The 111,666-nt window shown below is 62.7% G+C and carries 110 protein-coding genes, 3 tRNA genes and 1 riboswitch (2 of these 114 cut by a window edge); of the genes, 44 read left to right on the top strand and 69 right to left on the bottom strand.

Features of this window, described 5'->3' with window-relative positions:
- Positions 1-555, bottom strand: the beginning of a protein-coding gene (locus tag C7I56_RS04990) for an acyl-CoA ligase (AMP-forming), exosortase A system-associated (RefSeq protein ID WP_106639380.1). The gene continues 957 nt to the left of window position 1, outside the view; the window shows 555 of its 1,512 coding nt (coding positions 1-555); its start codon is at positions 553-555; its stop codon lies beyond the left edge, outside the window.
- 101 nt (positions 556-656) lie between these two features.
- Here C7I56_RS04990 and C7I56_RS04985 point away from each other — a divergent pair, with 101 nt between their 5' ends.
- On the top strand, positions 657-929 hold the full coding sequence (locus C7I56_RS04985) for a phosphopantetheine-binding protein (protein ID WP_106639379.1): 273 nt from the start codon (positions 657-659) through the stop codon (positions 927-929).
- Positions 930-1,030: 101 nt separating this feature from the next.
- Here C7I56_RS04985 and trxB read toward each other — a convergent pair whose 3' ends face one another.
- Positions 1,031-2,008 (bottom strand): thioredoxin-disulfide reductase, encoded by a 978-nt coding sequence (trxB, locus tag C7I56_RS04980; protein WP_106639378.1) that lies wholly within the window; start codon positions 2,006-2,008, stop codon positions 1,031-1,033.
- 239 nt (positions 2,009-2,247) lie between these two features.
- Between trxB and hppD the strand changes: the two genes are divergently transcribed.
- Positions 2,248-3,306 carry a 4-hydroxyphenylpyruvate dioxygenase gene (gene hppD / locus C7I56_RS04975; protein ID WP_106639377.1) on the top strand — a complete coding sequence of 353 codons (1,059 nt, stop codon included), beginning with the start codon at positions 2,248-2,250 and terminating at the stop codon, positions 3,304-3,306.
- A gap of 174 nt (positions 3,307-3,480) precedes the next feature.
- Here the strand turns inward: hppD and C7I56_RS04970 are convergent, their stop codons facing one another.
- Positions 3,481-4,023, bottom strand: coding sequence for a hypothetical protein (locus C7I56_RS04970; protein WP_199792320.1), 543 nt, complete (start codon positions 4,021-4,023; stop codon positions 3,481-3,483).
- Positions 4,024-4,123: 100 nt separating this feature from the next.
- Here C7I56_RS04970 and C7I56_RS04965 point away from each other — a divergent pair, with 100 nt between their 5' ends.
- Positions 4,124-4,384 carry a hypothetical protein gene (locus C7I56_RS04965; protein WP_106639376.1) on the top strand — a complete coding sequence of 87 codons (261 nt, stop codon included), beginning with the start codon at positions 4,124-4,126 and terminating at the stop codon, positions 4,382-4,384.
- A 3-nt stretch (positions 4,385-4,387) separates the two neighbouring features.
- On the opposite strand, the gene C7I56_RS04960 is transcribed toward C7I56_RS04965, so the two are convergent.
- The 3 genes from C7I56_RS04960 to fmt all read right to left on the bottom strand — a co-directional run bounded on the left by C7I56_RS04960 (position 4,388) and on the right by fmt (position 6,835).
- Positions 4,388-4,762 (bottom strand): helix-turn-helix domain-containing protein, encoded by a 375-nt coding sequence (locus tag C7I56_RS04960; protein WP_106639375.1) that lies wholly within the window; start codon positions 4,760-4,762, stop codon positions 4,388-4,390.
- A gap of 430 nt (positions 4,763-5,192) precedes the next feature.
- Positions 5,193-5,933, bottom strand: a complete 741-nt coding sequence (gene truA / locus C7I56_RS04955) for a tRNA pseudouridine(38-40) synthase TruA (protein ID WP_106639374.1) — start codon at positions 5,931-5,933, stop codon at positions 5,193-5,195.
- The gene (gene fmt, locus C7I56_RS04950; RefSeq protein ID WP_106639373.1) at positions 5,930-6,835 is read right to left on the bottom strand and encodes a methionyl-tRNA formyltransferase; all 906 of its coding nucleotides are present in this window, start codon (positions 6,833-6,835) and stop codon (positions 5,930-5,932) included. Before fmt ends, truA begins: the two co-directional genes overlap by 4 nt.
- Before the next feature lie 178 nt (positions 6,836-7,013).
- Between fmt and recR the strand changes: the two genes are divergently transcribed.
- Positions 7,014-7,610 carry a recombination mediator RecR gene (recR, locus tag C7I56_RS04945; RefSeq protein WP_106639372.1) on the top strand — a complete coding sequence of 199 codons (597 nt, stop codon included), beginning with the start codon at positions 7,014-7,016 and terminating at the stop codon, positions 7,608-7,610.
- Positions 7,611-7,649: 39 nt separating this feature from the next.
- Positions 7,650-8,177: a peptide deformylase gene (gene def / locus C7I56_RS04940; protein ID WP_106639371.1), complete on the top strand. Its 528-nt coding sequence runs from the start codon at positions 7,650-7,652 to the stop codon at positions 8,175-8,177.
- A gap of 145 nt (positions 8,178-8,322) precedes the next feature.
- Here the strand turns inward: def and C7I56_RS04935 are convergent, their stop codons facing one another.
- Positions 8,323-8,715 (bottom strand): four-helix bundle copper-binding protein, encoded by a 393-nt coding sequence (locus C7I56_RS04935; RefSeq protein ID WP_106639370.1) that lies wholly within the window; start codon positions 8,713-8,715, stop codon positions 8,323-8,325.
- A gap of 229 nt (positions 8,716-8,944) precedes the next feature.
- Between C7I56_RS04935 and C7I56_RS04930 the strand changes: the two genes are divergently transcribed.
- Positions 8,945-10,339: a DNA recombination protein RmuC gene (locus C7I56_RS04930; protein WP_106639369.1), complete on the top strand. Its 1,395-nt coding sequence runs from the start codon at positions 8,945-8,947 to the stop codon at positions 10,337-10,339.
- A gap of 31 nt (positions 10,340-10,370) precedes the next feature.
- On the opposite strand, the gene C7I56_RS04925 is transcribed toward C7I56_RS04930, so the two are convergent.
- Genes C7I56_RS04925 through C7I56_RS04915 form a run of 3 tightly spaced genes read right to left on the bottom strand, consistent with a single transcriptional unit; the run spans position 10,371 to position 12,575 of the window.
- Complete coding sequence (locus C7I56_RS04925) at positions 10,371-11,093, bottom strand: META domain-containing protein (protein ID WP_106639368.1); 723 nt, start codon at positions 11,091-11,093, stop codon at positions 10,371-10,373.
- A gap of 16 nt (positions 11,094-11,109) precedes the next feature.
- Positions 11,110-11,925, bottom strand: coding sequence for a TrmH family RNA methyltransferase (locus C7I56_RS04920; RefSeq protein WP_106639367.1), 816 nt, complete (start codon positions 11,923-11,925; stop codon positions 11,110-11,112).
- 17 nt (positions 11,926-11,942) lie between these two features.
- Entirely contained in the window at positions 11,943-12,575 is a 633-nt protein-coding gene (locus tag C7I56_RS04915; RefSeq protein WP_106639366.1) for a carbonic anhydrase, read from the bottom strand.
- A gap of 80 nt (positions 12,576-12,655) precedes the next feature.
- On the opposite strand from C7I56_RS04915, the gene lipA reads away from it, so the two are divergent.
- Together lipA and C7I56_RS04905 are read left to right on the top strand one after the other, a co-directional pair.
- Positions 12,656-13,576: a lipoyl synthase gene (gene lipA / locus C7I56_RS04910; protein ID WP_106639365.1), complete on the top strand. Its 921-nt coding sequence runs from the start codon at positions 12,656-12,658 to the stop codon at positions 13,574-13,576.
- Positions 13,576-14,058: a type II toxin-antitoxin system RatA family toxin gene (locus C7I56_RS04905; RefSeq protein WP_106639364.1), complete on the top strand. Its 483-nt coding sequence runs from the start codon at positions 13,576-13,578 to the stop codon at positions 14,056-14,058. Before lipA ends, C7I56_RS04905 begins: the two co-directional genes overlap by 1 nt.
- On the opposite strand, the gene C7I56_RS04900 is transcribed toward C7I56_RS04905, so the two are convergent.
- Genes C7I56_RS04900 through C7I56_RS04890 form a run of 3 tightly spaced genes read right to left on the bottom strand, consistent with a single transcriptional unit; the run spans position 13,998 to position 16,194 of the window.
- Complete coding sequence (locus C7I56_RS04900; protein ID WP_106639363.1) at positions 13,998-14,522, bottom strand: CinA family protein; 525 nt, start codon at positions 14,520-14,522, stop codon at positions 13,998-14,000. The two genes, C7I56_RS04905 and C7I56_RS04900, sit on opposite strands and share 61 nt — an antisense overlap.
- Positions 14,519-15,031, bottom strand: a complete 513-nt coding sequence (locus C7I56_RS04895) for a hypothetical protein (protein ID WP_106639362.1) — start codon at positions 15,029-15,031, stop codon at positions 14,519-14,521. The genes C7I56_RS04900 and C7I56_RS04895 overlap by 4 nt, the downstream gene beginning before the upstream one ends.
- A complete protein-coding gene (locus C7I56_RS04890) occupies positions 15,028-16,194 on the bottom strand; it encodes a bifunctional 2-C-methyl-D-erythritol 4-phosphate cytidylyltransferase/2-C-methyl-D-erythritol 2,4-cyclodiphosphate synthase (protein ID WP_106639361.1) in 1,167 nt (388 codons plus the stop codon). Before C7I56_RS04890 ends, C7I56_RS04895 begins: the two co-directional genes overlap by 4 nt.
- Positions 16,195-16,260: 66 nt before the next feature.
- On the opposite strand from C7I56_RS04890, the gene dusB reads away from it, so the two are divergent.
- The 5 genes from dusB to hflX all read left to right on the top strand — a co-directional run bounded on the left by dusB (position 16,261) and on the right by hflX (position 22,901).
- Positions 16,261-17,259 (top strand): tRNA dihydrouridine synthase DusB, encoded by a 999-nt coding sequence (gene dusB / locus C7I56_RS04885; protein ID WP_106639360.1) that lies wholly within the window; start codon positions 16,261-16,263, stop codon positions 17,257-17,259.
- A 109-nt stretch (positions 17,260-17,368) separates the two neighbouring features.
- The gene (locus C7I56_RS04880; protein ID WP_245409586.1) at positions 17,369-19,594 is read left to right on the top strand and encodes a sensor histidine kinase; all 2,226 of its coding nucleotides are present in this window, start codon (positions 17,369-17,371) and stop codon (positions 19,592-19,594) included.
- 1 nt (position 19,595) lies between these two features.
- Positions 19,596-20,984 carry a nitrogen assimilation response regulator NtrX gene (ntrX, locus tag C7I56_RS04875; RefSeq protein WP_106639359.1) on the top strand — a complete coding sequence of 463 codons (1,389 nt, stop codon included), beginning with the start codon at positions 19,596-19,598 and terminating at the stop codon, positions 20,982-20,984.
- Between the two features lie 71 nt (positions 20,985-21,055).
- Positions 21,056-21,592, top strand: coding sequence for an RNA chaperone Hfq (gene hfq, locus C7I56_RS04870; RefSeq protein ID WP_106639358.1), 537 nt, complete (start codon positions 21,056-21,058; stop codon positions 21,590-21,592).
- 4 nt (positions 21,593-21,596) lie between these two features.
- Positions 21,597-22,901 (top strand): GTPase HflX, encoded by a 1,305-nt coding sequence (gene hflX, locus C7I56_RS04865; RefSeq protein WP_106639357.1) that lies wholly within the window; start codon positions 21,597-21,599, stop codon positions 22,899-22,901.
- A 1-nt stretch (position 22,902) separates the two neighbouring features.
- Here hflX and mazG read toward each other — a convergent pair whose 3' ends face one another.
- From mazG to C7I56_RS04820, 9 genes are all read right to left on the bottom strand, one after another.
- Complete coding sequence (gene mazG / locus C7I56_RS04860) at positions 22,903-23,676, bottom strand: nucleoside triphosphate pyrophosphohydrolase (RefSeq protein ID WP_106639356.1); 774 nt, start codon at positions 23,674-23,676, stop codon at positions 22,903-22,905.
- A gap of 171 nt (positions 23,677-23,847) precedes the next feature.
- The gene (locus C7I56_RS04855; RefSeq protein WP_106639355.1) at positions 23,848-24,438 is read right to left on the bottom strand and encodes a retropepsin-like aspartic protease family protein; all 591 of its coding nucleotides are present in this window, start codon (positions 24,436-24,438) and stop codon (positions 23,848-23,850) included.
- Positions 24,435-25,202: an MBL fold metallo-hydrolase gene (locus C7I56_RS04850; protein WP_106639354.1), complete on the bottom strand. Its 768-nt coding sequence runs from the start codon at positions 25,200-25,202 to the stop codon at positions 24,435-24,437. The genes C7I56_RS04855 and C7I56_RS04850 overlap by 4 nt, the downstream gene beginning before the upstream one ends.
- A complete protein-coding gene (locus tag C7I56_RS04845) occupies positions 25,199-25,975 on the bottom strand; it encodes a TatD family hydrolase (protein WP_106639353.1) in 777 nt (258 codons plus the stop codon). The genes C7I56_RS04850 and C7I56_RS04845 overlap by 4 nt, the downstream gene beginning before the upstream one ends.
- A 116-nt stretch (positions 25,976-26,091) precedes the next feature.
- Positions 26,092-27,654, bottom strand: a complete 1,563-nt coding sequence (gene metG / locus C7I56_RS04840) for a methionine--tRNA ligase (RefSeq protein ID WP_245409583.1) — start codon at positions 27,652-27,654, stop codon at positions 26,092-26,094.
- Entirely contained in the window at positions 27,647-28,630 is a 984-nt protein-coding gene (locus C7I56_RS12570; RefSeq protein WP_106639351.1) for a DNA polymerase III subunit delta', read from the bottom strand. Before C7I56_RS12570 ends, metG begins: the two co-directional genes overlap by 8 nt.
- A 217-nt stretch (positions 28,631-28,847) precedes the next feature.
- Complete coding sequence (gene tmk / locus C7I56_RS04830) at positions 28,848-29,477, bottom strand: dTMP kinase (RefSeq protein WP_425352371.1); 630 nt, start codon at positions 29,475-29,477, stop codon at positions 28,848-28,850.
- A gap of 2 nt (positions 29,478-29,479) precedes the next feature.
- Entirely contained in the window at positions 29,480-30,652 is a 1,173-nt protein-coding gene (locus C7I56_RS04825; protein ID WP_425352370.1) for a D-alanyl-D-alanine carboxypeptidase family protein, read from the bottom strand.
- Positions 30,653-30,725: 73 nt separating this feature from the next.
- Positions 30,726-31,787 (bottom strand): lytic murein transglycosylase, encoded by a 1,062-nt coding sequence (locus tag C7I56_RS04820; protein ID WP_106639349.1) that lies wholly within the window; start codon positions 31,785-31,787, stop codon positions 30,726-30,728.
- A 108-nt stretch (positions 31,788-31,895) separates the two neighbouring features.
- Here C7I56_RS04820 and C7I56_RS04815 point away from each other — a divergent pair.
- A tRNA-Ser gene (locus C7I56_RS04815) sits at positions 31,896-31,985 on the top strand.
- On the opposite strand, the gene C7I56_RS04810 is transcribed toward C7I56_RS04815, so the two are convergent.
- Together C7I56_RS04810 and C7I56_RS04805 are read right to left on the bottom strand one after the other, a co-directional pair.
- Positions 31,953-32,687 carry a hypothetical protein gene (locus C7I56_RS04810; protein ID WP_106639348.1) on the bottom strand — a complete coding sequence of 245 codons (735 nt, stop codon included), beginning with the start codon at positions 32,685-32,687 and terminating at the stop codon, positions 31,953-31,955. The genes C7I56_RS04815 and C7I56_RS04810 overlap by 33 nt on opposite strands.
- Positions 32,688-32,753: 66 nt before the next feature.
- Positions 32,754-33,089 (bottom strand): DUF167 domain-containing protein, encoded by a 336-nt coding sequence (locus tag C7I56_RS04805; protein ID WP_199792319.1) that lies wholly within the window; start codon positions 33,087-33,089, stop codon positions 32,754-32,756.
- A 99-nt stretch (positions 33,090-33,188) separates the two neighbouring features.
- Here C7I56_RS04805 and C7I56_RS04800 point away from each other — a divergent pair, with 99 nt between their 5' ends.
- On the top strand, positions 33,189-34,379 hold the full coding sequence (locus C7I56_RS04800; RefSeq protein ID WP_106639347.1) for an acyl-CoA dehydrogenase: 1,191 nt from the start codon (positions 33,189-33,191) through the stop codon (positions 34,377-34,379).
- A gap of 94 nt (positions 34,380-34,473) precedes the next feature.
- On the top strand, positions 34,474-35,577 hold the full coding sequence (locus C7I56_RS04795; RefSeq protein WP_106639346.1) for a CaiB/BaiF CoA transferase family protein: 1,104 nt from the start codon (positions 34,474-34,476) through the stop codon (positions 35,575-35,577).
- Positions 35,578-35,684: 107 nt separating this feature from the next.
- Here the strand turns inward: C7I56_RS04795 and C7I56_RS04790 are convergent, their stop codons facing one another.
- Positions 35,685-36,209, bottom strand: coding sequence for a GNAT family N-acetyltransferase (locus C7I56_RS04790; protein ID WP_199792318.1), 525 nt, complete (start codon positions 36,207-36,209; stop codon positions 35,685-35,687).
- 15 nt (positions 36,210-36,224) lie between these two features.
- Positions 36,225-36,455 carry a 50S ribosomal protein L31 gene (gene rpmE, locus C7I56_RS04785; protein WP_106639345.1) on the bottom strand — a complete coding sequence of 77 codons (231 nt, stop codon included), beginning with the start codon at positions 36,453-36,455 and terminating at the stop codon, positions 36,225-36,227.
- A gap of 98 nt (positions 36,456-36,553) precedes the next feature.
- Positions 36,554-36,688, top strand: a riboswitch (cobalamin riboswitch).
- A 90-nt stretch (positions 36,689-36,778) separates the two neighbouring features.
- Between rpmE and C7I56_RS04780 the strand changes: the two genes are divergently transcribed.
- From C7I56_RS04780 to C7I56_RS04770, 3 genes are read left to right on the top strand one after another with little or no spacing between them, the layout of a single operon-like run.
- Positions 36,779-37,576, top strand: a complete 798-nt coding sequence (locus C7I56_RS04780) for an ABC transporter substrate-binding protein (RefSeq protein ID WP_106639344.1) — start codon at positions 36,779-36,781, stop codon at positions 37,574-37,576.
- Positions 37,573-38,538 (top strand): FecCD family ABC transporter permease, encoded by a 966-nt coding sequence (locus C7I56_RS04775; protein ID WP_106639343.1) that lies wholly within the window; start codon positions 37,573-37,575, stop codon positions 38,536-38,538. The genes C7I56_RS04780 and C7I56_RS04775 overlap by 4 nt, the downstream gene beginning before the upstream one ends.
- Complete coding sequence (locus C7I56_RS04770; RefSeq protein WP_106639342.1) at positions 38,535-39,242, top strand: ABC transporter ATP-binding protein; 708 nt, start codon at positions 38,535-38,537, stop codon at positions 39,240-39,242. The genes C7I56_RS04775 and C7I56_RS04770 overlap by 4 nt, the downstream gene beginning before the upstream one ends.
- A gap of 123 nt (positions 39,243-39,365) precedes the next feature.
- Here the strand turns inward: C7I56_RS04770 and fabZ are convergent, their stop codons facing one another.
- From fabZ to rpsB, 11 genes are all read right to left on the bottom strand, one after another.
- Complete coding sequence (gene fabZ / locus C7I56_RS04765; RefSeq protein ID WP_280951945.1) at positions 39,366-39,845, bottom strand: 3-hydroxyacyl-ACP dehydratase FabZ; 480 nt, start codon at positions 39,843-39,845, stop codon at positions 39,366-39,368.
- Positions 39,842-40,432, bottom strand: coding sequence for an OmpH/Skp family outer membrane protein (locus C7I56_RS04760; protein WP_106639340.1), 591 nt, complete (start codon positions 40,430-40,432; stop codon positions 39,842-39,844). Before C7I56_RS04760 ends, fabZ begins: the two co-directional genes overlap by 4 nt.
- Positions 40,432-43,074: an outer membrane protein assembly factor BamA gene (gene bamA / locus C7I56_RS04755; RefSeq protein ID WP_106639339.1), complete on the bottom strand. Its 2,643-nt coding sequence runs from the start codon at positions 43,072-43,074 to the stop codon at positions 40,432-40,434. The genes C7I56_RS04760 and bamA overlap by 1 nt, the downstream gene beginning before the upstream one ends.
- A gap of 112 nt (positions 43,075-43,186) precedes the next feature.
- Positions 43,187-44,299, bottom strand: a complete 1,113-nt coding sequence (rseP, locus tag C7I56_RS04750; RefSeq protein ID WP_106639338.1) for an RIP metalloprotease RseP — start codon at positions 44,297-44,299, stop codon at positions 43,187-43,189.
- Entirely contained in the window at positions 44,296-45,456 is a 1,161-nt protein-coding gene (locus C7I56_RS04745) for a 1-deoxy-D-xylulose-5-phosphate reductoisomerase (RefSeq protein WP_106639337.1), read from the bottom strand. The genes rseP and C7I56_RS04745 overlap by 4 nt, the downstream gene beginning before the upstream one ends.
- Complete coding sequence (locus C7I56_RS04740) at positions 45,456-46,250, bottom strand: phosphatidate cytidylyltransferase (RefSeq protein ID WP_106639336.1); 795 nt, start codon at positions 46,248-46,250, stop codon at positions 45,456-45,458. Before C7I56_RS04740 ends, C7I56_RS04745 begins: the two co-directional genes overlap by 1 nt.
- A complete protein-coding gene (locus tag C7I56_RS04735; protein WP_280951944.1) occupies positions 46,247-46,993 on the bottom strand; it encodes an isoprenyl transferase in 747 nt (248 codons plus the stop codon). The genes C7I56_RS04740 and C7I56_RS04735 overlap by 4 nt, the downstream gene beginning before the upstream one ends.
- A complete protein-coding gene (frr, locus tag C7I56_RS04730) occupies positions 46,990-47,547 on the bottom strand; it encodes a ribosome recycling factor (RefSeq protein WP_106639335.1) in 558 nt (185 codons plus the stop codon). Before frr ends, C7I56_RS04735 begins: the two co-directional genes overlap by 4 nt.
- A gap of 10 nt (positions 47,548-47,557) precedes the next feature.
- The gene (gene pyrH, locus C7I56_RS04725; RefSeq protein WP_106639334.1) at positions 47,558-48,274 is read right to left on the bottom strand and encodes a UMP kinase; all 717 of its coding nucleotides are present in this window, start codon (positions 48,272-48,274) and stop codon (positions 47,558-47,560) included.
- Positions 48,275-48,431: 157 nt separating this feature from the next.
- Complete coding sequence (tsf, locus tag C7I56_RS04720) at positions 48,432-49,355, bottom strand: translation elongation factor Ts (RefSeq protein ID WP_425352369.1); 924 nt, start codon at positions 49,353-49,355, stop codon at positions 48,432-48,434.
- Positions 49,356-49,506: 151 nt separating this feature from the next.
- Complete coding sequence (gene rpsB / locus C7I56_RS04715; protein WP_106639333.1) at positions 49,507-50,265, bottom strand: 30S ribosomal protein S2; 759 nt, start codon at positions 50,263-50,265, stop codon at positions 49,507-49,509.
- A 224-nt stretch (positions 50,266-50,489) separates the two neighbouring features.
- Between rpsB and C7I56_RS04710 the strand changes: the two genes are divergently transcribed.
- Positions 50,490-50,708, top strand: coding sequence for a hypothetical protein (locus C7I56_RS04710; protein ID WP_106639332.1), 219 nt, complete (start codon positions 50,490-50,492; stop codon positions 50,706-50,708).
- On the opposite strand, the gene C7I56_RS04705 is transcribed toward C7I56_RS04710, so the two are convergent.
- Together C7I56_RS04705 and C7I56_RS04700 are read right to left on the bottom strand one after the other, a co-directional pair.
- Positions 50,677-51,447 (bottom strand): CDP-alcohol phosphatidyltransferase family protein, encoded by a 771-nt coding sequence (locus C7I56_RS04705; RefSeq protein ID WP_106639331.1) that lies wholly within the window; start codon positions 51,445-51,447, stop codon positions 50,677-50,679. The two genes, C7I56_RS04710 and C7I56_RS04705, sit on opposite strands and share 32 nt — an antisense overlap.
- Entirely contained in the window at positions 51,444-52,184 is a 741-nt protein-coding gene (locus C7I56_RS04700; RefSeq protein ID WP_106639330.1) for a phosphatidylserine decarboxylase, read from the bottom strand. Before C7I56_RS04700 ends, C7I56_RS04705 begins: the two co-directional genes overlap by 4 nt.
- Before the next feature lie 115 nt (positions 52,185-52,299).
- Here C7I56_RS04700 and C7I56_RS04695 point away from each other — a divergent pair, with 115 nt between their 5' ends.
- Positions 52,300-53,517 carry an NADP-dependent isocitrate dehydrogenase gene (locus tag C7I56_RS04695; protein WP_106639329.1) on the top strand — a complete coding sequence of 406 codons (1,218 nt, stop codon included), beginning with the start codon at positions 52,300-52,302 and terminating at the stop codon, positions 53,515-53,517.
- A 27-nt stretch (positions 53,518-53,544) separates the two neighbouring features.
- Here C7I56_RS04695 and C7I56_RS04690 read toward each other — a convergent pair whose 3' ends face one another.
- Positions 53,545-54,777, bottom strand: coding sequence for an FAD-dependent oxidoreductase (locus C7I56_RS04690; protein WP_106639328.1), 1,233 nt, complete (start codon positions 54,775-54,777; stop codon positions 53,545-53,547).
- Between the two features lie 30 nt (positions 54,778-54,807).
- Positions 54,808-56,418, bottom strand: a complete 1,611-nt coding sequence (gene ybaL, locus C7I56_RS04685; RefSeq protein ID WP_106639646.1) for a YbaL family putative K(+) efflux transporter — start codon at positions 56,416-56,418, stop codon at positions 54,808-54,810.
- A gap of 104 nt (positions 56,419-56,522) precedes the next feature.
- Between ybaL and C7I56_RS04680 the strand changes: the two genes are divergently transcribed.
- Entirely contained in the window at positions 56,523-58,307 is a 1,785-nt protein-coding gene (locus C7I56_RS04680; protein ID WP_106639645.1) for a cation:proton antiporter domain-containing protein, read from the top strand.
- An 89-nt stretch (positions 58,308-58,396) separates the two neighbouring features.
- Here C7I56_RS04680 and alaS read toward each other — a convergent pair whose 3' ends face one another.
- The 3 genes from alaS to C7I56_RS04665 form a co-directional block, all read right to left on the bottom strand.
- A complete protein-coding gene (gene alaS, locus C7I56_RS04675) occupies positions 58,397-61,057 on the bottom strand; it encodes an alanine--tRNA ligase (protein WP_106639327.1) in 2,661 nt (886 codons plus the stop codon).
- 43 nt (positions 61,058-61,100) lie between these two features.
- Entirely contained in the window at positions 61,101-61,616 is a 516-nt protein-coding gene (locus C7I56_RS04670; RefSeq protein WP_106639326.1) for a hypothetical protein, read from the bottom strand.
- A 78-nt stretch (positions 61,617-61,694) separates the two neighbouring features.
- On the bottom strand, positions 61,695-62,333 hold the full coding sequence (locus C7I56_RS04665) for a glutathione S-transferase family protein (protein ID WP_106639644.1): 639 nt from the start codon (positions 62,331-62,333) through the stop codon (positions 61,695-61,697).
- Between the two features lie 105 nt (positions 62,334-62,438).
- On the opposite strand from C7I56_RS04665, the gene C7I56_RS04660 reads away from it, so the two are divergent.
- The gene (locus C7I56_RS04660) at positions 62,439-63,677 is read left to right on the top strand and encodes a multidrug effflux MFS transporter (RefSeq protein WP_106639325.1); all 1,239 of its coding nucleotides are present in this window, start codon (positions 62,439-62,441) and stop codon (positions 63,675-63,677) included.
- Positions 63,678-64,069: 392 nt separating this feature from the next.
- Here the strand turns inward: C7I56_RS04660 and recA are convergent, their stop codons facing one another.
- The 6 genes from recA to dapA all read right to left on the bottom strand — a co-directional run bounded on the left by recA (position 64,070) and on the right by dapA (position 70,119).
- Positions 64,070-65,143 (bottom strand): recombinase RecA, encoded by a 1,074-nt coding sequence (gene recA / locus C7I56_RS04650; RefSeq protein WP_106639323.1) that lies wholly within the window; start codon positions 65,141-65,143, stop codon positions 64,070-64,072.
- Positions 65,144-65,391: 248 nt separating this feature from the next.
- Entirely contained in the window at positions 65,392-65,760 is a 369-nt protein-coding gene (locus C7I56_RS04645) for a response regulator (protein WP_106639322.1), read from the bottom strand.
- Between the two features lie 39 nt (positions 65,761-65,799).
- Positions 65,800-68,181 carry a response regulator gene (locus tag C7I56_RS04640; RefSeq protein WP_245409582.1) on the bottom strand — a complete coding sequence of 794 codons (2,382 nt, stop codon included), beginning with the start codon at positions 68,179-68,181 and terminating at the stop codon, positions 65,800-65,802.
- A 3-nt stretch (positions 68,182-68,184) separates the two neighbouring features.
- Positions 68,185-68,760, bottom strand: coding sequence for a DUF2062 domain-containing protein (locus tag C7I56_RS04635; RefSeq protein WP_106639643.1), 576 nt, complete (start codon positions 68,758-68,760; stop codon positions 68,185-68,187).
- A gap of 1 nt (position 68,761) precedes the next feature.
- Positions 68,762-69,244 carry an SsrA-binding protein SmpB gene (gene smpB / locus C7I56_RS04630; RefSeq protein ID WP_106639321.1) on the bottom strand — a complete coding sequence of 161 codons (483 nt, stop codon included), beginning with the start codon at positions 69,242-69,244 and terminating at the stop codon, positions 68,762-68,764.
- The gene (dapA, locus tag C7I56_RS04625; protein WP_106639320.1) at positions 69,244-70,119 is read right to left on the bottom strand and encodes a 4-hydroxy-tetrahydrodipicolinate synthase; all 876 of its coding nucleotides are present in this window, start codon (positions 70,117-70,119) and stop codon (positions 69,244-69,246) included. Before dapA ends, smpB begins: the two co-directional genes overlap by 1 nt.
- 120 nt (positions 70,120-70,239) lie before the next feature.
- Here dapA and C7I56_RS04620 point away from each other — a divergent pair, with 120 nt between their 5' ends.
- Positions 70,240-72,267, top strand: coding sequence for a lytic transglycosylase domain-containing protein (locus C7I56_RS04620; protein WP_245409581.1), 2,028 nt, complete (start codon positions 70,240-70,242; stop codon positions 72,265-72,267).
- A gap of 3 nt (positions 72,268-72,270) precedes the next feature.
- A complete protein-coding gene (greB, locus tag C7I56_RS04615; protein ID WP_106639318.1) occupies positions 72,271-72,747 on the top strand; it encodes a transcription elongation factor GreB in 477 nt (158 codons plus the stop codon).
- Between the two features lie 100 nt (positions 72,748-72,847).
- On the opposite strand, the gene aspS is transcribed toward greB, so the two are convergent.
- The gene (aspS, locus tag C7I56_RS04610) at positions 72,848-74,629 is read right to left on the bottom strand and encodes an aspartate--tRNA ligase (protein ID WP_106639317.1); all 1,782 of its coding nucleotides are present in this window, start codon (positions 74,627-74,629) and stop codon (positions 72,848-72,850) included.
- A gap of 109 nt (positions 74,630-74,738) precedes the next feature.
- Here aspS and rnd point away from each other — a divergent pair, with 109 nt between their 5' ends.
- On the top strand, positions 74,739-75,911 hold the full coding sequence (gene rnd / locus C7I56_RS04605) for a ribonuclease D (RefSeq protein WP_106639641.1): 1,173 nt from the start codon (positions 74,739-74,741) through the stop codon (positions 75,909-75,911).
- The gene (locus C7I56_RS04600; RefSeq protein ID WP_106639316.1) at positions 75,911-76,210 is read left to right on the top strand and encodes an I78 family peptidase inhibitor; all 300 of its coding nucleotides are present in this window, start codon (positions 75,911-75,913) and stop codon (positions 76,208-76,210) included. The genes rnd and C7I56_RS04600 overlap by 1 nt, the downstream gene beginning before the upstream one ends.
- A 5-nt stretch (positions 76,211-76,215) precedes the next feature.
- Here the strand turns inward: C7I56_RS04600 and C7I56_RS04595 are convergent, their stop codons facing one another.
- Genes C7I56_RS04595 through C7I56_RS04580 form a run of 4 tightly spaced genes read right to left on the bottom strand, consistent with a single transcriptional unit; the run spans position 76,216 to position 81,672 of the window.
- Positions 76,216-77,676, bottom strand: a complete 1,461-nt coding sequence (locus C7I56_RS04595; protein ID WP_106639315.1) for a Ppx/GppA family phosphatase — start codon at positions 77,674-77,676, stop codon at positions 76,216-76,218.
- Entirely contained in the window at positions 77,673-79,835 is a 2,163-nt protein-coding gene (locus tag C7I56_RS04590; RefSeq protein WP_106639640.1) for an RNA degradosome polyphosphate kinase, read from the bottom strand. The genes C7I56_RS04595 and C7I56_RS04590 overlap by 4 nt, the downstream gene beginning before the upstream one ends.
- Positions 79,828-80,442: an HdaA/DnaA family protein gene (locus C7I56_RS04585; RefSeq protein WP_106639314.1), complete on the bottom strand. Its 615-nt coding sequence runs from the start codon at positions 80,440-80,442 to the stop codon at positions 79,828-79,830. The genes C7I56_RS04590 and C7I56_RS04585 overlap by 8 nt, the downstream gene beginning before the upstream one ends.
- On the bottom strand, positions 80,443-81,672 hold the full coding sequence (locus C7I56_RS04580; protein ID WP_106639313.1) for a hypothetical protein: 1,230 nt from the start codon (positions 81,670-81,672) through the stop codon (positions 80,443-80,445). It abuts the gene before it with no gap.
- Positions 81,673-81,737: 65 nt separating this feature from the next.
- Between C7I56_RS04580 and purM the strand changes: the two genes are divergently transcribed.
- Together purM and purN are read left to right on the top strand one after the other, a co-directional pair.
- Positions 81,738-82,844: a phosphoribosylformylglycinamidine cyclo-ligase gene (purM, locus tag C7I56_RS04575; RefSeq protein WP_106639312.1), complete on the top strand. Its 1,107-nt coding sequence runs from the start codon at positions 81,738-81,740 to the stop codon at positions 82,842-82,844.
- Positions 82,837-83,433, top strand: coding sequence for a phosphoribosylglycinamide formyltransferase (purN, locus tag C7I56_RS04570; RefSeq protein WP_106639311.1), 597 nt, complete (start codon positions 82,837-82,839; stop codon positions 83,431-83,433). The genes purM and purN overlap by 8 nt, the downstream gene beginning before the upstream one ends.
- Positions 83,434-83,488: 55 nt before the next feature.
- On the opposite strand, the gene ndk is transcribed toward purN, so the two are convergent.
- From ndk to C7I56_RS04555, 3 genes are all read right to left on the bottom strand, one after another.
- On the bottom strand, positions 83,489-83,911 hold the full coding sequence (gene ndk, locus C7I56_RS04565; RefSeq protein ID WP_106639310.1) for a nucleoside-diphosphate kinase: 423 nt from the start codon (positions 83,909-83,911) through the stop codon (positions 83,489-83,491).
- A gap of 177 nt (positions 83,912-84,088) precedes the next feature.
- Positions 84,089-84,517 carry a DNA polymerase III subunit chi gene (locus tag C7I56_RS04560; RefSeq protein WP_106639309.1) on the bottom strand — a complete coding sequence of 143 codons (429 nt, stop codon included), beginning with the start codon at positions 84,515-84,517 and terminating at the stop codon, positions 84,089-84,091.
- 9 nt (positions 84,518-84,526) lie between these two features.
- On the bottom strand, positions 84,527-86,005 hold the full coding sequence (locus tag C7I56_RS04555; protein WP_106639308.1) for a leucyl aminopeptidase: 1,479 nt from the start codon (positions 86,003-86,005) through the stop codon (positions 84,527-84,529).
- A gap of 158 nt (positions 86,006-86,163) precedes the next feature.
- Here C7I56_RS04555 and C7I56_RS04550 point away from each other — a divergent pair, with 158 nt between their 5' ends.
- From C7I56_RS04550 to rsmA, 4 genes are all read left to right on the top strand, one after another.
- Positions 86,164-88,392: an LPS-assembly protein LptD gene (locus tag C7I56_RS04550; RefSeq protein WP_106639307.1), complete on the top strand. Its 2,229-nt coding sequence runs from the start codon at positions 86,164-86,166 to the stop codon at positions 88,390-88,392.
- Between the two features lie 90 nt (positions 88,393-88,482).
- Complete coding sequence (locus C7I56_RS04545; RefSeq protein ID WP_245409580.1) at positions 88,483-89,811, top strand: peptidylprolyl isomerase; 1,329 nt, start codon at positions 88,483-88,485, stop codon at positions 89,809-89,811.
- A 19-nt stretch (positions 89,812-89,830) separates the two neighbouring features.
- Positions 89,831-90,811, top strand: a complete 981-nt coding sequence (gene pdxA / locus C7I56_RS04540; RefSeq protein ID WP_245409579.1) for a 4-hydroxythreonine-4-phosphate dehydrogenase PdxA — start codon at positions 89,831-89,833, stop codon at positions 90,809-90,811.
- On the top strand, positions 90,784-91,635 hold the full coding sequence (rsmA, locus tag C7I56_RS04535) for a 16S rRNA (adenine(1518)-N(6)/adenine(1519)-N(6))-dimethyltransferase RsmA (RefSeq protein WP_106639304.1): 852 nt from the start codon (positions 90,784-90,786) through the stop codon (positions 91,633-91,635). The genes pdxA and rsmA overlap by 28 nt, the downstream gene beginning before the upstream one ends.
- Before the next feature lie 336 nt (positions 91,636-91,971).
- Here the strand turns inward: rsmA and C7I56_RS04530 are convergent, their stop codons facing one another.
- From C7I56_RS04530 to C7I56_RS04515, 4 genes are all read right to left on the bottom strand, one after another.
- On the bottom strand, positions 91,972-92,475 hold the full coding sequence (locus C7I56_RS04530; RefSeq protein WP_106639639.1) for a tetratricopeptide repeat protein: 504 nt from the start codon (positions 92,473-92,475) through the stop codon (positions 91,972-91,974).
- 31 nt (positions 92,476-92,506) lie between these two features.
- A complete protein-coding gene (locus C7I56_RS04525) occupies positions 92,507-93,691 on the bottom strand; it encodes an RsmB/NOP family class I SAM-dependent RNA methyltransferase (RefSeq protein WP_106639303.1) in 1,185 nt (394 codons plus the stop codon).
- A complete protein-coding gene (guaB, locus tag C7I56_RS04520) occupies positions 93,692-95,149 on the bottom strand; it encodes an IMP dehydrogenase (protein WP_106639302.1) in 1,458 nt (485 codons plus the stop codon).
- A 75-nt stretch (positions 95,150-95,224) separates the two neighbouring features.
- A complete protein-coding gene (locus C7I56_RS04515) occupies positions 95,225-96,040 on the bottom strand; it encodes an HpcH/HpaI aldolase/citrate lyase family protein (RefSeq protein ID WP_106639301.1) in 816 nt (271 codons plus the stop codon).
- Between the two features lie 104 nt (positions 96,041-96,144).
- Between C7I56_RS04515 and C7I56_RS04510 the strand changes: the two genes are divergently transcribed.
- Together C7I56_RS04510 and C7I56_RS04505 are read left to right on the top strand one after the other, a co-directional pair.
- Complete coding sequence (locus tag C7I56_RS04510) at positions 96,145-97,128, top strand: SPFH domain-containing protein (protein ID WP_106639638.1); 984 nt, start codon at positions 96,145-96,147, stop codon at positions 97,126-97,128.
- Positions 97,125-97,577, top strand: a complete 453-nt coding sequence (locus C7I56_RS04505) for an NfeD family protein (RefSeq protein ID WP_199792317.1) — start codon at positions 97,125-97,127, stop codon at positions 97,575-97,577. Before C7I56_RS04510 ends, C7I56_RS04505 begins: the two co-directional genes overlap by 4 nt.
- Before the next feature lie 476 nt (positions 97,578-98,053).
- Here C7I56_RS04505 and C7I56_RS04500 read toward each other — a convergent pair whose 3' ends face one another.
- Positions 98,054-99,649, bottom strand: a complete 1,596-nt coding sequence (locus C7I56_RS04500) for a phosphoenolpyruvate carboxykinase (protein ID WP_106639299.1) — start codon at positions 99,647-99,649, stop codon at positions 98,054-98,056.
- Between the two features lie 307 nt (positions 99,650-99,956).
- Between C7I56_RS04500 and C7I56_RS04495 the strand changes: the two genes are divergently transcribed.
- Genes C7I56_RS04495 through C7I56_RS04470 form a run of 6 tightly spaced genes read left to right on the top strand, consistent with a single transcriptional unit; the run spans position 99,957 to position 104,256 of the window.
- On the top strand, positions 99,957-100,661 hold the full coding sequence (locus tag C7I56_RS04495) for a response regulator transcription factor (protein ID WP_106639298.1): 705 nt from the start codon (positions 99,957-99,959) through the stop codon (positions 100,659-100,661).
- The gene (locus C7I56_RS04490) at positions 100,648-102,204 is read left to right on the top strand and encodes a sensor histidine kinase (RefSeq protein WP_425352368.1); all 1,557 of its coding nucleotides are present in this window, start codon (positions 100,648-100,650) and stop codon (positions 102,202-102,204) included. Before C7I56_RS04495 ends, C7I56_RS04490 begins: the two co-directional genes overlap by 14 nt.
- Positions 102,201-102,644 (top strand): HPr kinase/phosphorylase, encoded by a 444-nt coding sequence (locus C7I56_RS04485; RefSeq protein WP_106639296.1) that lies wholly within the window; start codon positions 102,201-102,203, stop codon positions 102,642-102,644. The genes C7I56_RS04490 and C7I56_RS04485 overlap by 4 nt, the downstream gene beginning before the upstream one ends.
- Positions 102,641-103,558 carry an RNase adapter RapZ gene (gene rapZ, locus C7I56_RS04480; RefSeq protein ID WP_106639295.1) on the top strand — a complete coding sequence of 306 codons (918 nt, stop codon included), beginning with the start codon at positions 102,641-102,643 and terminating at the stop codon, positions 103,556-103,558. Before C7I56_RS04485 ends, rapZ begins: the two co-directional genes overlap by 4 nt.
- Positions 103,559-103,582: 24 nt before the next feature.
- Positions 103,583-103,990, top strand: coding sequence for a PTS sugar transporter subunit IIA (locus tag C7I56_RS04475; RefSeq protein ID WP_106639294.1), 408 nt, complete (start codon positions 103,583-103,585; stop codon positions 103,988-103,990).
- On the top strand, positions 103,990-104,256 hold the full coding sequence (locus C7I56_RS04470) for an HPr family phosphocarrier protein (RefSeq protein WP_106639293.1): 267 nt from the start codon (positions 103,990-103,992) through the stop codon (positions 104,254-104,256). Before C7I56_RS04475 ends, C7I56_RS04470 begins: the two co-directional genes overlap by 1 nt.
- A gap of 46 nt (positions 104,257-104,302) precedes the next feature.
- Here the strand turns inward: C7I56_RS04470 and C7I56_RS04465 are convergent, their stop codons facing one another.
- Both C7I56_RS04465 and C7I56_RS04460 read right to left on the bottom strand, forming a co-directional pair.
- Positions 104,303-104,587 carry a hypothetical protein gene (locus C7I56_RS04465; protein ID WP_106639292.1) on the bottom strand — a complete coding sequence of 95 codons (285 nt, stop codon included), beginning with the start codon at positions 104,585-104,587 and terminating at the stop codon, positions 104,303-104,305.
- A gap of 32 nt (positions 104,588-104,619) precedes the next feature.
- On the bottom strand, positions 104,620-105,105 hold the full coding sequence (locus C7I56_RS04460; RefSeq protein ID WP_158702996.1) for a CAP domain-containing protein: 486 nt from the start codon (positions 105,103-105,105) through the stop codon (positions 104,620-104,622).
- 217 nt (positions 105,106-105,322) lie between these two features.
- On the opposite strand from C7I56_RS04460, the gene C7I56_RS04455 reads away from it, so the two are divergent.
- Positions 105,323-106,102 carry a DODA-type extradiol aromatic ring-opening family dioxygenase gene (locus C7I56_RS04455; protein WP_106639290.1) on the top strand — a complete coding sequence of 260 codons (780 nt, stop codon included), beginning with the start codon at positions 105,323-105,325 and terminating at the stop codon, positions 106,100-106,102.
- Between the two features lie 38 nt (positions 106,103-106,140).
- Here C7I56_RS04455 and ettA read toward each other — a convergent pair whose 3' ends face one another.
- Positions 106,141-107,820, bottom strand: coding sequence for an energy-dependent translational throttle protein EttA (gene ettA / locus C7I56_RS04450; RefSeq protein ID WP_106639289.1), 1,680 nt, complete (start codon positions 107,818-107,820; stop codon positions 106,141-106,143).
- A 119-nt stretch (positions 107,821-107,939) separates the two neighbouring features.
- Between ettA and C7I56_RS04445 the strand changes: the two genes are divergently transcribed.
- Positions 107,940-109,328 (top strand): M28 family peptidase, encoded by a 1,389-nt coding sequence (locus C7I56_RS04445; RefSeq protein WP_106639288.1) that lies wholly within the window; start codon positions 107,940-107,942, stop codon positions 109,326-109,328.
- Between the two features lie 119 nt (positions 109,329-109,447).
- On the opposite strand, the gene C7I56_RS04440 is transcribed toward C7I56_RS04445, so the two are convergent.
- The 3 genes from C7I56_RS04440 to C7I56_RS04430 all read right to left on the bottom strand — a co-directional run bounded on the left by C7I56_RS04440 (position 109,448) and on the right by C7I56_RS04430 (position 110,984).
- Positions 109,448-109,524, bottom strand: a tRNA-Pro gene (locus tag C7I56_RS04440).
- A gap of 25 nt (positions 109,525-109,549) precedes the next feature.
- A tRNA-Ile gene (locus C7I56_RS04435) sits at positions 109,550-109,624 on the bottom strand.
- Between the two features lie 121 nt (positions 109,625-109,745).
- Positions 109,746-110,984 carry a tetratricopeptide repeat protein gene (locus C7I56_RS04430; protein ID WP_106639287.1) on the bottom strand — a complete coding sequence of 413 codons (1,239 nt, stop codon included), beginning with the start codon at positions 110,982-110,984 and terminating at the stop codon, positions 109,746-109,748.
- Positions 110,985-111,158: 174 nt separating this feature from the next.
- Here C7I56_RS04430 and yaaA point away from each other — a divergent pair, with 174 nt between their 5' ends.
- Positions 111,159-111,666: the 5' portion of a peroxide stress protein YaaA gene (gene yaaA, locus C7I56_RS04425; RefSeq protein ID WP_106639286.1), read on the top strand. It continues 248 nt past the right edge of the window; the window shows 508 of its 756 coding nt (coding positions 1-508); its start codon is at positions 111,159-111,161; its stop codon lies beyond the right edge, outside the window.

Here is a 111,666-nt window from a genome sequence, read left to right as displayed (position 1 = left end):
CGCGACGCTTACCGCGCCGAGCCAGAGATTGGCGTGGCTCAGCATCACGCCCTTGGGGCGACCGGTGGAGCCGGACGTATAGAGAAGCGCCGCTAGGTCGTCGGGCGCAGCGGTAGACGGCGGCAGGCGGTCCGCGCCTTCCAGCAGGGCGGCCGCGTCGCGATCACTGAGGATCACGCAGCCGGAGGGAATATCGGCAGGGTCGAGCGTCGCATGCCGCGCTTCCCCAGTGATGAGCAGGCTTGCCTCGCTGTCGGAAAGGATATGAGCGACCTGCGCGCGCTTCAGAACCGGATTGATGGGCACGTGGACGAACCCCGCGCGCGCACAGGCGAGCGGGAGGAGGCTCGTCATCCGCGTCTTGGGGAGCCAACTCGCGACGCGGGCACCCGGGGATAGGCAACGGGCGGCAAGCGCTGCGGCGAGGGCCGACACCTGATCCTCCAGCGCTGCATATGTCAGCAACCCGTCGCGCGTCAGCAGAGCGGGCCTATCGGGCGCGCCGCGCAGCGTGAGATGATCGAGCGGCCTCGGATTGGGGTCTGGAGCGTCCACAGGCGTGTCATATCGCCTGTTGGACGGCGTGACGAGATATCTTGCCGCAGCGCAGCGAAAGCTTTAGGCCGCGTCGCGTTTCACGAAGAGGACCAGCGCCCGTGACATTCACCGACGCCGAAGATGTCGACCTGACCCTGCGGGCCGTGCTGGCCGACACTCTTGGCATCGCGCGCGCGCGGGTGGACGGCTTTACCGAAGCGACGGCCTTGTTCGGCGCGCTTCCGGAATTCGATTCGATGGCGGTCGCGACATTGCTGACCGCGCTGGAAGAGCGGCTCGGCATCCTCATTGAGGATGATGATATCGATGCCGATACGCTCGAAACTTATGGCGCGTTGTTGAGCTTCGCCAAGGGCAAGGCGCTGCAGTAAACACCAGTCGTCACTCTGAACTTGTTTCAGGGGCCATCTGCCCGCCTTCTCTGCTTTCACCGGCATGGATGCTGAAACAAGTTCAGCATGACATTTAAGGGTTACTCCGCAGCCACGGCGGCGTTCGTCGCCTCGAAATCCGCTTCCGCCAAAAACTTCTCAGCATCCAGCGCGGCCATGCAGCCGGTGCCGGCGGCTGTGATCGCTTGGCGATAGACCTTGTCCATCACGTCGCCGCAGGCATAAACGCCCGGTACGCTGGTACGGGTGGTGCCTGGCTCAACCGTAATATAGCCGTCGCTGTCGAGTTCGACATGGCCCTTGAACAGCTCTGTCGCGGGCGAATGGCCGATGGCGACGAAGCCGCCTTCCACGTCGACGCGGCTGACTTCGCCGGTCACCGTGTTGCGTACATCGATGCCGACAAGGCCTTCGGGCTCGCCGCCCGCCACGAATGTGTCGACTTCGGTGTTCCACAGGATCTTGATGTTCGGATGGGCGAACAGCCGCTCCTGCAGGATCTTTTCGGCGCGGAGCGAGTCGCGGCGGTGGATGAGTGTCACGTCGTGGCTGTGATTGGTGAGGTAGAGCGCCTCTTCGACCGCCGTATTGCCGCCGCCGATCACCGCGACTTTCTTGCCGCGATAGAAGAAGCCGTCGCAGGTGGCGCAGGCCGACACGCCCTTGCCCTTCATATGCTCTTCGCTGGGGAGGCCAAGCCACTTGGCCTGCGCGCCCGTCGCGATGACGAGGACGTCGCCCGTATAGATGGTGCCGCTGTCGCCGATCAGGCGGAACGGGCGTTGCGAGAGCTCGACCTCAACGATCGAATCCCACATCATCCGGGCGCCGACATGTTCGGCCTGGGCCTGCATTTCCTCCATCAGCCAGGGGCCCTGGATCACTTCGCGGAAGCCCGGATAATTTTCGACGTCCGTGGTCGTGGTAAGCTGGCCGCCCGGCTGGATGCCCTGCACGACGATCGGCGCCATGCCTGCGCGCGCGCCGTAAATGGCGGCGGAAAGGCCGGCGGGGCCGGAGCCGAGGATGAGCATGCGGGTGGAATGGGTCGCGGCCATGAATTCGTCCTTTGGATGAAGGGGCGAGATAGGGGCTGGATGGCGGGTTGTGCAACCGTCTTTCGACCCTTCACCGCCGTCATGCTGAACTTGTTTCAGCATCCATGCCGTCGAGTGACGAGCGGGTGGATAGATGTACCCTGAAACAAGTTCAGGGTGACGGGGAGGAGTGTTCAATTCTTCGGCCCAACCCGCTAGAAGCCGCGCAGATCAAAAGACTCAGCAGAGGATGCCCCCCCATGACCGCCCATGACAATCCGCTCGGCCTCGACGGTTTCGAATTCGTCGAATTCACCGCCCCCGATCCGCAGGCCATGCACGACATGTTCATCGCTATGGGCTTTACCCATGTCGCGGATCACAAGGAGCGTGCCATTCGCCGCTACCAACAGGGCGACATCAATTATCTGCTGAACATGGAAGAAAGCGGCCAAGCTGCCGATTTCCGCGCCGCCCATGGCCCGTCGGCAAGCGCCATGGCTTTCCGCGTGGCCGATGGCGCCAAGGCTCTGAAAATGGCCGTCGAGCGCGGCGCGACAAAGGTCGATGGCAGCTACGGCCTTCCCGCGATCGAGGGCATTGGCGGCTCCTATCTCTATCTCGTCGACACTTATGGCGCGCAGACCATCTACGACACGATGTTCACGCCGGTGGAAGGCGCGGTGCCGAACAAGAATAGCGTCGGCCTCCACACGCTCGATCACCTGACCCACAATGTGAATCGCGGCCGGATGAACCATTGGGCGGGCTTTTACGAGACGATCTTCAACTTCCGCGAAATCCGCTATTTCGACATTGAGGGGCAGCAGACCGCCCTCCTCTCCCGCGCAATGACCGCGCCGGACGACAAGATCCGCATCCCGCTCAACGAAAGCCAGGACGAGCATAGCCAGATCGAAGAATTCCTGCGCGAGTATAAGGGGGAAGGCATCCAGCACCTCGCCATGGCGACCGACGACATCTTCGCGACCGTCGACGCGCTCCGCGCGAACGGCGTCAAGCTGCAGGATAGCCCGGATACCTATTTCGACATGATCGACCAGCGCCTCCCCGGCCACGGCCACGACGTCGCGGAAATGCGCAAACGGAAGATCCTGATCGACGGATCGCCGGAAACGGGCGAAGGCCTGCTCCTCCAAATCTTTACGGAAAATATGGTTGGCCCGATCTTCTTCGAAATCATCCAGCGCAAGGGCAATCAGGGCTTTGGCGAGGGCAATTTCAAGGCCTTGTTCGAATCGATAGAGCTCGACCAGATCCGCCGCGGCGTGCTGCCCGCGACGAAGGAAGAGGCCTAAGCTACTCCGTCATTGCGAGCGTAGCGAAGCAATCCACCAACATTGGTCTGGATTGCGTCGCTACGCTCGCAATGACGTAAAACCTCACCCCACCGCTAGGGCTGAGCTTGTCGAAGCCCGTTCCAGCTGAGCCGTCCTTCGACAGGCTCAGGACTAGCGGATGCGGGAGCCGGGTTAGTTCTTCACGCCGATATATTCGGGCGGAATGGGATTGTCCGGAGTCTCGCTGCTCCAGGCAATGTTCAGCACCCAATAGCGCTTGCCGTCGTGAAAGAGCTGGATGCTGTTGATGCCGCGCATCGTCTCCCACTTACCTTCGACGAGATGCTTCGCTTCGTAAGTTGAAAAGACGTGTGTGATTGCGCCGAAGGTTTCCGTGCGGCGGCCGATCTCTTTTTCCTGGAAGCCTGCTGCTTCCAGCCGGGGTGCGCTCGCGATATAGTCGTCGGGGTTGCTACGTCGCGCGCGGATTTTGCCCGTCTTGTCTTTGCCCGTCGGAATCATCTGTGCGCCGGGATAGTAAAGCGAGCGGAAGCGGTCCCAATCGCGCTTCACGCCGACATCGCCCGAGATGACGTTGTAGAGCGCGGCAACGATACCATCGACCGACTGCACGTCTTCCGCTTTCGCTTCTACCGCAGGCACCGGAGCCGCAGCCTGCGCAAAGAGCGGTTGCGACGCAGCGCACAGGGCAAGGGCCATCACATAATGCTTCATATCATTCCCCCAAATTCGGCCCGCACTTTGCCAGCGTCCGTCATCGGCGCAACCCATATCTGCCCTGCGACGTTTCAGCCCCAAAACGGGAGACAGAAAGATGCCGGTATCCAGCCTCACCCTCGTCGAACGGATCGCCCGCGTTCTCGCCGGCCGCGCGATCAGCAGCAATGCGGAGGGCGACGATCCCTCGGCCGGCCCCAATGTCGACGAAGAATGGCAGAATTATGTGGAAGATGCCCTCGCCATCCTGAGGACCATGCGGGAGCCTGATCCCGTGATGGCCTCGGCCGGTGATTCCGACATGTGGGAACGGATGGTCGAAGCGGCTCTTTCCGTCGAGCGGGCAGCCGGAGGTTGAGAATCAGCGCCGGTCGTCAGGCCGGTAGTCCGTAGTGGGGGCGTGCAGCGTCACGCTTTCGACACCGGAAGACGGGCCGAGACCGCGCAACAAGGCAAGAACGGCCTCTCGAGCTTGCAGCGGCAAAGCGGCGTAAAGGGTAATAACTTCCCCCGCGTCCGGCGAGAGCAACCGCCCATCAGAGCGCGCACCGGTGAGGACATAAAGCACGTCCACCCGCGCTTCGGCTAGCCGCGCCAGATAGTCGGCGCGAAGCTCCCGCCGGCCATTTTCATAAAGGCTCTGCTTCGGCACATCAGTGCCCACGAGATCGGCAAACTCTGCCTGGCGAAGGCCAAGCCGTTTACGTTCTTCCGCGAGGCGCGAACCAAAAGTCATCGCTTTTGAAAAGTTCCGTTGACAAAATGGCGAAAAGCATTGAATCTGTGGCAAGATTCGACGTCAGTGCATCGCACATGCACTTGTGATCTGTCGCGCCTAAAGTGGGGGAGGAGTGCGCGTGGATGAAAACAAGATATCGTTGGCCGGGTATATGAGTTTGGTCCGCGCCCTAAGTTCATCGGCCGCTAGTATGCATGCGCATGATTTAACGGTCGGAACCAAGCTCCGTTTCCGCGGGGCCAATGGATGAAGGCGGACGGAAACTGCGAGGTCGAGCGGGCGCTCGTGGAAGCCGCTCGCGCCGTCATTGCCATGTTCAAAACACCGCTCGATCGGCAGGGCTTACCTCAAGGGCCGACGGCCGCGCTCCGGCTTCTGGAAATGGCGATTGAGCCTTATGACAATCATAAAAAGGCTCGCATCTCTTTCACGGATACACCGCCTCAACGAAATACAGACCGTCCGGCGGCGCATTAAAACCCAAAGCAGCCCGATTTCGCGCCTCTAACGCGTTGTGCAGATCGTCAGCAGTCCATTGCCCGCGCCCGACCATCTCCACGCATCCGACCATCGACCGGACCTGGTGGTGCAGGAAGGATCGCGCCGCGGCTTCGATCTCGATGACATCGCCCGTCCGCCGCACTTCCAGCCGATCAAGCGTCTTCAGCGGACTTTCCGATTGGCAATGGGCGGAGCGGAAGGTCGTAAAATCGTGCTTGCCCACCAGGATCTGCGCGGCTTCGTGCATGGCGTTCTCGTCGAGCGGCATTTTAACCTGCCAAGCCTGGCCGGCGTCCAGTGTAAGCGGCGCCCTGCGGTTAACGATCCGGTAGATGTAACGCCGCCCTATGCAGCTGAAGCGCGCATGCCAGCCATCAGCCACTTCCTCCGCTGCCAAAATCGCGACGGGGAGGGGGCGGAGCAGGGCATTCAGTCCTTCCGAAAGACGAAACGCGGTGATCGGCCGCGATATGTCCACATGCGCTGTCATTGCTCGCGCATGGACGCCCGCATCGGTGCGGCCCGCCGCATGGAGCACCGCCTCTTCGCCAGTAATTTGAAATAGCGCTCCCTCGATCGCCTGTTGAACGGAAGGCCCGTGCGCCTGACGTTGCCAGCCCATGAAGGGTCGCCCGTCAAACTCCACGGTCAAGCGAAAGCGCGTCACGCGAGTCGTGTTCCCGCGGGAATCGCGAAGCCGCGCAGTAATTCGCCTGGCGTCATCGCGCCACGTCCAGCGCGCTGGACGATCGTGGGGGCAATCGCGCCTTCCCCGCAGGCGATGGTGAGCCGGTCGTCCATCACAGTGCCCGGCTCGCCGGATTCTTTTACGACATCGGCCTCCAATACCTTCACCCGCTCACCCTCAATCTCGAAGAACGCGCCCGGGATCGGGTTGAAAGCGCGTACCTGCCGCTCGACGGCTTCCGCGTTCTGGCTGAAATCGATCCGTGCCTCGGCCTTCTCGATCTTCGCGGCATAGGTGACGCCGCTCTGGGACTGCGGCTCGGGCCTGAGCCCGTCCAGCCGTTCCAACGCCTCAACCATCAGCCGCGCGCCCATCCGCCCCAGCTCGTCCGTCAATTCGCCCGCCGTTTTGCCCGCAACCGATGTCTCGCCTTTCAGGTACATGGGCCCGGTATCCAGGCCCTTCTCCATCCCCATGATCGTCACGCCGGTAACCGCGTCCCCTGCGAGAATCGCCCGCTGCACCGGCGCCGCGCCCCGCCAGCGGGGGAGGAGGGAGCCGTGAACATTGAGGCAGCCATGCTTCGGTGCCTCCAAGATCGGCACGGGCAGGATCAGCCCGTAAGCCGCCACCACCGCGATATCCAGGTTAAGCGCCGCGAAGGCCAACTGCGCCTCCGCATCGCGCAGGGAAAGCGGCGTCCGCACCTCGATCCCCAGCGCCTCGGCCCGCGCATGGACCGGCGAGGGCCGCAGCGCCTTGCCACGGCCCGCAGGGCGCGGCGGCTGGCTGTAAACGGCCACGATTTCATGCCCCGCCTCGACGAGAGCGTCGAGCGTCGGCACGGCGAAATCGGGTGTTCCCATGAAGGCGATACGCATGTGTGCGCTTTAGAGGCAATATCGGAGACTTTGAACCTCCTCAATGCCGTCACCCCGGCGAAAGCCGGGGTCTCAGGACGAAAAAGCGCTCTTTCGTCACGAGATTCCGGCTTTTCGCCTGAAAGTCTGGGTTGGGAGGGGCTTGGCAAGGGGCCCCGCGCCGCCATATGGCTCGGCCATGGCATCTCCCGAGATCGAGGCGTTGACGCAGGCGCTGGCGCGGCTTCCCGGCCTTGGACCCCGTTCCGCGCGCCGTGCCGTTCTCCATCTCCTGAAGAAACGCGAAGTCGCGCTCGCACCCTTGCTCCGTGCCCTCGATGCGGTGAACGACAAGCTTGCCATCTGCTCGACCTGCGGCAATGTCGACACCACCGATCCGTGCTCGATCTGCGCCGACACGCGCCGCGATCCGCGTCTCCTCTGCGTGGTGGAGGAAGTGTCGGACCTCTGGGCGCTCGATCGATCGCGTCTCTTTCCTGGTCATTTTCATGTGCTTGGCGGCCGTCTTTCAGCCTTGGAGGGAATTCGCCCCGAGGATCTTTCCATCGATAAGCTGATCGCGCGGGTTGCAGTGGGCGGAATCGACGAGGTTGTCCTCGCCATGAACGCAACGCTCGAAGGGCAGACTACCGCTCATTATCTCGCCGAACGGCTCGAAACCTATCCGGTCCGTATCACGCAACTCGCGCACGGCCTTCCCGTCGGCGGGGAACTCGACTATCTCGATGAAGGTACGCTCGCCCAAGCTCTCCGCGCACGGCGCCCCGTCGTCTAGGCGCTTGACCCGGAAACTCCCTCTACCTACCTGACGCGCATGGCCATTCTTCCGATCATTGAAACGCCCGATCCGCTTCTTCGCCAAATCTCCTCGTCAGTCGAGGACGTGACCGACGAAACACGCGCGCTCGTCAAGGACATGATCGAGACCATGTATGCCGCCCATGGCATTGGCCTCGCTGCTATTCAGGTCGGTGTTCCGAAGCGCCTCCTCGTCATCGATCTTCAGGAACCGGAAGAAGAGGGCGGCGAACCGGTCAAAAAGCCGATGGTCTTCATCAATCCGGAAATCCTGTCGGAATCCGAAGAGCTTCAGGTTTATAACGAAGGCTGCCTGTCCGTTCCTGAACAATATGCCGAGGTCGAGCGCCCCGAGCGCATCCGCGCCCGCTGGCAGGACGAGCACGGAGCGACGCATGAGGAGGAGCTGGATGGCCTCCTTGGCATCTGCCTCCAGCATGAGATGGACCATCTGAACGGCGTTCTGTTCATCGACCATCTATCGAGGATGAAGCGAGACATGCTGCTGAAGAAGCTCGCAAAGTCGCGCAAGCTCGCTGCCTGATAGTCTTATCCGTTGCGCTGAGTAGAGATTGAGCCCGACGAAGGCTCGTATCGAAGCGCTCTGCGCGGAACCCTTCGATACGCCGTTTCGACAAGCTCAACGACTACTTAGGGCGAACGGGTTTGGGTAACTCTGGATTCCGCAGTCAAAACGTCTCTAGCGCCGCTTTGCAGTCGCGCGAGCATTCCCTGCACATTTCGGCGCAGAGCCGGCAATGGTCGTGGTCATGCTTGGCGCATTCCTCGGCGCAGAGATCGCAGGCCGTGACGCAAAGCTGTAATGCCTCCTGTAACAGCAATTCATTCGACCCCGTCCGGCGTGTGCCGAGCCGCGCCACCATCCCACACACGTCCGAGCAATCCATACACAGCCGGATACACTGACGCATCATCTCCGCATCCTCCTCGGCCCCGCATGCATCGGCGCAGGACGTGCAGATGATCGAGCAGAACATGGCGTGGCGTACGGCCGTCGCGAGCGGCTCGTTGAAGTTTCCGGCGACATCGGGGTGGGCGGCGATCATCTTGGCGATGGACATGATGGCTCTCCTCTCTCAGTGACGAACGGAAAAGAGCCAGGCTGGGTTCCGGCCAACAACCCACACCGCTAGCCCTGAGCCTGTCGAAGGACGAGAGAAAGGTGCGGTGCAATCGCCTTTTGACAGGCTCAGGGCTAGCGGTGTGGAGGCGATCACTGATCCGAGGGCTTGAGTGTACGGGCAAACCCCTTTAGGTTCGCCTTTCGTTCTGCCCGCCGGAGAAGGCCTGATGGACCCGTCCACCTTATTGCTGATTGCCGTCACCTTCCTCCTTGGCCTCGGCGCGGGCTGGTTCTTCGGAGGCCTTCAAGCCGCCACTTTTCGCACAGAGCGCGACGCGCGGCTTGAGGATTTCCGTAAGGCAATCACCGACCTCGCCGCGGCCGAAGAGCGGGCGAAACTCGTCCCTGATCTCCAGGCAGACCTCGCCCGCCTGCGCGCGGACAGCCATCAGGCCCAGACCGAACTCGCACGGCTCAATGCCGCGCAAGAGGAACGCGAACGAGCCTATGAAGCCCGCCTTGCCGAAATGAAGGAAGCGCGCGAGGTCTTGTCAGCCCAGTTCAGTGAAGTCGGCGGCAAGTTGCTCGGCGAAGCGCAGAAGCAGTTCCTCGAACGCGCCGATGCCCGTTTCCATCAGGCGGGCGAGAAGAGCGAGGAAAAATTGAAGGCCTTGCTCCAGCCCGTCGAAGCAACGTTGAGACGCTACGAGGAAGGCCTGACACGCGTCGAAAAAGAGCGGGTGGATCATTATGCGGGCCTTCGCGAGGCCGTGGACCTTGTCCGCCAGGGGCAGAGCCAAGTGCGCGACGAAACCGCACGCCTCGTCAACGCACTCCGCTCAAGCCCGAAGGCGCGGGGCCGCTGGGGCGAACAGTCGCTCCGCAATGTGCTCGAACAAGCAGGCCTGTCGCCTTATGCCGATTTTCAGAGCGAAGTGTCGGTGGATACGGAGGATGGCCGCCTGCGCCCAGACGTGATTGTGAAGCTGCCTGGCGGGCGGAAGCTCATCATCGACGCCAAATGCTCGCTGAACGCCTATCTCGACGCGTCGGAGGAGGTGGACGAAGCACTCCGCCTTGGCCACCTTAAGGCTCACGCGGGATCGATCCGTACCCACGCCATGCAGCTCGGCGGCAAGGCTTATTGGCAGCAATTCGGTGACGCGGCCGATTATGTCGTCATGTACATTCCCGGCGAACATTTTCTCACCGCCGCACTGGAGCAAGATGACGCGCTTTGGGAATGGGCCTTCGAGCGCCGCGTGCTGCTCGCCACGCCCACCAACCTCGTCGCCATCGCCCGCACCGTCGCGAGCGTATGGCGCCAGGAGAAATTGGCCGAAGAAGCCGCCGAAATCGCGCGTCTCGGCAAAGATCTCCACGCCCGCCTTGCCACAATGGGTGCCCATGTCGTGAAACTCGGCCGCAATCTCGGTCTCGCCAATGATGCCTATAACAGCTTCGTCGGAAGCCTCGAAAGCCAAGTGCTGACGCAAGCCAAGCGCTTCGAAACGCTCGAAGTCTCAAGCGGCGCGAAGGAAATTGATACGCTACCCGTTATCGACACGGTACCGCGCCCTCTCACAAAATTGAGCGATGACGAAGCCGAGGCCGCAGAGTAATCGGTAAGTAGTCAAGACGGGCTAATGCAGCCTATCTTGCCCGCTTCAGTACGATTTCCCCCGCCGCACTGCGGACAATGACTGTATCGCCGTCTTGATAGCTAAGCTGCGCGGGCCGGCTCAATATATCGAAGGCCTTTTGCTCGCGTGCCATATAGGGCTCTGGGCAAGCCATCTTCGTCGCCGCAATCGGCCCGGCGGTTAAAGTGCTACCAGCAACCCCATAACGCCCAGACAGGTTGTTACACCCGGCTTTGCCGTTCATTCGGTCGGCAGTAAAATTCAGAAAATAACGCCCGTCGGCTTCGACGGGCTCGCCCGCAATCGCCGCGATTGTCCAGCGCGTATCGGCCAGAGAAACGAGCTCATCTGACGACAAAATGTCACCGCCGCAGCCACGGAACGTCTTGCCATCGGCAATGACCATCACCGTATCGGTAAATATGCGATCACTCATCCCGTCGTTGCAGCGCTGGTGGGTAATATCGACAGTCAGGCTGTGCGTCGCGCTGCGGGCTTCATAGCGATGCCCGTTGAATGTCGTTCGCGGCTCCGGGCGGGGGACCGAAAAGCGCACCTCGCCATATTCCCCGTCATAGACAATCCGGTCATCCTCAATCGTGACGGTCCAACCAGGCTCGGTCCCGAGTGCGCGATAGGCGCCTGGTGGAACTGGCGCTTGAGAGGGCGGCGGCATTTCGGCTGAGCAGGCCGATAGCGCTAAGAGCGCTGCGAATGTGGAGATTGTCTTCATGACCAATCAACCCTCATCAGGATTTCGCGGTTCCACCGCCTCTTCGCTGGTTCAATACTTCATACGCCATCACGGCAGTAGCGACGGCTGCGTTTAAGCTGTCGGCCTTGCCCCGCATCGGCATTTTGACAAGGATATCGCACTCGGCCTCATAGGCTTCGGGTAGCCCCTGAGCTTCATTGCCGACAAGGAGAAAGGTCGGCGCTTCATAGCGTGGCGCCTGATAGTCGATATCGGTCTGGAGGCTCATGCCGACGAGTTGGCCGGGACCGGAGCGGAGCCAGCCGACGAACTCCTCCCATGACGCCTGCACGATACGCTGGGTGAAGAGCGCGCCCATCGATGCGCGTACCGCCTCGACAGAGAAGGGATCGACGCAATCGTCGATCAGGATAAGGCCGCCCGCGCCCACCGCATCGCCAGTCCGCAGGATCGTGCCGAGATTGCCCGGATCGCGTAGAGATTGGGCCACGATCCAAATGTCCGCACTCGTCCGGTCGATCGAGTCGAGGCCCGCAGGGAAGGCGGGATAGACGCCAAGCACGATCTGCGGGTTGTCCTTGCCCGACATCTTGTGAAGGATGTCCGGCGTAGTCGCGATCACCTCGCCACCCGCCGCCTCGGTCTCGGTCACCAGCGTGTCCAGCAAGGGATGCTGCTGGCCGATAGCGTAAAACAGCACCTTGGGAAGGAAACCCTCCTCTCGCGCTTCGGTCAGAATGCGTAACCCTTCGGCCAAGAAATGCCCCTCACGGCGCCGGTTCTTTTTGTCGCGAAGGCCCCGAACCTGCTTCACTAGCGGGTTTGAAAAAGCGGTGATTTCACGCGGCATAAATGTATCTTACCACGTCAAGCGGCGGTAAAGGCGCCGGTGGCTTCGTCCAGCACGTGGAGCAGGCCGTCGGCAATGGCGAAATAGGCGCCGTGTATCCGGAGGCGTCCGGTCGCCTCGCGTTCGGGAATGCAGGGAAAGGTGCGGAGGTTCGCAATCGAGACCTTCACCGTTTCAAGTTCCAGCGCTCGGATGGCGTCGGGGCCGTGGCCATGTTCAGCGGCAACCCGGTCGCGCGCCTCGTCGAGCAGGTCGATCCAATGCGCGATAAAGCCGCCATTACCGGGCTCCGCGCCATCGAACCGGCGGGAGAGGGCGGCATGAACGCCGCCGCACGAACCGTGACCCATGACGACAATTTCTTCAACGTTGAGCTGCGTCACGGCGAATTCCAGCGCTGCCGACACGCCGTGGCGGCCGCCACCAACTTCAAATGGCGGCACCAGGTTCGCTACGTTGCGAACAACGAACATCTCACCGGGATTGGCATCGAAAATCTGTGCGGGATCGACGCGGCTGTCAGAACAGGCGATCACCATCACTTTGGGGCTCTGCCCCTCGGCAAGAGTGGTCCAGCGTTCCCGTTCCTCAAGGTAGCGTCCAGTTTTGAAGCGGTGATAACCATCGATGAGGGCGTTGAAATCGGCCATTGCTGCTCCTTTTCTGCTCGCCGGTTAAAGGGAAGGGGAGGGGGTGGCAAGTCGCCGCCGACATCGCTATTTGCCACCCCATGACCGAAGCGACCGCCTCCATCCGCCCGCCGCGTATCCGCAAGCCCGACTGGATCCGCGTCAAGGCGCCGACCAGCACCGGCTTTGCCGAAACGAAGAAGCTGATGCGCAGCCTGAATCTCGCTACCGTGTGCGAGGAGGCGGCTTGTCCGAATATCGGCGAATGCTGGACGAAAAAGCATGCGACGGTGATGATCCTGGGCGACACCTGCACGCGGGCCTGCGCCTTCTGCAACGTGAAGACTGGCATGCCGCGGGAGGTCGATCCGCTGGAGCCGGAGCATGTGGCGACTGCCGCCGCTGAGCTCGGGCTCGAACATATTGTCATCACCTCGGTCGACCGCGACGATCTCCCCGATGGCGGCGCGAAGCAGTTCGTGAAGGTAATCGAAGCACTTCGACGGAACACGCCTTCGACGACCATCGAAATCCTCACCCCCGATTTCCGCAACAAGCCGGAAGCCGCGGTTGAAGCGATCGTCGCCGCGCGTCCGGATGTCTACAACCACAATCTGGAAACCGTCCCGAGGCTCTATCCAACGATCCGCCCCGGTGCGCGTTATTACGCCTCGCTCCGCCTGCTCGAGAGTGTGAAGCGGCAGGATCCAACTATCTTCACCAAGTCCGGCGTTATGGTCGGCCTCGGCGAGCAGCGGTTGGAAGTCCATCAGGTGATGGACGACATGCGCTCGGCCGACGTCGATTTCCTCACCATGGGTCAATATCTCCAGCCGACGCCGCGCCATGCGAAGGTCGAGGATTTCGTGACCCCCCAGACGTTTAGCGCTTATGCCGCCATCGCGCGGGCCAAGGGCTTCCTGCTGGTCGCGGCGAGCCCGCTCACGCGGTCCAGCTATCACGCAGGCGACGATTTCGCGAAGATGAAGGCCGCGCGCGAGGCGCAGCTGGCGAGGAAATAATGCCCCGTCATACCGAGAAAAGAAATCTGCCTTACACACCCGACCAGATGTTCGATCTGGTCGCGGACGTGAAGCGCTACCAGGAATTCCTACCTTGGGTCGCGGCGGTGCGCGTGCGCTCGAATAGCGAAACGGAAATGGTTGCCGATCTTGTGGTTGGCTTCGCGGCTTTGAAGGAAACCTTTACCTCCCGCGTTCATAAGGAACGGCCGCATTCAATCACCGTCGAATATGTCGAGGGCCCGCTAAAATATCTCAGGAACGACTGGGGCTTCGAGCCCGACGGTAAGGGCGGTACCAACGTCGATTTCTGCGTCGATTTCGCATTCAAGTCGCGGATCTTCGAAACACTGGCGGGACAGGTGTTCGACCGCGCGTTGCGGCGCATGATCTTCGCGTTCGAGGAACGGGCAGCCGCGCTTTATGGCGCGGGCGAAAGCGCGCCCGGCATCAGCAGCTCGAGCGCGCACAGCGCCGCCTGAAGACGGACGCCCGCCCGGCCGAGATCGCCAAATTCTTGCTTGTCCGCAACGACTTCGTCCGGCTCCGCGTCTCGGCGCGCCCGGGCGAAGATCACTGTACCGACGGGCTTCTTCTCGCTGCCACCGCCGGGACCGGCAATGCCGGTGATCGCAACCGCCGTGTCCGCACCGCTCTTGGCAAGCGCGCCCTGGGCCATGCTCCACGCCGTCGCGACCGACACCGCGCCGAAGGTCGACAGAACATCTTCACTGACGCCCAGCAGCTTCATCTTGGCGTCGTTGGAATAAGTGACGAAGCCTGCCTCGAACACATCGGAGGATCCGGCAATTTCCGTCAACGCCGCGCTGACAAGCCCGCCCGTGCAGCTTTCTGCTACCGCGATGCGTCGGCCAGCGGCGCGGTTGGCTTCCAGCACCTCGCGGGCCATGTCCACCAGTTCGGGTGGGAGTAGGATATCGCTCATGCCGTGGCGCCCGGGCACATTCGGAATGGCGACTTATCCCTCTTCTTGGATCCGAGCTCAGCGAATAAAGCGAAAAGCCGTCCAAAATTGTCGGCGGGGAGGGGAGCGACGACACCCAATATCTCGCTGACCATCGCGCAATCCTTGGCCTCGATGCCTTTCGCGGCCATCTCCGCGACCGTGCTTTCCGCCATCTTCCGCGTGAATTCGTCGCCGAGCATCGTGGGAAGCTCCTTGCCGCTGACCTTTTCGATTGCGGTCTTTGCGCTCGGCCAATGCCGAATATGATCTTCGCGCAGGCGCGCCGAAAGAGCGCGATGAGGACCGGCTAAAAAGGCGGTCGCCGGCAGGCTGGCGGCGCACTTGCGGGCCATGGAGTCGATGACGGAGGGCATGAAGAAGCGCCCCATGCTCGCCGCTTCCGCGCGAGTCAGACAGGGTTTTTCCGGCGGCGAAGAGAAGCCGGGCTGCTGTGCAAGCAGGGTGGCGGCAATGAGGATCGTTTTCATTCCATAATCTCCGGCAGGCGGATGGTGGCGACCGCCTGGGCTGCGATGCCCTCGCCCCGGCCCGTGAAGCCGAGCCGCTCAGTCGTCGTTGCCTTGATGCAAACCCTCTGCAGAGGGGCCCGCAATAAATCTGCGACGGTCCGACGCATCCTGTCACGGTGCGGGCCAATCTTTGGCGCCTCGCAAATGATGGTGATATCGATGTGGTCGACGATGCCACCCCTAGCCGCAATCAGCGCGCAGGCATGCTCGACGAAGCGGCTCGATGCGGCGCCCTTCCACTGCGGGTCAGAGGGCGGGAAATGATCGCCGATATCGCCTTCCCCCGCCGCACCGAGAAGGGCGTCGGTCAGGGCGTGGAGCACGACATCGGCATCGCTATGGCCTGAAAGCCCGCGACTATGGGGGATCAGCACGCCTCCTAGCCAAAGATCCTCGCCATCCGCAAAGGCGTGGACATCGAAGCCCAAGCCGGTGCGGCTGATCATTGTGGAGGCGAGCCGTGCCTTGGCACGGTCGAAATCGCGGAGATATGTAAGCTTGGCCAAGTCTTCGTCTCCCTCGACCATTGCGATGGCATAGCCTGCGGCGCGCGCCACTTGAGCATCGTCAGTTGCCTCCTCGCCGCCCCACCGCCTGTGCGCGTCGAGAATGGCATTGAACCGGAAAGCCTGGGGAGTTTGCACCCGTACGATCTCGTCACGTGACACAGTATCTCCCAGCTCGCTTTCTTTGCGGGCCAGCGTATCCACGACTGGAAGGACCGGCACCGCGCCGTCGCCATGCTCCAAAGCCGCGACTAGGCGATCCAAAACAGATGCAGACAAGAATGCGCGGGCGGCATCGTGGATCAGGATGATGTCGGCACCACCCTCCCGGGCCAATTGCTCAAGGCCGTTCCGAACCGACTCCTGCCGTGTCGCACCACCTATGATTGGGGAGGGAAGGGAGCCACCCATCGTCGCCTCGCCGAACATGTCTTCATGCTCCGGCGCGATTACGACGCGAACTTCGTCGATAAGTCGGTGATCCAGATGACCGATCGCATGGCCGAGCACGCTCTTGCCGCCGATCCTGCGATATTGCTTTGGGAGGTCGCCCCCAGCGCGGCTTCCGCTGCCGGCCGCGACCACGAGTGCGACGATCTTGCCCCTCTTGCTCATGCCCGCGCCCTAGCCGAGCCGAGCCTTGCCCGCCAGAGCGAATAAGGGTAAAGGCCGCAGCCGCTTATGGCTCGCCTTTCTCCCATCTCCATCGGCCCGGTCCGCATCGACGCGCCTGTCATATTGGCGCCGATGACGGGCGTTACCGATCGTCCGTTCCGCAAGGTCGTGAAGCAATATGGCGCGGGCCTTACCGTGACCGAGATGATCGCCAGCCAGGCGATGATCCGCGAGACCCGCCAGTCGCTTCAAAAGGCGGCTTGGGATCCGGTGGAAGATCCGGTATCCATGCAGCTTGCGGGCTGCTCGCCTATAGAAATGGCGGAAGCGGCTAAGCTTAATGAAGATCGCGGCGCGGCGATTATAGACATCAACATGGGCTGTCCGGTGAAGAAGGTCGTGAACGGCGATGCCGGTTCCGCCCTGATGCGAGACTTAAAGCTCGCCGCCTCGATCGTCGAAGCGACGGTGAAGGCCGTCAACGTCCCGGTGACGCTGAAGATGCGCATGGGCTGGTGCCATGACAGCCTCAACGCCCCCGAACTCGCGCGGATCGCCGAGGATTTGGGCGTCAAGATGATCACCGTTCACGGCCGCACCCGCAACCAGATGTACAAGGGCTCGGCGGATTGGGCCTTCATCCGCAAGGTGAAGGACGCCGTATCCCTGCCGGTCATCGCGAACGGCGACATCAATTCGATCGATGATGCGGAGCAGGCCCTGGAGCAATCCGGCGCGGACGGCGTGATGATCGGGCGCGGCGCTTACGGCAAGCCGTGGCTGCTCGGCCAGGTTATGTACTGGCTCGAAACCGGGGAGCGGCGCTCCGATCCGACGGTTGAAGAGCAATACACTGTGCTCATCGAGCAATATGACGCAATGCTCGAACTCTATGGCGACGTGACCGGCGCCAATGTTGCCCGCAAACATATCGGATGGTACACGAAGGGGCTGCACGGCTCCGCGGAATTCCGCAACGCTTTCAACAAGGAAGCCGATCCGAAGGTGGCCAAGGCGATGCTTCGTGAATTTTACGCGCCTTATTTGTCACGGCAGGCGGCCTGAGCCGAAACCATTGCTCTGAGCGCCGAGCCGAGGGTTAACACCGAATTAGTGTGTTCTTCCTGCCACAATCTTGTGGTAGGCCGGTCACGTGAATGCGGAATCCCCGGTCATGATCGAGTCCCGGCCACGGTGGCAAAGACGCCTCAGCGTCTTTTATCGCCGCCGCCAGCTGATGCCTGTGCTGGAAATTGCGACGGCCGCCTTTCTGGTTGCGATGATCGCTCTCACCTATTTCGTGACGCGGGGCGGGCAACAGGACGATTTGCTGTCCCCGCCGTTGGTCGCCGCATTGCTTGTCGCCAATCTCGTGCCCGCGACGGCACTCATGGTGCTGATCGCGCGCCGGCTTGCAAAGGGCAGGGCGCATCGCTCGCCGATTGGCGGACGCGGTCGTCTTCATGTGCGGCTCGTCGCTCTATTTTCGGTCATCGCAATCGTGCCGACCCTGATGGTCGTCATATTCGCCTCGCTCCTTTTTCAAAGCGGCGTCCAGTTCTGGTTTTCCGACAAGGCTCGCACGATCCTCGAAAATGCCGACAATGTCGCGCAGGTTTATTCGAACGAGAATAAGGATCGCATCTTCCGCGAAATCCAGGCGATGTCGCAGGATGTTGTTGGCAATATCAATGAATTCGGTCTTGATACGGTCGAATTTGGCGATGCTCTGCTTTACCAGACTGTGGTTCGCGATTTGACCGAGGCCGCTGTCGTCACGGTTTCCAACAATGGCGAGTTACAGATCAGGGCCTTCGTTAACCTCGATGATCGCCCTATCGAACGGCGCATTCCGCCCGCAACACTTTCACAACTTCGTGGGGGTGGGGTCCGCATCGTCAACAACGATATCGGTGATCGGGTTGAAGCCGTGGTACGCCTCGATCCGGAACAGGAAGTCTATCTTTATATTTCGCGCTTCGTAAATCCGAAGGCAATCGCTCAGCTTAACGAGGCGCGTTCCGCTGCCAGCGACTATCAGCAGACATTGACCCGCTCGCGCACCCTCCAATTCCGCTTCAATCTGTTTCTGTTGCTCATCTCTCTGCTGATCGTTGCCGTGACGATCTGGATCGCGCTGACCTTGGCCGATCGGCTTGTCCGGCCCGTAGGCCAATTGGTCAATGCGGCCAGGAAGGTTGCGGGCGGCGATTTGTCGACGCGCGTCCCGGCATCGCCGGGCGACGACGAACTCGGCACGCTCGGCAATGCCTTCAACCGCATGACCCGCCGGCTTGAGGAACAGACAAGCGACCTCGTCAATGCGAACAGCCAGCTCGACAATCGTCGCGCCCTGATCGAGGCGGTTCTGTCTGGCGTCACCGCGGGGGTGATCTCGGTCGACAGGGAACGCAAAGTGCGCCTTATCAATAGCTCCGCTGAAGCGCTTCTCGGCGTTAAAACCGGCGAAGCCGTGGGCCGCTCGCTCTCCGATCTCGCCCCCGAACTGGCTGCACAGCTGGATAATGAACAGCGTGAGGATATCGTCCAGCTTTCCTCCGGCGGCGAACCGCGCACCTTGGCCGTCAAGCGCGGCCGTGTCGAAGGCGGCCACGTCATAACCTTTGACGACATCACCGAACAATTGCTCGATCAGCGCCGCGCTGCCTGGTCCGACGTCGCACGGCGCATCGCGCATGAGATAAAGAACCCGCTGACGCCGATCCAGCTCGCGGCAGAGCGGCTCCAGCGCCGCTATGGCGATGAAATCCAATCGGATACGGCAACTTTCGAGCGTTTGACGAGCACGATCGTTCGCCAGGTGAACGACCTTCGCAGAATGGTCGATGAATTCTCTTCCTTTGCGCGCATGCCTAAGCCCATTTTCCGTGCCGAACCGATTGGCGACGTCGCGCGACAGGCGCTGTTTCTCCACGAAGTCGCACACCCCGACATTCACTTTAGCTTTGACGGGCCTGACCCTTCCCCAACGCTCATTTGTGATCGCCGTCAGTTGAGCCAGGCGCTGACCAATATTGTCAAGAATGGCGTGGAAGCCATTCAGCAGAAGCGGGAAGATAGACAGGCTGAGGGGGAGCAAAGCATCCGGATGCGGGTGGCTGAAATCGCAGGGCAATTGCGGATTGAAGTCGTCGACAGCGGCGTCGGTCTTCCTGCGGAACGAAGCACGATTACCGAGCCCTACGTCACGACGCGGGCGAAGGGTACAGGCTTAGGGCTCGCCATCGTCAAGAAAATTGTCGAAGAACATTTCGGCACGATCGAGTTCGATGACGAACCCGGCGGAGGCACATGTGTCCGGCTTGCGTTCGACATGGCGGTTCTGGCGGCCTCGGAAAATCATGACACACCATCACAAGAAAAAACGGTAAGCGGTTAAAATGGCACTCGATATCTTGGTAGTCGATGACGAACAGGACATCCGCGAACTGGTCGCGGGCGTGCTGGAGGATGAAGGTTATGCGCCTCGCGTCGCCGCGAACAGCAGCGACGCTCTGGCTGCTCTCGCGGAACGCCGACCCTCCCTCGTCCTGCTCGACGTCTGGCTTCAGGGATCGAAGCTAGACGGTCTACAACTGCTTGAGGAAATTAAGCGCCGCGATCCCACGCTTCCGGTTTTGATGATCTCCGGTCACGGCAATATCGATACTGCTGTCGCCGCGATCCGTCAGGGCGCGGCGGATTTCATCGAGAAACCGTTCGAAGCGAGCCACCTGCTTCACCTCGTCGCCCGCGCGACGGAAACCGAACGTCTGCGCCGCGAGAACGAAGTTTTACGCGCCCAAATCGGCCATGAAACCGAACTCACCGGCTCCAGTGTCGCGATCAACACGGTTCGCGCGACCCTGAAGCGAGTGGCGCCAACGGGCAGCCGCATTCTCATCACCGGGCCTGCGGGCGTCGGCAAGGAAGTAGCCGCACGTTTGCTTCACAATTGGAGTACGCGGGCGCAGGGCCCGTTCATTGTGGTCAGCGCTGCCCGCATGACACCTGAGCGCGTCGAGGAGGAATTGTTCGGCGTGGAGGAGGGGGGGGAACTTACTCGCCCCGGGCTCCTTGAGCAGGCGCATGGCGGCACCTTGTTTCTCGACGAAATTGCGGACATGCCGCTTCCAGCCCAGGCAAAAATCCTCCGCGTCCTCACCGATCAGAGCTTCACGCGCGTTGGCGGTCAGCGGATCGTGAAGGTCGACATGCGCGTCATTTCGTCGACCTCGCGACAACTGGCGGTTGAAATTACCGAGGGGCGGTTCCGCGAAGACCTGTTTTATCGCCTGAACGTGGTGCCGGTGCATCTTCCCGCCCTTGCCGAACGGCGCGAGGATATTCCGGAACTGGTCAATCATTTCGTCGCGCGCTACGCCGCCGATCAGCGCTTAAAAACGCCGACTGTCTCCGATGACGCCATGGCGGCGCTTCAAGCTTACGATTGGCCAGGCAATGTGCGCCAGCTTCGCAACGTTGTTGAGCGGACGATCATTCTGGCTCCAGGGGCGCGGCTTGGCCGCATCGAGATTGATATGCTGCCGCCGGAAATCATTAGTGAGCAAGCCCAACTCAATCCCAATGAAGCGGTGAAAGCGATCATGGGAACGCCGTTGCGCGAGGCGCGCGAGACGTTCGAACGGGAATATCTCCGTATCCAGATCCGGCGTTTCTCCGGTAATATCTCACGCACAGCCATTTTTATCGGCATGGAGCGATCGGCGCTCCACCGTAAGCTCAAGGCGCTGGGCATATCCGACGGGAAGCCGGAGCAGGGAGAGTAAGCGGCAGCGCTTGAAAGCGGCGCGCCATGCTCTAATTTACGCGGGCGCACGGATGTTACCGGAGCGCACATATGCTGGCCGCTTTTCGGGGACGGCCTGCCAATAAGGAGAACATAACAATGGCTGATAAGACCAACAATTTACAGGATATGTTCCTGAACAGCCTCCGTAAGTCCAAGACGCCGGTGACGATGTTCCTGGTGAAGGGCGTGAAACTTCAGGGGATTATCACCTGGTTCGACAATTTTTCGGTGCTGCTGCGCCGGGATGGTCAGGCCCAGCTTGTCTATAAGCATGCCATCTCCACGATCATGCCAGCGCAGCCGGTCGACCTTGACGAGATTACCCGCATTTTTGCCGAGCAGGCCAATGCCAAGCGGGCAACGCAGCTTCAGGAAGTGTTCCTCGGGGCCATCCGGGCCGCCGATGAGCCGGTAACGATGTTCCTGGTGAACGGCGTTATGCTGCAAGGGCAGGTCGCGGCCTTCGACCTCTTTTGCTTGCTCCTTCAGCGCGAGGGCATGGCCCAGCTTGTTTACAAGCACGCTATCTCGACGGTGCAGCCGGAAAACCCCGTCAGCCTGATGCAGGCCGAGACTCAGGAGTAAGCCGCTGAGCGTTTTCAATCGCGACGATAACGCCGATGTCGCGCGCGGCGCGCGTGCTATTGTGGCCTTGCCTGAAATGGGCGGGGAGGGGCGGCGCGATACGCAGGCTCGCCTCGAAGAAGCGACAGGTCTCGCTGAAGCGATTGGCATCGACGTCGTCGACAAGCTCCCATTCCGAATCCGCGCTGCAAAGCCCGCCACCCTATTCGGTTCGGGGCAGGTCGAGGCGATCGCCGAGGCCGCTCGCCTGCATGAGGCTGAGCTTGTCATCGTCGACGGCGCGGTGACGCCGATCCAGCAGAAGAATTTGGAGAAGGCGATCAATGCCAAGATCATCGATCGCACTGGCCTGATCCTTGAAATCTTCGGGGAGCGGGCGGCAACGGCCGAAGGGCGGTTGCAGGTGGAGCTTGCCCACCTCGATTATCAGGCAGGGCGGCTCGTCCGGTCCTGGACCCACCTTGAACGCCAGCGCGGCGGCTTCGGCTTTCTCGGCGGCCCTGGTGAAACCCAGATCGAGGCCGACCGCCGCCAGATTCGCGACCGCATGGCGAAGCTCCGCAAGGAGCTGGAGCAGGTGACGCGTACCCGCACCCTCCACCGCGCGCGCCGCCAGCGGGCACCGTGGCCGATCATCGCGCTCGTCGGCTATACGAACGCTGGAAAATCGACCCTTTTCAATCGCCTGACCCGCGCCGATGTGATGGCGGAAAATCTGCTTTTCGCGACACTCGATCCCACGATGCGGGAAATCGGCCTGCCGGGTATCGATAAAGCGATCCTGTCCGACACCGTTGGCTTCATTTCCGACCTGCCGACCCAGTTGGTCGCGGCCTTCCGCGCAACCTTGGAGGAAGTCATTTCGGCCGACCTCATCATCCATGTCCGCGATATTTCGCACCCCGACAGCGATGCGCAACGTCAGGATGTTGAGGATGTGCTGGAGGAGATTGGCGCGCGAGGAGAGGAGGGGGCTCCGATCCTCGAAGCTTGGAACAAGATCGACAGCCTGGATGAGCAAGAAGCGTCACGCATCCGCGAAGAAGCGCGGCGGCGCGAAAATGTCGTTACGATTTCAGCGCTTACCGGCGAAGGTTTGGACGATCTCTTGAGGCTCGCGGCGGAGCGGCTGCGGCAGGGGGCATCGGTCCACGACATCACCTTGCCGGTCTCTGCCGGGGAAGCGATCGCCTGGCTCCACGCCAATGGCGAGGTGCTCGATCAAGCGCATAAGGATCTTGGCGTTACCCTCAGCGTGCGCCTCTCCGGTGCAAACTGGGCGCGATTCCAGGCCAATTACGCCGAGTAATCTAACCCGCCGTTTTGGCCTTTTGCCAGAGGGCTTCCAACTGTTCGATATTGAGGTCGGATAAAGGCTCATCCGCCATCGTTTCGACCTTGCGGAAGCGTCCTTCAAAGCGGGCGGTGGCATCGCGGAGCGCGGCTTCCGCGTCGACTCCCAAATGGCGGGCATAATTGACCACTGAGAAAAGCAAGTCGCCAAGCTCGGCGGCCTTTTCTTCAAAGCTTTCAGCGGCTTCGATTTCGACCATTTCCTCGTCGATCTTGGCGCGGGGGCCGCTAATATCGGGCCAGTCGAAGCCGACACGAGCAGCGCGGCGTTGGACCTTCTCGGCACGCTTTAGCGCCGGGAGTGCCAGCGCGACGCCAGCCAAGGCGCTCTTGTCGTCATGGACGTCGCGTTCTGAGGCTTTCAAGGCTTCCCAGCCGGGACTTTCCTGAGTGTCGCCAAAGACATGCGGGTGGCGGCGGATCATCTTGTCACAGATGGCGGCGATCACATCGTCGAGGGTGAAGGCGCCAAGTTCCTCGGCCATGCGGGCGTGGTATACAACCTGGAGCTGGAGATCGCCGAGCTCGTCCTTCAGTGCGGCCAAGTCCTTGCGTTCTATGGCGTCCGCAACCTCATAGGCTTCCTCGATCGTATAAGGCGCGATGGTTTCGAAGGTTTGATCGATGTCCCAAAGGCAACCAATTTGGGGATCGCGGAGACGGGCCATGATGGCGCGGAGCTCAGCCAGGCTGGAGGGGGTGGAAGTTGGCGAAAGTGGCTTGGAGCGCATTATCATTTAAGTCCGATAATATACATTATGTTAAATATAGATTGAAGATGGAAAATGGGGGGCTTGTGTGAGCTGGATCGGGCTTCGACAGGCTTAGCTCTAGCGGCTGGCGGTTGTCGGAGGCCATAGCCCTTCGGGCGTTCCGCGCGATTGGTGGCACGCCTGCGGGCTTCACGGCCGCAGGACGAGCCAGCTGCCTTCGACGCCCCAGCCCGACAGGCTCGAGAGGAAGTTCATGCCGAGCACATTGGTGTCGCCGAAGGCTTGCGAGACGTGGATCGGGAAATCCTCGCGCTTTATGTCGCCGATCTTGAGCTCCTTCACCCGGGCGCGACTGGCCGTGACGGTGCCGTTGGCGGTTTCCACGGCGACCGGGAAGCCGCCGGATGCATCCGCCTTGACGCGATCGGCGGTGGTTTGGCCGATGCTGGTCATCGTAGCGCCGCTGTCGATCAGGAAGCGGACGGGTTCGCCGTTGAGGTGGCCTTCGATCCAATAATGGCCGTCTTCGGCGCGCGGGATGCGGAGCTCGCTGCCCTGCTGAATGGCGCCGCCGGTCCATTCCGCGCTCAACCGGTTGCCAAACAAACGAAAATCGTCGCGCAAAGTGAAGGCTGCAAAGGCGATGAAGAAGATGATGAGCCAGCCCAAGGCCATCTTGAGGCCCTTGCGCATCGGGAGTTGGCGCGCGAACAAGGCGCTGCCGATCAGCATGAGCAGCAGCAGGATATAGATGGCGTTGGCGCTGTCTCCGGCGGTCACAGGACAATCTCCAGACCGTCATATCCCGGCTCCACATGTGGCGGCAGCTCGGCGCGGAGGGCTTCATAGTCCATGGACTGGTCCATGTGTATGAGGACGGCACGGCCGATCTTGAGCTCTTGGATCCAGCCTAAAGTCTGCGCCAGATGAGGATGGGTCGGGTGCGGATGACGGCGGAGCGCATCGACGACCCAGAGGTCCGCGCCCTGATATAAATTCCTCATCTCGTCTGTTAAGATATTGAAGTCCGTTGAATAAACAATCGAATGGTTGCCCGCCTCGAAGCGGAAGCCCACGGACGTGATGTCGCCGTGCGGCTGATCGACGATGCGGATATCGAGGCCGCCCACTGACAGGCGGTCGGGAAGATCGTTGGCGGTCGCGACCGGGGGATAGCCCCCCTTCCCTTCGAATGCATAAGCGAAGCGGTGGCGGAGCGCGGCAAGCGTGTCGGGACGCGCATAGCCTTCCACCGGCGCGCCACGGGCGTGGAAGAGCTGGCGGAGATCGTCGATGCCGTGGCAATGATCGGCATGGTCGTGGGTCCAGATGACGCCCGCGACATTGCTTACCCTCGCGGCCAGCAATTGCTCGCGAAGATCGGGGCTGGTGTCGACCAGAATCGGCGGATTCCCGTCGCTTTCAACGAGGATCGATGCGCGGCTGCGGCGGTTTTTGGGATTGGCCGGATCGCAGGCGCCCCAGTCATTCCCGACCCGCGGCACACCCGAAGAGGTTCCGCAGCCCAGGATGCGGACCTTCATTGGGCCGCCTTGGCGAAAAGTTTGCGGAAGTTGGCGCTTGTGGCGCTGGACAGTTGCTCCAGCGTCTCGCCGCGCAACGCCGCGAGGAATTTGGCGGTGTCCGCGACGAAGGCCGGTTCGCACGGCTTTCCGCGATGGGGAACGGGCGCGAGGAACGGGGAATCCGTTTCGATCAATAGCTTGTCGAGCGGCAGGCTCTGCGCGGTTTCCTGCAGATCCTTCGCATTCTTGAAGGTGACGATGCCGGAGATGGAAATGTAGAAACCGAGATCGAGGGCCTTGCGCGCGAAATGGGCGCTGGCCGTGAAGCAGTGGATGACGCCGCTATAGGCCCCCTTCCCCATTTCTTCGGTGAGGATCGCGGCAGTGTCTTCTTCCGCCTCTCGCGTGTGGACGATAAGCGGAAGGCCGGTTTCCCGGGCGGCGGCGATGTGGTTGCGGAAGCTGGCACGCTGCCGGTCGCGGTCCGATTTGTCGTAATAGAAATCGAGGCCGGTTTCCCCGATGCCGACGATGCGCGGATGTTGCGCGCGTTCGACCAGGGTCGCGGTTTCGACATCGGGATGGGTGTCGGCATCGTGCGGGTGGATGCCGATCGAGGCCCAGACATCGCGCTCGCGCTCTGCCAAGCCCACGACATCGTCCCATTCGCTGGCGCGGGTGGAGATGTTGAGCATCGTGTCGACGCCAGCCGCGCGAGCGCGGGCGAGGACGCCCTGCTGGTCTTCGACCAGGCCCTTATAATTGAGGTGGCAGTGACTATCGATGAACATTGAGCCTTCACCCTTCCCGTTCGTCTCGAGCGAAGTCGAGAGACGGGGTGAAGGGTTCGTGCCAGCGCTTCTCGACTTCGCTCGAAGCGAACGGGCTTGGGTGGGAGGAAAAGAGATTAGGCATCCGCTTCTGCCGGAAGTTCCAACCTTGGGAAGATGGGCGTCGGAGCGCTGAGACGGAATCCGGAAATCGCGAGGCTTTCGACCCCGCTGCGGTCGCCGATGACGTCATGCGTGCGCTCGCCCGCCGGGATGCCCATCTGGTCGAGTAGTTTCGCGGCCGAGCCGGGGATGACCGGCGCGATGATGATGGCGAGATCGCGGATCGCGACGTAGAGCGTGCCAAGGACGGCGATCATGCGATCGGGATCGGTCTTGCGGAGCGTCCATGGCGCCTGCGCGTCGATATATTGGTTGCAGGCGAAGACGGCCTTCAGCCACGCTTCGATGCCTTGGCTGAGGCCCAGATCGTTGAAGGCGGCGCGCATTTCGGCGGCGGCTTCCGAGACTTGCGCCAGGAGCGCGTCGTCGGCGGCATCCCCCTTCCCTCCCGTCGGCACCACGCCTTCGCAATTCTTCGCGATGAAGGACAAGGTCCGCTGGGCGAGATTGCCGAAGCTGTTGGCGAGATCGGCATTGACGCGGTTGACGATCGCTTCCGCGCTGTAGCTGCCGTCCTGGCCGAAGGTGACTTCACGCAGGAGGAAGTAGCGGAGCGGATCGACGCCGAACGTGTCGGCGAGGTCGAGCGGATCGACGACGTTGCCGAGCGACTTCGACATCTTTTCCCCGCGATGGAGGAGGAAGCCGTGGCCGAACACTTGTTTGGGTAGCGGCAGTTTGGCCGACATCAAAAAGGCCGGCCAATAGACGGCGTGGAAGCGGATGATGTCCTTGCCGATAATGTGGACATCAGCTGGCCAAAACCGCTCGTAACGCGCTGTATCGTCGGGGAAACCCGCGCCGGTCAGGTAATTGGTGAGCGCGTCGACCCAGACGTACATGACGTGATTGTCGCTGCCCGGAACCTTGACGCCCCAATCGAAGCTGGTGCGCGAGATGGAGAGATCGGACAGGCCGCCTTCGACGAAGCGGACGACTTCGTTGCGACGCGCTTCGGGGCGGATGAAGTCCGGGTTCGCGGCGTAATAAGCGAGAAGCGGCTCCTGATATTTGGAGAGGCGGAAGAACCAGCTTTCCTCGACCGTCCATTCGACCGGCGTGCCCTGCGGCGAGAGCTTTTCGCCGGTTTCGGCGACGGTCAGTTCCTTTTCGTCATAATAAGCTTCGTCGCGGACCGAATACCAGCCTTCGTAGCGATCGAGATAGATGTCGCCATTGGCCTCCATCCGGCGCCAGATTTCCTGGCTGGCGGCGTGATGCTCCGCCTCCGTGGTGCGGATGAAGCGATCGTAGGAAATCTCAAGACGATCATCCATTGCCTTGAAAAGCGAGGACATTTCCGTCGCGAGTTCGTGCGGCGTGACGCCCCGGTCGCGCGCCGTCTGGGCCATTTTCAGGCCATGTTCGTCCGTCCCGGTGAGGAAGAAGACGTCGCGCCCCATCTGACGCTGGAAGCGGGCGATGACGTCGGTCGCGATCGCTTCGTAAGCGTGGCCGATATGGGGGCGGCCATTGGGGTAGCTGATCGCGGTGGTGATGTAGAAAGGGTCAGCCATTGTCCGGTTTCGGTGCGAGGGTTGCCAGCATCCCGGCAAGCTCGAACGCCACGCTTTGCGGGTCGAGGGAGAGGCGCTGCGCGCTTCCCGCCAGGTTGGCCGCCCTTTCCCACAAGCCGAGCGCTTCGGCAAGCGCTGCGCCGCGCCGTTCCTTCGCAATCCGCGCGATGAAGGAGGGCGCGCGAGCGAGGAAGGCCTCGTAGCGCGGCTGTGCGGATTTGAGAGAGAGGCTGGACGCGAGCGCCACGCGTTTGGCGTTGATCGGATCGCCTTCGCGGACGAGCGCGGCCATTGCCGCGTCCATCGCGTCGATATCGAGGCCGCGAAAAGCGATGGCGCGGCCGGGGCTCCCCTCTCCCACTTCGGCCAGCGTCGCGATTTCGGCTTCATCGGCATCGGGGAGCGCGGCGCGGAGGGCTGACGTCATAGCGTCAGGATCGAGAGATGAGAGGCGGACCTGGCGGCAACGGGACCGGATGGTCGGGAGCAGGCGTTCGGGGGCGTGACTTATAAGGAAGAAGATGCTGTTGGCGGGCGGTTCTTCGAGATTCTTGAGGAGAGCGTTGGCGGCGGGGCGTTCGAGGTCGTCGATGCTGTCGATGATCACGGCGCGCCACGGCGACAAGGAGGCGGTGGTGGCGAAGAGACGCTGGAGGCCGCGCACCTGATCCACGGTGATGCTGCGGGCGAGTTCGCCGGCATTATCCTTGGGCAGGCGCTCGAGGCGCATCAGGTCCGGGTGGCTGCCCGCTTCGACGAGCTTGGCGATGCGGTGGCTGGCGGGGACGTCGAGATTTGGCATCTCGATGGGTGGACCGGCTTTTTCGGCGAGGAGGCGGAGGGCGGCTTTCTCCGCGAACAGGGCCTTGCCGATGCCTTCGGGGCCGGTGATCAGCCAGGCGTGATGGAGGCGGCTTGTCGCGAGGCCTTCGCGGAAAGCGGCGACGGCTTCGGTGTGTCCGTAGAGGGGGGTCATGCGAGCTGGCCCCTTCCCTCAATCCGTTCGCTTCGAGCGAAGTCGAGAAGCGCTGGCACGACCACGTCACACCCGTTTCTCGACTTCGCTCGAAACGAACGGGATTGGTTTAACGCCCTACCGTCACCCTGAACTCGGTTCAGGGTCCATGGCGGGGACAAGGGCGTTGCCCGCGAGATGGATGCTGAAACAAGTTCAGCATGACGGATTGAGAGGGTCACAGGATATCCTCGACCGCCGCGAAAACGCTGGCGGCGACTTCATCGATCGAGCCTGAGGCGTCCACGGTGCGGAAGCGCGCCGGATCCTCCGCCGCCAGCTCCGCGAATGTCCCCGCGACCTTGGCATGATAGCCCTCGTCCCGGGCGCCGATGCGGTCGGCGGCGCCATTGTCGCGGGCGTCGGCGCGGGCGGCGGCGGACTCAACAGGCAGTTGGAGGAGGATCGTGCGGTCCGGGAGAAAGCCGTGGCTGCCGAAATCGTGGAGGGCGCGGATGGCTTGCCTGCTGAGGCCGCCTGCCCCGCCCTGATAGGCGATGCTGCTGTCGACGAAGCGGTCCGAGAGCACCCAGGCGCCGCGTTCGAGGGCGGGCTTTATCGTCTTTGCGACATGATCGGCGCGGGCCGCGGCGAAGAGCAGGGCTTCGGCTTCTGGGGTCCAACGGTCTTCGTCGCCTTGGAGAAGAAGCGCGCGGATCGCTTCGGCGCCGGGGCTGCCGCCCGGTTCGCGGGTTTCGACGACTTCGAGGCCGCGCGCGCGCAAGGCTGCGGCGAGGCGGCGGAGCTGGGTGGACTTGCCTGCCCCCTCCCCGCCTTCCAGGCTGATGAAACCCCCGCGCGCGGTCACGATCAGGCGAAGAGGCCGGTCAGCGCGGCCCAGAGGCGGCCGAAGAAGCCCGCTTCGCCCACCGCCTTTTCGGCGACGAGCGGCATGATTTGCGGCGGGGTGTTGCCGGTTTCAACGACGAGATCGGCGATATGCTGGCCCGCCTGGATCGGCGCCTTGATCGGGCCATTGTACACGACTTTCACGCGCATGTTGCCGCTCGGGCCTTGCGGGATGGTGACGGCAAGGTTGCGCGGGGCGACGAGGCCGACCGTTTCTTCGTCACCAAGCTGGACCTGCGCGTCGGCGACCTTCTTGCCCTTGGCGAAGAGCGGCTGGCCCTTCCAGGCGCGGAAGCCCCAATTCATGAACTTGACGGATTCATCGATGCGGCCGTTATAGCTGTCGAGACCGGCGACGACCATGACGAGGCGGCGGCCATTCTGGACCGCCGAGCCGGTGAAGCCGTAACCCGCTTCTTCCGTGTGGCCGGTCTTGAGGCCGTCGGCGCCCTGCACCTTGCCAAGCAAGGGGTTGCGGTTCGCCTGGGTGATGGCTTGGCCGCTGCCCATCGTCTTGCCCCAGGTAAAACTCTCCTGCCCGTAGAAATCCTTGTAGAGGTCGGGCGTCTCCTCGATCGTCGCTTCGGCCAGCGTGGCGAGATCGCGGGCGGTGACGTAGGTGACGCCCTCGTCCGGCCAGCCGTTCGAATTGCCGAAATTGCTGTTCTTCATGCCAAGGCGCTTGGCTTCGGCATTCATGAGCGCGGCGAAGGCGGGTTCAGTGCCGGCGATGCATTCGGCGAGGACGACGCTGGCGTCGTTGCCCGAAAGGGTGACGATGCCGTGGAGGAGGTTCTGGACGCTCACCTGCTCGCCGGGCGAGAGGAACATGGTGGAGCCGGCCTGAGGGCCGTGCCATTGCTGCCAGGTTTCGGGGCGCACCTGACACATTTGGTCGAGCTTCAGTTCGCCCTTCTTGATCATGTGGAAGGCGACGTGCGTCGTCATCATCTTTGCCATGGAGGCGGGCGGCATGCGGCGATCGGCGTCCTTCGCATAAAGGACGGCGCCGGAGGAGAGATCCTTCAAATAAGCGACCGGCGCGGGCGTATCGAACGGCGGCGCGGCGGCGATCGCCGGGAGAGTGAGGGCCGTTGCCAAAGCCAGAGAAACCAGCGCCTTACGCTTCATCATTCAGATCTCACCCTAGGATAGTTGTGAACATTGCGATTCCGGGCCGGACCTTATCGTCTCGGCCCGGGCGATGCTAGCGCTTCACGGCGTCGGCGAGCAGGCCGACGGAGAGTGCGTAGAAGTTCGAGCAATTATAATCGAGGATCGTTCGGTAATTGATGGTGAGGAGATAGGCGGTCTTGCCGGGGCCGTCGGGCTCCAGGAGGCTCATCAGCTCGGTATCGGCGACGGGCCAGACGCCCGCCTGGGGCATGATACCGCGCTGACGCCATTCGGCGGCGGTCATCCATTTGGTGTGGCGTTCGTGGACGCGGGGGCAACGGGGCGAAGTGAGTTCGGTCGCGGTGCCCGCGCGGCTGTAGCTGCCGGGCACGTTCACCTTGAAGCCCCAGGGGACGTTATGTTTCCAGCCCGCATTGTCGAGATAATTGGCGATGGAGGCGAGAGCATCGAGTTGGCTCGACCAGATGTTGGCGCGGCCATCTCCGTCGCCATCTACGCCCAAGCGGATATAGACGCTGGGCAGGAATTGCGGGTAGCCGGTCGCACCCGCCCAGCTGCCCTTCAATTCGCTGCGCGAAAAGCCGCGATCCATCATCTTCATCGTCGCGATGAATTCGTCGGTGAAGAGCTCGCGGCGGCGGCCTTCATAAGCGAGGCTGGCGAGAGAGTTCAAAAGATCGAAGTCGCCGGTGACGGAGCCGTAACTCGTCTCATGGCCCCAGATCGCCATCATGATCGAAGGGTCGACGCCATAGCGTTCACCGATCGTGCGTAGCTGACCAAGATTGGCGCGGTAGCGCTGCTGGCCGCGGCTGATGAGGTTCGCGTTGACGTGGCGCGCTTCATAAGGCGCGAAGGCCGGAATGGCGCTGCTGCCTGCGGTGCCGCCGGGCTGGGCGCGATCGAGCTCCACGGTGCGCTGGCTGAACTGGAGGTTCGAGAAGACCGCAGCGATGGTCGCGGGGGTGACGCCCGCCGCCTGCGCCTGCGCGCGCAGCTGTGGCAGGTAAGCCTGGAAGCCAGTCTGGCTCAACCCGACATTTTGCGCGAAGGCCATCCCCTCCCCGCTCCACTCGCTCGCCGGTGCCGAAAGCGCCAGTGCCGCCAGCGCCGCATAACCCAGAATACGCATACTCGTCCCTCCGTCGCCCATCCTAGTGGCACAATCGCACGGGGATCAACAGCGGTTCCACCGCGCCGCTTGCACGAAAGGCCGCTTCGCGACTAAGGCAGCGCGAACGGAGAGATGGCCGAGTGGTTTAAGGCAGCGGTCTTGAAAACCGCCGTGGGTGCAAGCTCACCGTGGGTTCGAATCCCACTCTCTCCGCCACTCTTTCCCACCCTGACCCTGATCCTGGCCCCGTACTTCGTCACCGCCTTCGAAGCGATCGTCGAATCCGCTTTGGAAGCCGTCATCAAAACCGGGCTGGCTGTCGAAGCCCGATTGATTGTCGAAACCGACGATGCGCGCCGCTTCGTCGGCCTGAGCGGGCGGTACGATATCGCGAAACAGATCGCGGAAATCGGGCGCGTTGACGTCGGACGTGGCGAGCGCGAAGGCGTCCCCGTTCCGGAAACCGATGCGCTTCAGTTCCAGTGCCTTTTCAACCGCTTCAGCCGGCGGAACGGCACTGCGGCGGCCGACGGGAGCATCCCACGATCCGCGGCAGACGAAATCGAGTTCAGCCCTTCCGACCGTACCGCGTCGCGGTCGTTCCGTATCCGAGAAATACTTGCCGCGAACCGCCACGATCTCCGAACCCCATTCATCGTCCGTTCGCGCCGATCGGATGCCGAAGGTTCCGCGCGCGCAATTCCAACGCGCGACGATCTTGTAGGTTTTCTCACCCTGACGATTGGGCTCAAAATTGATGCGCAAGAGGTCGGCGGTCCGGCTTTCGCCATAACCCTCGATCGAATCGGCGTCGATGAAGCTTGCAAAATCGTAGCTCTGGCCGATCAGCCACCAATCCCGAGCCTGGGCCGGAGCGGCCGTCAGCGCGGCCAAGGCAAGGAAGCGTAAAATAGTCATCGGAAATTCCCTAAAGTTTCCGCGTCGATGGTCCGGCGGCCCTGAAGCGATCAACGGTAAAGCGACTTAACCATCGGCTGCGTCGACCAATTTATTAATCCGTTCCGCGATCAGATCGCCATCACCCGCGATTGCAACCGTTTTAGCGCGCGCCGTTTCGCCGGTAACGAGAGTTAATTGATTGCGCGCCAGACCAAGTGCCGACTTCAGGAAGGCAAGGAGGGCCTCATTGGCCGCTCCCTCGACCGGCGGCGCTGCGAGACGGATTGCGAGGGCTGCGCGTCCCCGCTCATCCACGACGATTCCGGCATATTGCGTTTTTCGCGCCCGCGGCGTGACGCGGACGTGCAGGCGGACGCCAGTATCGGTCACTTGCATGGCATCGCTGGCCGACTTGATCATGCAATACTCTTATGAACGGGCAGGCTTTAAGACCAGGACTATGAGCCTTTTCACGAGCCGCGCCCTCGGCTAGGCGGTCATCGAACAAGAGAGGATATGATGGCCGAAGCGAAGATCATGCCGTTCGACTGGGCGGACCCGTTCGCGCTGGATGCGCAGCTGACCGACGAAGAGCGACTCGTCCGCGATACGGCGGAAGGTTATGCGCAGGAAAAGCTGCTGCCGCGCGTGACGGAGGCCTATCTCGACGAGCATTTCGACCGCGAGATCATGAGCGAGATGGGTGAGCTCGGCCTGCTCGGCGCGACGATCCCGCACGAATATGGGGGCGCGGGCCTCAACTATGTGTCCTATGGCCTGATCGGGCGCGCGGTAGAGCGCGTCGATAGCGGCTATCGTTCGGCGATGTCGGTACAATCCTCGCTCGTCATGCACCCGATCTACGCTTACGGATCGGAGGAACAGCGGAAGAAGTATTTGCCGAAACTCGCCAGCGGCGAGTGGGTCGGTTGTTTCGGCCTCACCGAGCCGGACGCGGGCTCCGATCCGGGCGGGATGCGGACGCGGGCCAAGAAGGTCGACGGCGGCTATGTGATTTCCGGATCCAAAATGTGGATCACCAATTCGCCGATCGCCGACGTGTTTGTAGTGTGGGCAAAGTCCGATGCGCATGACGGCGCGATCCGGGGCTTCATCCTTGAAAAAGGTATGAAGGGGCTCACCGCACCCAAGATCGAGATGAAGCTGTCGCTCCGCGCGTCTATCACCGGCGAGATCGTGATGGACGAGGTGGAGGTGCCGGAAGACGCGCTGCTGCCCAATGTCAGCGGGCTTAAAGGTCCGTTCGGCTGCTTGAACCGCGCACGCTACGGCATTGCCTGGGGATCGATGGGCGCGGCGGAGGCCTGCTTCCATGCGGCTCGGCAATATACGCTTGACCGCAAGCAGTTCGGGCGGCCGCTCGCATCCAACCAGATTGTGCAGTTGAAGCTTGCCAATATGGTGACGGAAATCACGCTTGGCCTTCAGGCGGCTTTGCGCGTCGGGCGGCGGATGGATGAGGGCGAGCTAATCCCGGAAACCATCTCACTCATCAAGCGCAACAATGTCGGCAAGGCGCTGGATATTGCCCGCGTCGCCCGCGACATGCATGGCGGCAACGGCATCAGCGCCGAATTCCAGGTGATGCGCCACGCGGCGAATCTTGAAACGGTCAACACCTATGAAGGTACGCATGACGTTCATGCGCTGATCCTGGGCCGCGCGATTACGGGGATTTCGGCCTTTTGATGCTCGCTTACCTTCGTCATCGCGAGGAGCGGAGCGACGCGGCGATCCAGTGGCTGGATTGCTTCGCTACGCTCGCAATGACGAGAGGTGCGTAATGGATAAGCCGCTTCAAGGCCTGAAAGTCCTAGAACTCGCCCGCATTCTCGCCGGGCCGTGGGCGGGCCAGCTCTTGGCGGATCTCGGCGCCGAGGTAGTGAAGGTCGAGCGGCCCGGTAGCGGCGACGATACGCGCGGCTGGGGGCCGCCCTTTGCGGCGGACGGCAGCGCGGCCTATTTCCACGGATGCAACCGGGGAAAGACATCGGTCGCGATTGATCTGGAGACGGAGGATGGCCAGGCCAAGGTCAGGGCGCTGGCAGCCGAGGCAGACATCCTGATCGAGAATTTCAAGGTTGGCGGGCTGGCCAAATACGGCCTTGATTTTGCGAGCCTGGCCAAGGTCAATCCGCGCCTCATCTACTGCTCGATCACCGGCTTCGGGCAGGACGGTCCTTATGCGGCGCGCGCGGGTTATGATTTCATGATCCAGGGCATGGGCGGGATCATGAGCCTGACCGGCGAAGCGGATGGCGAGCCGCAGAAGATCGGCGTTGCCTTCGCGGACATCTTCACCGGCGTCTATGCCGCCAATGCGATCCTTGCCGCCGTGATCGGCCGGGAGAAAACCGGCATGGGCTGTCGTATCGACATGGCTTTGCTTGATACCCAGGTCGCGGTGCTGGGCAATCAGGCGATGAATTATCTGGTGTCGGGGAATGTGCCGCACCGCATGGGCAATGCGCATCCCAATATCGCGCCTTATCAGACCTTTGCCGTGGCGGACGGGCATGTGATCGTGGCCGTCGGCAATGATGGGCAGTTCGCGAAATTGTGCGGGATATTGGGGCTTGCGGCGCTGGCTGAGGATGCGCGGTTCGCGAGCAATGCCGATCGCGTTGGGCATCGCGAGGCATTGGCGGCGGCACTCTCCCCTGCCCTTGCGCTGCGGCGAAAGGACGAGTTGCTGGCGGCGCTGGCCGGTGCCGGGGTGCCCGCCGGGCCGATCAACGATGTCGCGGAGGTTTTTGCCGATCCGCAGGTGATTGCGCGCGGGATGCGGATCGAGGCTGGCGGAGTGCCGGGTGTGGCTTCGCCGATCGTGATCGATGGAAAGCGGCAGGTTTCCGACAAGGGAAGCCCGGGGTTGGGCGGAGACTAGTCTAACCCTTACTAACGTCACCCTGAACTTGTTTCAGGGTCCATGCCTGCGACAGTCTCGCTGGCCATGAGATGGATGCTGAAACAAGTTCAGCATGACGGGTGAGGTTAGCCGCGCGCCGGGCGGCGGAAGAGCAAAATCGGATCGTCGCGGTACATCGCGTCGGAGCGTTCGCTGAAGCCGAGGCGTTCGGCGACGCGGATCGAGGGCGTGTTGGCGGGATCGATGATCGCGACGATATCCTGACCGGGCAGATTTTCATCCGCCCAGGCCGCCGCCGCCGCCGTGGATTCGGCCGCATAACCCTGACCGTGAGTGTGGCAGGCGAACACCCAGCCCATTTCGGGTAGACCTTCGATATTGGGCTGCATATCGCGTTTGAAGTCCGCGAAGCCGACCTGGCCGATCATTTCGCCGGTCGCCTTGAGCTCGACCGCCCAATAGCCGTACCCGAGGAAATCCCAGAGCCCCAGATTGGCGAGGAGTTTGCGCCACGCTTCTTCGCGCGACGCGGTCTTGCCGCCGACATAGCGGACGAATTCGGGATCGGCGAGCATTGCCGCCATGAACGGCAAATCGCCCGGGGCATTGGCCCTGAGGATGAGGCGCGCGGTTTCGAGAACCGGAACCACGCGCCCTCCTTTTTCTTACTTCTTGCTGAGCGAGAGGCCGCCGAAGCGCTTGTTGAAGCGCGCGACCTGGCCGCCCGAATCCAGCATCTTGCCGGTGCCGCCGGTCCATGCCGGATGCGCCGTCGGGTCGATGTCGAGCTGCAGCGTGTCGCCTTCCTTGCCCCAGGTGGAGCGGGTTTCGAACACGGTGCCGTCGGTCATCTGCACCTTGATCATGTGGTAGTCGGGATGGGTATCGGCCTTCATGACTTTTTCCTTAGGAATGGCTGGTTCCGACCAGCCCGTTGGAAGTGGTGCGCGCTCTACAGCCTTGCCCGCGAATTGACAAGCGGCGGCGGCGTGATAGCACCGGCGCCCGTGAAGGTGCCCCGCCATGGAGTGAAAAGGGAAGCCGGTGGATATCCGGCGCTGTGCCCGCAACTGTGAATGCCGCGAAAAGGCGGCAAAGCCAGGAGACCTGCCTTCGCCTTGTCGTCCGCATCGGGCCGGGTCCAGCCTGGATGCGCGGCACTCCCGCAACGGAGTTCCTTCGAGACGGCAGATCGGTGTCGTTGGAGGAAGCGTTGAGGATGCGGGTCAAAGCGGGTTTCGGACTGGCTCTTGTGGCGGCGATGGGAGTGGCCTCCCCCGCCCTGCCCGCGCCGAAGCGGGTTGCTTCGCTCAACCTTTGCACGGACGAGCTGGTCATGGCGCTGGCGGATCCGCGGCAAATTGTGTCCGTGTCATTCCTGTCCCATTACGCCCATGAGACGCCCTATTGGCGGCAGGCGCGGGGCTATGCATCAAACGATGGCAGCCTCCTTTCGGCCATCCGCACCAGGCCCGATCTGGTTTTCACCATGGGCGGCGGCGGGCGCGATACCGAAAGGCTCGCCAAGCGGATCGGCGCGCGGGTCATCACCGTCCCTTATATGATGAGCCTCAACGATCTGAAGGCGGCGATCGGGGCGGTGGCCGGGGCGCTCGAGCGTCCGGGCGCAGGGGCGGCTTTCGTGCGGCGGATCGAGGGACTTGAGCGAACTGCGCCGCGCGTGCCGAAGGATGCGATCTGGCTGAGCGGTAAGGGGCTGTCCCTTCCTGCCGTTGGTCTTGGCGCGGACTGGATGCGGCTGGCGGGCTTGAAGCAACGTGCCTTGCAGGGGGATCGGGTGACGCTGGAGCAATTGCTGGTTCGGCCGCCCTCCGTGCTGCTGCGCAGCGCCTATCGCAGTGCGCAATATTCGGGCGACCAGAGCTGGCTGTCCCACCCCCTCGCCCGGCGCGCGGGCAAGGCGAAGACGCTGGCGACGGACGGGCGGCGCTGGACATGCATGGGGCCGGCTTTGATCCCGGAAATCGAGCGTATTCGCAAGGAGTTGGCGGCATGAGGCGGCGGCTGATCCTGTTGGGGGTTTTGACCCTCGCCCTCTTCCTGCTGTCTTTGGCCTTGCCTTGGGACATCGTGGCGAGCCTGATCGGGGAGGACCGCGGGCTTGCCGGCGCGTTGATCGTGGAGTTGCGGTTGCCGCGCGCGGTGCTCGCTTTGGTATACGGCGGGGTGCTGGCGGCTTCGGGCGCGGCGATCCAGGCTTTGTTCGCCAATCCGCTGGCCTCTCCCGATCTGACCGGGGCGAGCAGCGGTGCGGCATTTGGCGCGGTTGTTACCGCCTATCTGATCGGGCTCTCGACGCCCATTGCCATTTCCTTAGGCGCGGTGGCGGGGGCGCTGGCGGCGCTTGGGGCATTGCTTCTGTTGGCGGGGCCGCGCGCCGAGACGGCGACGGTGCTGCTTGCGGGACTGGCGATCAGCGCGCTGACCGGGGCGCTGACGACCCTCGCGCTGGCGCTCGCCCCCTCCCCCTTCGCTTTTTACGATGCCTATGACTGGCTGATGGGATCGATCGTCGACCGGAGCTTTGCGCAGGCGGCCTTCGCGGCGGTGCCGGGGCTCCTCACCATCGCCCTGCTCGCACGGCTGTCCGGGGCGCTCGATGCGCTGGCGGTGGGTGAAGAGGTTGCGCAATCGCTGGGCCATGACGTCCAGCGCCTGCGGGTTGCGGTGATCAGCCTTGCGGCGCTTGGCGTCGGCGCTTGCGTGGCGGTGTGCGGGGCGGTGGGTTTCGTGGGGCTTGTCGGACCATTTTTCGCGCGCAAACTGGTGGCGGGACATCCGGGGCGGGCGATCCTGCCTTCGGCGCTGATCGGCGGCGCGCTGCTCCTTGGCGCGGACCTGTTCACGCGGCTGGCGCCGATGGGACGGACTTTGCCCTTGGGCGTGGTCACAGCGATCCTGGGCGCCCCATTCTTCCTCGCGCTTGTCCTTCATATGCGCTGGAGGCTGGCGCGATGACGATGATGCTGAGCGCACGCGCCGTGGCGCTGCCGGGCCGGTTGGAACCGGCTGATTTCCAGCTGGGGGCGGGCAAGGTGACGTGCCTGATTGGGCCCAATGGCAGCGGCAAGACGAGCCTTCTCCACGCGCTTGCGCGGATCGGAAAGCCTGCTGGTGCCGTGGAGGTGGAGGGCCGCGATGTCGACCGGTTGGCGCCTGAGCAGCGGGCGCGGACGCTCGCCTATTTGCCGGCATCGCGCGATATCGCCTGGCCGCTATGCGCGCGGGACGTCGTGGCGCTGGGGGCCGCCGGTGCTGTCGGAGACGGACTGAATGCTTTGCTTGCCTCGCTTGGCCTCACCGAATTGGCGGAGCGCCGGATGGATAGGCTGTCCACCGGCGAGCGGGCGCGTGTACTGCTGGCGCGGGCGCTGATTGCCGAGCCTAAGGTGCTGCTGCTCGACGAGCCGACGGCGAACCTCGATCCGCTGTGGAAGATCCGGATGATGGAGCGGCTACGGGACGAAGCGCATGAGGCCGGGCGCGCGGTGCTGATCGCGGTGCACGATTTCGACATGGCTGCGGCTTATGCCGACCGGCTGGTCGTGATGGAGAGAGGCAGGGTGGTCGCGGACGGTGTGCCTAACGAGGTTTTGAGCAGTCCGCACATTCCCGAGGTTTTCGGGGTTCGCCAGTCGGGTGGTGGATGGAGGGAAGCTTAGGCTGGAATCTCAAATATCATTACCGCTAGGGCTGAGCTTGTCGAAGCCCGGTTCAAACCGGACCGTCCTTTGACAGGCTCAGGACTAGCGGTGATGTTTGGTTTGCTAACTCCTACCTTCCGCTTAGGCGGCGGGCGGATCAGCGATCATGGCGGTGAAATTGGCTTCGGCGACGACTTTGCCGTCGACGAGCGCCTTACCCGCGAATTTGCAGACGCTGCTGCGCTTCTGTACGAATTCGACTTCGAGGTTCAAAAGGCAGCCCGGCTCGACCGGATTGCGGAACTTCGCGCCTTCGATCGCCATGAAATAGACGAGCTTGCCAGAGCCCGCGAGGTCGAGCGATTCAACGGCGAGCACGCCTGCGGCCTGCGCCAGCGCCTCGACGATCAGCACGCCCGGCATGATCGGGCGGCCCGGAAAATGGCCGTTGAAGAAATCTTCGTTGATCGTCACCGCCTTCAAGGCCCGGATCGACCGGTCGGGGATAATCTCCTCGACACGGTCGACCAAAAGCATTGGATAACGATGCGGCAACGCCGCCATCACCCGCCGGATATCCAGCGGGCCGACGGCTGCGCGTGCCTCTCCTTCGGTGCTCACCGGCCGGTGGGCTGGGCTTGTGCCGGCTGCTGCTGCGGCAGCGGGGTCACGCTGACCGACGGCAGCTGCTGGTTGAGCTGCGCGAGAACGTCGTTGGTGACGTCGATCGAGGCCGAGGCGGCCAAGGTGTTACCCTTGTCGAGCACGACGGTCGCGTTGCGGCTCTGCATCACGGTGTTGATGATCGGGTTAAGGCGCTGCGTGATCTGCTGCGCGACGTGAGCCTGGGTCGAACGGATATTCTGTTCACCCTGCTGGATTTCCTGGTTCGCCTGGGTCTGGCGGGTCTGGAGCGACTGCGCGCGCTGCTGAAGAGCGGCGTCCGGCTGCTTGCCGTTAAGGGCGGCAACGGCCTGCTGGATCGACTGCGCTTCGGTCTGAAGCGGCTGGCCGAGCGTCTGGGCGCGGGTGCGGAGCGTGTCGAGCTGCGTCTGCAGCTGCGTCTGCGCCGCGCGGCATGCGGTGCATTCGGCAAAGATGCGCTGTGTGTCGACCACGGCGACAACCGCCGGACTGAGGCGCTGCGCCGGAGCGGCGGCGGGAACGATGGCGGCCAGAGCGGCCGCGCCGAGAAGAAGCTTTTTCATCAGAATGCAGTCCCTACGTTGAATGCGAAGAGTTTAGTGTCATCGCCCTTATACTTTACAAGGGCTTTAGCGATATCGATCCTGAACGGACCGAACGGGGAGTTCCAATTGACGCCGAAACCGATCGAGATGCGCGGTTTCCACGTATCTCCAAGGAAGGTTTCCTTGAACGGGCTGACCGACGGCAAGGCCAGAAGCGATGTTCCCGCGGGGCACCCGCTGGCATCGTTCGGGATCGACGTCGGCGTGCCGCCGCCGGTCGGCACGCACTGACGCAGGCCTTCGGAATTGAGGATATTCCGATCCAGGCGCGGATCGCCCGGCCGGTAATCGTTCACAACCGGATCTTCGACGCCGAAGACCGAGCCGATATCGATGAAGGCCGACGGGCGAAGGCCCATTTCGCGCGCCCCTGAACCGAGCGGAATTTCGAGCTCGACACGGCCAAGGTAATAAGCGCGGCCGCCAATCGCGTCGTCGCTGGTCTGATCACGGTCCGTAAGGAGGACAGGATTGCCGTCATCATCCACCCCGCTGTAGCGCTGACGCAGGATGCGCGGGCCGACGCCGCGAATGTCGAAGCCGCGAATTTGCGGTTCGCCGAGGAAGAAGCGGTCGGTGAGGCGCACAGAATCGACGCCCGGCTCGTCCGGCTTTTCGAAGCTGCGAATATAGCCGCCCTCAAGGCTGGCCGAGAGGATGAAGCCGCTGCCGATGCCCCAATATTTAGCGCTGTTGAGGCGCGTACGCAGATAGTGCGTGTCGCCGCCAAGGCCGGCAAAATCCTGGCTGAGGCTGATCCGCTCGCCGCGCGTCGGACGGATGCTGTTGTTGAGCGTGCTATAAGCAAGGGTATAGCCGATAGACGAGGTCAGGCGGTCGCCGATCACGTCGCAGAGATAACGGCCGGCCTGCAAGGGATCACACTCACGGTCGCCGTCGCCATCGAGATCGGAATAGAAGCTGTCGGCAAGGCTCACCTCGTCATAGCTCAGGCCATAGCGGATCGCGCCCTGAAGATATTCGGTGATCGGAAAGCCCAGACGCAGCTGCCCGCCCGTCGTGATATTTTCGTAGGTCGTGTTGCGATTATTGTTGACGAAATTGAAGTTGCGATAGTCGCGGCGGAAGATGTCGCCGCCAACCGCAATGTTGCGATCGAACAGATAGGGTTCGGTGAAGCTCAGTTCCGCCGACTTCGAATAGCTCGAATAATTGACGGCGGCGCGGAGCAACTGGCCCTTGCCCATGAAATTGCGCTGTGTGATCGACAGGTTGACGAGAAAACGCTCAAGGCTGGAGAAGCCGGCCGAGACGTTGAGTTCGCCCGTGGGCTTTTCCTCGACATTGGTGACGAGCACGACGCGGTCGGGCGACGAGCCCGGCTGCTGTTCGATCTCCAGATTTTCCTGGAAATAGCCGAGCGATTGAATGCGGTCGCGCGAACGCTTGACGCGGATCGAATTGAACGGATCGCCTTCCGCGAGACGGAATTCGCGGCGGATCACCTTGTCGCGCGTGATGGTGTTGCCGTTAATGTCGATACGCTCGACATAGACGCGCGGCGCCTGAGCCACCTGGAAGGTGATCGCCATCGTCCTGTCTTCGGCATTGCGTTTGATGTTGGGCTGTACGTCAGCGAAAGCGTAGCCGAAGAGGCCGGCCGTTTCGTTGAGGCTGGTGACAGCGTCCTCGACCTGCTTGGCATTATACCAGTCGCCGCTTTTCATCGGCAAAGTGCGCTGAAGCGCCTCGCCCGAGAAATCGCGGATTTCGCTTTCGACGGCGACGTCACCGAATTTGTAGCGCTCGCCCTCTTCCACCACATAGGTGATGATGAAGTCGCGCTTGTCGGCGGTGAGTTCGGCGACGGCGGACACAACGCGGAAATCGGCATAGCCTTCGGTCAGATAGAATTGACGCAGCTTCTGCTGATCGAACGCGAGACGATCGGGATCGTAGACATCGCTGGAACTGAAGAAACGGAAGAAGCGCGACTGCTTCGTCACCATTTCGGAGCGCAATTCGCCGTCCGTGAACTTGTCATTCCCCAGAATATTGATCTGGCGAATCTTCGAGCGCGGCCCTTCATTGATTTCGAACACGACATCGACGCGATTTTGATCGAGTTGGACGATCTTCGGTTCGACGGTCGCGCCGAAGCGGCCCTGGCGGCGATAGAGTTCGACGATGCGGGCAACGTCGGCGCGCGCCTTGGTCCGCGTAAAGATTTGCCGCGGCGACAGGCGGATTTCCGGGTTGATCTTGTCATCCTTCAGGCGCTTGTTGCCTTCCAGGATGATACGGTTGATCACCGGATTTTCGCGCACTTCGATGGTGATTGCGCCATTGTTGTTGCGGATCTGGGCGTCGGCAAAAAGCTCGGTCGCGTAAAGGGCGCGAAGGGCTTCGTCGCCACGTGCGGCGGAATAAGGCTCGCCCACGCGGAGCGGCATGTAGGAGATCACCGTTTCAGCCTCGAGGCGCTGATTTCCCGTGACCGTGATCGAGCGGATGGTTTCCACCGGCGCGGGCGTCGGCACGACGACCGGAGCCTGCTGCGCAGGCGCGGACGCATTTTGGGCGAGCGCGGGTGCGGTGAGGCCGCCTAACGCCGTTCCAAGCAGAAACATCGTGCACATTTGCCGACGATGAGAAATGGTCTTGATCGCTGTCACGCGTCCCCGCCCTTCATGCAATGCGCCGTCATCCGGCGCGAGATTCCCTGTATTGTCACGCCCTGCCTCAACATCGTCACCCGATCAACCCGCGAAGCTTCGACCACAGCCCAAAAGAGGCCAGATCGTTCGCGGTCACGAACAACATCAGCGTCACCATCATCGCCAGCCCCACGCGAAGGGCATATTCCTGGACACGTTCCGATACCGGACGGCGCCGCACGGCCTCCACAGCGTAAAGGACGAGATAGCCGCCATCCAGCATCGGCACTGGCAACAGGTTGATGAATCCCAGATTAATCGAGATGAGCGCGGCGAAGAGGAGGAAGTTGAGCCACCCGGCCGTCACCTGCTCGCCAGAAATTTGCGCGATCTTGAGCGGGCCGCCCATTTCGCTTGCCGAACGAGCGCCGCTAACGATCTGCTTCAGATAGACAATCATCGAAGAGATGACGTCGCCGGTCTGCACGAAGGCGGCCGTCATGACCTGTGCCGTCCCCGCCTTTTCAAGCACATAAGGGCCCGATATGATGCCGATCGATCCGATCGACTGGCCATATTCGCTGCGGCGTTCCGGCGTTACGTCTATGTTCAGCGTCCGGCCGCCGCGGTCCACCGTCAGCGCGACCGGCTGATCCGGGCGCAGACTGACGATCGCTCGCAATTCGGCGAAGGTTTCGATCGCGCGGTCGTCAATCGCGGTGATGTGATCATGGGGCAAAAGCCCGGCCTCGTCTGCCACGCTGTTTTTGACGACGCCCGCGATGATCGGCGGCGTTGTCGGCAGACCCGTGATCGAGAAGGCACCGATGAAGATGATGATGGCGAGGGCCAAGTTGGTGATCGGGCCCGCCGCGACGATCAGAAAGCGCTGCCAGGGGGGCTTGGTCTCAAAACTGTCCGACCGGTCTTCGCCGGACGTCAATTGCGCGGACACGGCGCTCACCGTCATTTCGCCCTTGAAGCGGACATAGCCTCCGAGCGGGAGCCAACCGATTTTCCAGCGCGTGCCCTTCTTGTCCGTCCATCCGAGGATTTCGCGGCCGAAGCCGATGGAGAAGGTTTCGGCCTTTACGCCGAACCAGCGGCCGAGGAGATAATGGCCCATTTCATGGACGAAAACGAGCGGGCCGATGACGAGAATGAAGCTCAGTATCGTGAGCGGAAGGCCGGGATAGGTTGGCGTCAACGACTATACTCTCTCGCGATGCGCGCCGCTTCCCCTCTTGCGGCTTTATCCACCTCGAACACACCGTCCAGATCGCTGGGTGGCGCGGGATCGAGGGCGTCCATTGTCTCACGGACGATTGTGGCAATATCGAGGAACGCGATGCGATTGTCGAGAAAAGCCGCGACGGCGATTTCATTGGCCGCGTTGAGAATGGCGGGCTTGGCGCCTCCCGCTATCAGGGCTTCGCGTGCCAGGGCCAAGGCCGGGAAGCGATCCGTGTCCGGCGCTTCGAAGCTCAAATTGGCGATTTCGACGAGGTTGAGGCGCTGGCAGGGCGTTTCGATCCGCTCCGGCCAACCGAGCGCATAAGCGATCGGGATGCGCATGTCCGGGGAGCCGAGCTGGGCGAGGACCGAGCCGTCGACATATTCCACCAGCGAATGGATGACCGATTGCGGATGGACGACGACGTCGAATGCCTCTGCCTCCAACGGGAAGAGATGGAAGGCCTCGATCAGCTCCAACCCCTTGTTCATCAGGGTGGCGGAATCGACGGAGATTTTGGCGCCCATCGACCAATTGGGATGCGCGACCGCCTGTTCGGGCGTGACGGACGCCATTTGCTCGCGGCCCCAGGTCCGGAACGGCCCGCCGCTTGCGGTCAGGATGATGCGGCCGACCCTGTCAGCCTGCGCCGGGTCGAAGCACTGGAAGATGGCATTATGTTCGGAATCAACCGGAAGCAGTGTCGCGCCGCTCGCGCGCGCCGCCTGCGTCATGATCGTGCCCGCCGAGACGAGCGACTCCTTATTGGCGAGCGCCACAGTTTTTCCGCCCTGGAGCGCGGCCATCACGGGGCGAAGGCCCGCACAGCCGACGATGGCGGCCATGGTCCAGTCGGCGCCCATGCGCGCGGCCTCGACGACTTCATCCTCACCCGCAGCGGCTTCGATGCCCGTTCCTACGAGATTGGCCTTCAGGGTTTCGAGCTGCCTCTCGTCGGCGACGACGGCGCGTTTGGCACCAACGCGCTTGGCAGCCTGAGCGAGGCCATCGGCGTCGGTGTTGGCGGTGAGCGCGAGCACATCATAGGCGTCGCGATTGCGTTCGATGAGATCGAGGGTCGATGTGCCCACCGATCCCGTCGCGCCGAGGATGGTGACGGTGCGCGGCATCAAAATTTAAACGCAGCCAAAGCGAGCGTGGCGACGGCAACGGGGAGAAGACCGTCGAGGCGGTCCAGCACGCCGCCATGGCCGGGAAGGAGCGAGCCGCTATCCTTCACCCCTGCCCTGCGCTTCAGCCAGCTTTCATAAAGATCGCCAAGCTGGGCGATGAGGCCCATCAGGGCACCTGCGTAGAGGAATATGAGGGGAAGCTTGAACAGGATCGCGACCAGAGCGCCGCACACCCCTGCCCCCAACATGCCGCCAATCAGCCCCGCCCAAGTCTTGTTCGGGCTGACGCGCGGGGCGAGCTTGGGACCGCCGATGGAGCGGCCCGCAAAATATGCGAAGATGTCGGTCGCCCAGGTGACGACCAGCGCCCAGAACACCGCCTGCCAGGACAGCCAATTGAGGAGCAAAAGAGCGAAGGACGGAATGCCGACATAGAGGATACCGCCCGCCAGGGTGACGCGCCGACTTGCGGCGCCGAGGGTAATTGCCAACCCCAGCAGGAGGATCGGCACCCACTCGATCAGCGGCGACAGGCCATCGTCGAGAAGAACGAAAGCGGGTGCGACGAGCAGGAAGGCCCCCACCCCGAGCGAGGCCGCACGGGACCAATGGCGCGCGATGCGGTGCATCTCGCTCCATTCCGCGATCATCACTGCAGCGGCGAGCGCGACCAGGATGCGGAAGGGCCAGCCGCCGAAATAGACGGCGGCGACCGCGACCGCGATCATGACGATCCCCGCCGCGGCGCGGACCGGAAGGTCGGATGCGGGCTTCGCGGCCTTATCCGTCACAAACCACCGTAGCGGCGCTCGCGGCGGGCGAAATCGCTAATGGCGGCGCGGAAAGCATCGCCGTCGAAATCGGGCCAGAGCGTGTCGACGAACAGCATCTCGGCATAGGCCGCCTGCCAGAGCAGGAAGTTGGACAGGCGGCATTCGCCTGAGGTGCGGATGAGAAGATCAAGCGGCGGCAGATCCGCAGTGTAGAGTTCACGGTCGATCGCGGCTTCATCCACGGCGTCGGCGGCAACCTCGCCCTTCGCGATGCGGTCCGCAAGGGTACGCACCACGCGGGTCATTTCGGCGCGCGATCCGTAGTTCAGTGCGACCGCCAAAGTGAGGCGGCTATTGGCGGCCGTCAGCGCCATCGCCTCTTCGAGCATCTTCACAATATCAGCTGGGAAGACTTTGTAATCACCGATAATCTTGATCCGCACACCCTGCTTGTGCAGCGCGCTCAACTCCGCCTTCAGATAAAAGCGGAGCAGGCCCATCAGGTCGTTGATCTCGGTTTCCGGGCGGCGCCAGTTTTCCGAAGAGAAAGCGTAGAGGGTAAGGCATTGAACGCCCGACTCCCCCGCCGCCTTCAGCACCTTGCGGACGGATTCCGCGCCCGCTTTGTGCCCGGCGGCGCGCGGCAAGCCGCGCTTCTTCGCCCAGCGGCCGTTGCCGTCCATGATGATGGCGACGTGGCGCGGAACGGAAGGATCGGCGCCGCCACCCTCCGGCTGCGGCGCGCTCGCCGTGGCGGTCACTGGCTGAGGATTTCCTTTTCCTTAGCGGCAGCGGCGGCGTCAATGTCCTTGATCGTGTCGTCGGTCATCTTCTGGACTTCAGTTTCAAGGCGCTTGCGCTCGTCTTCGCTGATCTCGCCCTTCTTCTCGTCGGTCTTGAGACTGTCCATGCCGTCACGGCGCACGTTGCGGGCGGCGATCTTCGCCTTTTCCGCATATTGGCCGGCGAGCTTGGCAAGTTCCTTGCGGCGTTCCTCGGTCAGGTCCGGGATCGGCAGACGGATATTCTGGCCATCGGTCATCGGATTGAGGCCGAGGCCCGCCGAGCGGATCGCCTTTTCGACCGAACCCACGTTCGAGCGGTCCCAGACCTGAACCGAAAGGAGGCGCGGCTCCGGCGCGGAGACCGTCGCGACCTGGCTGATCGGCATATGGGAGCCGTAAACCTCGACCGTCACCGGATCGAGCAATGTGGTGGACGCGCGGCCGGTGCGGAGACCGCCCAGATCATGCTTCAGCGCCTCGACGGCGCCCGTCATGCGGCGCTGAATGTCCGATTTGTTATAGGCTGGCATCGCTCACTCCTTAGTTCTGGACGATCGTTGCGGTGCCATGTCCATCAAGCACGCTGGCAAGATTGCCCTGCTCGCGGATGTTGAACACGACGATCGGTATATTGTTGTCACGGCAAAGCGCCACGGCGCTGGCGTCCATGACCTTCAGGTCATCAGACAGCACCTGCTGGAAGCTGACGCTGTCGTAGCGCGTGGCGCCCGCCACCTTCTTCGGGTCCGCATCATAGATACCATCGACGCTCGTGCCCTTGAAGAGCGCGTTGCAGCCCATTTCGGCGGCGCGGAGGGCGGCGGCGGTATCGGTGGTGAAATAGGGGTTGCCGGTGCCTGCGGCGAAGATCACCACGCGGCCCTTCTCCATGTGCCGCACGGCGCGGCGGCGGATATAAGGTTCGGAAATGGTCGCCATGGGGATAGCGGACAGAACGCGGGTGTCGACGTCGATATCCTCGAGCGCGTTCTGCATAGCGAGCGCGTTCATGACCGTAGCAAGCATGCCCATATAATCGGCGCTGGTGCGGTCGAATCCCTTGGCCGCTGCGGCGAGGCCCCGGAAGATATTGCCGCCGCCAACAACGATGCAGATTTCATGGCCAGCTTCCCGCGCGGCCTTGATCTCGCCCGCGAGACGCGCGGTGGTGGCGGGATCGATCCCGAATGCCCCCTCGCCCATCAACGCCTCGCCGGAAAGTTTCAGGAGAATGCGGTTGAAGCGCGGGCGCGTCATGGGGCGTGGTGATCCGTTCGCTATTTGTGGGACAAGGTGGCGCGACCTTAGAGAGGTGACGCCACCCTGCCAAGTTGCTTGTGCTCCGACGGATGCCGGAGCCCAACGGCGCAGTATGAGCGATTGGGCCCCGGCTTTCGCCGGGGTACAATCGTGCTTAGCCCTGACCTGCGGCAGCAGCGACTTCGGCTGCGAAGTCCGTTTCCTTCTTCTCGATGCCTTCACCGAGCTGGAAGCGAACATAGTTCTTGAGCGTGATCGCGGCGCCAAGCGCCTTGCCTTCGGCGGCAACCACGTCTTCGATCTTCGTCTTGTTATCCATGACGAAGATCTGGCTCATCAGCGCGTTTTCCTTGCGGAACTTGGCGATGGCGCCGTCGACCATCTTGGCGACGATATCGGCGGGCTTGCCGGATTCGGACGCCTTTTCAGCGGCGATCGCGCGCTCGCGCTCGACCATGTCGACGTCGAGATCGCCACCGTTGAGCGCCAGCGGGTTGGCAGCCGCGATGTGCATGGCAAGCTGCTTGCCGAGCGCCTCGAGCTTCGCCTTGTCGCCGGTCGATTCGAGCGCGACGAGCACGCCGATCTTGCCGAGGCCGGGCGTCACCGCATTGTGAACGTAGGGAACGACGACGCCGTCGGTCACTTCGAGCACGGCTGCGCGGCGGAGCGACTGGTTTTCGCCGATCGTCGCGATGTTGGAGGTCAGCTTTTCCTGGACGGTGCCGCCCGACGGCCAAGCAGCACTGGCGAGCGCGTCGATGTCGTTGCCGGTCGAAAGGACGATCTTCGCGGCTTCACGGACGAATTCCTGGAACTGCTCGTTCTTCGCAACGAAATCGGTTTCCGAATTCACTTCGACGGCGGCGCCCTTCGTGCCCTGAACAGACACGCCGACCAGGCCTTCAGCGGCGGTGCGGCCGGCCTTCTTGGCGGCGGCGGCGAGCCCCTTGGTGCGGAGCCAATCGATAGCGGCTTCCATGTCGCCGTCCACTTCGATGAGCGCCTTCTTGCAGTCCATCATGCCGGCGCCGGTGCGCTCGCGCAGTTCCTTCACGTCGGAGGCGGTGAATGCCATGATTCTGTCCTTCCTTGAAATACACAGACGTTCGGCCTGAGCCTGTCGAAGGCCTGCCTTGCCCTTCTTCAAAAGAAAGACAGGGCCTCGACAGGCTCAGCCCGAACGGTGAGAGTGGGCGCACACATGCGCCCACTCGGAGACTTTTCTATTACGCGTCGGCGAGCGCGGCTTCGGCCGGCGGCTCGTCCATCGCGCCGAGGTCGACACCGCGCTTGGCCTGACCGCCCTGCTTGCCGGCCATCGCCGCATTGGCGATCGCGTCGCAATAAAGGCGGATCGCGCGGCTCGCATCGTCGTTCGCGGGAACCGGGAAAGCGATGCCCTGCGGGCTGACGTTCGAATCGAGGATCGCGACGACGGGGATGCCGAGCGTATTGGCTTCCTTGATCGCCAGCTCTTCCTTATTGGCGTCGATGACGAACATCACGTCCGGAATGCCGCCCATGTCCTTGATGCCGCCGAGGCTCAGTTCGAGCTTGTCGCGCTCACGGGTAAGCTGCAGCACTTCCTTCTTGGTGAGGCCGTGCGTGTCGCCTGAAAGCTGCTCTTCAAGGCTCTTGTAGCGCTTGATCGAGTTCGAAATCGTCTTCCAGTTGGTGAGCATGCCGCCCAGCCAGCGGTGGTTGACGAAATGCTGGCCCGAACGGCGGGCCGCTTCCGCGATCGGATCCTGCGCCTGACGCTTGGTGCCGACGAACAGAACCTTACCGCCGGACGCCGCCGTCTGGCGCACGAAATCGAGCGCGCGGGCGAAGAGCGGAACGGTCTGCGAAAGATCGATGATGTGGACCCCGTTGCGCTCGCCGAAGATGTACGGCTTCATCTTGGGGTTCCAACGGTGGGTCTGGTGGCCGAAATGCGCTCCGGCCTCAAGCAGGTCTTGCATGGAAACGTCGGTCGACGCCATGATATTTTCTCCTTCCGGTTATACCTCTGCGGGGCCGAGAGACTGTTTCCAGCCACCGGTATGATGGTCCCGCATGTGGAATGGGAGCGCGCTTAGACGCGTTTCCTGCACAAATCAAGGGTTGACAGCAAGAACAAATAGGGAACATAAGCCAATCCAGCGAAACGCCGCGGACCGAAAGTGACGGATTTTCGTTGGTCTGTGGATAAATTAGGGGATAAGCTGTGGTTCAGTTCCTTTCCGCTTTGTTCTTCCTTCTCGCCTTTGCAGGCGCCGCCGCCATCATTCAGATGACGGTGCGCGATTATCGCGACGAGATCCTGGCCGCTTTATTGGGTGAAGTGCCGCCGCGCCGCGCGGGCCGTTCCTGGTCCCGCACGCGTTTGAATGCCCGGCCCCGCCCGGTGGTGATCAGCGTGCGGCAGCAGCGCGCTGCCGCTTGACCTTCCGATAGCTCGCAATGCTGAAGGGGATGAGCAAGGCATAGATGATGCTGACGACGCTAAGCGTCGGCCAGGGCGCGGAAACCAGCGCAGCGCCGACGAGGGCGATGACCACGAGGGCGCCGAGCCTCATGCTGCTACGCAGACGCAAGGACGTCCAGGAGAAGGTCGCCAGGTTCGAGATGAGGAGAAAGGCGACAAACGCTGCCCAGGGCGCGACGACATAGACTTCGCGTAATTCCGGAATACCGGTCCACATCCAGAGGATGAGCGGCAGGAGGGCGAGGCCCGCCCCGGCAGGCGCGGGAACGCCGGTGAGGAAGCCCGCCGACTTATGAGGCTGATCCTCGACGTCGATATTGGCGTTGAAGCGCGCGAGACGAAGCGCCGCGCAGACGGCATGGGCGAGCGCGAATATCCAGCCGACCTTCGGCAGATATTGCAGCGACCAGAGATAGATGACGACGGCAGGAGAAACGCCGAATGCGATGACGTCCGAAAGCGAATCGAGTTCAGCGCCGAAGCGGCTCTGCCCTTTAAGCGCCCGCGCGATGCGGCCGTCCATTCCGTCCAATATGCCTGCGAAGACGATGGCCGCGACCGCCTGCTCCCATTGCCCCGCAATGGCGAAGCGCACACCGGTCAGGCCGAAGCAAAGCGCCAGGGCCGTGATGGCGTTGGGGATGAGGGCGCGAAGCGGGATGCCCCGACGCGGCGTGTCGCGGACCGGCGCCTTCACTGGCTGACACCCTCCGCGGCGACATTTTCGCCAAGCTTCGCGACGATCGTCTCGCCCGCGATCATGCGCTGGCCAAGGACGACCTTGGGCGCTGTGCCCTGAGGCAGATAGACATCGACGCGGCTACCGAAGCGGATCAGGCCGACGCGCTGGCCGACGGTCACAATGTCGCCGGGCTTTACCCAAGGCACGATGCGGCGGGCGACGAGCCCGGCAATCTGCGTGAAACCGATCCGGGTGCCGTCCTGCGCCTCGACCAATATGTGCTGGCGCTCATTATCCTCGCTCGCTTTGTCGAGATCGGCGTTGAGGAATTTGCCCGGAATATAGGCGACCTTGCGGATCATCCCCGCGATGGGCGCGCGATTGATGTGAACGTCGAACACGCTCATGAAGATCGAGACGCGGATGAAGGTGTCGGTTTCGCCGAGGCCGTCTGCACCAATCAGCTCGCGCGGTGCGGGCACGTCGGCGATCATCGTCACCATGCCATCGGCCGGAGAGACAATGAGCCCCTCCCCCTTCGGCGTCGTGCGGATGGGATCGCGGAAAAAGGCGCAGACCCAGAGCGTCAAGCCGACCGAGATCCAGCCAAGCCAATCCCAGTCCAGGACCCAGAAGAAGAGAAGTGCGATGGCGCCCGCAATGACGGCGAATTTGCGGCCTTCGGGATGCACGCTCGGCATGCGGTAGCGGACGGTTGTGGTGCCGATTTCCGGCTTTTCGAGAGAAGTCATGCCTGTCCCTTACGCAGAGTTCGGCGGCGAAACAACCGGACGGCGGAGCGGTTGATCCGGCTGCGTCCACCGCTTACTAGCGCCACCAACGCATAAATCAGCTCAAGGAAGCACCATGGCCAAGATCAAAGTGAAAACGCCGGTCGTCGAAATCGACGGCGATGAAATGACCCGCATCATCTGGCAGTGGATTCGCGAGCGGCTGATCCTCCCCTATCTCGACATCGACCTCAAATATTACGACCTGTCCGTCGAGAATCGCGACGCGACCGAGGATAAGGTGACGGTCGAGGCGGCCGAGGCGATCAAACAATATGGCGTCGGCGTGAAGTGCGCGACGATCACCCCGGACGAAGCCCGCGTCGAGGAATTCAAGCTCAAGAAGATGTGGAAGTCGCCGAATGGCACGATCCGCAACATCCTTGGCGGCGTTGTCTTCCGCGAGCCGATCGTGATCGACAACGTACCCCGCCTCATTCCGGGCTGGACCGACCCGATCGTCGTCGGCCGTCATGCCTTCGGCGACCAGTATAAGGCGACCGACTTCAAGGTGCCCGGCCCCGGCAAGCTCCGCATGGTGTGGGAAGGCGAAAATGGCGAGCGGATCGAGGAGGAAGTGTTCGACTTCCCGTCCGCCGGTGTCGCCATGGGCATGTACAATCTCGACGAATCGATCCGCGACTTCGCCCGTGCCAGCATGAATTACGGCCTCGCCCGCGGCTGGCCGGTTTACCTGTCGACGAAGAACACGATCCTCAAGGCCTATGACGGCCGCTTCAAGGATGTTTTCCAGGACGTTTTCGACAGCGAATTCAAGGACAAATTCGCCGAAGCGAAGATCGTCTATGAACATCGCCTGATCGACGACATGGTCGCATCGGCCTTGAAGTGGAGCGGCAAGTTCGTCTGGGCTTGCAAGAATTATGACGGCGACGTGCAATCCGATCAGGTGGCACAGGGTTTCGGCTCGCTCGGCCTCATGACCTCCGTCCTCATGTCGCCGGACGGCAAGACGATCGAGGCGGAAGCCGCGCACGGCACAGTTACCCGTCACTATCGCCAGCATCAGCAGGGCAAGGCGACGTCGACGAACCCGATCGCGTCGATCTTCGCCTGGACCGGCGGCCTTAAGTATCGCGGCAAGTTCGACAACACGCCCGAAGTGACGCAGTTCGCCGAAACGCTGGAAAAGGTCTGCATCAAGACGGTCGAAAGTGGTCAGATGACCAAGGATCTCGCTATTTTGATAGGCCCCGAACAGAGCTGGATGACGACAGAGCAATTCTTCGAGGCGATCCGTGCCAACCTCGAAAAGGAAATGGCGAAGGGTTGATTCCTGCGATGATGCGCCCCTCCCCCATCAAGGGGGAGGGCTTTTTGTTTGTGGCGACATGATATGCTCTGGCCGGATCCCGAAGCCTAGAAAGGCGGCAGGGATCCGGCGGAGCCATGGCAGACGGTCCAGCCATTTGAATATGCGCGGGGGTTCGAACGCGCCGCCCTCTTCCGCAAGCAGCGGCTGAATAATCCTTTTCTGCGCCGTATCCTGAAACGCCTGGATCGTGCGCACCTGCAAGCGGCGCCTTTTCTCCACCTTTCCCAGCAAGCCGTCGACATCCTCACCCCGCGCCATGGGCGCGGCGAGAATGTTGGCCGCCGCGACGGCATCCTGCACCGCGACATTGATGCCGACGCCGCCGATGGGCGACATTGCGTGGGCGGCATCGCCGATGACTAAGAGGCCCGGCTTGTGCCATGCTTCGAGCCGGTCGAGCGCGACGCTCAGCAGCTTTACGTCATCCCAGCTTTGAATCGCGTCGACGGCGTCCGCCATCATCGGCGCGGCGCGGGCGATGCTCACGCGGAAGGCGTCGAGTCCGGCCGCCTTCACCGACGCTTCCTGTCCTTTGCCAAAGACATAAGCGCATTGCCAATAATCGCCGCGATCGATGAGCGCCATGATCCGCCCCGCGACGAATATGCCCGTGCTGCGATTGTCCGGCGTGTGCGCCTTGGGCAGGCGGAACCAGAAGACGTCCATCGGCGCGCCCAATGAGCGGATCTTGAATCCCGCTTCCTCGCGCAACACGGAGCGGCGGCCGTCCGACGCGATGACGAGGTCCGCCCGTATCTTCCGCTCTGTGCCTTTCTCCTTGAACCTGACGCCAGCGACGCGCCCGTTTTCGGTGATGAGGCCCCTCGCCTCAGCATTCATGATGATCTGGAAATTTGGATAGAGCCGCGCCTCGCCCGCGACGAAATCGAGGAAATCCCACTGCGGCATCATCGCGATGAAGTTCCAGCGCGGATCAAAACGGGAAAAATCGGCGATCTTCACATAGCGGTCGCCGACGAAAGCACCGAGGCGGTGCACCTTATCGTGTGGGCGTTCCAACAGCCTGTCGAGCAGACCCATTTCATGAAACAGCCGGAACGTCGAGGGATGAACCGTGTCGCCCCGGAAATCGCGGAGGAAGTCGCCATGCTTTTCGAGCACGACCGTTTCGACCCCCGCGCGGGCGAAGAGCAGGCCTGCGAACATGCCTGCGGGGCCGCCGCCAACGATGCACAATCGGGTTCGACGTTCGTCCATTACGGAGCCTCCCTCCGGGAAGCGACTATATCATGCCACTGCCTTGGCGTCCGCGATCATCCGCTGGGCAATTTCGCGCTCGCCCATGATCGTGCGGGTCGCGCCGCGGGCGGTGAGATAGGCGACCTCCTCATCCGAATGGGCGCGGGCGACGATGGGAAGCTCGGCGTTGATGGCGCGGGCCTGTTCGACGATTTGCCCCGCCTCGAACGTGTCGGGGATGGCGACGAACAGCATCTTGGCGCGATCGAGCTCAGCCCAAACCAGGACGTGCGGATCAGCCGCATTGCCGATCACAATCTGAGCCTCATCGATCGACGGCAGTCCTTCAATGTCGTTCTCGGTCTCGATCACCGTTACCGCTTCCCCGGCGGCCAACAGGCCTTTGCCGACGAGATTGCCGACCCGCCCGTAGCCCACCAGAACGATATGGCGTTTGTCGCGTGGCGCGGCCGGCAAGGGCGCGCTGTCCTTCGCTTCCATCACCGTGAACCGGTCGATCAGCGCGAAGATGAATGGATTGAGCATGATCGTGATGATCGCGCCTGCAAGGATGAGGTTGCGTCCATCCGGCGGCAGCAAAGCGAGCGAAGCGCCAAGCGTTGCGAGGATGAAGGAGAATTCGCCGATTTGCGCAAGGCTCGCGGAGATGACGAGGCCGGTGCTGTGCGAGCGGCCGAAAGCGCGGACGATGAAATAAGCTGCGATCGACTTGCCGAGGATGATGATCGCAACCGTCGCTGCCAGCGCGACGGGATGGCTGAACAGGATGTTCGGATTGAACAGCATGCCAACCGAAACGAAGAACAGAACCGCGAAAGCGTCGCGGAGTGGCAAAGTTTCCTGCGCCGCCCGCTGACTGAACGGGGATTCGGCGAGGATCATGCCGGCGAAGAAAGCACCCAAGGCAAAGGATACGCCGAACAGTTTCGCAGCGCCGAACGCCACCCCAAGGGCGATGGCAAGGACCGCGAGGCGGAACAATTCGCGCGAGCCGGTATGGGCAATTTCGTGGAGTGCCCAGGGAATGACGCGGCGCCCCACAATGAGCATGAAAGCGAAGAAGGCGGCGACCTTCAGCACCGTGATGCCGATCGCCCAGCCGAAATTACCCCCCTGCCCGGCCGCCATAGCCGGAATGAGAACAAGGGCGAGCACCATGACGAGATCTTCGACGATGAGCCAACCGACCGCGATCTTCCCGCGTTCGGTGTCGAGTATCTTCCGCTCCTGAAGCGCGCGGAGGAGCACCACGGTACTGGCGACGGAAAGAGCAAGACCGAAGACAATGCCCGCCACGAGGCTCCAGCCGAGCATGAAAGCGAGCCCCATGCCAAGCAATGTGGCAACGCCAATCTGTACGAGCGCGCCCGGAATGGCGATTTTCCGCACTGAAAGCAGGTCGCGCACGGAAAAGTGAAGGCCGACGCCGAACATGAGCAGGATGACGCCCATTTCCGCAAGCTCGTTGGCCAGCGACTGATCGGCGACATAGCCGGGCGTGAAGGGGCCGACGACCACACCCGCGGCGAGGTAGCCGATAAGCGGAGAAACACGCAGCCGCACCGCAATGGCGGCAAATATAAAAGCCAGCACCAGGCCCGCGACGATGGTTGCGATCAGCGGTGTATGGTGCGGCATCATTTCTCCTAACGTGGCTGAACGCCCCACTTAGGGGTGCCTTTCGGGTTTCGCCACCCCGCGCGGGTCATGACAAAGCGCAGAAAATGCCGCAGGAAGGCGCAATGTCCCTTGAAATTGACAGCATTGGCTTCAGCGATTCACTGGTGGTGCTCGGCGCCGCCGGTCTCGTCATTCCAACCTTCGCGCGTTTCCGTATCAATCCGGTGATCGGCTTCATCCTGGTCGGCTTGCTGGTGGGACCGGCAGGGTTCGGATCGTTCGTAGGGCAAGCACCCTGGCTCTATCATGTGACGATCACCGATCCGGAATCGATCGCGCCTTTTGCCGAGCTTGGCATCATCCTGCTGCTGTTCTCGATCGGTCTTGAACTGTCGTTCACCCGCCTCTGGTCGATGCGGCGGCTGGTTTTCGGGTTAGGCGCGGCCGAGCTGAGCATCGCCGCGCTCGTCATCGGTGTGACCCTGTTCGTTCTTGGCCAGAGCGTCGCGGGTGCGATCAGCCTGGGACTGGCCCTCGCCCTTTCATCAACCGCGCTCGTTCTCCCGATTGCGGGGATGCAAAGCCCGGTCGGACGCAGCGCCTTTGCGATGCTGCTGTTCGAGGATCTGGCTCTGGTGCCAATCATCTTCCTGCTTGGCGCGCTTGCACCCAATCCGCAGGCAAGCGGATGGGACAATCTTGCGCAGACGTTGCTATTCGGCGTGCTGACCATCGCGGCGATGCTTGTCCTTGGCCGTTTGCTGTTGCCCCGGCTGTTTGCGCAGGCGGCGCGGACGAAAAGCCCCGAGCTGTTTCTCGCCGCGAGTCTGCTGGTCGCCATCGTCGCCAGCATCGCGACGACCGCCGTGGGCCTTTCCCCGATCGTAGGTGCTTTGCTGGCAGGCATCCTGATCGCCGAGACGAGTTATCACACCGAGGTCGAGGTGATGACCGCACCGTTTAAGGGCCTCGCGCTCGGCGTGTTCCTCATCTCGGTTGGCATGAACCTCGACATTCGCGTGATCCTTGCCAATTGGACGACGCTTGTTCTCGCGGTTCTCGGTGTCGTTTTGGTGAAGGCGCTCGTCACTTCGTTGTTGCTGAGGGCCAGCGGGGCGCGGAAGGGCGTGGCAGCGGAAACGGGTTTGCTCATGGCATCGCCTTCGGAAACAACGCTGATCGTGCTCGCGGCAGCCGCGACCGCAGGACTGATCGACCGCGAAACGGCTTCGTTCTGGCAGATCGTGACCGCCATCGGCCTTACCATCACGCCGCTTCTCGCCAAGCTTGGCCAGATTGCGGCGCGGCGGGTGGATTTGAAGGGCGGGTTCGAACTGCCCGAGGCGGCGGAAGATGAAACCAAGCCGTTGTCGGTCATCATTGGCTTTGGCCGGGTGGGGCGGCTCGTCGCGCAGATGCTCGCCTTTCACGGGCGGCGCTACATTGCCGTGGAATCGGACATCGATGCGGTCGCCGCAGCGCGGCGGGATGGTTTCCCCGTGATGTTTGGTGACGTCACGCGGGCGGAACTGATCGACAAATTGCACCTCGACCGTGCTGGCGCGCTCATCCTGACCATGGATGATCCGGTGCTGTCCGTGCGTGTGGTGAAGAAGGTGCGGGCGGCCTATCCGGATTTGCCGGTCGTCGCCCGTGCCCGCGATGCCGCCCATGCGGCGGAACTCTACAAAGCGGGCGCGACGGATGCGGTGCCGGAAACGCTGGAATCGTCGCTTCAGCTGTCGGAGGCCGTGCTGGTCGGGCTGGGCGTCGCCATGGGGCCGGTCATCGCATCAATCCATGAGAAACGCGCGGAGCTCCGCAAGGAAATCATGGATTTGGGCGAAATGGATAATGAGCCGGTGCTAAGACGGCGACGGCTGAGGGATGCGATCAATCCGGGTTAGGAAAGCGCGTTGTGCTCCTGCGAAAGCAGGAGCCTAGTCGCCAAATCGGCGCCGCTGTGCTCCTGCTTTCGCAGGAGCACAAGGAACGCTCAGACCTCGACGGTTTCGGCTTCCAGTGCGGCTTTGATCGCCGACAAGGCTTCGTCCGCCTTGCCTCCATCGGGGCCGCCGCCTTGGGCCATGTCGGGACGTCCTCCGCCGCCCTGCCCGCCGAGTGCGGCAACGGCTGCGCGGACGAGATCGACGGCGCTGCGGCGTCCCGTGAGATCATCGGTCACGCCGACAGCGACGCTGCCGCGCCCTTCGTTAACGGCGATCATGGCGACGACGCCGGAGCCGACACGCGCCTTGGCTTCGTCGACAAGGCCGCGCAGGGATTTGGGATCGAGGCCGTCCATAACCTGGCCGATAAAGCCGTGGCCGCCAATCTGCTCGGGGCCTGAGGCATCGGCAGCCTTTCCGCCACCAAGCGCCAGCGCCTTCTTCGCTTCGGCCAATTCCTTTTCGAGGCGGCGGCGGTCTTCGAGCAGGCTCAGCACGCGCGCCGGAACTTCGTCCGGCGTCGCCTTGAGGGCGGACGCGGCTTCCTTCAATTTGTCCTCGCGCTCGGTGAGCCAGCGGCGGGCCGCCTCACCGGTCAGCGCCTCGACGCGGCGCACGCCTGAAGCCACGGCGCTTTCCGACACGATCTTGAAAAGCGCGATGTCGCCAAGCGCGTTGACGTGCGTGCCGCCGCACAGCTCGACCGAATAGCTATTCTCTTCGCCAAGGCCCATGGAGAGAACGCGGACCTCGTCGCCATATTTCTCGCCGAACAAAGCCATGGCGCCAGCGGCAATGGCTTCGTCGGGAGTCATCAGGCGCGTGGTGACGGCGTCATTCTCGCGAATGTGGCGGTTCACCTCCGCTTCGATCGCTTCGATGTCGTCCGGGCTCAGCGCCTTGGGATGCGAGAAATCGAAACGCAGGCGATCGGGCGCCACGAGGCTGCCCTTCTGGGTTACATGCGTGCCGAGCCGGTTGCGCAGGGCGGCGTGGAGCAAGTGGGTGGCGCTATGATTGGCGCGGACCCGCGAACGACGCTCGGCATCGACATGTTGCCCGAGGATCTCACCGGTCGTCACCGCGCCTTCCTCTACCACGACATTGAGAGCGTGGAGGCGGCCGAGCGGCTTAGACGTGTCGGTAACAATGGCGTGGAAGCCGCTGTTATTGCTGAGCGTTCCGGCATCACCCATCTGGCCGCCGCTTTCACCGTAGAAAGGTGTCTGATTGAGGATGAAGGTCACTTCATCGCCCGCCTGAGCGCGCTCGACGCGCTGGCCGTCTTTCACGATGACGAGCAACTGTCCTTCGCCCTCATGGCCGGAATAGCCCGTAAATTCGGTCGATCCAAATTCTTCGGCCACGTCGAACCACACATCTTCCGACGCCTTCTGGCCCGAGCCCTTCCAGGCAGCGCGGGCGGCGGCCTTCTGCTCAGCCATGGCGGCGTCGAAGCCTTCGCGGTCGACCAGCATATTCTGGGCGCGAAGGGCATCTTCGGTGAGATCGTAGGGGAAACCGTAGGTGTCGTAGAGCTTGAAGGCGACGTCGCCCGAAAGCGTACCGCCCTCGCCGATTGAAGCGGTGGCTTCGTCGAGAAGGCGGAGGCCCTTGTCGAGCGTCTGACGGAAGCGGGTTTCCTCGAGCTTCAGAGTCTCTTCGATCAACGGCTGAGCGCGGACGAGTTCGGGATAAGCGGCGCCCATTTCGGCGACAAGCGCGGGCACGAGGCGGTGCATGAGCGGCTCGCCGGCGCCGAGGATATGCGCATGACGCATGGCACGGCGCATGATGCGGCGGAGGACATATCCCCTACCCTCATTCGCCGGCAGCACACCGTCGGCGACCAGGAAGCCAGAGGTGCGGAGGTGATCGGCTATGATGCGATGGCTGGCCTGGCGGGCGCCGGTCGTCTCCGTTTTGGTGAACTCGCCCGATGCGGCGATCAGCGCCTTGAAGGTGTCCGTGTCATAATTGTCGTGGACGCCCTGCATGACGGCGGCAATGCGTTCCAGGCCCATGCCGGTGTCGATCGAGGGCTGGGGCAGATCGCGGACGATCTCATTATTCTCCTGCTCATATTGCATGAACACGAGGTTCCAGATCTCGACGAAGCGGTCGCCATCCTCGTCCGGCGAACCCGGAGGGCCGCCCGGAATGTGATCCCCATGATCGAAAAAGATTTCCGAACAGGGTCCGCACGGGCCATTGTCGCCCATGGCCCAGAAATTGTCCTTGGTCGGGATGCGGATGATGCGGCTTTCGGGAAGGCCGGCGATCTTTTTCCACAGATCGAACGCCTCGTCATCGGTGTGGTAGACAGTGGCGGTCAGGCGATGGGGATCGATGCCCCATTCCTTGGTGATCAGCGTCCAGGCGTGAGTGATCGCCTGTTCCTTGAAATAATCGCCGAACGAGAAATTCCCGAGCATTTCGAAGAAGGTGTGATGCCGCGCCGTATAGCCTACATTGTCGAGATCGTTATGCTTGCCGCCTGCACGCACGCATTTCTGCGATGACGTCGCGGTCGAGTAAGGCCGGGTTTCTAGGCCGGTGAAGACATTCTTGAACGGCACCATGCCAGCATTGACGAACATCAGGGTGGGGTCGTTCTGCGGCACGAGCGGCGCGGAAGGCACCACCCGGTGTCCGGTGGACCCGAAATAGTCGAGGAAGGAGCGGCGGATGTCGTTGGTCGATGTCATGCCCGCGATTTAGGCGAGCGCGGACAAGCGGGCAAGCGGAGAGCTACATGCCGACGGGCACGCAATCGGGCCCTTCGCAGGCGGCGGCGGCTACCGCGACTTGCCTTGCCTGATCGCTCGGTTCGGGCGGTGCTTGATCCGCGCGGTCCTCGGCCGTCACCGGATAATGGCTGTAGCGGTCAATGAGGGTGGGCTGAGTTTCGGTAGACGGCGGCATGTCGATGAATTCGGGCTCGGCGAAGGCTAGCGGTTCTTCGGGCCATTCATCGGCTATCCCGAGTTGATCGTCGCTGAATACGGCGTGGTGGGTCCAGGGATATTGACCGGTGCCCGTCGCGTCGCACCCGATACAAGGGGCGGCTTCCGTGCCGAGGCCAGCTTCGTCGTCCGCGGGTCCGGACGCGTTCGGAACAAGCGATCCGAATGACGTGTAGGCCGCGCTATAATCGGCATAGAAAGCGGGGATTTCGCCAAGGGCGGCGCGTCCCGCATAAACGCCGACCAGCGCGCCGGACACGGCAAGGCCGAGCATGATCGGAAGCGTACGAGAAAGGGCCATTCCGGCCTCCCAAAGATAAGCAAGTACAAGGGCATGAGCATAACCCCTGAGGTTCCTGGCCGTTCCTTGGAAGGGCAGTCAGCGCCGGTCGGTCGCCCTTGCATAGGCATAGGGCCCGCCCTTTTGCAGGGCGGCGGCATAAGCCGGGCGGGCGTGGATGCGGGCGAGCCAATCCTGGAGATTGGGATAGCGGGCATCGAGCCCCGCGCGGCTGGTTGCGGCTTCGAGCGGGAAGCTCATCATGATATCGGCGGCGGTAAAGGTTTCCCCCGCAAACCAGTCCCGCGTGTCGAGTTCGTTTTCCAGCCAGTTCAGATGGACATCCATCATTTTCTGGATCGGCGCCTTGGCCGGGCGGCCGAGGATGCCGAGGCGATTGACGACGAGCAGCGCGAAAAGCGGCGGCATCATCGAGCCTTCCGCATAGTGAAGGAATTGGCGGTAGCGCAGGACATCTTCGCGCCGCGGCGGCGGGCCGAGGCGGCCGCTTTTCTCGACGAGATATTCAACGATCGCGCCGGTTTCGATGAGGACGCGGCCTTCGTCTTCAATCACCGGGCTTTTGCCGAGCGGGTGAACACGGCGAAGATCGGGTGGAGCGAGCATCGTCTTCCTGTCCCGCTCGTAGCGTTGGACGCGATAATCAAGGCCGAGCTCTTCGAGCAGCCAGATTATGCGCTGCGAACGCGAATTTTCGAGGTGGTGAACGATGATCATCTTGAGCGCCTCCTTCCCCTGCCCTATCGGTTGAGCCACGAAATGGAAACGAACTCGCGCAAGGCCGTTTCCTATTCTCGCCTCCGCCCAAGCACAGGATAATCGATGACCGACCCCCGCAACGCCGCGGCACGGCCCTGGGCTGGCCCCGGCCTTCACGAATTCGTGGCGATGATGGCTGCTTTAATGGCGGTGAACGCGCTCGCCATCGATTCGATGCTACCTGCTCTGCCCGCAATTGGGGCGTCGCTTGGCGTTGCGGCGGAAAATGAGCGGCAGCTTGTCATCACCGCCTATCTTCTGGGCTTTGGCGCGGCGCAGCTTTTCTACGGGCCGTTTTCCGACCGTTTTGGGCGCAAGCCGATCCTGGTCGTGACGCTGATTTTCTACGCGGTTTTCGCCTTGCTGTCCGGCATAGCAGCAAGCTTTGACCTGCTGCTCGTCGCGCGGTTCGCACAAGGGCTGGCGGCGGCGGGAACGCGGGTGCTGGTCGTATCGATCGCGCGGGACCGGTTCGAAGGGCCGACCATGGCGCGGGTGATGTCGATCACCTTCATCGTCTTCATGCTGGTCCCCGTGCTGGCGCCAGCGCTCGGGCAGGCGGTGCTGGCCGTGGCGACATGGCGCACCATCTTCATCGGGCTCGCCATTTACGGCGCGGCCGTGCTCGTCTGGACGATGATCCGATTGCCGGAAACTTTGCCCGAGGAAAAGCGCAGGCCGCTGTCGCTGACCAAGATTCGCGAGGCGATGTGGATGACGCTCACCAATCGCCTATCGATCGGCAACACGCTGGCGCTGACCCTGGTGATGGGCGGCCTCTTCTCCTTCATCAATTCGATCCAACAGGTGGTGTTCGACGTGTTCGGGCGGCCGGACCTCATCGCGATCGTGTTCGCGAGCATCGCCGGGCCGATGGCGCTCAGTTCCTACCTCAATTCGCGGATTGTCGAGCGCATGGGATCGCGGCGGATTATGTTGATCGGCCTTGCGCTGTTCGCCGGCGTTGCGGCGGTGCACCTCGCGATCAGTGCGCTGATCGGCGAAAATCTCCTCACCTTCATCATCCTGCAGGCGCTCACCATGGCCTGTTTCGGGCTGATCTCCGCAAATCTTGGCGCCGTGGCGATGCAGCCGCTAGGGCACATTGCGGGGACGGCGTCGTCCGTGCAGGGCCTCATCACGACGATCGGCGGCGCGCTGATCGGGCTGTGGGTCGGCCAGCATTTCGATGGCACCACGGTGCCCTTGCTGGCCGGTTTCGCGATCTGCGGCTTTGCGGGACTGCTGCTGGCGCTATGGGCGAACCGGATGAATGGCGAAGCAGTGGGGTCGCATACCTAGAGATTGTTCCCTTCCACCCGTTGCGGACATTTTGCGCTCGTGTCACACTTCAAGCATGGCAACGATCTACATGCCGCTCTTGAACGAAGGAACGGAAGTCTGGCGTCCAGTGGAGGCTACACACCTCTCGTTTGACCTCTATCGCGTGAATGACAGAATGCCAGACGATGAAGAGTGGGCATATGCGCCCGGCGACACCGTGCGGTGCGAACTGACTATCTTCAAAGAAGGTATGAGTAGAATGACAATCGTGGGGCCGGCCAAATAGGCTTCGCGTATATCCGCTTTCTACCCACAGCGGACACACGGCGATTGCATCCGCAGTGCAGAATGCAAAAAGCCCCTCACCGCAGGAGCGGGAGGGGCTTTCTGCATCTCCGAAAATAACAGGCTCAGATATCGTCGTCCGCGCTCGGGCCGGTCATCAGGGCTTCCGACACCTCCTCCGTCTTGCCGCGGATTGCGTTTTCGAGACGGGCGCAGAGGTCCGGATTTTCCTTGAGGAAGGTCTTGGCGTTTTCGCGGCCCTGACCGATGCGGATCGAATCGTAGCTGAACCAGGCGCCGGACTTTTCGACGATACCGGCCTTGACGCCGAGATCGAGGATTTCGCCGATCTTGGAAATGCCCTCGCCATACATGATGTCGAATTCGACCTGCTTGAACGGCGGCGCGACCTTGTTCTTCACCACCTTCACGCGGGTGGTGTTGCCGATGATATCGTCGCGATCCTTGATTTGACCGGTGCGGCGGATGTCGAGACGGACCGAGGCGTAGAATTTGAGCGCATTGCCGCCGGTTGTGGTTTCCGGATTGCCGTACATGACGCCGATCTTCATGCGCACCTGATTGATGAAAATGACCAGACATTTCGACTTGGAGATCGAGCCGGTCAGCTTGCGCAGCGCCTGAGACATGAGGCGGGCCTGAAGACCGACATGGCTGTCGCCCATCTCGCCTTCGATTTCCGCGCGCGGCACAAGGGCGGCGACGGAGTCCACGATGAGCACGTCAACCGCGTTCGAACGGACGAGCGTGTCGGTGATTTCCAGCGCCTGCTCGCCCGTATCGGGCTGCGAAACGATGAGTTCGTCAATGTCGACGCCGAGCTTCTTGGCGTACACGGGGTCAAGCGCATGTTCGGCATCGACGAAGGCGACCGTGCCGCCGCCGCGCTGCGCCTCGGCAGCCGCATGGAGAGCGAGCGTGGTCTTGCCCGAGCTTTCCGGCCCATAAATCTCAATGATGCGCCCGCGCGGCAGGCCGCCAATGCCGAGCGCGATGTCGAGGCCCAAGGAGCCGGTCGAAATCGCCTCAATCTCGATCGCTTCGCGCGAGCCCAATTTCATGGCCGAGCCCTTGCCGAATGCACGGTCAATCTGCGCCAGTGCCGCTTCGAGAGCCTTTTGCTTGTCCATATCTTCTGATTTCCTGCCGGATTCGACGACTTTCAAGGATGCCACCATGGCCAAGCTCCCGTCTTATTGCCAGTGTTAAAACTGCTTCATTGGGGAGCTATGTATTCCATTTGTTCCCTTGGAACAAGAGGGAAACATTGAGGGTCAAGCCGCTGCGCTAACATGCGGAAGGATTGAGGGAATTGGTTGCAGACTAGCGTATTCGCAAGCTTAGCGTCTGCTGGAACGTCCTTCGACAGGCTCAGGACTAGCGGGGTATTTAGGCTGAGCGGTGTTCCCTCGCGGGCCGGAGTGGCTCAGCTTGCCCGTTCGGTGAGCGCGGCAGCGATGGCGGGATTGATCGCGTCCATCGTGTAAGGCTTGGAAAGAACCGGTGCGTCGGCATGTTGCGCGGGCGGCGGTTCGATATGGCCGCCGGTGGCGAGAATGAAGGGGCAGCCCTTTTTGGCGAGGCGATCGGCGACGGGCCAAATCTTTTCTCCGCCCTTCAGATGCACGTCCATGATCGCGACGTCGAAGCCGCCTTCGTCGATGCGGTCCATCGCTTCGGCGACAGTTTCCGCGATAGCGACGCATTTGTGGCCGAGGGAATCGAGAAAATCCTCCAGCATCATGGCGATAAGGGGTTCGTCTTCGACGACTAGGATGGAGCGGCTGTTAGTCACGAAACCAAGTCTAGGCGCTGGGCAGCGAAACGTGAAGCTTTATTTCTTCACGAGCGCGTCGCGTGCGGCCTCGGCAAGCTTTTGAACCGAAAAGGGTTTTGCGAGGAAAGCGACTTTTTCGAGATCGATCGATTTGCGCAACTGTTCTTCCGCATAGCCGGAAATGAAAAGGATGGGCAGATCGGGCCGCGTCTTGCGGGCTTCGCGGACGGTCGTGGGGCCGTCCATCGTCGGCATGACAACGTCCGATATCATGAGATCGACCTGCTCGCCGCGCGCCAGAATTTCGAGGGCCGCCTCGCCATTTTCGGCGGTGAGGACGGTGTAGCCGTGGCGGGTCAGCGCGCGCTCGGCGACGGCGCGGACCATGGCCTCGTCTTCGACGAGAAGGATCGTGCCCGTGCCCCAAAGCTCCGGCGTCTGCTCTTTCGCCTTGACCTTGGCAGGCCGGACCGGTTCGGACTTGTTGACGGGCAAGTAGATGGTGATCGAGGTACCCGCGCCCAATTCGGAATCCGCGAAGATGTAGCCGCCCGATTGCTTGACGATGCCGTAGACGGTGGAAAGGCCGAGGCCGGTCCCCTTCCCCACCTCCTTCGTCGTGAAGAAGGGCTCGAAAATCTTGACCATATTGGCCGGCGATATGCCGGTCCCGGTATCGGTAACGCGCAAAGCGGTGTAATCGCCTATCGGGAGCACATCGTGCCCCATCTTGCGCACATCCACGGCCGAGACGCCGAAGGTTTGAATAGTGAGCGTGCCCCCCTGCGGCATGGCGTCTCGCGCGTTTACGGCGAGGTTCACGATCACTTGTTCAAGCTGGCCCGGATCGGCGCGGACGGCACCCAAATTTCGGCCATGCTTGGTTTGTAGCGTGACGGTTTCGCCGAGCAGCCGTTTCAACAGGTTCGAAACTTCGGCGATCACGTCGGGAAGCTGGAGCACCTGCGGGCGCAAGGTCTGCTGCCGGGAGAAAGCGAGGAGCTGGCGGGTCAGGCCTGCGGCGCGGTTCGAATTGGACCGGATTTGCTGGATATCGTCATAATCGCTGTCGCCCGGCGTGTGGCGCATCAGCATGAGGTCGCAATGGCCGAGGATCGCGGTGAGGATATTGTTGAAATCGTGCGCGACGCCGCCCGCGAGCTGGCCCACAGCCTGCATCTTCGTGGCCTGCGCGACCTGACGCTTCAGGCGATCCTCCTCGCTATTGTCCTTGAGGGACAGGAGGACGGTCGCTTCGCCAAGGCCGCGGGCACCCGCGACAGTGAGGGCGACGGGCTCATCGGGGTTGGACTTCAGGGTGACGGCCATGTCGCTGGACATTGACGGACCGCGCGCGAAACGGCGAACGAGATCGGAAACGGAGCCCTTATCCTCGTCAACCACGAGATCGCCGGGGTAGACAGGCCGGGCATCGGGCGCGAGCCCCGCCGCCTTCCGGAAAGCCTTGTTCAAATAGACGAAGCGCCCGTCGACATTGACCAGGGCAAGGCCGAGCGGAAGCATGTCGAGAAGCGCGTTCACATTGCCGCGATCATCGCGCATCAGCCGCGCGAGGCCGCCGCCATGATCGTCGAGGATCGCGAAGAGAGTGAACTGCCCCCCCCCCTCGCCCACCGGCACCTGGACGATGCGGAGAGGCGCGCCGCCTTGCCCTTCGATGGCATAGGAAAATTGGCCGACCTCGCTCGCGAGGATCAGGTCGATGAGCGGCGCTCCGGTGGCATCGCCGTCCGCCCGGCCCGTCGCGCGGGCGGCAAAGGCGCGGTTGGCCGCGACGACGAGGCCCTGATCGTCAACGAGCGCAGCCATCACGCCAGCTTCTCCCAGTCGCGCACCCGCCTCGCCACCGAGCATCTGTTCGGCTTCGAGCGCGAGATCGGTGGTGCCCGATTGTGTGAAGGTCCAGAGGAGAAAGACGCCGCCTTGGCCTGTGCGGCGGGCGTGCCCGATCAGTGCGCGGCCCTTACCGTCGCAGGCTCGAAAGGCCACCTCGCCTTCCCGGCGCGCGCGGGCTGCCGCTTCGGCGGCATCCTCGCGCCCGCTATGGTCGGCGGGAAGATTTTCGGGCGATGGGTAGCCGCCCATCAATTCGCCATAGAGTTCGTTGGCAGTGAGGAGTTGCCCGCCCTGGTCCGTCACCGCCATGGCGACGCCCGATCCGTCGAGCGCGGCGCGGAGAAGCGGGATGTCGAGAATAGTTTCCGGCACGCGGCGCTGGGCCGGCGCGCGAGCACTTTCGCGGGCGAGGATCAGAGCAGCGGCGACGCAAGTGCCGGCACCGAAGGCCAGAGCGAACGGCCAGCTGCCGGCTGTGACGAGCAGGGCTGTGGCGGCAATCAAGAATGAGGTGGCGGCGAGCAGGCCCGGCCAGACGCGCGACAGGCGGGTTCCGGATAGCGCGAGGACGGACGCCGCCAAGAGCTAGACGCTTTCCGAATCCGTGGAGGAAAAAAGCGTGCGGAGCTGGCGGCGGCGCCACTTGCGGCCCGTCCACCAGCGCCAGCCCCATTTCGACACGAAATAGCCGACAACGGCTGCGACTGCGGAAATGATGGCAAGACCGACAACCATGGAGGGGGCTGCGTCGGAAGCGAGCCATGAGAACCATTCGCCTATGCCCGCACCGCGTTCATAGAGAGAGTAGAAGGTTCCAGTATCGGCGTGAAATCCGAGCGTGTTGCCCACCCCGATCGAGGCCAGCAGGATGAAGGGCGTCGTCGCTGGATTGGACAGGAAGGTCATCGCCGCAGCGATTGGAATATTGGCGCGGAACGGCACGGAGATAAGCGCCGCGCCGATGATCTGCAGACCAGGGATCATCAGGAAGATGCCGACGAACAAGCCGAGGCCCACGGCGCGCGGAACGGAACGGCGGGTGAAGCGCCAGAGATCGCTGCGGAGCACACGCCCCGCAAACGGCCTCATCAGGCGATTTTCCGCCAGATCCTCCCGTTTGGGCGCGTTCTTCGCGAGCCAGCGGCTTACTTTGTCAGCCAGTTCAGCCATGTTGGCGCAGCAACCTGCCCTGCTCCCTCTTCCAGTCCTTTTCCTTCTGATATTCGCGCTTGTCCGGGGCCTTGCGCCCCTTGGCAAGGGCCAGTTCCACCTTCGCGCGGCCTTTTCCGTTGAAATAGATGGATAGCGGGACGAGCGTCATGCCTTGGCGGGCAACGGCGCCGAATGCCTTGTCGATCTGCCGCCGGTTGAGCAGCAATTTGCGCGGCCTCTTGGGCTCATGGTTGAAGCGGTTACCGTGGCTGAATTCCGGGATGTTGGCGTTGATGAGCCACACCTCCTCGTCCTTCACCTCGGCATAGCTCTCGGCGATCGAACCCTCACCGAAACGGAGCGATTTGACCTCCGTGCCGGTGAGCGCGATGCCCGCTTCATATTTATCCTCGATGGCATAATCGTAGCGCGCGCGCCGGTTCTCGGCGACGATCTTCTTCTTGTCGAATTCCTCGGGGCGCGGACGGGCCATCAGGCGAGGCCAGCATGAGCGAGCGCGGCGTCGACGGCCTTTCGGCTCGCTTCGGAAGGTGGAGTCATTGGCAGACGGAGCTCGGGTGAGAATTCGGGGCGGATTTTGTTCAACGCATATTTAGCAGGACCGGGTGAAGCGTCAGTGAACAACGCCGCATGAAGCGGATAGAGCCGATCCTGAAGGGCGAGCGCGTCAGTCCAGCGGCCTTCCAGGCAGGCATTCTGGAAATCGGCGCAGAGACGCGGGGCGATGTTGGCGGTGACCGAAATCGCTCCCACGCCGCCCATCGCCATATAGCCCAACGTCATGTCGTCATTTCCCGACAACTGGGCGAAATCGGTTCCGCAGGACAAGCGATGCGCGCTGACCCTGCCAAGGTCGCCCGACGCATCCTTGATCGCAACCACGGTATCGAGCTTGGCAAAGCGAGCGACGGTTTCGGGTTTAATATCCGTCACGGTCCGCCCGGGCACATTGTAAAGGACGATCGGGAGCGGACTTGCTTCCGCCAGCGCGGCGAAATGGGCGTAGATACCATCCTGGTTTGGGCGATTATAATAAGGCGCGACGACGAGCGCGGCATCGGCACCGGCATTTTTCGCGGCCTGCATCAATTCCCTTGCCACAGCCGTATTGTTGGCGCCGCAGCCGGCGATGACCGGCACCCGGCCCGCCGCTTGTTCAACACAGGCGCGGATGACCTGGATGTGTTCATCGGCGGAGAGCGTCGCGGATTCGCCAGTAGTGCCGCAGGGCACAAGCGCGTGACTTCCCTCCACGATCTGCCATTCGACGAAGGCGCGGAATGCGTCCTCGTCAAACGCTTCGTCGCGAAACGGCGTCACCAGAGCCGGGATCGAACCACGAAACATGCGTCTATCCTTCACCTTATCGCGCCGATGTGAGCATAGAAATGGCTCAAAGGCGGCGGAATCTATTCATCGCCTGATAAGGAGGGGGTTGGCACTCTGTCCAGCATGCATAAAAGAGCGATGACCATAGCTTTACTCGCGGCCTCCGTTGCCGCTGTCGCCTCGACCGGTCCGGTCGCCGTCCGCACCCTGCTTCCCGGCGCCGTCCAGGTCGCGCAGAATGTGCCTGCGCCGCAGGTTCAGCCTCAGGCTGCTGCGCCACAGGCCCAAAATTTTGCCGTGTCGCCCGCGACCAGCCAAGCGATCGCGCAGTGGAACAGTCTGCGCCAAAGCAGCAATCAACCGTTCTCCGCCTACGCCTCCTTTCTGATGACGTATCGCGGCTTCCCGGGCGAGACGGGGCTGCGGCGCGATGCCGAACGGGCGATCGATCCCGCCACCACCGCGCCGGGCGATGTCGTCGCCTTCTTCCGGGTCCACCCGCCGCTGACGCCGGGTGGTCATGCGAAATATGCGCTGGCCCTGCAGGCGCAGGGCATGGTGGCCGAAGCGCAGGCCGCCGCGCGCACGGCCTGGGCCAGCGGCGTCATGGCGACGACCGAGGAAAGCCGCCTGCTCAGCGCCTTTGGCCGCATCTTATCGCCCGCCGATCATGACCGGCGAATGGAGACCTTGCTCGACAATGGCGACACGGCGAGCGCGCTGCGGGCGCTTCCTTATGCGTCGGGAACGCGGCGGGCGATTTACGATGCGCGGATCGCATTGCAAACGCGGACAGCCGATGCAGCTGCGAAGCTTAATATGGCGCAGGCGAGCGGCACGGGCGATGCGGGTCTGCTGAGGGATCGCGCCAACTGGATGCGGAGCACGGGCCAGAGCCTTGCGGCGCGCAACCTGCTTGCTCAGCCGCGCACGCTCGTCACCAAGCCTGCCAATGCGGAAAAATGGTTCGAAACCCTGCTCATCATGGCGCGAGGGGCGGCGGCCGATAGCCAGTGGCTGACGGCTTATCAGATTGCGAGCCAGGTGGACGATGCTTATCCCGCAGGCACCGACGTCAGCAATCAACCCTATGGCGAGCGCGACGAATATACGAGCCTCACCTGGCTAGCGGGCACCACGGCGCTCCATCGGCTCAACCGCCCGGTCGACGCGATCGGCATGTTCGAACGTTATGGCCGTGCAGCGCGATCACCGCAGACGCGGGCGAAGGGCTTCTATTGGGCCGCACGCGCCGCGACGCAGGCGGGTCAGGCCGAGCGGTCGGCGCAACTTCTGAACGAAGCGGCGGCCTATCCAGATCAGTTTTACGGTCAGCTTGCGATGGAGCGGCTCGGCCGCCCGATCCCCGCCCCCTCGCCCACCGATCGCGTGACCCCGACGCCGGAAGCGCGCGCCGCCTTCGCGCGTCGTCCGATCGTGCAGGCGACCCGCCTTCTTGGCATGATGGGCCGCCGCGAGGACCAGGCGTTGTTTATCCGGGCGCTGTCCGACCAGCTGACCACGCCGGAAGAGCATGCGCTGGCTGACGAATTTGCGAGGCAGATTGCGCGGCCGGACCTTGGCGTCTGGGTGGCGCGTCAGGCGCGTAGTCAGGGTACGACCGTCTATACGCTGGCAAATTTCCCGACCGTCCAAGTTCCGCCTGCTTACGATCACCATTGGACGCTCGCCAATGCGATCACGCGGCAGGAAAGCTCCTTCGACCGCACGGCGCAAAGCCATGTCGGTGCGCGGGGCATGATGCAGTTGATGCCGGGCACGGCGCGCGAGGTCGCGGGGCAAATGGGAATGCCCTATGAGCTTGGGCGGCTGACCGTCGACCCGCAATATAATGTCATGCTGGGCAGCAAATATTTCGCGGACCTGATGACGCGCTACGGCAATTTCGCGCCGATGGCGGTTGCAGCCTACAATGCCGGGCCGGGAAATGTGAACAAGTGGATCCGCGCCAATGGCGACCCACGCCTCCCCGGCGCGGACGTGCTGCGCTGGATCGAGGACATTCCCTTCCAGGAAACACGCAATTACGTGCAGCGTGTGCTGGAAAATGCCGTGGTCTACGACACGATCAACCCGCGGCGTTCCGCCGTGGGGCCGGTTGGAAACCGCATGTCTTATTATCTTGGCCAGCGCATCGCGAGCTGAGCCGTGAACGACCGCCCGAACTATATCACGCCGGACGGCTATCGCCGTCTGCGCGAGGAATATGAGCGGCTGTTTGCCGTCGAGCGGCCGCAGCTGGTCGAAACGATCAGCTGGGCCGCCGGCAATGGCGATCGGTCGGAAAATGGCGATTACATATACGGCCGCAAGAGGTTGCGCGAGATCGACCGGCGCCTTGGCTGGCTCTCCAAGCGAATGAAGGCGGCGCGGATCGTCGAGCCCAAGGAGCAGGAAGCTGGAAAGGTGCTGTTCGGTGCCACGGTTACACTCGCTGATGAGGACGACAATGAGCGAGTCGTGACCCTGGTCGGCGAGGACGAGGCGGAAGCGGGCGCGGGCCGGATCAGCTGGAACTCACCTTTGGCCCGCGCGGTGCGCGGCGCTGGGGTTGGCGATGTGCGCAGGGTAAGCCTGCCCGCAGGCGAGCGCGAATATGAGGTGATTTCGATAGCCTATATCTGAAAATTTCCGCGTCATTCCGGCGAAAGCCGGAATCTCGTGACAAGAGATGTGCCTGTCCGGGCTGAGACCCCGGCTTTCGCCGGGGTGACGGTGGCTGGGTTTAGCCAGCCTTTGGCGGCTCGACGACGCGGATGTTGAGTTCGCGCAATTGCTTTGCCGTAACGGCGGCGGGCGCGTTCATCATCAGGTCTTCGGCCTTCTGCGTCATCGGGAAGAGGATGACTTCGCGGATATTCGGTTCGTTGGCGAGCAGCATGACGATGCGATCGATGCCGGGAGCCGAGCCACCGTGCGGCGGCGCGCCGAACTTGAAGGCGTTGATCATGCCCGAGAAGTTCGTGTCCACGTCTTCCTGGCTGTAGCCTGCAATTTCGAACGCCTTGTACATGATGTCCGGACGGTGATTCCGGATTGCACCCGAGGACAGCTCCACGCCGTTGCAGACAATGTCATATTGATAAGCGAGGATATCGAGCGGATCCTTGGTTTCCAGCGCTTCCAGTTCGCCCTGCGGCATCGAGAAGGGATTGTGGCTGAAATCGACCTTCTTCGCTTCCTCATCATATTCGAACATCGGGAAATCGACGATCCAGCAGAATTCGAAGCGGTTCTCATCGATCAGGCCGAGCTGTTCACCGACGCGGGTGCGGGCGAGGCCGGCGAGCTTCGCCGCCTGCGCTTCCTTGCCCGCAGCGAAGAAGATGCCGTCATTCGGCCCAAGGCCGAGCTGCGCGATCAGCTTGCGGGTCGCTTCCTCGCCATGGTTCTTGGCGATCGGGCCGCCAAGTTCACCATTCTTCTGCGTGATGTAGCCAAGGCCCGCATGGCCTTCCGAACGCGCCCAATCGTTCATGTCGTCGAAAAATTTGCGGCTCTTGTCCGCCGTGCCCGGCGCCGGGATGGCGCGGACCACGCCGCCGCCGCCCACGATCTTGTCGAACAGGCCGAAGCCCGATCCCTTGAAGTGGTCCGACACGTCGGTGATCAGGATCGGGTTGCGGAGGTCCGGCTTGTCATTGCCGTATTTCAGCATCGATTCCCTGTAGGGGATGCGCTTGAACGGCAGCGGCGAGACGCTGCGGCCGTTAGCGAACTCTTCGAAGACGCCGTGGAGGACGGGCTCGATCGCGTTGAATACGTCGTCCTGCGTGACGTAGCTCATTTCGAAATCGAGCTGGTAGAATTCGCCCGGGCTGCGGTCGGCACGGGCGTCTTCGTCGCGGAAGCAGGGCGCGATCTGGAAATAGCGGTCGAAGCCCGCGACCATGATCAGCTGCTTGAACATCTGCGGCGCCTGCGGAAGCGCGTAGAATTTGCCGGGATGGACGCGGCTCGGCACGAGATAGTCGCGCGCACCTTCGGGGCTCGATGCGGTCAGGATCGGCGTCTGAAATTCGGTAAAGCCCTGATCGATCATGCGGCGGCGGATTGAGCTGATCACATTCGAACGCAGCACGATATTCTGGTGGATGCGCTCGCGGCGCAGGTCGAGGTAGCGATAGCGCAGGCGGATATCCTCGGGATATTCGGCCTCGCCCGCGACCGGCATGGGGAGTTCCTGAGCGGAGGATTGAACGACGACATCCTCGGCATGAACCTCGATCTCGCCGGTAGCAAGATTGGCATTGGACGCTTCGCCGCCGCGCGCGACAACCTTGCCGGTGATCGTCACGACCGATTCGGCGCGCAGGCCATCGAGGATGCGAAGCGCCTCGGTGCCCGCATTGGCGACAATCTGCGTCAGGCCATAATGATCGCGAAGATCGATGAAAAGCACGCCGCCATGATCGCGCTTGCGGTGGATCCATCCCGAAAGCCTGACCTGATTGCCCACGTCCGCTGAACGGAGTTGGGCGCAATTATGGGTGCGGTAGGCGTGCATCGTCTGACTGCTTTCGAACTGGAATGGACGGAAAATACAGAAGACCGCGCTTCGCCCCGGATAAGCCGCTTTGTCAAGGCGCCACCCTCAAGCTATGAGCCTTGGCCCTATGCATATTCATCCGTTGATTACCGACAGCGAATCGCTCGCCGCCCTTTGCAAACGACTTTCCGCCGCCAGCTTCGTCGCTGTCGATACGGAGTTCATGCGGGAAAATACCTATTGGCCGGACCTGTGCCTGGTGCAGATCGGCGATCAGTTCGAGGCTGCGGCGATCGATCCCAAGGCAGAAGGGATCGATCTTTCACCCCTGCTCGAATTGCTGGTCGACAACCATGAAGTGCTGAAGGTCTTCCACGCGGGCGGTCAGGATATCGAGATCATCCACAATCTGACGGGTAAGACCCCCTTCCCTCTGTTCGACACTCAGATCGCAGCGATGGCGCTGGGGTTGGGCGAACAGGTTGGCTATTCGAACCTCGTCGAAAGCCTGCTTAACGAACGGCTCGACAAGGGCGCGCGCTTCACGGATTGGGCGCGCCGCCCCCTCGACAAGCGCCAGATCGATTACGCGATCGGCGATGTCACCCATTTGGCGGGGCTGTTCCCGAAGATGCTCGAGCGGCTGAAAACCACCGGACGCGGCGCCTGGCTGGACCAGGAGATGGAGCGGCTTGGCGATCCGTCCAATTATTCGGTCGATCCGGATCAGGCGTGGAAGCGCATCCGCATGCCGAGCCGCAAGGCCGAGGTGCTGGGGCGCCTCAAGGCCATCGCGGCGTGGCGCGAGAAGGAGGCCAAGGGCAAGAATCTGCCGCGCGGGCGCATCATGAAGGATGAGACGCTGGCCGATATCGCATCGCACCCGCCGAAATCGCAGGACACGCTCGCCAATGTGCGCGGTTTGTCGCCGACGTGGAAGTCGAACGATATCGGCGCGCGGCTGATGCAGGCAATTGGCGAAGCAAAGGAACTTCCCGCAGACGAAATGCCGCCGCGCGAGGAGCGGATGCCGGGTCTCGGCAAGGAAGGGGCCCTGGTCGCTGACCTTTTGAAATTGTTGCTCAAGATCCGGTCGCGTGAGAGCAATGTCGCGGCGCGGCTGATTGCGAAGTCCCAAGAGCTGGAATTGCTCGCGGCGGGCAAGCGCGACGGGCTTTCGATCCTGGAAGGGTGGCGATTCGACCAATTCGGCCGTGATGCGTTGGACCTGGTGGAAGGCCGGCTCGCCTTTGCGATCAAGGGCGGGAAGCTGGCCATGACACGGACGGAGCTCGACTGATGATGCGATTTGCCGCTGCTTTGCTGATCCCGGCCCTTGGCGCCTGTGCGACAAGCGCAAGCGATGGGACTGCGCCCGCGATGCCGTCAATCGGTGGTCGCTGCGATGCCGCGCCCGCGCAGGATATGGTCGGGCAACCGGCAACGGCGGAATTGGGTGCGGATGTTCAGCGGCGGACGGGCGCGAATGCATTTCGCTGGCTTCAGCCCGGGCAGATCGTGACGATGGAATTCCGCGACGGCCGCGTGAATGTTCACCTTGATGAACAGAATAAGGTGCGGTCGATCAATTGCGGATGAGCGGGTCAAGCCGCTGAGCAGGCATGTGTCAGGCCCATGGCGGCGGCGAGGTTTTTGAGGCGCTTTTCCACCGTTTCTCCGTAGAGTGCAGCTTGGCCGCCGGGTAGTTCGAGGCGGAGGAAATCTCCGTCAACGATGAGGCCGGTGTTGCGGAGGCTTTCGGCTGCGCCGCCGCTGAGGCGTTGGGCGAGGCGCATGGCGTGACCCCATAGACTGGCGCGGTGAAGCTCGTCCGGCGTGCAGAGGGCGGCGCAATCAAGATCTGAAAACTCGCCTGACCCGGCGAAATTACAGAATAAAGCCTGAGCGATCATCACCCGGCCCGGCGCATCGATACCTACCCAATGGCCGTGAAGTGCCATATCGACGCCGCGCTCGGCACGGAAATCGGGGTGGGCGCGCCAAGCAATATCGGACAGGACGCAGGCCGCGAGGCGAAGGCGAGCAAAGGCGGGGTCTTCTTCAGGCAGAGCGGTCGCGATCCAGCGGTCGAGCAGCTTGCCATGTTCTTCGAACCGGCCAAGCCCCCTGCCCGCTTCCCGCGCCGCATCGATCAGCGGATCGCGCGACCGCGTCGCAGGGTCAAGGCGATCGAACAGAAAGCCCTCTCGAATACCAAAGGCTGATGTTATCAGGACATTAGGCTGCAATTCCTCAGACAATATCTGAAGTAAAAGAGTTGCCTGAGGAAGGGTGGTGAAGCGGGCAGAGGAGAGGACGGCCTTCGCTTCCTTGCGCGCGCCATCGTTAATCATGTGGTAGAGTTCGGCGGGGCGATCGGGTGCCAGCCAATAATGATGGCTGATCGGCAGCGGGTAGTCCGTCAGCGCCATGTCGAGTTTCGTTAGCGCGCGCCATGAGCCGCCGACCAGGTAGAAAGGGCGCCCCTTGCCAAGGCTCGCAAATCCTTTTTCCTCCAGTGCCTTGCGGACGATCTTGCGTAGCGCGCCTTCACCCTGTTCCAGGATTGCGGGAATGCGGAGGACGCCGAAGGGCGTGGAGGCGCTCTTGCGCACGTTGCCGCCCGCGACGTCGACCAGTTCGAGGCTGCCGCCGCCCAGATCGCCGACGATGCCATCCGCCTCAGGGATTGCAGAGAGGACGCCCTGACCCGCCATCAACCCTTCCCGCTCGCCGGATAGAACTTCCGGATCGAAACCGATTGCGCGTACGTCGTCAAGGAAGGCGGTGCCGTTGCTCGCATCGCGCACGGCGGCGGTGGCAACAACGTGGACCTCGCTGACGTCCATCTGCCGGAGAAGCAGACGAAAACGCGCCAACGCCTTCAATGCCCGGTTTTGCGCGCCTCCTGAGAGTTCACCCGAGGCGTTGAGGCTCTTGCCCAAGCCCGCCATCACCTTTTCGTTGAAGATGATCGCGGGAATACGCGGGGCGCCGGCATAGACGACGAGGCGGATCGAATTCGAACCGATGTCGATGATCGCAACGGGATCCTGGCCGATCATGGCTCCGCCCTCCGCAGGCGCAGTTTCGGCACCGCCCCACCTGCCCGAAGCGCGCCACCGCGTCCGGACAATGATGGATTCGTCATGAAGTAACGATGAAGATTGAATGGCTTCTCGCCATCTGCTGAGAGGCGAACGTAACGGCCATCCGATTGGAGCCGCCAGCTTTGTTCATTGTCGATGAGGTTGGCGACCATGACCTGATCGAGAATCTGGGCGTGAACGGTAGGGTTTTCGACCTGGAGCATATATTCAACGCGGCGGTCGAAATTGCGCGGCATCCAGTCGGCCGAGCTGATGAACACCTGCGCGGCCCGGTTCGGCAACTCCTCGCCATTTCCGAAGGCCCAGATGCGGCTATGCTCAAGGAAGCGGCCAACCACCGATTTGACGCGGATATGATCGGAAAGGCCCGGAACGCCAGGCCGAAGGCAGCAAATGCCGCGCACGATGAGGTCAATCTCGACGCCCGCATTGCTGGCGACATAAAGCTTGTCGATAATCGCGGGGTCGACGAGAGAGTTCATCTTCGCCCAGATGGCGCCGGGCTTCCCGTCCGCGACATTCTCCATCTCCTGATCGATCAAAGCGAAGAGATGTTCGCGAAGGCCGTAGGGCGACATGGTGATGAGCTCGAGGTCGCGGGGCGCCACATAGCCGGTAATATAGTTGAACAGCTGCGCCACGTCGCGGCCAACGCGCGGGTCGGCGGTGAAGAAGCTGACGTCGGTATAAACACGCGCGGTGCCAGGGTGATAATTGCCGGTGCCAAGGTGGCAATAGGTACGATAGCCCTTCTCCTCCCGGCGGACGACCATCGACACCTTGGCGTGAGTCTTCCAATCGACAAAGCCGTAGACGACCTGCACCCCCGCCCGCTCTAGCGCATTTGCCCAGAGGATATTTTGCTCTTCGTCGAAGCGGGCCTTGAGTTCGACCACGGCCGTAACGGACTTGCCCGCTTCGGCGGCGTCAATCAGGGCGCGGATGATCGCGGACTGCTTGCCCGCGCGATAGAGCGTCTGCTTGATCGCGACGACATCCGAATCCTCGGCCGCCTGGCGCAGGAAGGCGACCACCACGTCGAAGGTTTCGTAAGGGTGGTGAACGACGATGTCCTTGGTACGGATCGCGGCGAAACAGTCGCTGTCATGTTCGCGAATACGCTCGGGAAAGCGTGGCGCGAATGGCGTGAATTTAAGATCGGGCCGGTCCTCGTCCACCAACCCTTCAAGGTCGGCGATGCCGAGGAAGCCGGTCGATTCAGAGACGATCGCCTGGCTGGCGTCTATGCCTTCGCGGACGAGAGCGATAAGCTCGGGCGGCATACCTGCCTCGAGCTTTAAACGAATAACGCGGCCCCGGCGGCGGCGCTTGATCGCCGAGCGGAAGAAGCGGACGAGGTCTTCGGCCTCCTCCTCCACTTCGATGTCGCTGTCGCGGATGATCCGGAAGGCACCATGGCCGAGCACGTCATAATCGGGGAAGAGCGTACCGATATGGCGGCGGATGAGCGTTTCGATCGCGATATAGCGCGCCTCCTGCCCCGGCACGCGGACGAAGCGCGGAAGCGAGGCCGGCACCATCAAAAGTTCATGGATAGGCTCTTCGTCCGCCCGGCGCTTCATGTCGAAGATGAGGGAGAAGCCCTTATTCGGGATGAAGGGAAAGGGATGAGCGGGGTCGATGGCCTGAGGCGTCAAAACCGGGAAAATCTGCTCATCGAAATAGCGGGCGAGCCAACGTGAAGCCTCGCTGTCAGCGTCGACATCGTCATTGCCCATAACCTGAAGCCCAGCGTCCGCCAGCTCCGCCTTGATGTCGTTCCACACCTGCTGTTGGCTGACGGTCAGGTCGTCCGCTTCCTCCGCAATGGCAGCGAGCTGCTGCGCGGGCGTCAGGCCATCGGCGGAGCGCTCCTCGACCCCCAGTAGTTGCTGGCCCTTGAGGCCGGCAACGCGGACCATGAAGAATTCGTCGAGATTGTGCCCCGAAATAGAAAGGAAGCGGAGGCGTTCCAATAGAGGGTGCGCGGAATTGCATGCCTCTTCCAACACGCGCCGATTGAAGGCGAGCCAGGAGAGTTCGCGGTTGAAATAGCGCGATTCGCCTCCCGGAAGATCGGACAGGTCGCTCGCGGACTGGCTGGCGCTAGCCAAGGCGATCACTCCGGTCGACCAGCTTATCGGCGACGAGCGCCGCGCGGGCGGCGGGCAGGGTCAACCTGCGGCGGCTGGCAAGGGCTGCATGATCCAGACTGTCCACGGCCTTCAGAACGGCCACGTAGCTCCGTTCGATCCGCGGGGCGACATATTGGGGAATTTCGGGCGGAATCATGATTCCCCGATCGGACAAGAGTTTTACAATCAGGTTACAGATGAGCGCATCGTCCGGCAGGCCGATCTCGACATGCGGGGTCGCGGCGAGGCGCGAGCGGAGGTCCGGAAGGTCGACGTCCCAATGCGGCGTGTCAGAGACGAGCAGGACCGGGCGCCGCTGCGCCTGCGCATCGTTCCAGGCGTGGAAAAGTGTTTCTTCATCATGCGCGGGCGCGTCGTCGAACAGTCGGCCGCCGACCTTGCGGGCGAAGATGCCGCCGAGCAGACTGCGGCCCGACTTGCGCGGACCGACGAGGATCGTCGCCATGACCGGCCAGGTATGCCAGCGGCGGAGATGTTCAAATGCCAGACGGTTGGCATCGGACAGGATGAAATCCGCCTCCCCACTCGCCACCGGCCAATCGAGCGGCAGCGCGATCTGTACCACTTACTGGCCCCGGGAAATGGTGAGCGTGGATCCGCTGCCCTGCACCCTCCAGCCACGGGCGCGAAGAGCGGCGGCAAGCGCGGCAGAGTCGCCCGCAAAAGTGACGCGCATCGTCGATATCCCGCCGATCGCGGTGCTGGTGGTCAGCGCCGAGGTCATGCCCGGAATGCCGCTCAATGAAATCTCGGCCTCCGCGACCTCATTGGTGCTCGGTGTAGCGTAACGGATGCTGTAGGGCACGGCGGCTCCGGCAGGCGCCGCCACCGGTTCAGGCGCGGCGTCGGACACCGCATCGCTGGCCGCCTCGATCTCCGCAGCCGGATCGATTTCCGGCTCAACCGGGATGAGCGAGCGATCGAAGGTCAGGCGTCCCTCGGCAAGCGCGCGAGCATAGGATTGGTCGATGCGCTGCACGCCGGTCGCGAGCAGGCGCGGCAAGGCGGCGCTCGATTCGACGCGCAGTGTGAAACGGTCGATCAGCTGATAATCGGGTCCGTGACGCGCGCTGAACGTGCCGATGACCGGGCCACCGGGATAAAGCCGCTTCAACCGCACTTCGGGCACGAGGATGTCGGCCGCGCCATATTGTTCGAGGATGACGCGCCACCAGCTGCGATTGCGGCGCTGTGCCTGGGAAACGTTGAGCAGCAGAGGATCGGCACCGATGCCGGTTGGCCGGACGTAGTCGATCGGGCTGTTATTCGTGCGGAACTGCGCCCAAGCCCGCTGCCATTCATTTCGCGATTCGAAGCTTTGATAGGAACCGCCGGTCAGCATCACCGGAATAACGAGCATGGGCTGCGAACGGCGAACCTGCCCCTGCGCACCGCCGAGCACACCGGCCATACGCGCGCGATCAAAGAGGACGCCCAACGTCGCGACATAACGGTTGGGGCCGATCTGCTCCTGCTCGACCACGATCCCCGACATCATGCCGGACAGGTCGGTATAGCTGAGCTTCGGCGCCTCGCTCACCGGGCGGTTATGCGTTTTCGCCCAGAGCGCCTGCCAGCCCTTGGTCAGCGCCTGCCGCCAGCCTTCGCTGCGCGCGGCTTCCGCCGTCTTCGCCGTAACGTCGACCTCGATGCCCGTGATTTCGAACGAGCTGGAGCTGTCGACCGGGGCAATGCCGCGATCGGCGCCTTCGAGCTGCGCATAGACCGCCGCCGCGCCAGCGAGCGACAAGGCCGCGGCGCCCGCGATCAGCCTCTTGGAGGAAAGGAAAGCCATTACAACTGGCCTTTTGGCGAGTTGAGCGTGGAAATCCAAGCAGGATATGGCTAGTCGCGTAAAACATGAACGATGCGGATCAGCAGAGCGAGTCCTACACCTATGCCAAGGCAGGTGTGTCCATTGCCGCCGGAAATGCGCTGGTAAAGGCGATCGCGCCGCTGGCCAAGGCGACGGCACGCCCCGGCGCGGACGCATCGCTGGGCGGGTTTGGCGGCTTTTTCGACCTGAAGGCAGCGGGATATTCCGACCCGCTTCTGGTCGCGGCGAATGACGGGGTCGGCACGAAGCTCAAACTCGCCATCGATTCGGACCGGCATGATGGGGTGGGCATCGATCTTGTCGCGATGTGCGTGAACGATCTGATCGTTCAAGGCGCCGAGCCGCTTTTCTTCCTCGACTATTTCGCGACCGGGAAGCTGGAAAGCGGTGTCGCGGAACGCGTGATCGCGGGCATCGCGGAAGGCTGCAAGGTAGCGGGCTGCGCGCTGATCGGCGGGGAAACCGCTGAAATGCCGGGCATGTATGCGCAAGGCGATTATGACCTCGCCGGTTTCTGCGTCGGCGCGGTGGAGCGGGCCGAGGCGCTGACCGGATCGCGGGTCGAGGATGGCGACGTGATCCTCGGGCTGGCTTCGTCGGGGGTTCACTCCAATGGCTTTTCGCTCGTGCGGCGGCTGGCGGCGGACAAGGGCTGGAAGCTCGACCGCCCTGCTTTGTTCGATCAGGACAAGTTGCTGATCGAAGCGCTCATCGAGCCGACAAGGATTTATGTGAAGTCCCTGCTCCCGCTGGTGCGGAGCGGCAAGATTGCGGCGCTGGCGCACATCACGGGCGGCGGACTCCTTGAAAATATCCCGCGTGTGCTGCCCGACGGCCTGCATGCACATGTCGATGCTGGCGCGTGGACGCAGCCGCGTTTGATGGCCTTCCTGCAGGGACAGGGGAATATCGAGCCCGAGGAGATGGCGCGGACCTTCAACTGCGGCATCGGCATGGCGGTGGTCGTCCGCTCCGGTGATGCGGCAGACGTGAAGGCGGCGCTGGACGCTGCGGGAGAGACCGTCTTCACGATCGGGCGGATCGAGGCGGGCGAAAAGGGCTGCACCGTGTCCGGCCCCGCAGGCGTGTGGAGCGCCAAGGCCGATTGGACCGCGACGCATAATGGCTGACAAGGTCCGGGTCGGCGTCCTCATCTCCGGACGGGGATCGAACCTTGAAGCCCTGGCCGATTATAAGCGCAAGGCCGATCCGGCTTATGAGATCGTGGTCGTGGCCTCGAACGTCCCTGAAGCGCGCGGGCTGGTGCTTGCGAAACGGTTCGACATTCCAACCTGGGCGCAAAGCCATAAAGGCGTGAAACGTGCCGAATTCGACGCGCTCGTCGATGCCGAACTGCGGCGGAGCGGTGTCGAGGTGATCGCGCTCGCGGGCTATATGCGGCTGCTGTCGCCTGAATTCATTCACGGCTGGAATCACCGGATCCTCAATATCCATCCCTCGCTCCTGCCAGACTATAAGGGTCTCGACACGCACCAGCGGGCGCTGATGGGGGGAGAGGAATATGCGGGATGTTCGGTCCATGTCGTGACCGAGGAATTGGATGACGGCCCCGTCATCGCGCAGGCCCGGGTCCGGGTTCAGGCGCGCGATACGGCGGAAACATTGGCGCAGCGGGTGCTGGTCGAGGAGCATAAGCTCTATCCGGCGGCGCTCGATGCGTTTTGCCGGAAGTTGCTGGCGGATCGCGCCGCCTCCTAACGAAAAAGGCCCCAGCTTTCGCCGGGGCCTGATCATTTAGTCATTAAGACAGGCGTTAGCCTACGATCTCTTCCGGCTTGAAGAAGTAGTCGATTTCGATCTTGGCGTTTTCCAGGCTGTCCGAACCATGGACGCTGTTGGCTTCGATCGATTCCGCGTGAACCTTGCGGATCGTGCCTTCGTCGGCATTTTCCGGGTTCGTCGCGCCCATGACTTCGCGGTTCTTCGCGACGGCATTTTCGCCTTCCAGAACCTGAACGACGACCGGGCCGGAGATCATGAAGCTGACGAGGTCGTTGAAGAAAGGACGTTCCTTGTGGACGGCATAGAAGCCTTCAGCCTGTTCCTTGGACATGTGGATGCGCTTGGAAGCGACGACGCGGAGGCCGGCATCTTCCAGCATCTTGGTGACGGCGCCGGTCAGGTTGCGGCGGGTCGCGTCGGGCTTGATGATCGAGAAAGTGCGTTCGGTCGCCATGGCCGATTATGCTCCATTGAAATGAGGATTGGGATTGCGCGGCGCTTTAGGCGGGACGCGAGGAAAGGGCAAGTCGTCGCTCCATCGTCATTGCGAGCGGAGCGAGGCAATCCAGCGGCGCCAAACCTGGCCTCAAGATGAATTGCCGCGTCGCTGCGCTCCTAGCGATGCCGAAGGTTATGGCCCTTCGACCCACTTGCCCTGTTCGTCCTGCTTCCAATAGGACAGGTTGGCCCCCTCCCTACCCTTAAGCTGGCGCCAGGCGGTGCGTGCGTCGGCGATGCGACTTTCGTCGAACAGATAGAAGGTGCGATCGAAGGACAAGGCTTCGTCGCGCCAGATGCCGTCGGCGATCAATATGTGCGTGGCTCCGTTCGCTGCCTCACAAGCTTTGGAAAGAAAAACCGGCTGTATGTCCGCCCTCTCCCGTCCATGCGGCAGGAACGAAGCTGGCGCATAAGTCCAGAGCAGTTCGTCGAGCCGGTCGAGCAGCGTTTCATCGGCCACGACGAGCAGGCGCTGGCCGTCAGCCAGCACCCGCTCGGCGATGCGGGGCAAGGTACGCTCCAGCGGAACAGCAGTCAGATGATAAAAGCCGATCCGCACGTCGCGCGCTTAGCCCTCGTGATTGGCGGCGATGAAGCGGTCGAGGAGTGCAACGCCAAAGCCGGTGGCGCCCTTGTCGTAGAGGCTGCCCGCCTTGCCCGACCACACGGTGCCCGCAATGTCGAGGTGCGCCCATTTCACGCCATCATCAACGAAGCGCTGAAGGAACTGGGCCGCAGTGATGGACCCAGCCTCGCGCGGGCCGACATTCTTGATGTCGGCGATCGGGCTGTCGATCAGCTTGTCATAAGCGGCGCCAAGCGGCTGCCTCCACAATTTATCGCCGGTCTTGAGGCCTGCGTCGGCGAGTTGGACCGCAAGGCCATCGTCGTTCGTGAACATACCGGCAAATTCATGGCCAAGCGCGATCAGCATGGCGCCGGTGAGCGTCGCGAGATCGACAAGCACGTCGGGCTTATAGGTCTTCTGCGCCCAGGTCATGGCATCGCACAGAACCAGGCGGCCTTCGGCATCAGTGTTGATGACTTCGATCGTCTGGCCCGACATGGATGTAACGACGTCGCCCGGACGCTGCGCCTTGCCGTCCGGCATGTTTTCGACAAGGCCACAAATGCCGATGACATTCGCCTTCGCCTTGCGTCCGGCGATGGCTTTCATCGCGCCCGCGACCGCGCCGGCGCCGCCCATGTCCCACTTCATCGCTTCCATGCCGGCCGCGGGCTTGATCGAAATGCCGCCGGTGTCGAACGTGACGCCCTTGCCGACAAAGACGACGGGCTTTTTGCCCGGCTCGCCGCCATTCCAGCGCATAACGAGAAGGCGCGGCGGCTTCGCGGAACCCAGTGACACGCCGAGCAGGGCGTTCATGCCGAGCTCTGCCATCTGCTGTTCGTCCAGCGCCTCGATTTCGACGCCAAGGCCTTCCATCGATTTGCGGCAGCGTTCGACAAAGCTTTCGGGATAGATGATGTTCGCGGGTTCGGTGACGAGTTCGCGGGTGAGGAAAATACCTTCGAGCAGGGCCGACTTGTCCGCCCATTTCTCTTCGGCGTCTGCACCGCCGCCCACGATCACGATCTCTTCAAGCGTCGGCTTGGCCTTCGCCGAAAGCTTCGTGCGGTAGATGTCGTAACGCCAGGAACGGGCCGCGGCACCGAAGGCGATCTTGGCGGCTTCTTCGCCGCTCGCTTCAATCCCTGAAAGGTCGACGACGAGCGTCTTTTCACCTGAGGTCAGCAGATGCGCGGCAAGGGCGCCGCCGACGCGTTCGAACAGCGCCTCTTCATCGCGTTTGCCGCCAAGGCCGACGAGCAGAAGGCGCCGCGCGCTATCGCCGTCGACAATGAAGCTTTCGGCGATCGCGCCCGCCTCCCGTTCGAAACGCTGCGCCTCAGCGGCTCGCGCCGCGAGCGTCCGGCCCGCTTCATCCAGGCTACCCAGGCGTTCGGTAAGCATATCTTCGCCGCTGATCGGAAGAGCGAGGGCGAAAGAACCGCTGGGACGCTCGGCGCTGAAACGAACCTTCATCACGCATGATCTCCATACATATCATTGGGAGGACACAAGCCTCCGTCGCGCCCCAGATAGAGTGCCGACGCGCCGCTGGCAAAGGTGAACGGACAATCTTTTTGGGTAACGCCTGCACGGTTGCCAGCGGCCCTCCTTCGGCCTTAAGGCGGGCCAGGATGGCCGCGTTCGGCCCAAGATGCTGGAATGAAGTGAAGACGCTCCACCTCCTTTGCCGGACCGCCCTCCCCCTGCTCGCCTTGCCCAGCGCGGCCTGGGCGCAGGAAATCGCGCCCGTGGCGGAGGAAGCGCGCGAGGTCCGGTTCAGCGCCGACCAGCTCACCTACGATACCAATAGCGAGATCGTGACGGCGACGGGCGATGTGCGAATGGCGAGCGAAGGCAATAACCTGCGCGCCAACGAGGTTACCTGGAACCGGACGAGCGGCGCGGTGATCGCGAGCGGCAATGTTCAACTGGCAACCCCGGGCGGCGACCGTGTTTACGGCGACCGGGTGGAACTGACCGACGCCCTGCGCGACGGCGTGATCGAAAACCTGCTCCTGGTGCTGGCCGATGGCGGGCGGCTGGCGGCGAACCGGGCAACGCGGGACGATAAAGTCACGACCCTCTTTCAGGCGGCTTATTCGCCCTGCGCGGTGTTGACCGAGGAGGGTTGCCCCAAGGAGCCGACCTGGCAGATCAATGCTGTCAGGGTCGTTCACGATCCCGACCGGGGCCGTATTCGCTATGAAGGCGCGTCGCTGAACCTGTTCGGCGTGCCGATCATCGCCCTGCCCGGGCTGTCGCATCCGGACGGATCGAAGGGCGGCAGCGGGCTGTTGTTCCCCGACATCAAGGTCAGCGGCAATAATGGATTCGAGCTTGCCCTGCCTTATTACATGCAGCTTGCGCCCAATCGCGACCTTACCCTTACCCCTCACGTTTATAGCGAGGTGCTGCCCGCGGCCGAGGCCGAGTATCGCGAACTGACGTCCATCGGCGCCTATCGCCTGCGCGGCTTCGTAACCTATGGGTCACGCCAGGATATCGGCCCGGACTCAACCGGCCGCGACAAGGATATTCGCGCCTATCTGGAGGGGAACGGCAAGTTCCAGCTGAGCCCCAAGTGGAGCATCACAGCGTCGGGCCGCTACACGACCGACCGCACCTTCCTGCGCCGCTACGATATTTCTAATGACGACCGCTTGCGCAGCGTCGTCAATGCCGAGCGGATCAGCGCGAACAGCTATATCTCGATTGCTGGTTGGGTCTTCCAGGGCCTGCGCGTCACCGATGTCGCCGGTCAGCAGCCCTTTGCACTTCCCGCGATCGACGCGCGCTGGCGGTTTGAGGATCCCTATCTCGGTGGCGGTATCGAGCTTCAGGCGAACAGCCTCGCCCTCATCCGCAACGAAGGCCAGAACACCCAGCGTGCCTTTGCGGGCCTACGGTGGGAGCGGCGGCGGATTACTGACTGGGGCCAGGAACTGACGCTAACCGCTTATGCGCGCGGCGACATCTACCACACGAACGATACGGAATTGACCGCAACTCCTCTCTACCGTGGCGAAGAGGGCTGGAACGGAAGGGCGATCGGTGCGCTTGCCGCCGAGCTCAAATGGCCGCTCATCGGCGAATTTATGGGTGGGACGCAGCGTTTGACGCCACGTGTCCAGATCGTCGCGTCACCCGTTACCGGAAACCTCGATCTTCCCAACGAAGATGCGCGCGCCGTCGATCTTGAGGATTCGAACCTCTTCGCACTAAACCGTTTTCCCGGCTACGACCGCTGGGAGGATGGCGCGCGCATCACTTATGGCGCGGACTGGAATATCGACCTTCCCGGCGTTCAGATCCGCACGACGGTGGGGCAAAGCTACCGGCTGAGCGACAGGCAATCGCTGCTTCCCGAAGGCACGGGGCTGTCCGACAAATTTTCCGATTATGTGGGCCGAACGACGGTGCGCGTCGGGCGCCGGGTGAGCTTCACCCATCGCTTCCGGCTGGACAAGGACAGCCTCGCCATTCGCAGGAACGAGGTCGACGCCACTTATGGCGGACAACAAACCTATGCGACAATCGGCTATTTCCGCCTCAATCGCGACATCGGACCGCAGCTCGAAGATCTGCGCGACCGCGAGGAGGTCCGCGCCGGTGGCCGCGTGAAGATCGCGCGTTACTGGTCGATCTTCGGATCGGCGGTCATCGATCTCACCGGCCGGGACGAGGATGTTTTCTCGCAGGCTGACGGTTTCGAGCCGGTCCGCCACCGCCTTGGCATCGCCTATGACGACGATTGCCTGGAGGTTGGCGTCACCTGGCGCCGCGATTATGAGGATACGGGGGACATTTCGCGCGGCAATACTTTCCTGTTCCGGGTGGCATTGAAGAACCTGGGCCGCTAAGCTCAGGTTCAGCCATGGCGTGACAGGGTCGCGGTCCGCTTGAAATTTGGAGGAATGATGAAGCTCGGTCGTTTTCACGGAGCAGGACTGATGTTGGCCGGATCGCTTCTGGCGGCGGCGGCGGTTGCGCAAAATGCTGTGCCCCCGGCTGCTACGCCCCAGGGCGCAGCGCCGCAGGGTGGGCTCAATCTTCCGTCTAATCCGCAGTTTTTCGGCGATACCGATCCGTCGGTCCGCAAGGCCACGGCGATCGTCAATAGCGAGATCATCACCGGCACCGATGTCGATCACCGCATGGCTCTGCTCGTCATGGCCAATCAGGGCCGGACGATTTCGCCCGAGGACATGAAGCGCCTGCGCGCGCAAACCCTCCGCAACCTCGTCGACGAATCATTGCAGATCCAGGCGGCGAAGGCGTCCGAGATCGAAGTGACGAAGGCCGAGATCGACCGTTATTTCGAACGTTATGCACAATCCACCGGCCAGACCGGCGCGCAAATGACCGCGTTTCTCGCCCAGAATAATTCGTCGGTTCAGACCGTGAAGCGGCAGATCGAGGCGGAAATCGCGTGGAGCCGCCTGCAGGGCCGCGAGATCGAGCCGTTCGTCAACGTCTCCGAAGAAGAGGTGAAGGCGATGATCGATCGCCTCAACGCATCGAAGGGCCAACCCGAATATAGCGTTTCGGAAATCTATCTGCCGATTCAGGGCGGCAATGACGCCGAGGTCGAGCAGAGCGCCAACGCGATTGCCGCGCAGATCGCACAGGGCGCACCGTTCCAGGTTGCCGCCCAGCGCTTCTCGCAGGCGTCCACCGCGGCGCGCGGCGGAAGCCTCGGCTGGGTGAAGGCCGATCAACTTCCCGCCGAATTGTCAGAAGCTGTACGCAGCCTTCCGGTCGGCCAAATCAGCCGTCCGATCAAGATCGCCGGTGGCTATTCCATCGTTCGCGTCGACGACAGCCGTCAGGTGCTGACGAGCGATCCGCGCGACGCCGTGCTGAGCCTCCTCCAGATGTCCCTTTCCTTCCCCAAGGGCATGACCCGCGATCAGGCGAGCGGCAAGGTGGCCGAACTGGCGAAGGTCAGCCAGGAGATGGGCGGATGCGGCGGCGCTCAGGCCGCGGCGCAGCGTATCGGTGCGGAACTCGTGTCGAACGATACGACCCGCGTGCGCGATCTTCCGCCCGCGCTTCAGAACATGATCCTTGCCCTCGACGTCGGCCAGGCGACAACGCCGTTCGGCTCCGTCGAGGATGGCGTGCGCGTTCTCGTCCTGTGCGGCCGCGACGATCCGAGCCAGGCGGCGACGCCGTCCTTCGATCAGGTTTATGCGCAATTGAGCGAGCAGCGTGTGAACCTGCGCGCCCAGCGTTACCTGCGCGACCTTCGCCGCGACGCGGTGGTTGAATATCGCTGAGGCTGTTTTGGGCGCAACCTTGCCCCTCGCCGTTTCCCTGGGGGATCCGGCGGGTATCGGCCCGGAGATCATTGCAAAAGCGTGGGAGCGGCGGCGTGAAGCGAACGTCCCGCCATTCTTCGCCGTCGGCAATTGCAACGGCGTGACGGCCGTTTGGGACGGGCCGATCCGTGCGATTTCGGAGCCTGCCGAGGCGCTGAGGTGCTTCAACGAGGCGCTGCCCATGTTCCGGATCGACGGCAATGCCGTGGTCCCGGGGCAGCCGGACGTTGAGGGCGCACGCAATGCGCTCGACGCGTTGGAGCTTGCGGTCGGCCTAACCCGTTCGGGCGCGGCGGCGGCGCTGGTGACGGGACCGGTGTCCAAAGGGCAGCTCTACACGATCGGCTTCACCCATCCGGGCCAAACCGAGTTCGTCGCCGAACGCTGCGGCGTCGCCAAGGAATTGGTGGCGATGATGCTGGCCGGGCCGACCTTGCGCACTGTGCCCGTAACCATCCATGTGCCGCTGCGCGAGGTTCCCGATGTGCTGACGATCGACCTGATCGTCCAGCGCTGCCGCACCGTCGCGCGCGGGCTGCAGCGTCAGTTCGGCATCGTCAGTCCGCGCATCGCGGTGGCAGGGCTCAACCCTCATGCCGGAGAGAATGGCGCTCTGGGCCGGGAGGAGATCGATATCATCCTGCCGGCGATCGAACGATTGCGTGAGGAAGGCCTGGATGTAGTCGGCCCGCTTGCGGGCGACACAATGTTTCACGACCGGATGCGCGCCACTTACGACGCCGCGCTCTGCATGTATCACGATCAGGCGCTGATCCCCCTCAAAGCCCTCCATTTCGACGATGGCGTGAACATGACGCTCGGCCTGCCGATCGTCCGCACGTCACCCGATCACGGCACAGCTTTCCACATTGCGGGCCGGAACATTGCCGAGCCGGGCGCGATGATCGCGGCGTTGAAGACCGCCGCCGAATGCGCGCGCCGCGTTGCCGAGGCGTGAGGCCACTCCCCCCCTTGCGCGAGGTTATCGCGGCGCATGGGCTCAATGCTTCAAAAGCGCTGGGGCAGAATTTCCTGCTCGACGAACAATTACTGGACCGGATCGCACGCATCCCGGGGCCGCTGGATGGCGCGACCGTCTATGAAGTCGGTCCCGGCCCGGGCGGCCTGACCCGCGCTTTGCTGCGCACCGGGGCGAAGGTGGTTGCTGTGGAGCGGGATCGGCGCTGCCTGCCTGCCCTGGCGGAAGTGAATGACGCGGCGGACGGGCGGCTGACCGTGATCGAGGGCGATGCGCTGGCGATCGACGAGAGCGCTGTTGCGGGCGATGGCGCCCATATCGCGTCCAACCTTCCCTATAATGTCGGGACTGCCCTGCTTGTGCGCTGGCTTGGCGGAGAAACCTGGCCGCCTTTCTGGCAATCGCTGACCCTGATGTTCCAGCTGGAAGTCGCGGAGCGGATCGTCGCCAAACCCGGCACAGGCGCCTATGGCCGCCTTGCCGTGCTCGCCCAGTGGCGGAGCGAGGCGAAGCTCGCGATGAAGATCCATCGCTCGGCCTTCGTGCCGCCGCCCAAAGTGATGTCGGCTGTGGTCCACATCGTGCCGAAAGCGGCGCCCGAGGGGGTTTCAGCGGCAGTGCTGGAGAAAGTGACCGCGGCTGCCTTCGGTCAACGCCGCAAGATGCTGCGCGGGAGCCTTAAGTCCGTCCCGCGTGCGATTGAAGCACTGGAGGCCTTAGGCATCGACCCCGAACGGCGCGCGGAAACATTGCGTGTCGAGGATTTCGTCGCGATTGCGCGCATTCTCACGAAGGACCGCTAACACTTAACTCCGCTAGGGCTGAGCCTGTCGAGCCCGTGGGCATCGCACCCTTCACACGTCCTTCGACAAGCTCAGGACTAGCGGTGTTTTAGGCGATTTAATTGGGCTTGGCGCCTTTTCTCAGCCTTCCATGACAGGCGACCCTTGCGATGGAAGCGTCGAGCCCGAGAGGCGCGCAGAAACACGGAATATCGAGGATTTTCTGCGCGATTGCACGTATTCTCTCGAACAAACTCTAACACTTAACTCCGCTAGGGCTGAGCTTGTCGAAGCCCGTGGGCATCGTACGATTCACACGTCTTTCGACAGGCTCAGGACTAGCGGTGGGGTGGATGCTTAGTTAGCCTTGGTGGTTTCCGGCGCGACCGCTTCGGCCGTAACGACCGGCGGACCCTTCGCGATCGCGGCGGCGAGCGTGTCCGCTTGCGGACACGGCGCGGTGCATAGCGAACGGACCTTTTCGAGATTCTGTTTGGCGCGATCGACGGCGCCGCGTTCCACCATCGCTTCGCCCTGTCCCGCGAGCGCGACGACATCATTGGGTTCAAGCGCCAACGCTTCGGCGTAGAAGCCGATCGCCTTGCCCGGCATCTTCATGCCCAAAGCGGCGCGGCCAAGGCCAATATAGGCGGCTCGGTTGCGCGGGTCGACGGCGAGCGCGGTTTCGAACGCATCGCGCGCCTTGTCATATTGGCCGACGGAAAGGTCGTTCTGTCCCTGCTTGGTCAGCGATACCGAGCGTGCATCGATCTGCTCAACGCCCTGCTGCTTGCTGTGCCCGGCGCTGCCCATGGTCGCCGCGACGATGGTGGCGGAAATGGCGATCGGCAAAAGGCGCATCAGGGTCTCCATCATTGGCAGCCATTCTATATCACGGCCGCCGCCACCGCGCGACGAAAAAGCCGTCGGTGCCGTCGTGGCCGGGCGTGAGAATCAAACCGTCTCCAGCCGCGCGGCCAGCCGTGAGCGGCGCCTTTTCGGGCAGGAAGGCTGAATGGCGGCTGACGAAGGCCGATGCCTGATCGCGCCCCTCCGCCGCGAGTAGCGAGCAGACGGCATAGACAAGCCGGCCGCCAGGCTTCACAAGGCCCGCCCCGATATCCAGCAAATGGCTCTGGACGGCGGTGAGTTGGGCGAGGCGCTTTTCAGTGAGGCGCCAGCGCGTTTCGGGGTTGCGGCGCCAAGTGCCGGTCCCCGAACAGGGTGCATCGATCAGCACGAGATCGGCCTGCCCGGCGAGATCGGCGAGGGCGCTCACTTCCTGGTTCGGATTGAGCAGGCGCGTCTCGACGATGGAGACGCCCGCACGGTCGAGGCGCGCACTAATGCGGGACAGGCGACCGCGATCGACATCGCAGGCAATGATCCGCCCCGCATTCTCCATCTCGGCGGCGAGGGCGAGCGTCTTGCCCCCTGCCCCGGCACAAAGATCGACGACGACCATGCCCGGGGCGGCTTCGCAAGCGAGGCTGAGGAGCTGACTTCCCTCGTCCTGAATTTCGATGAGGCCGCTGGCCCAGGCTGGATCCTGTTCGACAGCGAAGCCTTCGGGAAGCCGAAGGGCGATTGGCGAATGGGGCGCCGGTTCCGCCTGCGCGAGGCGTGCCTGAACTTCAGCTCGATCGCCCTTCAGCCGGTTGACGCGAATATCGAGCGGCGCGCGTTCCAAGAGAGCTGGCCATTCCTCTGGCGCAACCAGCGGATCGAGGCGCGGGCGGAGCCACGCCGGGACGAGGCTGGGTGTCGCCGCCGCCTCCTCCCCTTCCGCAATCGGCGCGGGTCCGTGCGAGGAGCCATCGAACAGAGGCACAAGATCGGCGTCATCGGCCGCGAGCCCCAACATCGCGGCGCGGCCCGATACCGGCCGTTCGCCGCTGCGACGGATGGCGCGGTAGACGAGGTCGCGAACTGCGCGCCGGTCCTTGGACCCCGCATAGCGGCGCTCCTTGAAGTAACGGGCGATGAGCGTGTCGGCGGCGGCGCCTCCGGTGCGAGCGGCGTCGATGATCTGGTCGAGCAGCTCGATCGCGGCCTGAACGCGGGCGGCGGGCGTCACCTAGCGAGTCGGATAATTAGGGGCTTCACGGGTGATCGTCACGTCGTGAACGTGGCTTTCACGCAGGCCCGCATTGGTGATGCGGACGAATTGAGCGCGCTCCTGAAGCTCGGCGATCGTCCCGGCACCGGTATAGCCCATCGCGGCCTTTACGCCGCCGACCAGCTGATGGACGATTTCCTTGACTGGGCCGCGATAGGGCACCTGGCCTTCAATGCCTTCGGGAACGAGCTTCAGCTGATCCTTGATGTCCTGCTGGAAATAGCGGTCGGCAGAGCCTCGCGCCATCGCGCCGACCGAACCCATGCCGCGATAGGATTTGTATGTCCGGCCCTGATAGAGGAAGGTTTCGCCCGGCGCTTCCTCGGTGCCCGCGAGGAGCGAACCAACCATGACGGTGGATGCGCCGGCCGCGAGAGCCTTGGCGATGTCGCCGCTGGTCCGCAGACCGCCGTCGCCGATGATCGGGGTGCCGGACTTGGCCGCTTCATTCGCGGCGTCCATGATCGCGGTGAGCTGCGGCACGCCGACGCCAGCGACGACGCGGGTGGTGCAGATGGAGCCGGGGCCGATGCCGACCTTCACGCCGTCCGCGCCCGCGCCGATCAACGCCTTGGTCGCTTCGCCGGTCGCAACATTGCCCGCAATGACCTGTACGCTGTTCGACAATTTCTTGATCCGCTCGACGGCCTTCGCGACGTCGGCATTGTGGCCGTGAGCGGTGTCGATAACGATAAGATCGCATTCGGCGTCGATCAGCGCTTCGCTGCGCTCATAGCCTTTGTCGCCGACCGTGGTGGCGGCGGCGACGCGCAGGCGGCCCGAGCCGTCCTTCGTCGCTTCGGGATAATTGACGGCCTTTTCCATGTCCTTGACGGTGATGAGACCAATGCAGCGGCCCGCATTGTCCACCACCAGCAATTTCTCGATGCGGCGCTGGTGGAGCTGGCGGCGCGCTTCTTCCTGGCTGACGCCGGGGCCGACGGTGACAAGGTTGTCGCTCGTCATCAGTTCGGAGACCGGCTGGCGCGGATTTTCGGCGAAGCGGACGTCGCGGTTGGTGAGGATGCCGACCAGGCGCCCACCCGCTTCCGTAATGGGAATGCCGGAAATGCGGTGCCTCTGCATCAGCTCCAGCGCATCGGCGAGCGGCTGATCGGGCGTCATCGTGATCGGGTTGACGACCATCCCGCTTTCGTAGCGCTTTACCGCACGGACGGCGGCGGCCTGCTCCTCGACCGAGAGGTTGCGGTGGAGAACGCCGAGGCCGCCCAATTGCGCCATGGCGATCGCCATGTCGGCTTCGGTTACCGTATCCATCGCCGAGGAGAGGAGCGGGATGTTGAGCCCGATCTCCTTCGTGACGCGGGTGCGAGTATCGGCCTGACTGGGCAGCACGCTCGACTCCCTGGGCTTCAAGAGCACGTCGTCGAAGGTGAGGCCCAGGGTGATATCCATGCTGTCTGTCTCGCTGTCCGGGAGTCGTGAGGCTCTATAGAAAGGGTTTCCCGGTAAGGCTAGGCGTTCCCCTTGTCAGCGCCGGGCCTTGGCGAGTATAGCCTCGGCCTGCGCCACATGCATCGCTTCGATCATCCGGCCTTCGTGGCGCTCTGCCCCACCCGTTGCGGCGGCGATGAGCCTTTCGGCGGCAGCGATTTCCCCCACAGATGGGCCGAAGATGCGGTTGGCGGTTTCGATCTGGTTCGGGTGGATGAGGGTTTTGCCGTCGAAACCGAGAGCGCGGCCTGCTTGGCATTCGGCTTCGAGGCCCGCCGCATCGTCAAGGCCGTTAAAGACGCCGTCGAAGGCGGCAATGCCCTGGGCGCGGGCGGCGAGGAGGATGGACTGGAGGGCGAGGCTCATGCCGGAACGGTCCGCGCCCGGCGGCAGGCCGAGATCGTAGGCGAGATCGTTGGTGCCGGCGATAAGGGCCTGAGAGTGGCGGGCGATTTCGCGGGCAGCGAGAACGCCTGCCGCCGTTTCGATCATGGCGAGGACCGGCTTTTGCGAGAGGGAATGAGCGTCACCGATCCTCTTCGCGGTTTCGGCCTTGGGAAGGACGACGAAGTCTGCGGCGCTGCCCCGCACCGCGACGGCATCATCGCCGAAATGGTGGCCGATATCGGCATTGACCCGGATCGCGACGAGCTTGCCGGGAAAACCGTGATGCGTAGCCTCGACAGCGGCGGCGCGGGCGGTGGCCTTGTCCTCTTCCTTCACCGCATCTTCGAGATCGAGGATGATGAGGTCGGCGGGGAGCGTGCGGGCTTTCTCGATGGCGCGGGGATTGGAAGCGGGGAGGAAGAGGACCGAGCGGCAAAGGCGAAGCTGCTGTAGTGTCGGCTGCATGCATGTCTCTCCCTTTTCTCGCGGATTTCCTACACTTTTTCCGCTTGGAATGTTGGATATCAGGCGACATCATGATCGCCAACGCATTTGGGGAGGAATCGGCGATGGAAGTCACGGCAATGTTCTTCGTGCTGCTGCTTGTGATCATCTATCTGATGGCGAGCATCAAGATCGTGCGGCAGGGCTATCGCTATACGATCGAGCATTTCGGCCGCTTCACCAGCGTCGCGGCGCCGGGCTTCAATTTCTACCCCGCCTTTTTCTATCGCGTTGGCCGCAAAATCAACATGATGGAGCAGGTTCTTGATATTCCGGGTCAAGAGATCATCACCAAAGACAATGCGATGATCTCGACCGACGGCGTGGTCTTCTTCCAGGTGCTGGACGCGGCCAAGGCGGCCTATGAGGTTTCGGATCTCTATGTCGCGATCATGCAGCTGACGACGACGAACCTGCGCACCGTCATGGGATCGATGGACCTCGATGAAACGCTGTCGAAGCGCGACGAGATCAATGCCCGCCTGCTGGCGGTCGTTGACCAGGCCACCGAATCCTGGGGCGTCAAGATTACTCGCGTGGAGATCAAGGACATCCGTCCGCCTGCCGATATCGTGAACGCAATGGGCCGCCAGATGAAGGCGGAGCGCGAAAAGCGCGCCTCGATTCTGGAGGCTGAAGGGTCGCGGGCGTCGGAAATCCTGCGTGCCGAGGGGCAGAAGCAGTCGCAGATCCTGGAGGCCGAAGGCCGCCGCGAGGCCGCCTTCCGCGACGCCGAGGCCCGCGAACGCGCCGCCGAAGCGGAAGCCAAGGCGACGCAGATGGTGTCGGACGCGATTGCGGGCGGCAACACGCAGGCGATCAACTATTTCATCGCGCAGAAATATGTGGATGCGGTGAGCCAGTTCGCGACATCGCCCAATGCCAAGACGATCCTGTTCCCGGTCGAAGCGACCCAGCTGATCGGCACATTGGGCGGGATTGGCGAACTCGCCCGCGATGCGCTCGGCAAGGGATCGGCGGAATTGCCGCCCGCACCCCCTGCCCCGCCCGCGCGGCGCAAGGGGCCGTTCGAAGGCGCGGCGGAGTGAACGGCTTCGATCTCGACCCCGAATGGTGGTGGCTGATCGGCGCCGCCATTTTGGGCATCGCCGAGATATTGGTGCCGGGCGTCTTCCTGATCTGGCTCGCGGCTGCAGCGGCGGTGACCGGGTTTGCGGCTTTGCTTGGCCTGCCGCTCGCGTTTCAATTCGGGCTGTTTGCGTTGCTGGCCATCGCCGCGGTGATGTTTGGGCGGCGTTGGTATGCCGCCAACCCGGTGGAGAGCAGCGATCCGTTGCTCAATGACCGGACCGCGCGATTGATTGGCGAGACGGTGCTGGTCGTTGACGCGATTGAGGGCGGACGCGGTCGCGTGAAAGTTGGCGACGGAGTTTGGATGGCCAAGGGGCCTGATGTGACGGCTGGATCGCGTGTGCGGGTGATAGGCGCTGAGGGGGGGTGCTTGCTGGTGGAGCCGGTTGGGGCGCTTCCCGGATAGTGATCGCCATTGCGAGGAGGATGGCGACGAAGCAATGCATCCGTTGCAGGTGCGGTGCCGCTGGATTGCTTCGCTTTGCTCGCAATGACGATGGTGGCCTAAATCGCCGCTGACGAGAGTGTTTAGAGAAGCGTTCGTGCGGGTTGGATCGGGCTTCAACAGGTTCAGCCCTAGCTGAGTTGGGGCTTGGAGTTTGGTGGGGCTGCGGCCTTCCTACTGCCGAGCGTGGCTTTCATCCCGCTAGTCCTGAGCTTGTCGAAGGACGTTCCAGTTTGAACTGGTTTGACGTGGCAAGCCTTGGCGATGTGATGAGCTAGCTGAGGCTGGCGGAATTTCGCCCTCTCGTCTCTGATCCTCCTGTGAACACCGAGCGGATGGACCGGGCTTCGACAGGCTCAGCCCTAGCGGGTTTGGGGGATTTGGAAGAAGCGCCGGCCCCATTGGGGCCAGCGCTTTTCTTTACGGGCTATTTTGCCTCAGGCCGCTGTCGGTGCGGACTCCCGGACGCCTTGGTCGACATGGGCTTCGAACTTGGCGAAATTGTCGATGAAGAGCTGGACGAGCTTTTTCGCCGTCGCGTCATATTCGGCCTTGTCGGCCCAAGTGCTTTTCGGATCGAGGATTGCGGTGTCGACGCCGGGCACGCTGACCGGCACGTCGAAGCCGAAATAGGGATCCTTGCGAAATTCGACATTCTTGAGGCTGCCGTCGAGCGCGGCATTCAAGAGCGCGCGGGTGGCCTTGATCGGCATGCGCTTGCCGACGCCATATTTGCCGCCGGTCCAGCCCGTGTTGACCAGCCAGCAATCGACATTGCCCTTGGCGATCCGCTCCTTGAGGAGGTTGCCATAGACGCTCGGGTGGCGCGGCATGAAGGGGGCACCGAAGCAGGTGGAGAAGGTGGCTTCGGGCTCGGTCACGCCGATTTCGGTGCCCGCGACCTTGGCGGTGTAGCCCGACAGGAAGTGATACATGGCCTGGTCCGGCGTCAGCTTCGCGATCGGAGGCAGGACTCCGAAAGCATCGGCGGTCAGCATCACGATGTTGCGCGGAACGGGGCCGAGATTTTCCTTCGACGCATTGGGGATGAAGTCGATCGGATAGGCGCCACGGGTGTTTTCCGCGAGGCTGTTGTCGTCGAGATCGAGTTCGCGCGTGTCGGGATCGATTACGACATTTTCGAGAACGGTGCCGAAGCGGCGGGTGGTCGCGTAGATCTCCGGCTCCGCTTCTTCCGACAGACGGATCATCTTGGCGTAGCAGCCGCCTTCAAAATTGAAGACGTTGGTGTCCGACCAGCCATGTTCATCGTCGCCGATGAGGGTGCGGCTGGCGTCGGCCGACAGAGTCGTCTTGCCGGTGCCGGAAAGGCCGAAGAAGACGGCGGTGTCGCCATTGGGGCCGATATTGGCCGAGCAGTGCATCGGCATCACGCCGTCCACGGGCAGGAGGTAGTTCAAGACGCCGAAGACCGACTTCTTCATCTCGCCCGCATATTGGGTGCCACCGATGAGGATCAGCTTTTCGGTGAGGTTGACGGCGATCACGGTTTCGCCGCGGCAGCCGTGCTTTGCCGGATCGGCCTTGAAGCTCGGCAGATCGATGATCGTGAATTCGGGAGTGAAGCCTTCCAGCTCCGAGGCTTCCGGACGGACGAGCATCGTGCGGATGAACTGATTGTGCCAGGCAAGCTCGTTGATCACGCGGACGCGGACGCGATGCTCGGGCTGCGATCCGCCATAGAGATCGGCGACGAAAAGCGTGTCCTTATCACTGACGCAGGCGAGGAAATCGGCCTTCAATGCGGCGAACTGCTCTGGCGTCATCGCGGCGTTATTGTCCCACCAGATGGTGCCTTCGGTTTCCGAATCGCGGACGGTGAACTTGTCCTTGGCGGAACGGCCGGTGTGCTTGCCGGTGGCGACGACAAGCGGGCCGTCCTTGGCGAGCATGCCCTCACCGCGCTTCACCGCTTGTTCGGTGAGCGCTGCGGGCAGCAGGTTCCAGTGGATATCGGCTTTAGTAACAATGCCTTGTTCGGCAAGCCCATGATTGGGCACGCGCTTCGCCACGACGATTTCTCCTAATGTTATCGCGGTCGGCGGAGGCCTCCGCAAATTTTTTCAAGGCGCATATAGGAGGCGGTCGGCGGCGTCAAAAGGCGCGGATTTCCGGGGGAATTTACGGAGGGTGGATGGAGCGTGCGGGGTCGGTTTGGGGTGTTAGCGTTCTCACTCAAAGCCCCTCCCCCATCAAGGGGGAGGGCTATTAGCTTTGAGGGGGAGGGCTTTAGAGCGATGGGGTAGAGAAAGCTGCGGATGGTTGCCGCCCCCTGCCCCATTGATTAAGACCCTGAGCCATGAGACCGGAGCTGCTGCCATGTCGAGGGTGATCGCGCTTGTCGATGATGACCGGAATATCCTGACGTCCGTGTCGATCGCGCTCCAGGCTGAGGGTTTTACCACCCGGCTTTATTCGGATGGCGAGGCGGCGTTGAAGGCGCTCACAGAGAATGCGCCGGACCTTGCCGTGCTGGATGTGAAGATGCCGAAAATGGACGGCATGGAATTGCTGCGGCGGTTGCGCGAGAAGAGTGATCTTCCCGTGATCTTCCTGACATCAAAGGACGACGAGCTGGACGAGGCGCTCGGCCTTGCGATGGGGGCGGACGATTATATCGCCAAGCCTTTTTCGCAGCGGCTGCTGATCGCCCGCATCCGTGCGATCCTGCGCCGAACGGAAGTGCGCGCGGCGCCCGAAGCGGAGGATGCACCGGAAGCCGTGGAGATCGTGCGCGGGCGGCTGTCCATGGACCCGGCGCGGCATCGGGTGACATGGGACGGAAAGCCGGTGACGCTGACCGTCACCGAATTTCTCTTGCTGGAGGCGCTCGCGCAGCGGCCGGGCGTCGTCAAATCGCGCAACCAGTTGATGGACATCGCCTATCAAGACGATGTCTATGTCGATGATCGAACCATCGACAGCCATGTAAAAAGGCTGCGGCGGAAATTCCGCGCGGTGGACGGCGATTTTAACGGGATCGAGACGCTGTACGGCGTGGGCTATCGCTTTGCAGAGGAATGACGAGCGCGATCTGCGCCTGCGCTGGTCCGGGCGGCTGTCGATCAAGCGGCGCATCCTGATCGTCAATATCTTTGCGCTGGCGATGCTGGCGGGAAGTCTCTTCTATCTCGACAGCTTCCGGGGGCGGATTCTCGATAGCCGGGTGGCGCAGGCCGAAACCGAAGCGCGGATGATCGCCCACGCGGTGGCGGTGGCACCGCCGGAAGCGCGGCAAGATTTGCTCGTCGCCCTGGGGCGGGAATCGCAGACGCGGCTGCGCATTTATACGGCAGCGGGCAAGGTAGCGGACAGCTGGGACGGCGCGCGGCCGACCTATGTGCTGCGCGATCCGAAGGCCGAGTCGTGGACAAAGGATATTGCCCGCTGGCTGGACCGGGGCTTCGACACCGTGGTCGGCGGGCCGGACCTTCCCGCCTTCGAGCCAAGCCTTGAGGACGGCCTTTCGGTCTGGCCCGAGGTGCGGTCGGTGCTTGGCGGCGGGCGGGACGTGACTTCGGTGCGGCGGGCGCCGGAGGGGACGCCCTTCCTGTCCGCAGCGGCGCCGCTGCCGGGCACGGATATGGCCTTGCTGCTCACCGTCAATGCGCGCGATGTGCGGACGGCGGTGCGTGCGGAGCGGCTAACGCTCGGCATTGTGCTTGGGCTTACGATCATCGTTTCGGTGCTCCTTTCCCTGTTCCTTGCGCGGACGATTGCGCGGCCCTTGCGGCGGCTGGCGCGGGCGGCGCATCGGGTGCGGCTGGGGCGCGACCGGGAGGTGAGCGTGCCACTCCTCCCTGCGCGGCGGGACGAGATCGGCCTGCTCGCCCGCGCGCTGCACGACATGACCCATTCGTTGCGCTACCGGATCGATGCAACCGAAGCCTTTGCCGCGGATGTGACGCATGAATTAAAGAACCCGCTCGCCTCGCTCCGGTCGGCGGTGGATAGTCTGGAGCGGGTCGAGAATCCGGCGCTGCGGCGGCAGTTGCTGGATGTGGTGCGGCACGATGTGCGGCGGCTCGACCGGCTGATTGTCGATATCGCGGAGACGTCTCGGCTCGACGCGGAGCTTTCGCGGACCAATTTCGAGCCGGTCGATATCGGCGCGATGATCGAGACGGTTATGCCGGTGTGGGAAAGCCGGGGCGAGGAACGGGGGGTGTCAATCGTCTTCGCCCGCCCGCGCCGGGGCACGGCGGTAGTGATGGGCGATGAATCGCGGCTCGTGCGGGTGTTCGACAATCTGGTGGACAATGCGCTTTCCTTCGCGCCGAAGGGATCGCTGGTCGAAATCGGAGCGACGGCGATCGGCGATGATGTGGTCGTCACGGTGCAGGATGAGGGGCCGGGCGTGCCACCGGACAAACGTGAGGCGATCTTTAACCGTTTCCATAGCATCAGACCGGACGGCGAGGCGTTCGGGGGCCATTCCGGCCTCGGCCTCGCCATCGCCCGGGCCATATTGGACGGCCATGACGGGTCGATCATAGTCGAGGACCGCCGCGATCGCCGCCATGGCGCGCGCTTCGTGGTCCGGCTTCCGGGGGTAATGACAGCATGACGGCAACCGCGCTTTCTTCCGAAACCATCCACGCGACGAGCGTCGCGATCGGCGGCCGCGCCGTTCTGATCTGCGGGCAGTCGGGCGCGGGCAAGTCGGACCTTGCGCTGCGCCTCATCGACCGGGGCGGGACATTGGTGAGCGACGATTATACCTATGTGCGGCGCGTGGACGGGAGGCTGCTGGCGTCGGCGCCGGACACGATCCGGGGGCGGATGGAGGTGCGCGGCATCGGGATCGTCGCGATGGATGCGGTGGAGGACGCGCCGGTTGCGCTGATGATCGACGTCGACCGCGCGCCCGAGCGCCTGCCGATGCTGGCCGAGCGGAGGCGGCTGGCGGGCGTCGACGTGCCGGTGGTGCCGCTGGCCGCGCTCGAAGCGTCGGCGGCGATCAAGGCGGAGCTTGCGCTCAAGATTTTCGGTCTTGCAGAACAATGAAGAACCGGGCGCCCAAACGCATCCTGCTTGTCACCGGCCTCTCGGGGGCGGGCAAATCGACGGTGCTTCGGACGCTTGAAGATTCAGGCTGGGAGGTGGTGGACAACCTCCCCCTCTCCCTCCTCGTGCACCTGCTCTCGACACCGCCGTCGGTGAGCGAGGCGACGCATGGTCGGCCGCTCGCCATGGGCATCGATTCGCGCACGCGGGATTTCGACGCGGCCCATGTCGTCGAGCAGATCGAGGCGCTGACCAGCGAGGGCGATTATCCGATCGAGCTGCTCTATCTCGATTGTGCGGGCGCGGAACTGCTGCGGCGCTATTCGGAGACAAGGCGGCGTCACCCGCTCGCGCCGGACCGGCCAGCGACGGACGGGGTCGCGGCGGAGCGGCAGCTTATGGCGCCCCTCCTCACCTATGCCGATTATGTGATCGACACGACGGATACGGACGCGCCAACATTGCAGGGACAGATACGTGCGCGCTTCGCGACCGGAGCGGCGGCGCCGACGTTGCACATCATGTCTTTCGGCTTCGCGCGGGGCCTTCCGCGCAATGCGGACAATGTGTTCGATATGCGGTTTCTGGATAATCCGCATTGGGACAGGGACTTGCGCCCAATGACGGGACTCGATCAGCTGGTCGTCGATTATGTCGCGCGCGATCCCGCTTATGCAGAAGCGATGGGAAGGATCGAGAGCCTGCTCCTGACGCTCGTTCCCCGCTATGAAGCGTCCGGAAAGTCCTATGTTACCATCGCTTTTGGGTGTACGGGCGGCCGTCATCGTTCCGTTCATGTCGCGGAGCGTATGGCGTCAAGGTTGCGCGCAGCGGGGTTTTCGCCCACGGTGGAGCATCGGGATTTGGCCACACGGCCGCGCGACGGAGTCGAGGGCAATGGCCCCGCGCGTTAGGATGTTGGGTTTCAAGGTGTATCGATGATCGGTTTGGTGCTGGTTACTCACGGGCGTCTCGCCACGGAGTTCGTGACGGCCATGGAGCATGTCGTGGGCCCGCAGGAGCGGATCGCCGCAATCTGCATCGGCCCTGAGGACGATATGGAGGGCCGCCGCAACGACATTGCGCAGGCGATTGCCGATGTCGACGGTGGCAGCGGCGTCATCATCCTGACCGATTTGTTCGGTGGCACGCCATCCAACCTTGCGATTTCACTGATGAAATCGGACAAGGTGGAAGTGATTGCGGGCGTCAACCTGCCGATGCTCATCCGCCTTGAAGGCGCGCGCAAGACGATGGACGTGAAAGCAGCCGTTGCTGCCGCGCGGGAAGCGGGACGCAAATATATTTCGGTGGCATCGGAAATTCTCGGCGAGGCTGCGGCCTGATGGCGAGCCGGACGGTTGATATCTTGAACCGCCGCGGGCTTCACGCCCGCGCTTCGGCTAAATTCGTCACCCTCGCCGCCGGGCAGACCGCATCGGTCGAAGTCGAGAAGGACGGATCGAAAGTCTGCGCGACGTCGATCATGGGCCTGATGATGCTTGGCGCCGCGATGGGCGACAGGATTACGATCAGTGCGTCCGGCGACGGTGCGGAGGAAGCGGTTGCTTTGCTGGCCGAGCTGGTCGAGGCCAAGTTTCACGAGGAATAAGCGGCGACGCGATCTCGCGCGGTCGCCGCTCGATATCGTCCGGACCCTAGCGGATCAGGCCGTCAATTTCGATTTCATCGAGCGGTTCTTTGCCTTGCCGCCGAAGCTGTTCGTTGACCGCCGCCTGATATTTGGCCGCAGCCCGCGCCCAGGTGGGCGCGCCGGGCTTCGTCATTTCCATAATCTGGCTTGTGATATTCACCGTCGCCTCAAGCTGCGCGTCCGACAATTTCTGGGGCGCCTTGAAGATGCGCTGAGAGCGGGCGCCAATCCACGCGAAGGCGGCGATCAGCACCACGAGGCTAGCGACAAGGATCAGAACGATGTTCATCGGCCGACCTTAGCCCTGCCCGGCCCAGTCCATCAAGGCACGCGCTGCCCGACCACATTGCCTGCCGGGGCGTAGCGGCAAATGAGATAGTCCCATCGCGCGGACTTGTGCACTGCGCACCCGACGCGAGTCGTGCCCGGCCAGATCATCTGGGTATAATGAGCGACATCGCTCCAATTGCCGCTGGTACTGACGTCGTTCGGGAAAGTGCCGGCGCGAAAGATCCGCTTCTCGCCGATCCAGCCGCCGATCATCTCCTCGACCGCATAGGCATCGCGCGTGCCCATCCATAGATTTTCGCCCTGCCCCGCCCTGCTTTCCGGCGGCGAATGCCGGAGCGATCCGTAGCGGGCGAGTTGCGGGCCATAGGCAGCGGCCGATGCGGCAAGGCTGGTATCCCAGGTCAAGGCGGGTACGCCTGCCCCACGCCTTTCGACATTGTGGAGGGAGAGGATGCGCGCCGGAAGATCGCGCAATGTTTGCACCTGCCCCTGCCCCGCCGGGACGCGCTCGGTCACCAAGGCTCCATCCGCCCAAGGCGGTCGATCGGAGGCGCAGGCCGTGAGAAGGCAAGCGGCGGCGAGTAATATATGAAGGGCACGCATGGCTGATCGAAATTCATGACGATCGCCGAGGTTCCGAATGTTGCGGAATTGGCAACGGTGGAGTTCGGAGGCCCGCCCTTCAACGGCGCGGACGATGTGCTCATCTGGTCTGCATAGAAAGGATCATCTCATGCTGCCCGCATTATTCGTGTCCCATGGCGCACCGACCTTCCCGCTGACAGACGTTCCCGCGCGCCATTTCCTTGAAGGTCTGGCAGCGGAGCTTGGCGAACGTCCCGAGGCTATCATCGTGGTGTCCGCGCATTGGGAAACCGCGCAGCCCATGGTCAATGCCGTTGAACGTAACGAGACGATCCACGACTTTTACGGCTTTCCGCCTGAACTATATGCCCTCACCTATCCGGCGCCAGGGTCGATCGCTCTCGCGGACCGTATCCAATCCCTACTTTTAGCGGGCGGCGTTGCCAGCGGATGCGATGAGCGCCGGGGCCTCGACCACGGCGCCTGGGTTCCGCTCCGGTTGATCTATCCGGGCGCGGACATTCCTGTCGTCCAGATCTCCGTCCAGCCCGATCTTGGCCCCGAGCATCATGTTCGGATCGGTCGATTGCTCGCTCCGCTTCGTAGCGAGCGCGTGCTGATCCTCGCGTCAGGCAGCTTTACCCATGATCTGTCGAGTTTTCGCGACTATTACGATGCGCTTCATGCGCCCGAGCCCGAGTGGGTTACGCGCTTCGCCGAGTGGATGGATGCGGCGTTGACGGATAATCGGCGTGATGACCTGACCGCCTATCGCGCCAAGGCGCCCGAGGCGACGCGCAACCATCCCACGGAGGAGCATTTGCTACCGCTATTCGTGGCTATGGGCGCGTCGGATGGGAAAGCGTCTCGCCTGCACCAAAGCACATTGCATGGCATTCTGCGTATGGACGCTTACGCATTCATGTGAGGTTGGGGGCGGCGTGCCTGCGACCCCCAACACATGTTCTAGCGCGTGAGCTTCTTGTAGCTCATCCGGTGCGGGCGGTCGGCTTCCGGGCCCATGCGGCGGCGCTTGTCTTCCTCATAGGCTTCGAAATTACCTTCGAACCATTCGACGTGGCTGTCGCCTTCGAAGGCCAGAATGTGCGTCGCGAGGCGGTCGAGGAAGAAGCGGTCGTGGCTGATGACCACGGCGCAGCCCGCGAAATTTTCGAGCGCTTCTTCGAGCGCACGCAGGGTTTCGACGTCGAGGTCGTTGGTCGGTTCGTCGAGCAGCAGGACGTTGCCGCCCTTGCGCAACATCTTGGCCATATGGACGCGATTGCGTTCACCGCCCGAGAGCTGGCCGACCTTCTTCTGCTGATCGGTGCCCTTGAAGTTGAAGGCGCCGACATAGGCGCGGCTCGCGATTTCGTGCTTGCCGAAGCGGAATATGTCGAGTCCGTCGGAGACTTCTTCCCAGACATTCTTGTTGGAATCGAGCGCGTCGCGGCTCTGGTCGACATAGCCCAATTTCACCGTGTCGCCGATTTCGATACTGCCGCTATCGGGCTGCTCGGCGCCAGTGATAAGCTTGAACAAGGTCGTTTTACCCGCGCCGTTCGGCCCGATGATGCCGACGATGCCGCCTGGCGGAAGCGTGAAGCTCAGATCCTCGAACAGCAATTTGTCGCCGAAGGATTTGGTGAGGCCCTTCGCCTCGATCACCTTGCCGCCGAGACGTTTGGGCACTTGGATGAGGATCTGAGCCTTGCCGGGCGCGCGATTTTCCTGCGCCTCGACCAATTCGTCGAACGCCTTGATACGCGCCTTGGACTTGGTCTGGCGGGCCTTGGGGCTGCGCCGGATCCATTCGAGCTCGTCCGTGATCGCCTTCTGGCGGCCCGCATCCTCGCGCTCTTCCTGATCGAGGCGCTTGGCCTTCTTTTCCAGGTAGGTCGAGTAATTGCCCTCGTAGACAAAATAGCGGCCGCGATCGAGTTCGAGCACCCAGTTGACGACATTGTCGAGGAAGTAGCGGTCGTGGGTGACGAGGATCACGTTGCCCTTATAGTCAACAAGGTGCCGCTCCAGCCACGCGACGCTTTCGGCATCGAGGTGGTTGGTCGGTTCGTCGAGCAGCAGGATGTCGGGCTTTTCGAGCAGCAGGCGGGTCAGCGCCACGCGCCGCTTTTCACCGCCCGAAAGGTTATCGACTTTGCTGTCGCCCGGCGGGCAGCGGAGCGCGTCCATTGCGATTTCGAGCTGGTTGTCGAGCGTCCAGCCATCGACCGCGTCGATCTTTTCCTGAAGCTCGCCCATCTCGGTCATCAGCGCGTCGAAATCGGCGTCGGCGGGCGGATCGGCCATCAGGGTCGAGATTTCGTTGAAGCGGTCGACGAGGTCCGCGACCGGACGGACGCCGTCCATGACGTTTTCCTTCACCGTCTTGGTCGGATCGAGCTGCGGCTCCTGCTCCAGATAACCGACGCGGATGCCGTCGCCCGGCCAGGCTTCACCGGTAAACTCGGTGTCGCGGCCCGCCATGATCTTCATGAGCGTCGACTTACCGGTGCCGTTCGGGCCGACAATGCCGATCTTGGCATCGAGATAGAATTGCAGGTTGATGTTGTTGAGCGTCGGCTTGGGATGACCGGGGAAGGTCTTGCTCAAATTCTTCATGACGAAGCTATACTGTGCGGCCATGGCGGCGCTCTCTCCGGATAAAGCGGGAATGAAGTCGCGCCTACCTAGTGGGTCGGGCGTCGATTGGCAAACGCAAGGAAGCCCTTCCGCTCCCCGATTTTGTTGGATACGCAGGTGTCATGAAAAAGCATCTCGCCACCGCAGCCGCCCTTCCCTTCCTCTTTTCGGCAGCCGTGCCGGCCCTTGCGCAATATGACGCCGCGAAGGTGGAGAAGCTTCGCGATGCAGCGCTGAAGGATGATGTGGCATGGGACATCACCGAAGGCCTGACGACCGAGATCGGCCCGCGCCCCGCGGGCAGCCCCGCCGAAGCCCGCGCACGCGACTGGGCCGTATCGAAGCTGAAGAAACTCGGCTTTTCGAACGTGCGCGTCGAAACCTTCGACATGCCTGTGTGGGAACGCGGTGAAGAGAGGGCGGAGATCGTGGCGCCTTTTCCGCAGAAGCTTGTGCTGACGGCGCTTGGCAATAGCGGCGCGACCCCGATGGACGGTATCACCGCCGAGGTGATCGGCTTTGACAGCCTCGCCGACCTTGAGGCCGCGAGCGATGCTGATGTGCGCGGGAAGATCGTGTTCGTCAGCCACGGCATGGTGCCGACGCAGGATGGCTCAGGCTACGGCTATTTCGGCGGCGCCCGGCGCCAGGGCCCGACTGTCGCCAGCCGCAAGGGCGCGGCGGCGATCGTCATCCGTTCGATCGGCACCGATCATCACCGTAACCCGCATACCGGCGTGCAGCGTTTTGCCGATGGTGTGGCGCCGATCCCGGCCGCCGCGCTTGCTATTCCAGACGCCGAACAGCTCCAGCGCATTTTGAAGCGCGGCAAGCCGGTGACGATGAAGCTCACCCTCACGCCGCGCGACATCGGCACTCATCAATCCGGCAACGTCATTGCCGAAGTGCCGGGACGCGACCCGAAGCTCGGCGTCGTGCTCGCCGCCTGCCACCTCGACAGCTGGGATCTCGGCACCGGCGCCATCGATGACGCGACGGGCTGCGGCATCGTGACCGCCGCGGCAAAGCGGGTGATGGACGGCGGCGACAAGCCGCTCCGCACGATCCGGGTTGCCTGGTTCGGAGCCGAGGAGGTCGGTCTGTTTGGCGGTATCGATTATCTGCGCAAGCATCCCAAGGACCATGCGGTCATCGCCGAGAGCGATTTCGGCGCGGACCGGATTTGGCGTTTCGATTCGAAGCTCAATGCGACGGCGCAGCCGATTGTCCGCGACCTGGGGGCGCTACTCGCCCCGCTCGGCATCACGCAGGGCTTTACCGATCGTGCCAGCGGCTCCGACATCGGCCCGCTCTCGGCCAGCGGCGTTCCGACGATCGAGCTGCAACAGGACGGCACACGCTATTTCGACCTGCACCACACGCCCGACGACACGCTCGACAAGGTGGATCCCGAACAGCTGCGCCAGAATGTCGCCGCCTGGACGACGATGCTGGCGGTCACGGCGAATGCGAAGGTGGAGTTCGGGCCCGTAGCGGCAGATCAGCAGTAAGCGATTGGACCATCATCCCGACGAAAGTCGGGGTGAACGTCGCAAAGTGCTTTTCCGTCCCGAGATTCCGTCTTTCGCCGGAATGACGAAATGGGGTGGGCGGTTGTTAGATTAGAAGATGGTCGGGGAGACAGGATTCGAACCTGCGACCCTCTGCTCCCAAAGCAGATGCGCTACCAGACTGCGCTACTCCCCGACATATCGCCTGCCGTGCAAGGCTGTGGTGGGCCCGGCAGGATTCGAACCCGCAACCTAGCCGTTATGAGCGGCCGGCTCTACCATTGAGCTACAGGCCCACAGCGCGGACGGCGATACGGAGCGTATCGGTCCTTGGCAAGTCCCGCGAATAAGCCTGTGTCGGATGCATAAGAAAAGGGCGCCGAAACCGACGCCCTTTTCCTTCGCCCGATGCTTGGTTCAGCCGCGATTGGCGAGCCAAGCCATCCAGAAGACCGCGAGGTCGGCGCGCGAGCCCTGAACTGTCTTGAGCGCTGCCTCTGCCTCCGCCTTCTGCCCGCCAAGAGCGAGCGCTGCGCCGAGGCGGGTGTTGAGCATGTTGGCATCGCCGCCCTTTTGAAGCGCGACGCGGTACAATTCGGCAGCCTTGGCATATTCACCATAGCCGAAATAGGCGTCGGCCGTTGTAGTGGCGAGCTTGCTGTCCGCTGCCGCTTTCGCCTTGGTTTCGGCGGCGGCCAAGCCGTCCCGGTCGCCACGGATCTGGCCGGCATTGGCCGCGATCAATTCCTTGAAAGGCGACTTGCTGGCATCCACGAACTTGGCCGCGATGCCTTCGTCGAGCACCGCTTTGCTTTCGGCCGGGAAGCCGCCACTGCGCAGTTCATGCGCGAAGCGGTAATAATCGCGCTCTCCGTTCAGCGCCTTGGCAGCGCGCATCAGGCGCATCACGTCAAGCTGCGTCGCTTCGTCGAGCTGCGTGTTATCGCGGTAGATCAAGAGGGCGTCGCGCCAGTTGGTCTGGTTCGGGTAAGCCGCGACAAGCGACTTGCTGAGGGCGATGCTCTGCGGCGCCATCTTGTTCTGGAGAGCAAGCGACAGAGCGCGCTTGTACCAGCTCTCCAGCACCGGCTGGCCCGCAGCCTTCTTCAGATCGATCGCCTTTGTGATGAGATCGACGGCCTCACCCGGCTTCTTCGCGGCAACCTTTGCCTCGGCGAGCGAGATAATGACCTGCGGATCGTTGGGCGCCAGTTGGGCGGCGCGCGTCATCGCTTCTTCCGCCGCCTTGGCATCGCCGGCATTGGCGGCCAGCGCGGCCTTATTGAGCTGAAGGATCGCGATATCCTTTTCCGGCGTCGTCGCTGTTGCGAGAAGCACATCGATCGCCTGACGCTGGAGAGCGACATTCTGGCTGTCGAGGCCGAGCTTCAGCATCAGCTGGCCGAGAATATATTGCGCGTCGGCGCCCTTGGCCGAGACCTGGGCGGCCGGAAGCGCGGCGGTTGCGGCAGCGGTGTTCTTCGCGTTCACAGCTTCCTGAAGCGGGCCGATGCCGGCGCGCTCTTCCTTGCTGAGCTTATATTCCTTCGCGGGCGCGGCGGCCTGTGCAGCCTGCTGTTGTGCTGCGACGGCAACGGCGGACGTGCCGCCAAGAAGAATGGCAAGACCAAGTGTGAATTTCGAAATAGACGTCACAGACTGCCTCCTGCGGCCCACCAGCGGGCGAGCCGTGTTGAACGAAGAATAGCGGGCTTAGTGCCTTTTCATGACGCTTTCTAGTTTTTGCACGTGAACCCGCGTTGAACCGCATTTTCGCGCCGACGGACGGGCCGAATTGACCTCGCCCTCCCCGCTTTGTACCGCGCTCTCATGCTTGCCGTGATCTCGCCCGCCAAGACGCTCGATTATCAGAGCGATATTCCTGCCGTTGCCGCGACCCAGCCTGCCTTCCGTCCGGACGCCGAGCGGATCGCCAAATCGGCCGCCCGCCTGTCAAAGAAGAAACTGGGCGAGCTCATGCACATTTCCGACAAACTTGCCGAACTGAATGTCGAGCGGTTCCGCACTTTTGAGGATCAACCTGAACGCCCGGCAATCTATGCCTTTGCGGGCGACGTTTATGCGGGCTTCGAGGTTCAGAGCCTGGACGAAGCGGCCGTCACCTTCGCGCAGGATCACCTTCGGATCCTGTCGGGTCTTTATGGCCTGCTCCGCCCGCTGGATGCGATCCGGCCCTACCGGTTGGAGATGGGCACGCGGTGGGCGCCAGCGGGGGGCAATCTATACGGCTATTGGGGAACGCGCGTGGCGGATGCCCTTGCCTCAGCGCTCGAGGAGTCCGGCGGCGGACCCATCATCAACGTCGCCAGCAAGGAAT

This window comes from Allosphingosinicella vermicomposti (genome assembly GCF_003012815.1).
Taxonomy (GTDB): Bacteria; Pseudomonadota; Alphaproteobacteria; order Sphingomonadales; family Sphingomonadaceae; genus Allosphingosinicella; species Allosphingosinicella vermicomposti.
This window is presented reverse-complemented; position numbering and strand designations above follow the sequence as displayed.

Excerpts from the sequence above, each read along its gene's own strand:
- trxB (WP_106639378.1), bottom strand. The coding sequence starts at position 2,008 with ATGGCCGCGACCCATTCCACCCGCATGCTCATCCTCGGCTCCGGCCCC.
- hppD (WP_106639377.1), top strand. The coding sequence starts at position 2,248 with ATGACCGCCCATGACAATCCGCTCGGCCTCGACGGTTTCGAATTCGTC.
- C7I56_RS04970 (WP_199792320.1), bottom strand. The coding sequence starts at position 4,023 with ATGAAGCATTATGTGATGGCCCTTGCCCTGTGCGCTGCGTCGCAACCG.
- C7I56_RS04965 (WP_106639376.1), top strand. The coding sequence starts at position 4,124 with ATGCCGGTATCCAGCCTCACCCTCGTCGAACGGATCGCCCGCGTTCTC.
- C7I56_RS04960 (WP_106639375.1), bottom strand. The coding sequence starts at position 4,762 with ATGACTTTTGGTTCGCGCCTCGCGGAAGAACGTAAACGGCTTGGCCTT.
- fmt (WP_106639373.1), bottom strand. The coding sequence starts at position 6,835 with ATGCGTATCGCCTTCATGGGAACACCCGATTTCGCCGTGCCGACGCTC.
- recR (WP_106639372.1), top strand. The coding sequence starts at position 7,014 with ATGGCATCTCCCGAGATCGAGGCGTTGACGCAGGCGCTGGCGCGGCTT.
- def (WP_106639371.1), top strand. The coding sequence starts at position 7,650 with ATGGCCATTCTTCCGATCATTGAAACGCCCGATCCGCTTCTTCGCCAA.
- C7I56_RS04935 (WP_106639370.1), bottom strand. The coding sequence starts at position 8,715 with ATGTCCATCGCCAAGATGATCGCCGCCCACCCCGATGTCGCCGGAAAC.
- C7I56_RS04930 (WP_106639369.1), top strand. The coding sequence starts at position 8,945 with ATGGACCCGTCCACCTTATTGCTGATTGCCGTCACCTTCCTCCTTGGC.
- C7I56_RS04925 (WP_106639368.1), bottom strand. The coding sequence starts at position 11,093 with ATGAAGACAATCTCCACATTCGCAGCGCTCTTAGCGCTATCGGCCTGC.
- C7I56_RS04920 (WP_106639367.1), bottom strand. The coding sequence starts at position 11,925 with ATGCCGCGTGAAATCACCGCTTTTTCAAACCCGCTAGTGAAGCAGGTT.
- C7I56_RS04915 (WP_106639366.1), bottom strand. The coding sequence starts at position 12,575 with ATGGCCGATTTCAACGCCCTCATCGATGGTTATCACCGCTTCAAAACT.
- lipA (WP_106639365.1), top strand. The coding sequence starts at position 12,656 with ATGACCGAAGCGACCGCCTCCATCCGCCCGCCGCGTATCCGCAAGCCC.
- C7I56_RS04905 (WP_106639364.1), top strand. The coding sequence starts at position 13,576 with ATGCCCCGTCATACCGAGAAAAGAAATCTGCCTTACACACCCGACCAG.
- C7I56_RS04900 (WP_106639363.1), bottom strand. The coding sequence starts at position 14,522 with ATGAGCGATATCCTACTCCCACCCGAACTGGTGGACATGGCCCGCGAG.
- C7I56_RS04895 (WP_106639362.1), bottom strand. The coding sequence starts at position 15,031 with ATGAAAACGATCCTCATTGCCGCCACCCTGCTTGCACAGCAGCCCGGC.
- C7I56_RS04890 (WP_106639361.1), bottom strand. The coding sequence starts at position 16,194 with ATGAGCAAGAGGGGCAAGATCGTCGCACTCGTGGTCGCGGCCGGCAGC.
- dusB (WP_106639360.1), top strand. The coding sequence starts at position 16,261 with ATGGCTCGCCTTTCTCCCATCTCCATCGGCCCGGTCCGCATCGACGCG.
- C7I56_RS04880 (WP_245409586.1), top strand. The coding sequence starts at position 17,369 with ATGATCGAGTCCCGGCCACGGTGGCAAAGACGCCTCAGCGTCTTTTAT.
- ntrX (WP_106639359.1), top strand. The coding sequence starts at position 19,596 with ATGGCACTCGATATCTTGGTAGTCGATGACGAACAGGACATCCGCGAA.
- hfq (WP_106639358.1), top strand. The coding sequence starts at position 21,056 with ATGCTGGCCGCTTTTCGGGGACGGCCTGCCAATAAGGAGAACATAACA.
- mazG (WP_106639356.1), bottom strand. The coding sequence starts at position 23,676 with ATGCGCTCCAAGCCACTTTCGCCAACTTCCACCCCCTCCAGCCTGGCT.
- C7I56_RS04850 (WP_106639354.1), bottom strand. The coding sequence starts at position 25,202 with ATGAAGGTCCGCATCCTGGGCTGCGGAACCTCTTCGGGTGTGCCGCGG.
- C7I56_RS04845 (WP_106639353.1), bottom strand. The coding sequence starts at position 25,975 with ATGTTCATCGATAGTCACTGCCACCTCAATTATAAGGGCCTGGTCGAA.
- metG (WP_245409583.1), bottom strand. The coding sequence starts at position 27,654 with ATGGCTGACCCTTTCTACATCACCACCGCGATCAGCTACCCCAATGGC.
- C7I56_RS12570 (WP_106639351.1), bottom strand. The coding sequence starts at position 28,630 with ATGACCCCCCTCTACGGACACACCGAAGCCGTCGCCGCTTTCCGCGAA.
- C7I56_RS04825 (WP_425352370.1), bottom strand. The coding sequence starts at position 30,652 with ATGATGAAGCGTAAGGCGCTGGTTTCTCTGGCTTTGGCAACGGCCCTC.
- C7I56_RS04820 (WP_106639349.1), bottom strand. The coding sequence starts at position 31,787 with ATGCGTATTCTGGGTTATGCGGCGCTGGCGGCACTGGCGCTTTCGGCA.
- C7I56_RS04810 (WP_106639348.1), bottom strand. The coding sequence starts at position 32,687 with ATGACTATTTTACGCTTCCTTGCCTTGGCCGCGCTGACGGCCGCTCCG.
- C7I56_RS04805 (WP_199792319.1), bottom strand. The coding sequence starts at position 33,089 with ATGATCAAGTCGGCCAGCGATGCCATGCAAGTGACCGATACTGGCGTC.
- C7I56_RS04800 (WP_106639347.1), top strand. The coding sequence starts at position 33,189 with ATGGCCGAAGCGAAGATCATGCCGTTCGACTGGGCGGACCCGTTCGCG.
- C7I56_RS04795 (WP_106639346.1), top strand. The coding sequence starts at position 34,474 with ATGGATAAGCCGCTTCAAGGCCTGAAAGTCCTAGAACTCGCCCGCATT.
- rpmE (WP_106639345.1), bottom strand. The coding sequence starts at position 36,455 with ATGAAGGCCGATACCCATCCCGACTACCACATGATCAAGGTGCAGATG.
- C7I56_RS04780 (WP_106639344.1), top strand. The coding sequence starts at position 36,779 with ATGCGGGTCAAAGCGGGTTTCGGACTGGCTCTTGTGGCGGCGATGGGA.
- C7I56_RS04775 (WP_106639343.1), top strand. The coding sequence starts at position 37,573 with ATGAGGCGGCGGCTGATCCTGTTGGGGGTTTTGACCCTCGCCCTCTTC.
- C7I56_RS04770 (WP_106639342.1), top strand. The coding sequence starts at position 38,535 with ATGACGATGATGCTGAGCGCACGCGCCGTGGCGCTGCCGGGCCGGTTG.
- C7I56_RS04760 (WP_106639340.1), bottom strand. The coding sequence starts at position 40,432 with ATGAAAAAGCTTCTTCTCGGCGCGGCCGCTCTGGCCGCCATCGTTCCC.
- bamA (WP_106639339.1), bottom strand. The coding sequence starts at position 43,074 with ATGTGCACGATGTTTCTGCTTGGAACGGCGTTAGGCGGCCTCACCGCA.
- C7I56_RS04745 (WP_106639337.1), bottom strand. The coding sequence starts at position 45,456 with ATGCCGCGCACCGTCACCATCCTCGGCGCGACGGGATCGGTGGGCACA.
- frr (WP_106639335.1), bottom strand. The coding sequence starts at position 47,547 with ATGCCAGCCTATAACAAATCGGACATTCAGCGCCGCATGACGGGCGCC.
- pyrH (WP_106639334.1), bottom strand. The coding sequence starts at position 48,274 with ATGACGCGCCCGCGCTTCAACCGCATTCTCCTGAAACTTTCCGGCGAG.
- tsf (WP_425352369.1), bottom strand. The coding sequence starts at position 49,355 with ATGGCATTCACCGCCTCCGACGTGAAGGAACTGCGCGAGCGCACCGGC.
- rpsB (WP_106639333.1), bottom strand. The coding sequence starts at position 50,265 with ATGGCGTCGACCGACGTTTCCATGCAAGACCTGCTTGAGGCCGGAGCG.
- C7I56_RS04700 (WP_106639330.1), bottom strand. The coding sequence starts at position 52,184 with ATGACTTCTCTCGAAAAGCCGGAAATCGGCACCACAACCGTCCGCTAC.
- C7I56_RS04695 (WP_106639329.1), top strand. The coding sequence starts at position 52,300 with ATGGCCAAGATCAAAGTGAAAACGCCGGTCGTCGAAATCGACGGCGAT.
- C7I56_RS04690 (WP_106639328.1), bottom strand. The coding sequence starts at position 54,777 with ATGGACGAACGTCGAACCCGATTGTGCATCGTTGGCGGCGGCCCCGCA.
- ybaL (WP_106639646.1), bottom strand. The coding sequence starts at position 56,418 with ATGCCGCACCATACACCGCTGATCGCAACCATCGTCGCGGGCCTGGTG.
- C7I56_RS04680 (WP_106639645.1), top strand. The coding sequence starts at position 56,523 with ATGTCCCTTGAAATTGACAGCATTGGCTTCAGCGATTCACTGGTGGTG.
- alaS (WP_106639327.1), bottom strand. The coding sequence starts at position 61,057 with ATGACATCGACCAACGACATCCGCCGCTCCTTCCTCGACTATTTCGGG.
- C7I56_RS04670 (WP_106639326.1), bottom strand. The coding sequence starts at position 61,616 with ATGGCCCTTTCTCGTACGCTTCCGATCATGCTCGGCCTTGCCGTGTCC.
- C7I56_RS04665 (WP_106639644.1), bottom strand. The coding sequence starts at position 62,333 with ATGATCATCGTTCACCACCTCGAAAATTCGCGTTCGCAGCGCATAATC.
- C7I56_RS04660 (WP_106639325.1), top strand. The coding sequence starts at position 62,439 with ATGACCGACCCCCGCAACGCCGCGGCACGGCCCTGGGCTGGCCCCGGC.
- recA (WP_106639323.1), bottom strand. The coding sequence starts at position 65,143 with ATGGTGGCATCCTTGAAAGTCGTCGAATCCGGCAGGAAATCAGAAGAT.
- smpB (WP_106639321.1), bottom strand. The coding sequence starts at position 69,244 with ATGGCCCGTCCGCGCCCCGAGGAATTCGACAAGAAGAAGATCGTCGCC.
- dapA (WP_106639320.1), bottom strand. The coding sequence starts at position 70,119 with ATGTTTCGTGGTTCGATCCCGGCTCTGGTGACGCCGTTTCGCGACGAA.
- C7I56_RS04620 (WP_245409581.1), top strand. The coding sequence starts at position 70,240 with ATGACCATAGCTTTACTCGCGGCCTCCGTTGCCGCTGTCGCCTCGACC.
- aspS (WP_106639317.1), bottom strand. The coding sequence starts at position 74,629 with ATGCACGCCTACCGCACCCATAATTGCGCCCAACTCCGTTCAGCGGAC.
- rnd (WP_106639641.1), top strand. The coding sequence starts at position 74,739 with ATGCATATTCATCCGTTGATTACCGACAGCGAATCGCTCGCCGCCCTT.
- C7I56_RS04600 (WP_106639316.1), top strand. The coding sequence starts at position 75,911 with ATGATGCGATTTGCCGCTGCTTTGCTGATCCCGGCCCTTGGCGCCTGT.
- C7I56_RS04595 (WP_106639315.1), bottom strand. The coding sequence starts at position 77,676 with ATGATCGGCCAGGATCCCGTTGCGATCATCGACATCGGTTCGAATTCG.
- C7I56_RS04580 (WP_106639313.1), bottom strand. The coding sequence starts at position 81,672 with ATGGCTTTCCTTTCCTCCAAGAGGCTGATCGCGGGCGCCGCGGCCTTG.
- purM (WP_106639312.1), top strand. The coding sequence starts at position 81,738 with ATGAACGATGCGGATCAGCAGAGCGAGTCCTACACCTATGCCAAGGCA.
- purN (WP_106639311.1), top strand. The coding sequence starts at position 82,837 with ATGGCTGACAAGGTCCGGGTCGGCGTCCTCATCTCCGGACGGGGATCG.
- ndk (WP_106639310.1), bottom strand. The coding sequence starts at position 83,911 with ATGGCGACCGAACGCACTTTCTCGATCATCAAGCCCGACGCGACCCGC.
- C7I56_RS04555 (WP_106639308.1), bottom strand. The coding sequence starts at position 86,005 with ATGAAGGTTCGTTTCAGCGCCGAGCGTCCCAGCGGTTCTTTCGCCCTC.
- C7I56_RS04550 (WP_106639307.1), top strand. The coding sequence starts at position 86,164 with ATGGCCGCGTTCGGCCCAAGATGCTGGAATGAAGTGAAGACGCTCCAC.
- C7I56_RS04545 (WP_245409580.1), top strand. The coding sequence starts at position 88,483 with ATGTTGGCCGGATCGCTTCTGGCGGCGGCGGCGGTTGCGCAAAATGCT.
- rsmA (WP_106639304.1), top strand. The coding sequence starts at position 90,784 with ATGCGCGCGCCGCGTTGCCGAGGCGTGAGGCCACTCCCCCCCTTGCGC.
- C7I56_RS04530 (WP_106639639.1), bottom strand. The coding sequence starts at position 92,475 with ATGCGCCTTTTGCCGATCGCCATTTCCGCCACCATCGTCGCGGCGACC.
- guaB (WP_106639302.1), bottom strand. The coding sequence starts at position 95,149 with ATGGATATCACCCTGGGCCTCACCTTCGACGACGTGCTCTTGAAGCCC.
- C7I56_RS04515 (WP_106639301.1), bottom strand. The coding sequence starts at position 96,040 with ATGCAGCCGACACTACAGCAGCTTCGCCTTTGCCGCTCGGTCCTCTTC.
- C7I56_RS04510 (WP_106639638.1), top strand. The coding sequence starts at position 96,145 with ATGGAAGTCACGGCAATGTTCTTCGTGCTGCTGCTTGTGATCATCTAT.
- C7I56_RS04495 (WP_106639298.1), top strand. The coding sequence starts at position 99,957 with ATGTCGAGGGTGATCGCGCTTGTCGATGATGACCGGAATATCCTGACG.
- C7I56_RS04485 (WP_106639296.1), top strand. The coding sequence starts at position 102,201 with ATGACGGCAACCGCGCTTTCTTCCGAAACCATCCACGCGACGAGCGTC.
- rapZ (WP_106639295.1), top strand. The coding sequence starts at position 102,641 with ATGAAGAACCGGGCGCCCAAACGCATCCTGCTTGTCACCGGCCTCTCG.
- C7I56_RS04475 (WP_106639294.1), top strand. The coding sequence starts at position 103,583 with ATGATCGGTTTGGTGCTGGTTACTCACGGGCGTCTCGCCACGGAGTTC.
- C7I56_RS04470 (WP_106639293.1), top strand. The coding sequence starts at position 103,990 with ATGGCGAGCCGGACGGTTGATATCTTGAACCGCCGCGGGCTTCACGCC.
- C7I56_RS04465 (WP_106639292.1), bottom strand. The coding sequence starts at position 104,587 with ATGAACATCGTTCTGATCCTTGTCGCTAGCCTCGTGGTGCTGATCGCC.
- C7I56_RS04455 (WP_106639290.1), top strand. The coding sequence starts at position 105,323 with ATGCTGCCCGCATTATTCGTGTCCCATGGCGCACCGACCTTCCCGCTG.
- ettA (WP_106639289.1), bottom strand. The coding sequence starts at position 107,820 with ATGGCCGCACAGTATAGCTTCGTCATGAAGAATTTGAGCAAGACCTTC.
- C7I56_RS04445 (WP_106639288.1), top strand. The coding sequence starts at position 107,940 with ATGAAAAAGCATCTCGCCACCGCAGCCGCCCTTCCCTTCCTCTTTTCG.